The 115,343-nt window shown below is 40.5% G+C and carries 110 protein-coding genes, 3 tRNA genes, 6 pseudogenes, 1 riboswitch and 1 other annotated feature (1 of these 121 running past the window's edge); of the genes and pseudogenes, 26 read left to right on the top strand and 93 right to left on the bottom strand.

What is annotated here, in order from left to right; all coding sequences use genetic code 11:
- Positions 1-197, bottom strand: partial view of a helix-turn-helix domain-containing protein gene (locus DXC04_RS00585; protein ID WP_004614640.1) — the 5' portion only. 19 nt of this gene lie to the left of the window's left edge; only the first 197 of its 216 coding nucleotides appear in the window; its start codon is at positions 195-197; its stop codon lies off the left edge, out of view.
- 114 nt (positions 198-311) lie between these two features.
- On the opposite strand from DXC04_RS00585, the gene DXC04_RS00580 reads away from it, so the two are divergent.
- Positions 312-620: a hypothetical protein gene (locus DXC04_RS00580; RefSeq protein WP_195553740.1), complete on the top strand. Its 309-nt coding sequence runs from the start codon at positions 312-314 to the stop codon at positions 618-620.
- Between the two features lie 183 nt (positions 621-803).
- On the opposite strand, the gene DXC04_RS00575 is transcribed toward DXC04_RS00580, so the two are convergent.
- Positions 804-1,220: a helix-turn-helix domain-containing protein gene (locus DXC04_RS00575; RefSeq protein ID WP_004614642.1), complete on the bottom strand. Its 417-nt coding sequence runs from the start codon at positions 1,218-1,220 to the stop codon at positions 804-806.
- 161 nt (positions 1,221-1,381) lie between these two features.
- On the opposite strand from DXC04_RS00575, the gene DXC04_RS00570 reads away from it, so the two are divergent.
- The 3 genes from DXC04_RS00570 (at position 1,382) to DXC04_RS00560 (ending at position 4,010) form a co-directional block, all read left to right on the top strand.
- Entirely contained in the window at positions 1,382-1,702 is a 321-nt protein-coding gene (locus tag DXC04_RS00570) for a hypothetical protein (RefSeq protein ID WP_004614643.1), read from the top strand.
- Positions 1,703-1,873: 171 nt separating this feature from the next.
- The gene (locus DXC04_RS00565) at positions 1,874-2,698 is read left to right on the top strand and encodes a rolling circle replication-associated protein (protein WP_004614644.1); all 825 of its coding nucleotides are present in this window, start codon (positions 1,874-1,876) and stop codon (positions 2,696-2,698) included.
- Complete coding sequence (locus tag DXC04_RS00560; RefSeq protein ID WP_004614645.1) at positions 2,682-4,010, top strand: tyrosine-type recombinase/integrase; 1,329 nt, start codon at positions 2,682-2,684, stop codon at positions 4,008-4,010. Before DXC04_RS00565 ends, DXC04_RS00560 begins: the two co-directional genes overlap by 17 nt.
- A 69-nt stretch (positions 4,011-4,079) precedes the next feature.
- On the opposite strand, the gene DXC04_RS00555 is transcribed toward DXC04_RS00560, so the two are convergent.
- The 9 genes from DXC04_RS00555 to DXC04_RS00515 form a co-directional block, all read right to left on the bottom strand.
- A tRNA-Pro gene (locus DXC04_RS00555) sits at positions 4,080-4,153 on the bottom strand.
- A 55-nt stretch (positions 4,154-4,208) separates the two neighbouring features.
- Positions 4,209-4,279: transfer RNA gene (locus DXC04_RS00550), tRNA-Gln, on the bottom strand.
- Positions 4,280-4,613: 334 nt separating this feature from the next.
- Positions 4,614-5,552 carry a nucleotidyltransferase family protein gene (locus tag DXC04_RS00545; protein ID WP_117536831.1) on the bottom strand — a complete coding sequence of 313 codons (939 nt, stop codon included), beginning with the start codon at positions 5,550-5,552 and terminating at the stop codon, positions 4,614-4,616.
- Positions 5,553-5,723: 171 nt separating this feature from the next.
- Entirely contained in the window at positions 5,724-7,565 is a 1,842-nt protein-coding gene (glmS, locus tag DXC04_RS00540) for a glutamine--fructose-6-phosphate transaminase (isomerizing) (RefSeq protein ID WP_118659517.1), read from the bottom strand.
- A gap of 79 nt (positions 7,566-7,644) precedes the next feature.
- A complete protein-coding gene (gene glmM, locus DXC04_RS00535) occupies positions 7,645-9,030 on the bottom strand; it encodes a phosphoglucosamine mutase (protein ID WP_117536833.1) in 1,386 nt (461 codons plus the stop codon).
- A 135-nt stretch (positions 9,031-9,165) separates the two neighbouring features.
- On the bottom strand, positions 9,166-10,488 hold the full coding sequence (locus DXC04_RS00530) for a hypothetical protein (RefSeq protein WP_118659515.1): 1,323 nt from the start codon (positions 10,486-10,488) through the stop codon (positions 9,166-9,168).
- Between the two features lie 80 nt (positions 10,489-10,568).
- Entirely contained in the window at positions 10,569-11,294 is a 726-nt protein-coding gene (locus DXC04_RS00525; RefSeq protein WP_021861176.1) for a hypothetical protein, read from the bottom strand.
- A 92-nt stretch (positions 11,295-11,386) separates the two neighbouring features.
- A complete protein-coding gene (locus DXC04_RS00520) occupies positions 11,387-11,740 on the bottom strand; it encodes a helix-turn-helix domain-containing protein (protein ID WP_118659513.1) in 354 nt (117 codons plus the stop codon).
- Positions 11,741-11,825: 85 nt separating this feature from the next.
- The gene (locus DXC04_RS00515) at positions 11,826-12,353 is read right to left on the bottom strand and encodes a VanZ family protein (RefSeq protein ID WP_118659511.1); all 528 of its coding nucleotides are present in this window, start codon (positions 12,351-12,353) and stop codon (positions 11,826-11,828) included.
- A gap of 741 nt (positions 12,354-13,094) precedes the next feature.
- On the opposite strand from DXC04_RS00515, the gene DXC04_RS00510 reads away from it, so the two are divergent.
- Complete coding sequence (locus tag DXC04_RS00510) at positions 13,095-14,771, top strand: alpha-glucosidase (RefSeq protein WP_118659509.1); 1,677 nt, start codon at positions 13,095-13,097, stop codon at positions 14,769-14,771.
- 71 nt (positions 14,772-14,842) lie between these two features.
- Complete coding sequence (locus DXC04_RS00505) at positions 14,843-16,321, top strand: nucleotide sugar dehydrogenase (protein WP_118659507.1); 1,479 nt, start codon at positions 14,843-14,845, stop codon at positions 16,319-16,321.
- Positions 16,322-16,436: 115 nt separating this feature from the next.
- Here the strand turns inward: DXC04_RS00505 and gloA2 are convergent, their stop codons facing one another.
- The 25 genes and pseudogenes from gloA2 to DXC04_RS00380 form a co-directional block, all read right to left on the bottom strand.
- Positions 16,437-16,814 carry an SMU1112c/YaeR family gloxylase I-like metalloprotein gene (gloA2, locus tag DXC04_RS00500; RefSeq protein ID WP_118659505.1) on the bottom strand — a complete coding sequence of 126 codons (378 nt, stop codon included), beginning with the start codon at positions 16,812-16,814 and terminating at the stop codon, positions 16,437-16,439.
- Positions 16,815-16,875: 61 nt separating this feature from the next.
- On the bottom strand, positions 16,876-16,971 hold the full coding sequence (locus DXC04_RS16265) for a hypothetical protein (RefSeq protein WP_442873192.1): 96 nt from the start codon (positions 16,969-16,971) through the stop codon (positions 16,876-16,878).
- Positions 16,972-17,060: 89 nt separating this feature from the next.
- Positions 17,061-18,080 carry a dTDP-glucose 4,6-dehydratase gene (rfbB, locus tag DXC04_RS00495; protein ID WP_117456733.1) on the bottom strand — a complete coding sequence of 340 codons (1,020 nt, stop codon included), beginning with the start codon at positions 18,078-18,080 and terminating at the stop codon, positions 17,061-17,063.
- A 19-nt stretch (positions 18,081-18,099) separates the two neighbouring features.
- Positions 18,100-18,825: a hypothetical protein gene (locus DXC04_RS00490; protein WP_118659503.1), complete on the bottom strand. Its 726-nt coding sequence runs from the start codon at positions 18,823-18,825 to the stop codon at positions 18,100-18,102.
- Positions 18,826-18,935: 110 nt separating this feature from the next.
- Positions 18,936-19,181, bottom strand: coding sequence for a VanZ family protein (locus DXC04_RS00485; protein ID WP_243112072.1), 246 nt, complete (start codon positions 19,179-19,181; stop codon positions 18,936-18,938).
- Positions 19,135-20,277 carry a DUF4238 domain-containing protein gene (locus tag DXC04_RS00480; RefSeq protein WP_118659501.1) on the bottom strand — a complete coding sequence of 381 codons (1,143 nt, stop codon included), beginning with the start codon at positions 20,275-20,277 and terminating at the stop codon, positions 19,135-19,137. The genes DXC04_RS00485 and DXC04_RS00480 overlap by 47 nt, the downstream gene beginning before the upstream one ends.
- A gap of 144 nt (positions 20,278-20,421) precedes the next feature.
- The gene (locus tag DXC04_RS00475) at positions 20,422-21,036 is read right to left on the bottom strand and encodes a VanZ family protein (RefSeq protein WP_330426402.1); all 615 of its coding nucleotides are present in this window, start codon (positions 21,034-21,036) and stop codon (positions 20,422-20,424) included.
- A 3-nt stretch (positions 21,037-21,039) separates the two neighbouring features.
- Positions 21,040-21,942 (bottom strand): sugar phosphate nucleotidyltransferase, encoded by a 903-nt coding sequence (locus DXC04_RS00470; RefSeq protein WP_118659499.1) that lies wholly within the window; start codon positions 21,940-21,942, stop codon positions 21,040-21,042.
- Positions 21,943-21,997: 55 nt separating this feature from the next.
- Positions 21,998-23,158, bottom strand: coding sequence for a Coenzyme F420 hydrogenase/dehydrogenase, beta subunit C-terminal domain (locus tag DXC04_RS00465; protein ID WP_118519519.1), 1,161 nt, complete (start codon positions 23,156-23,158; stop codon positions 21,998-22,000).
- Between the two features lies 1 nt (position 23,159).
- A complete protein-coding gene (locus DXC04_RS00460) occupies positions 23,160-24,671 on the bottom strand; it encodes a lipopolysaccharide biosynthesis protein (protein WP_118659497.1) in 1,512 nt (503 codons plus the stop codon).
- Positions 24,672-24,674: 3 nt separating this feature from the next.
- Positions 24,675-25,649 carry a glycosyltransferase family A protein gene (locus tag DXC04_RS00455; protein WP_207722419.1) on the bottom strand — a complete coding sequence of 325 codons (975 nt, stop codon included), beginning with the start codon at positions 25,647-25,649 and terminating at the stop codon, positions 24,675-24,677.
- The gene (locus DXC04_RS00450; protein ID WP_118519521.1) at positions 25,637-26,905 is read right to left on the bottom strand and encodes an O-antigen ligase family protein; all 1,269 of its coding nucleotides are present in this window, start codon (positions 26,903-26,905) and stop codon (positions 25,637-25,639) included. The genes DXC04_RS00455 and DXC04_RS00450 overlap by 13 nt, the downstream gene beginning before the upstream one ends.
- Positions 26,883-27,989 (bottom strand): polysaccharide pyruvyl transferase family protein, encoded by a 1,107-nt coding sequence (locus DXC04_RS00445; protein ID WP_118659495.1) that lies wholly within the window; start codon positions 27,987-27,989, stop codon positions 26,883-26,885. The genes DXC04_RS00450 and DXC04_RS00445 overlap by 23 nt, the downstream gene beginning before the upstream one ends.
- Positions 27,990-28,006: 17 nt before the next feature.
- Positions 28,007-28,999, bottom strand: a complete 993-nt coding sequence (locus DXC04_RS00440; RefSeq protein ID WP_118519523.1) for a glycosyltransferase family 2 protein — start codon at positions 28,997-28,999, stop codon at positions 28,007-28,009.
- A gap of 87 nt (positions 29,000-29,086) precedes the next feature.
- A complete protein-coding gene (locus DXC04_RS00435) occupies positions 29,087-29,941 on the bottom strand; it encodes a capsular polysaccharide synthesis protein (RefSeq protein ID WP_158580403.1) in 855 nt (284 codons plus the stop codon).
- Between the two features lie 137 nt (positions 29,942-30,078).
- Positions 30,079-30,798: pseudogene (locus DXC04_RS00430) on the bottom strand (capsular polysaccharide synthesis protein).
- Between the two features lie 113 nt (positions 30,799-30,911).
- A complete protein-coding gene (locus DXC04_RS00420) occupies positions 30,912-32,138 on the bottom strand; it encodes a glycosyltransferase (RefSeq protein WP_118659487.1) in 1,227 nt (408 codons plus the stop codon).
- Positions 32,139-32,232: 94 nt separating this feature from the next.
- Positions 32,233-33,378, bottom strand: coding sequence for a glycosyltransferase family 4 protein (locus DXC04_RS00415; RefSeq protein WP_118659485.1), 1,146 nt, complete (start codon positions 33,376-33,378; stop codon positions 32,233-32,235).
- 79 nt (positions 33,379-33,457) lie between these two features.
- Entirely contained in the window at positions 33,458-34,909 is a 1,452-nt protein-coding gene (locus DXC04_RS00410; RefSeq protein WP_118659483.1) for a sugar transferase, read from the bottom strand.
- Positions 34,910-35,333: 424 nt separating this feature from the next.
- A complete protein-coding gene (locus DXC04_RS00405; RefSeq protein ID WP_118659481.1) occupies positions 35,334-36,491 on the bottom strand; it encodes an FprA family A-type flavoprotein in 1,158 nt (385 codons plus the stop codon).
- A 113-nt stretch (positions 36,492-36,604) separates the two neighbouring features.
- Positions 36,605-36,778, bottom strand: a pseudogene (locus DXC04_RS16145) (TRAP transporter substrate-binding protein); the annotation flags it as partial.
- Positions 36,772-36,921, bottom strand: a pseudogene (locus DXC04_RS16140) (TRAP transporter large permease subunit); the annotation flags it as partial. The pseudogenes DXC04_RS16145 and DXC04_RS16140, both read right to left, overlap by 7 nt.
- A pseudogene (locus DXC04_RS16135) lies at positions 36,921-37,049 on the bottom strand (TRAP transporter small permease); the annotation flags it as partial. The pseudogenes DXC04_RS16135 and DXC04_RS16140, both read right to left, overlap by 1 nt.
- A 69-nt stretch (positions 37,050-37,118) precedes the next feature.
- Positions 37,119-37,880 (bottom strand): type I 3-dehydroquinate dehydratase, encoded by a 762-nt coding sequence (gene aroD / locus DXC04_RS00385; RefSeq protein WP_118659479.1) that lies wholly within the window; start codon positions 37,878-37,880, stop codon positions 37,119-37,121.
- A gap of 60 nt (positions 37,881-37,940) precedes the next feature.
- Positions 37,941-38,141, bottom strand: a pseudogene (locus tag DXC04_RS00380) (MFS transporter); the annotation flags it as partial.
- A gap of 148 nt (positions 38,142-38,289) precedes the next feature.
- On the opposite strand from DXC04_RS00380, the gene DXC04_RS00375 reads away from it, so the two are divergent.
- The 4 genes from DXC04_RS00375 (at position 38,290) to DXC04_RS00360 (ending at position 42,613) form a co-directional block, all read left to right on the top strand.
- Positions 38,290-38,742: a MarR family winged helix-turn-helix transcriptional regulator gene (locus DXC04_RS00375; protein WP_118659477.1), complete on the top strand. Its 453-nt coding sequence runs from the start codon at positions 38,290-38,292 to the stop codon at positions 38,740-38,742.
- A 78-nt stretch (positions 38,743-38,820) separates the two neighbouring features.
- Entirely contained in the window at positions 38,821-40,029 is a 1,209-nt protein-coding gene (locus tag DXC04_RS00370) for an iron-containing alcohol dehydrogenase (protein ID WP_021860362.1), read from the top strand.
- A 4-nt stretch (positions 40,030-40,033) separates the two neighbouring features.
- A complete protein-coding gene (locus DXC04_RS00365) occupies positions 40,034-41,413 on the top strand; it encodes an aldehyde dehydrogenase (protein ID WP_118659475.1) in 1,380 nt (459 codons plus the stop codon).
- 102 nt (positions 41,414-41,515) lie between these two features.
- Positions 41,516-42,613 carry a polysaccharide deacetylase family protein gene (locus DXC04_RS00360; RefSeq protein WP_118659473.1) on the top strand — a complete coding sequence of 366 codons (1,098 nt, stop codon included), beginning with the start codon at positions 41,516-41,518 and terminating at the stop codon, positions 42,611-42,613.
- Here the strand turns inward: DXC04_RS00360 and DXC04_RS00355 are convergent.
- The 11 genes from DXC04_RS00355 to DXC04_RS00310 all read right to left on the bottom strand — a co-directional run bounded on the left by DXC04_RS00355 (position 42,577) and on the right by DXC04_RS00310 (position 53,285).
- On the bottom strand, positions 42,577-44,403 hold the full coding sequence (locus tag DXC04_RS00355) for a hypothetical protein (protein ID WP_199692510.1): 1,827 nt from the start codon (positions 44,401-44,403) through the stop codon (positions 42,577-42,579). The genes DXC04_RS00360 and DXC04_RS00355 overlap by 37 nt on opposite strands.
- Positions 44,388-45,950 carry a hypothetical protein gene (locus DXC04_RS00350; RefSeq protein ID WP_118659469.1) on the bottom strand — a complete coding sequence of 521 codons (1,563 nt, stop codon included), beginning with the start codon at positions 45,948-45,950 and terminating at the stop codon, positions 44,388-44,390. Before DXC04_RS00350 ends, DXC04_RS00355 begins: the two co-directional genes overlap by 16 nt.
- A gap of 364 nt (positions 45,951-46,314) precedes the next feature.
- Positions 46,315-47,562 (bottom strand): 6-phosphofructokinase, encoded by a 1,248-nt coding sequence (locus DXC04_RS00345; protein ID WP_021860357.1) that lies wholly within the window; start codon positions 47,560-47,562, stop codon positions 46,315-46,317.
- A gap of 3 nt (positions 47,563-47,565) precedes the next feature.
- Entirely contained in the window at positions 47,566-47,733 is a 168-nt protein-coding gene (locus DXC04_RS15460) for a hypothetical protein (protein ID WP_158580399.1), read from the bottom strand.
- Positions 47,734-47,744: 11 nt separating this feature from the next.
- Complete coding sequence (gene glpK / locus DXC04_RS00340) at positions 47,745-49,253, bottom strand: glycerol kinase GlpK (RefSeq protein WP_117536862.1); 1,509 nt, start codon at positions 49,251-49,253, stop codon at positions 47,745-47,747.
- A 317-nt stretch (positions 49,254-49,570) separates the two neighbouring features.
- Positions 49,571-49,644 (bottom strand) — tRNA-Arg (locus tag DXC04_RS00335).
- Positions 49,645-49,834: 190 nt separating this feature from the next.
- The gene (locus tag DXC04_RS00330) at positions 49,835-50,650 is read right to left on the bottom strand and encodes a protein-ADP-ribose hydrolase (protein WP_118287934.1); all 816 of its coding nucleotides are present in this window, start codon (positions 50,648-50,650) and stop codon (positions 49,835-49,837) included.
- A complete protein-coding gene (locus tag DXC04_RS00325; protein ID WP_243112071.1) occupies positions 50,601-51,185 on the bottom strand; it encodes a DNA-deoxyinosine glycosylase in 585 nt (194 codons plus the stop codon). The genes DXC04_RS00330 and DXC04_RS00325 overlap by 50 nt, the downstream gene beginning before the upstream one ends.
- A 47-nt stretch (positions 51,186-51,232) precedes the next feature.
- Positions 51,233-51,760 (bottom strand): hypothetical protein, encoded by a 528-nt coding sequence (locus tag DXC04_RS00320; RefSeq protein WP_118659467.1) that lies wholly within the window; start codon positions 51,758-51,760, stop codon positions 51,233-51,235.
- Positions 51,751-52,416, bottom strand: coding sequence for a J domain-containing protein (locus tag DXC04_RS00315; protein WP_118287937.1), 666 nt, complete (start codon positions 52,414-52,416; stop codon positions 51,751-51,753). The genes DXC04_RS00320 and DXC04_RS00315 overlap by 10 nt, the downstream gene beginning before the upstream one ends.
- 11 nt (positions 52,417-52,427) lie before the next feature.
- Positions 52,428-53,285 (bottom strand): DUF5685 family protein, encoded by an 858-nt coding sequence (locus tag DXC04_RS00310; protein ID WP_118659465.1) that lies wholly within the window; start codon positions 53,283-53,285, stop codon positions 52,428-52,430.
- A 254-nt stretch (positions 53,286-53,539) separates the two neighbouring features.
- On the opposite strand from DXC04_RS00310, the gene hydE reads away from it, so the two are divergent.
- From hydE to hydF, 3 genes are all read left to right on the top strand, one after another.
- On the top strand, positions 53,540-54,589 hold the full coding sequence (hydE, locus tag DXC04_RS00305; RefSeq protein WP_118659463.1) for a [FeFe] hydrogenase H-cluster radical SAM maturase HydE: 1,050 nt from the start codon (positions 53,540-53,542) through the stop codon (positions 54,587-54,589).
- Between the two features lie 26 nt (positions 54,590-54,615).
- Positions 54,616-56,037 carry a [FeFe] hydrogenase H-cluster radical SAM maturase HydG gene (gene hydG, locus DXC04_RS00300; RefSeq protein ID WP_117536868.1) on the top strand — a complete coding sequence of 474 codons (1,422 nt, stop codon included), beginning with the start codon at positions 54,616-54,618 and terminating at the stop codon, positions 56,035-56,037.
- A 103-nt stretch (positions 56,038-56,140) separates the two neighbouring features.
- On the top strand, positions 56,141-57,421 hold the full coding sequence (gene hydF / locus DXC04_RS00295) for a [FeFe] hydrogenase H-cluster maturation GTPase HydF (protein WP_118659461.1): 1,281 nt from the start codon (positions 56,141-56,143) through the stop codon (positions 57,419-57,421).
- Between the two features lie 294 nt (positions 57,422-57,715).
- On the opposite strand, the gene DXC04_RS00290 is transcribed toward hydF, so the two are convergent.
- The 7 genes and pseudogenes from DXC04_RS00290 to DXC04_RS00260 all read right to left on the bottom strand — a co-directional run bounded on the left by DXC04_RS00290 (position 57,716) and on the right by DXC04_RS00260 (position 67,074).
- The gene (locus DXC04_RS00290; protein WP_118659459.1) at positions 57,716-59,605 is read right to left on the bottom strand and encodes an extracellular solute-binding protein; all 1,890 of its coding nucleotides are present in this window, start codon (positions 59,603-59,605) and stop codon (positions 57,716-57,718) included.
- Positions 59,606-59,608: 3 nt separating this feature from the next.
- Complete coding sequence (locus tag DXC04_RS00285; protein ID WP_118287943.1) at positions 59,609-60,445, bottom strand: ABC transporter permease; 837 nt, start codon at positions 60,443-60,445, stop codon at positions 59,609-59,611.
- 498 nt (positions 60,446-60,943) lie between these two features.
- A pseudogene (locus tag DXC04_RS16060) lies at positions 60,944-62,023 on the bottom strand (ABC transporter ATP-binding protein); the annotation flags it as partial.
- A 63-nt stretch (positions 62,024-62,086) separates the two neighbouring features.
- Positions 62,087-62,620: a helix-turn-helix domain-containing protein gene (locus tag DXC04_RS00275; protein WP_021860344.1), complete on the bottom strand. Its 534-nt coding sequence runs from the start codon at positions 62,618-62,620 to the stop codon at positions 62,087-62,089.
- Positions 62,621-62,911: 291 nt separating this feature from the next.
- Positions 62,912-63,547, bottom strand: a complete 636-nt coding sequence (locus DXC04_RS00270) for an ECF transporter S component (protein WP_021860774.1) — start codon at positions 63,545-63,547, stop codon at positions 62,912-62,914.
- Positions 63,548-63,712: 165 nt separating this feature from the next.
- A riboswitch (FMN riboswitch) is annotated at positions 63,713-63,837 on the bottom strand.
- A gap of 115 nt (positions 63,838-63,952) precedes the next feature.
- A complete protein-coding gene (locus DXC04_RS00265; RefSeq protein ID WP_118659457.1) occupies positions 63,953-64,861 on the bottom strand; it encodes a YitT family protein in 909 nt (302 codons plus the stop codon).
- Positions 64,862-64,917: 56 nt separating this feature from the next.
- Positions 64,918-67,074, bottom strand: a complete 2,157-nt coding sequence (locus DXC04_RS00260; protein WP_118659455.1) for a Tex family protein — start codon at positions 67,072-67,074, stop codon at positions 64,918-64,920.
- Between the two features lie 181 nt (positions 67,075-67,255).
- On the opposite strand from DXC04_RS00260, the gene DXC04_RS00255 reads away from it, so the two are divergent.
- The 4 genes from DXC04_RS00255 to DXC04_RS00240 all read left to right on the top strand — a co-directional run bounded on the left by DXC04_RS00255 (position 67,256) and on the right by DXC04_RS00240 (position 70,421).
- Positions 67,256-67,864, top strand: coding sequence for a TetR/AcrR family transcriptional regulator (locus DXC04_RS00255; protein ID WP_021860771.1), 609 nt, complete (start codon positions 67,256-67,258; stop codon positions 67,862-67,864).
- 3 nt (positions 67,865-67,867) lie between these two features.
- Positions 67,868-68,812, top strand: a complete 945-nt coding sequence (locus DXC04_RS00250; RefSeq protein ID WP_118659453.1) for a diacylglycerol/lipid kinase family protein — start codon at positions 67,868-67,870, stop codon at positions 68,810-68,812.
- A gap of 13 nt (positions 68,813-68,825) precedes the next feature.
- On the top strand, positions 68,826-69,650 hold the full coding sequence (locus DXC04_RS00245; RefSeq protein WP_118659451.1) for a glycerophosphodiester phosphodiesterase: 825 nt from the start codon (positions 68,826-68,828) through the stop codon (positions 69,648-69,650).
- A 102-nt stretch (positions 69,651-69,752) separates the two neighbouring features.
- Complete coding sequence (locus tag DXC04_RS00240) at positions 69,753-70,421, top strand: phosphatase PAP2 family protein (RefSeq protein WP_021860768.1); 669 nt, start codon at positions 69,753-69,755, stop codon at positions 70,419-70,421.
- Positions 70,422-70,589: 168 nt separating this feature from the next.
- On the opposite strand, the gene mutY is transcribed toward DXC04_RS00240, so the two are convergent.
- The 4 genes from mutY to DXC04_RS00220 all read right to left on the bottom strand — a co-directional run bounded on the left by mutY (position 70,590) and on the right by DXC04_RS00220 (position 74,749).
- A complete protein-coding gene (gene mutY / locus DXC04_RS00235) occupies positions 70,590-72,320 on the bottom strand; it encodes an A/G-specific adenine glycosylase (RefSeq protein ID WP_118659449.1) in 1,731 nt (576 codons plus the stop codon).
- A complete protein-coding gene (locus tag DXC04_RS00230; protein ID WP_021860766.1) occupies positions 72,307-72,981 on the bottom strand; it encodes a GTP pyrophosphokinase in 675 nt (224 codons plus the stop codon). The genes mutY and DXC04_RS00230 overlap by 14 nt, the downstream gene beginning before the upstream one ends.
- 101 nt (positions 72,982-73,082) lie before the next feature.
- The gene (locus tag DXC04_RS00225; protein WP_226976675.1) at positions 73,083-73,616 is read right to left on the bottom strand and encodes a cob(I)yrinic acid a,c-diamide adenosyltransferase; all 534 of its coding nucleotides are present in this window, start codon (positions 73,614-73,616) and stop codon (positions 73,083-73,085) included.
- A gap of 68 nt (positions 73,617-73,684) precedes the next feature.
- Positions 73,685-74,749 carry a PTS transporter subunit IIC gene (locus DXC04_RS00220; RefSeq protein WP_118659447.1) on the bottom strand — a complete coding sequence of 355 codons (1,065 nt, stop codon included), beginning with the start codon at positions 74,747-74,749 and terminating at the stop codon, positions 73,685-73,687.
- A gap of 185 nt (positions 74,750-74,934) precedes the next feature.
- Between DXC04_RS00220 and DXC04_RS00215 the strand changes: the two genes are divergently transcribed.
- A complete protein-coding gene (locus DXC04_RS00215; protein ID WP_021860763.1) occupies positions 74,935-75,198 on the top strand; it encodes a hypothetical protein in 264 nt (87 codons plus the stop codon).
- A gap of 14 nt (positions 75,199-75,212) precedes the next feature.
- The gene (locus DXC04_RS00210; protein WP_021860762.1) at positions 75,213-75,464 is read left to right on the top strand and encodes a hypothetical protein; all 252 of its coding nucleotides are present in this window, start codon (positions 75,213-75,215) and stop codon (positions 75,462-75,464) included.
- A gap of 153 nt (positions 75,465-75,617) precedes the next feature.
- On the opposite strand, the gene DXC04_RS00205 is transcribed toward DXC04_RS00210, so the two are convergent.
- The 15 genes from DXC04_RS00205 to DXC04_RS00145 form a co-directional block, all read right to left on the bottom strand.
- On the bottom strand, positions 75,618-77,252 hold the full coding sequence (locus tag DXC04_RS00205; protein WP_117536895.1) for a Na/Pi cotransporter family protein: 1,635 nt from the start codon (positions 77,250-77,252) through the stop codon (positions 75,618-75,620).
- Between the two features lie 167 nt (positions 77,253-77,419).
- A complete protein-coding gene (spoVAE, locus tag DXC04_RS00200) occupies positions 77,420-77,776 on the bottom strand; it encodes a stage V sporulation protein AE (protein WP_117537107.1) in 357 nt (118 codons plus the stop codon).
- A gap of 78 nt (positions 77,777-77,854) precedes the next feature.
- Positions 77,855-78,871 (bottom strand): stage V sporulation protein AD, encoded by a 1,017-nt coding sequence (locus DXC04_RS00195; RefSeq protein WP_199692509.1) that lies wholly within the window; start codon positions 78,869-78,871, stop codon positions 77,855-77,857.
- A 2-nt stretch (positions 78,872-78,873) separates the two neighbouring features.
- On the bottom strand, positions 78,874-79,353 hold the full coding sequence (locus DXC04_RS00190) for a SpoVA/SpoVAEb family sporulation membrane protein (RefSeq protein WP_118659443.1): 480 nt from the start codon (positions 79,351-79,353) through the stop codon (positions 78,874-78,876).
- A 4-nt stretch (positions 79,354-79,357) separates the two neighbouring features.
- The gene (locus DXC04_RS00185; RefSeq protein ID WP_118659441.1) at positions 79,358-79,777 is read right to left on the bottom strand and encodes a stage V sporulation protein AB; all 420 of its coding nucleotides are present in this window, start codon (positions 79,775-79,777) and stop codon (positions 79,358-79,360) included.
- Entirely contained in the window at positions 79,737-80,393 is a 657-nt protein-coding gene (locus DXC04_RS00180) for a stage V sporulation protein AA (RefSeq protein WP_118659439.1), read from the bottom strand. The genes DXC04_RS00185 and DXC04_RS00180 overlap by 41 nt, the downstream gene beginning before the upstream one ends.
- Positions 80,377-80,544: a hypothetical protein gene (locus tag DXC04_RS15665; protein ID WP_199692508.1), complete on the bottom strand. Its 168-nt coding sequence runs from the start codon at positions 80,542-80,544 to the stop codon at positions 80,377-80,379. Before DXC04_RS15665 ends, DXC04_RS00180 begins: the two co-directional genes overlap by 17 nt.
- A gap of 64 nt (positions 80,545-80,608) precedes the next feature.
- On the bottom strand, positions 80,609-81,322 hold the full coding sequence (locus DXC04_RS00175) for a SigF/SigG family RNA polymerase sporulation sigma factor (RefSeq protein ID WP_021860755.1): 714 nt from the start codon (positions 81,320-81,322) through the stop codon (positions 80,609-80,611).
- Positions 81,301-81,756 carry an anti-sigma F factor gene (gene spoIIAB / locus DXC04_RS00170; protein ID WP_118519547.1) on the bottom strand — a complete coding sequence of 152 codons (456 nt, stop codon included), beginning with the start codon at positions 81,754-81,756 and terminating at the stop codon, positions 81,301-81,303. Before spoIIAB ends, DXC04_RS00175 begins: the two co-directional genes overlap by 22 nt.
- Entirely contained in the window at positions 81,757-82,068 is a 312-nt protein-coding gene (gene spoIIAA, locus DXC04_RS00165) for an anti-sigma F factor antagonist (protein ID WP_021860753.1), read from the bottom strand.
- An 84-nt stretch (positions 82,069-82,152) separates the two neighbouring features.
- Positions 82,153-83,478: a tetratricopeptide repeat protein gene (locus tag DXC04_RS00160; protein WP_118659437.1), complete on the bottom strand. Its 1,326-nt coding sequence runs from the start codon at positions 83,476-83,478 to the stop codon at positions 82,153-82,155.
- 10 nt (positions 83,479-83,488) lie between these two features.
- On the bottom strand, positions 83,489-83,623 hold the full coding sequence (locus tag DXC04_RS16015; RefSeq protein WP_021860751.1) for a hypothetical protein: 135 nt from the start codon (positions 83,621-83,623) through the stop codon (positions 83,489-83,491).
- Entirely contained in the window at positions 83,607-84,950 is a 1,344-nt protein-coding gene (locus DXC04_RS00155; RefSeq protein WP_118659435.1) for a bifunctional folylpolyglutamate synthase/dihydrofolate synthase, read from the bottom strand. The genes DXC04_RS16015 and DXC04_RS00155 overlap by 17 nt, the downstream gene beginning before the upstream one ends.
- The gene (locus tag DXC04_RS00150; RefSeq protein ID WP_118659433.1) at positions 84,950-87,160 is read right to left on the bottom strand and encodes an LTA synthase family protein; all 2,211 of its coding nucleotides are present in this window, start codon (positions 87,158-87,160) and stop codon (positions 84,950-84,952) included. Before DXC04_RS00150 ends, DXC04_RS00155 begins: the two co-directional genes overlap by 1 nt.
- 25 nt (positions 87,161-87,185) lie before the next feature.
- Positions 87,186-89,849 carry a valine--tRNA ligase gene (locus DXC04_RS00145; protein ID WP_021860748.1) on the bottom strand — a complete coding sequence of 888 codons (2,664 nt, stop codon included), beginning with the start codon at positions 89,847-89,849 and terminating at the stop codon, positions 87,186-87,188.
- Positions 89,850-89,930: 81 nt separating this feature from the next.
- Positions 89,931-90,201, bottom strand: a binding site (T-box leader).
- A 144-nt stretch (positions 90,202-90,345) separates the two neighbouring features.
- Here DXC04_RS00145 and DXC04_RS00135 point away from each other — a divergent pair.
- Positions 90,346-90,969 carry an Ig-like domain-containing protein gene (locus tag DXC04_RS00135; protein ID WP_021860747.1) on the top strand — a complete coding sequence of 208 codons (624 nt, stop codon included), beginning with the start codon at positions 90,346-90,348 and terminating at the stop codon, positions 90,967-90,969.
- A 25-nt stretch (positions 90,970-90,994) separates the two neighbouring features.
- Here DXC04_RS00135 and DXC04_RS00130 read toward each other — a convergent pair whose 3' ends face one another.
- The 6 genes from DXC04_RS00130 to DXC04_RS00105 all read right to left on the bottom strand — a co-directional run bounded on the left by DXC04_RS00130 (position 90,995) and on the right by DXC04_RS00105 (position 97,419).
- A complete protein-coding gene (locus DXC04_RS00130) occupies positions 90,995-91,939 on the bottom strand; it encodes an AEC family transporter (RefSeq protein ID WP_118659429.1) in 945 nt (314 codons plus the stop codon).
- 186 nt (positions 91,940-92,125) lie between these two features.
- Positions 92,126-93,664, bottom strand: a complete 1,539-nt coding sequence (locus DXC04_RS00125) for an L-serine ammonia-lyase, iron-sulfur-dependent, subunit alpha (RefSeq protein ID WP_158570016.1) — start codon at positions 93,662-93,664, stop codon at positions 92,126-92,128.
- Positions 93,665-93,682: 18 nt separating this feature from the next.
- Positions 93,683-94,993: a TRAP transporter large permease gene (locus tag DXC04_RS00120; RefSeq protein WP_118287955.1), complete on the bottom strand. Its 1,311-nt coding sequence runs from the start codon at positions 94,991-94,993 to the stop codon at positions 93,683-93,685.
- The gene (locus DXC04_RS00115; RefSeq protein ID WP_118287956.1) at positions 94,990-95,514 is read right to left on the bottom strand and encodes a TRAP transporter small permease; all 525 of its coding nucleotides are present in this window, start codon (positions 95,512-95,514) and stop codon (positions 94,990-94,992) included. The genes DXC04_RS00120 and DXC04_RS00115 overlap by 4 nt, the downstream gene beginning before the upstream one ends.
- Positions 95,515-95,526: 12 nt before the next feature.
- Positions 95,527-96,561 carry a TRAP transporter substrate-binding protein DctP gene (dctP, locus tag DXC04_RS00110; RefSeq protein ID WP_117536908.1) on the bottom strand — a complete coding sequence of 345 codons (1,035 nt, stop codon included), beginning with the start codon at positions 96,559-96,561 and terminating at the stop codon, positions 95,527-95,529.
- A gap of 153 nt (positions 96,562-96,714) precedes the next feature.
- A complete protein-coding gene (locus tag DXC04_RS00105; protein ID WP_117536909.1) occupies positions 96,715-97,419 on the bottom strand; it encodes a FadR/GntR family transcriptional regulator in 705 nt (234 codons plus the stop codon).
- Positions 97,420-97,599: 180 nt separating this feature from the next.
- Here DXC04_RS00105 and DXC04_RS00100 point away from each other — a divergent pair, with 180 nt between their 5' ends.
- The 3 genes from DXC04_RS00100 to DXC04_RS00090 all read left to right on the top strand — a co-directional run bounded on the left by DXC04_RS00100 (position 97,600) and on the right by DXC04_RS00090 (position 99,669).
- The gene (locus DXC04_RS00100; protein ID WP_118659427.1) at positions 97,600-98,469 is read left to right on the top strand and encodes a pyridoxamine kinase; all 870 of its coding nucleotides are present in this window, start codon (positions 97,600-97,602) and stop codon (positions 98,467-98,469) included.
- Positions 98,470-98,471: 2 nt separating this feature from the next.
- Positions 98,472-98,999, top strand: a complete 528-nt coding sequence (locus DXC04_RS00095; RefSeq protein WP_021860743.1) for a TIGR04002 family protein — start codon at positions 98,472-98,474, stop codon at positions 98,997-98,999.
- Positions 99,000-99,072: 73 nt separating this feature from the next.
- Entirely contained in the window at positions 99,073-99,669 is a 597-nt protein-coding gene (locus DXC04_RS00090) for a TIGR04100 family radical SAM protein (protein ID WP_021860742.1), read from the top strand.
- Between the two features lie 9 nt (positions 99,670-99,678).
- On the opposite strand, the gene DXC04_RS00085 is transcribed toward DXC04_RS00090, so the two are convergent.
- Positions 99,679-100,551: a helix-turn-helix transcriptional regulator gene (locus DXC04_RS00085; protein ID WP_118287959.1), complete on the bottom strand. Its 873-nt coding sequence runs from the start codon at positions 100,549-100,551 to the stop codon at positions 99,679-99,681.
- Positions 100,552-100,685: 134 nt separating this feature from the next.
- Between DXC04_RS00085 and DXC04_RS00080 the strand changes: the two genes are divergently transcribed.
- Together DXC04_RS00080 and galT are read left to right on the top strand one after the other, a co-directional pair.
- Positions 100,686-101,855 carry a galactokinase gene (locus DXC04_RS00080; RefSeq protein WP_021860740.1) on the top strand — a complete coding sequence of 390 codons (1,170 nt, stop codon included), beginning with the start codon at positions 100,686-100,688 and terminating at the stop codon, positions 101,853-101,855.
- A gap of 11 nt (positions 101,856-101,866) precedes the next feature.
- Positions 101,867-103,360, top strand: a complete 1,494-nt coding sequence (gene galT / locus DXC04_RS00075; RefSeq protein WP_021860739.1) for a UDP-glucose--hexose-1-phosphate uridylyltransferase — start codon at positions 101,867-101,869, stop codon at positions 103,358-103,360.
- Between the two features lie 277 nt (positions 103,361-103,637).
- Here galT and DXC04_RS00070 read toward each other — a convergent pair whose 3' ends face one another.
- The 8 genes from DXC04_RS00070 to DXC04_RS00040 form a co-directional block, all read right to left on the bottom strand.
- The gene (locus DXC04_RS00070) at positions 103,638-104,219 is read right to left on the bottom strand and encodes a xanthine phosphoribosyltransferase (protein WP_021860738.1); all 582 of its coding nucleotides are present in this window, start codon (positions 104,217-104,219) and stop codon (positions 103,638-103,640) included.
- A gap of 58 nt (positions 104,220-104,277) precedes the next feature.
- Positions 104,278-104,400, bottom strand: coding sequence for a hypothetical protein (locus DXC04_RS16010; RefSeq protein ID WP_264291350.1), 123 nt, complete (start codon positions 104,398-104,400; stop codon positions 104,278-104,280).
- Position 104,401: 1 nt separating this feature from the next.
- The gene (locus tag DXC04_RS00065) at positions 104,402-105,526 is read right to left on the bottom strand and encodes a MerR family transcriptional regulator (protein ID WP_021860737.1); all 1,125 of its coding nucleotides are present in this window, start codon (positions 105,524-105,526) and stop codon (positions 104,402-104,404) included.
- Between the two features lie 80 nt (positions 105,527-105,606).
- Positions 105,607-106,965: an MATE family efflux transporter gene (locus DXC04_RS00060; protein ID WP_021860736.1), complete on the bottom strand. Its 1,359-nt coding sequence runs from the start codon at positions 106,963-106,965 to the stop codon at positions 105,607-105,609.
- A gap of 264 nt (positions 106,966-107,229) precedes the next feature.
- Positions 107,230-108,057 (bottom strand): permease prefix domain 1-containing protein, encoded by an 828-nt coding sequence (locus DXC04_RS00055; RefSeq protein ID WP_021860735.1) that lies wholly within the window; start codon positions 108,055-108,057, stop codon positions 107,230-107,232.
- Positions 108,058-108,095: 38 nt separating this feature from the next.
- Complete coding sequence (locus DXC04_RS00050; RefSeq protein ID WP_021860734.1) at positions 108,096-108,425, bottom strand: PadR family transcriptional regulator; 330 nt, start codon at positions 108,423-108,425, stop codon at positions 108,096-108,098.
- A gap of 255 nt (positions 108,426-108,680) precedes the next feature.
- Positions 108,681-109,211, bottom strand: coding sequence for a nitroreductase family protein (locus DXC04_RS00045; RefSeq protein ID WP_021860733.1), 531 nt, complete (start codon positions 109,209-109,211; stop codon positions 108,681-108,683).
- A 250-nt stretch (positions 109,212-109,461) separates the two neighbouring features.
- Positions 109,462-109,779, bottom strand: a complete 318-nt coding sequence (locus DXC04_RS00040) for a hypothetical protein (protein ID WP_081733101.1) — start codon at positions 109,777-109,779, stop codon at positions 109,462-109,464.
- 311 nt (positions 109,780-110,090) lie between these two features.
- On the opposite strand from DXC04_RS00040, the gene DXC04_RS00035 reads away from it, so the two are divergent.
- The gene (locus tag DXC04_RS00035) at positions 110,091-110,327 is read left to right on the top strand and encodes a DUF6061 family protein (protein WP_002578301.1); all 237 of its coding nucleotides are present in this window, start codon (positions 110,091-110,093) and stop codon (positions 110,325-110,327) included.
- A 133-nt stretch (positions 110,328-110,460) separates the two neighbouring features.
- Here the strand turns inward: DXC04_RS00035 and DXC04_RS00030 are convergent, their stop codons facing one another.
- The 5 genes from DXC04_RS00030 to DXC04_RS00005 form a co-directional block, all read right to left on the bottom strand.
- Positions 110,461-111,780: an MATE family efflux transporter gene (locus tag DXC04_RS00030; RefSeq protein WP_109214827.1), complete on the bottom strand. Its 1,320-nt coding sequence runs from the start codon at positions 111,778-111,780 to the stop codon at positions 110,461-110,463.
- Complete coding sequence (locus tag DXC04_RS00025; RefSeq protein WP_108817235.1) at positions 111,770-112,228, bottom strand: MarR family transcriptional regulator; 459 nt, start codon at positions 112,226-112,228, stop codon at positions 111,770-111,772. Before DXC04_RS00025 ends, DXC04_RS00030 begins: the two co-directional genes overlap by 11 nt.
- A 155-nt stretch (positions 112,229-112,383) precedes the next feature.
- Positions 112,384-113,088, bottom strand: coding sequence for a DUF6040 family protein (locus tag DXC04_RS00020; protein WP_021369328.1), 705 nt, complete (start codon positions 113,086-113,088; stop codon positions 112,384-112,386).
- Positions 113,072-114,793: a MobA/MobL family protein gene (locus DXC04_RS00015; protein WP_117505527.1), complete on the bottom strand. Its 1,722-nt coding sequence runs from the start codon at positions 114,791-114,793 to the stop codon at positions 113,072-113,074. Before DXC04_RS00015 ends, DXC04_RS00020 begins: the two co-directional genes overlap by 17 nt.
- Positions 114,794-115,121: 328 nt before the next feature.
- A partial coding sequence (locus tag DXC04_RS00005; protein WP_117559549.1) for a relaxasome subunit MobC occupies positions 115,122-115,343 on the bottom strand: 222 nt, incomplete at its 5' end.

Raw genomic sequence — 115,343 nt, 5'->3', positions numbered from 1 at the left:
ATCAATTCGCCAACTTCACAATCAAAATAATCACATAACTTACAAATCAAATTTGCATCCAGCCTTTGAAATTCATTTCTGCAATATCTGTTAAAATTTGACCTCGGAATATCCAACTCTTTGCAAATGGTATTCTTACTGATATCCCGTTCTTTCAACAGTTCTTCTATCCTTAACTCTAAATGTCCATAATTCATATGCATCACCCCTACACAAAGTATATTTAATAAATCTTTATGTAGTAATTCACTATACAGCGAGGTACTATATAGTTATCCCCTTAGGGATTTAAGAAAGAGAGGTGCATACACATGAAAATAAAAGTCATAACTACATTTTTATTGTTCTGTCTAATTGCCGGAATCTGCTATTACATCAGTCTGCCCGATTACCATGTCCGTAACAGCATGTCATTCAGTAATCAAGGCACACGAGACACGGAGCTAACTGTTATTGTTTACAAATATTGGGGAATTGATGAGACTATTCGTAAAATCGAAACAGAACACAACACGATTAACGGCACTCCTACTACCCTTGAAATCAATCTCTATTATTCTGCATGGCTGATTCGTTATGGAGAGAAACCCTTTAAAACCGTTGTTTTTGAATATGACTAAGAAAAAGAATAACAGACAACACTTTCGCAATCGTGCTGTCTGCTATTCTCTGTATACTTTCCACATCTAGTTCTTTCTTGTTCGTGTTCTTTCAAAAACCAACGTTCCGAAGGATGCCCAGAGCGACGGTTCCTAACAGGGCGGCGGGTCGGCTGGGCAAGTGGACGCCTTAGATTACTTCTGCTATTTCGTCACATATTCGATTGGACTATCTTCAATTCCCTCATATTTCTTTATAGTAAGAAGATTGTTAATAAAGTCTAATACCTTGTTTGTATCTTCATCATCCAGTAGGTCCAACTTAGTCAAGATATCAATGTCTGTTTGATTTTCCACTTGTATTGATATGGGTTCTGACATATCCACAACCGCTTTAAATTTTTTCTTTCTGTGAACCACATCAATATCTGTAGTCAATCCCATAACATGACTTTTGCTTACGCCAAACAGTTGTGATAACCTATCCCATATAGAATCATCCCTTGGAGTTCCATTCCCATTTTCATAGTTAGTCAGCATACTTTGTGAAATTCCCAACTCTTTTGCCAATTCCGCAACTGTGATGTTATTTTCTTTTCTCAATTCTTTTATTTTATTCATCGCAATCCTCCTTGTTTATGCTCATTATATTTCAATGTTTTCACTCTGTCAATCTTTTTATCGGATATTAAGATATTTCTCTTGACATCGCTTGTTCTGTGCTGTATTATAATAAATATCTGAATATCAGATAATCAAATATTTTAAGGAGGTCATATTTATTGATTAGAGGAACTGATTTCATTTTAAACCCGGACAAACTGGAGGAACAATTTCAATTAGTCGAAGTATCTGAATGGATTGACTACAACACCAAAGAGAAACTAGGCTTCTACTACACTGTTCTTTTTCCAAAGCTGAAATTTGAGAAAATCAAAGTTGGCGTTAAAAATGCCAATCAGCTTGTGTCTAATGAAGAATTGGAGCAAAGAGGACAAGTGACCGTTTCATTTGAGGGACTACATACATGGGCGAGTCTTTATAATGGACGCTTATCCGTCAAAGCAGAAGCTGCCAATATCAGAAAAGCCGGAACAAAATAGTTCCCTAAAGGGGGCAGATAGTCAGTGCCGGACAACGTCATAAGGTGCTGACTATCTGCACCATTTAAGGAAACAGATATCGTTCTATCTTTACTTGATATATAAAACAACATCTTCCGAAAAATCGGAGTAGAAACAAGCACATACAAAATAGGATACGAGGTGAATTTCGTGGGCAAAGCAAAACAATGTTTTGTATACAATACGAAAATCATTGAAACTCCTACTACGAAAGAAGTGTATTTCTATGAAACTCCAATTTACAGCCATTCAAATTCAGATTCAAAAACAAGTAATACACAAGCACATAAACGTAAAGTATTTGATGAAATGTCGGCTCATAAGCAATATGACAGTTTAAAGCGCAAGCAAAAACACTATGAGCAAACCCGTTGGGAGATTGCCCGTATTGTTGACTGCAATTTTGATAACAAGACCAAATTTTTAACGCTGACATTCCGAGAGAATATTCAAGACATCACTATAACCAACAAGGAATTTAAGTATTTTATACAACGATTAAATTACTATCTGTATCAAACCAAAGTCCAGACATTGAAATATATTGCAACGTGGGAGAAACAGAAACGTGGAGCAATCCACTACCATGTTATTTTCTTTGATTTTCCGTTTGTGGCAAAGGAAAAACTACAAGATTTATGGACGTATGGATTTATCAAAATAAACCGCATTGATGTAGACAGCATGGAGAACAGAGGACGTTATTTAAGCAAATATTTTGGTAAAGACCTAGAGTTAAAGGAACACAAAAAAAAGGCATTTTTCAAATCTCAAAACCTTAAAATGCCAATTGAACAAAAGTTAATGCTTACAGATGATATTCTACAGGATTTAACACAAGAGAATGTCGTCTTTCAGAAAGAATATACCAGACAGGTGTATGATACAAAATCTATCATTACAAACGGCTCACCCCTTAAAGACAGCAGTGTTACATATCTGAAAATTAAAAAGGGGCGTGATTGTACTGGCTAAACTGAACGCCCTTGAAATCCTGCAATATGAGAAAGCCATTATGTCGAGAGCAGATTCAATAAAGATATTGTATCAAGAATTAAAAACTGGTATACTTTCGCTAACGGATATACAAGAACAGGTTGATATGAATAAAAAACAAGTTCTTGATTTACACAAAAAAATGTATAACTACTGGCAAGGAAAAAATGGTAAGTGGTACAGCTATTTACCAAAAGAGGGGGTTGAACCGCCAAAGGGAAAGCAGATTGAGAGTGTCAACGAGGAAAAATTGAATAGTAAAATCATAGAGTATTATGTCATTGAGGAATCCCGAAAAAAGCAGGAAAAGACTTGCCCTACTTTCCTAGAAGTCTATTACATGTGGCGAAGTATTAAGGATTTAGAATTAGACGATAACTCAATCTATAAGTTTAATACTGACTGCAAACGTTTCTTTGTTGGTACAGACTTTGCTGAGATGCCTATTAATCAGATTAATGAGAACACAATAAAAGTTTTTATGTTGGAAACCATCAAGCGACTTGAATTGTGCAAAGAAACCACACGTAAGTTTTTCAGCTATATAAAAAACGTGATTAGATACGCAAGAATTGAAAAAATTATCACAGATAATCCAGTGGAATTTCTTGAGCCTAAGGACTTTACAAAACATTGTGGAGAAATTGAAGTATCTGACTGCGATAAATACTATACCGATACTGAACTTGCTATTATCTTAAAAGCCTTGCATGGATATTATAGGGAGAACCCTTTATATATGCCGCCTTATGCCATAGAATTAGCAATGTACACGGGTATGAGGGTTAGTGAGCTATCAACCTTGAAATGGTCTGATATCAATGATATCTGCATCAGTATCAATAAATCTGCAAAACACAATCGGTTAAAAAATGAATTTTCTGTTGGTAAGACTAAAACCAAGAAATCAAGAGCCTATCCGGTTGACGGACAGATTAATCACTTATTGGCACGCATCAAGCGAGTACAAGAAGAACATGGAATTTTATGTGAATGGATTTTCACGGATGGCAATGGAAGTTATACCCATGCAAGAAACATAACTGACTGCATGACACGGTTATGCCGGGAAAACAAATTAAACGGTGGTGGTATCACTAAGCTACGGAAAACAACCAGTTCCGACTTACAAGCTAAAGGCACACCAAAATCAGTGGTCGCAAGTATGTTAGGACATACTACCGAGGTCAACGAGAAGTATTATACCTATGACACTTCAAACCTTGCCGAAAAGAAAAAGATTATCCAAGAGCGAAATGCCAAATTTAAGAATCTGGCACACACTGGATAATCCCAACCAAAGCCAACCAACTTTTTCAACACCTAAAAAATGAAAAACCCCCATAAAATGGGGGTAAAATCGGAGTGACGTGATTCGAACACGCGACCTCTACGTCCCGAACGTAGCGCTCTACCAAGCTGAGCCACACTCCGGCATGTCAACCGAATGTTTCAAACATTCAAAACACTCGGCGCCCCTGCCAAGGAACTACGGATAGAGGACTCGAACCTCTACTAACAGAGTCAGAGTCTGCTGTGCTGCCATTACACCAATCCGCATTACGTAGTTCTCTGTTGTGTTCGTTGTTTATCTTTTGTATTTCATCAGCGAACAAATATTATTATATCAGCAAATCCAAAAATTGCAACCCCTTTTTTTAATTTTTTTCAACTTTTTTGTATTTTCTTGTCGAGCGTCTTTGAAAATGCCCATTTTACACGGGTTTGCGATGGTTTGCAACTTTACAATTTTTTCGTTTCTATATTATTATACCGTTGATGTAATTGTATTTTCTCATAAAACGCTCCAACATTACAATAACTTCATAAAATCAAGAAAGACTGTTATAGCATGCACACATGCTATAACAGTCTTTCTTATTTCTGATAATTCTTACTTCAAGTCCTCAAACAGTTTCTCAGCGTATACGCCGTCTTCGATCAGTTTGGCAAAAGACTTTACAACATAGTCTTTGTCTTCTTTGTATGTTACGCCGAACCATTTGTCATGAGAGTCAAGCACTTTTACAGATACTTTGTCAGCCTGTAATAGTTCATCAATATAAATCGGCAAAAGATATTCTGCTTTCAGGATGTCTTTACCTTCCATTGTCTCAAAAAACTCTTTGAATCCACCTTCCAGTATGTCGACAAATTCCGGTGTCAGTCCCCACATATTCATAGATACATAAGATTCCGGATCGATGGCCCTTAGTCCGTCTTCTGTATCGGCTGCTGCACCGTCTGCTGTCTTCACAATGTTATGTGTCTCATGAACTGCTGTCAGATAGCCTTTCTCATTCAGTTCACACACACCTCTGGTAACAGATCCATTCTCACTTAATGTGTTCTTCAGGATAAAACCTGCCATGCAGAATGCATTCGCCTTCTCCGGTGTGTAATCTACGAGGAAATCATGAAGCTTAGTAAATGCTTCCTTTCCATAGTAATCATCTGCGTTGATAACTGCAAATGGCTCTTTTAAAACATCTTTGCACGCAAGAACTGCCTGTCCGGTTCCCCACGGTTTCGTACGTCCGGCCGGAAGTTCGATTCCTTCCGGAAGTGCATCCAGTTCCTGGTATGCATATGCAATCTCTACATCCAGATCCGCACAGATCTTCTCAATACGATCTCCGATTGCTTCCTTAAATGCTTCCTTAATGTCCTTACGTATAATAAAGACAATCTTATTAAATCCTGCTTCGATTGCATCATGAATGGAATAATCCATGATGATCTCCCCATGCAGTCCGACCGGTGCCAGCTGTTTGATTCCGCCGCCAAAACGGGATCCGATTCCGGCAGCCATAATAACTAATGTCGTTTTCATTTGTACCTCTCCTTGTTCCAGCATCTCTCAAGCCCGCCATCGGTAGTTTCCTTCAGATGCTATATTGCTCAATATTGCGATAATATTATAGCATTTTCATCACAATATTGAGCACCCTTTTTTATTAATATTCTTTTAATATTTTCTAAACGACCGCCTTTTGTAGGAAGATTACTCTACTGTAACACTCTTCGCAAGGTTTCTCGGCTTGTCTACATCCAGACCTCTTGCAACGCTGACATAATAACCAAGGAGCTGTAACGGGATGACTGCCAGTGATGTTGCAAATAACGGATCTGTCTTTGGAATATATACCGTAAAGTCTACTGTATCTTCAATATTATACTGTCCAAAGTTTGTAAGTCCCATAAGGTAAGCGCCACGACTCTTGCACTCAACCATGTTAGAAACTGTCTTCTCATAGAGATCCGGCTGTGTCAGAACACCGACAACAAGAATGCCGTCTTCGATCAGAGAAATCGTTCCATGCTTCAATTCACCTGCAGCGTATGCCTCAGAATGAATATAACTGATCTCCTTCATCTTCAGACTTCCTTCCAGGCAGATTGCATAGTCAATACCACGACCTACAAAAAATACGTCTCTTGCATTTGCCTGTTTGGATGCAAACCACTGGATTCTCTCTTTGTCTTCAATAATCTTCTCAATCTTCTCCGGCAAGGTTTGCATTTCCTTGATCAGACCGCTATAACGCGCTTCGTCAATCTCGCCTCTTACTTTGGCAAACTGGATTGCCAGTGCATAACCTGCAATTAACTGTGTGCTGTATGCTTTTGTTGTTGCAACGGAAATCTCCGGTCCAGCCAGTGTGTAGAATACATTATCTGCTTCTCTTGCAATGGAAGAACCTACTACATTTACAATTGCAAGTGTGCGCACGCCTCTTGCTTTGGACTCACGAAGTGCAGCCAGCGTATCTGCTGTCTCACCGGACTGGCTGATCAGTACAACCAGGTCCTTCTCATCCAGTAACGGATTACGATAACGGAATTCGGATGCCAACTCTACACGCACCGGGATTCTTGCCAGATCTTCCATCACATACTGTGTTGCAACTCCAACATGATATGCAGAACCACATGCTACAATGTGAATCTGACGAATATCTTTGATCTCTTCTTCTGACAGACCAACCTCTGACAAATCAATCTTGCTATCTGTCGTAAGAACAGAGTTAATGGTATCTCCTACAACTTTTGGCTGTTCATGAATCTCTTTGATCATGAAATGTTCATAACCGCCTTTTTCAGCGGCTTCTGCGTCCCATTCAATTTCCTTTGGTTCAATCTCAATCTCTTCTCCGTCCAGATTGTAGAAAGTGATCTCCCCTTTCTTTACACGCGCCATCTCCAGGTTGCCAATATAATATACATTTCTTGTATATTTCAAAATAGCCGGTACATCAGATCCGATATATGATGCTCCGTCAGCAACTCCGAGAACCATCGGACTATCTTTTCTAGCCACATAAATCTCTTCCGGATAATCTTTAAACAAAACTGCCAGCGCATAAGAACCTCGGATGCGGACGATTGCGTGATTCATCGCATCAACCGGTGTTCCTTCATATTTCTTATAGTAGTAATCGATCAGTTTTACCGCTACTTCTGTATCTGTATTGGAATAGAATGTATATCCTTTTCTTAACAGTTTTTCCTTTAATTCCTGATAATTTTCAATGATACCGTTGTGAACAGCAACTACATTGCCATCATCACTCTTATGCGGATGTGCATTGTTCTCAGACGGCTCCCCATGTGTTGCCCATCTTGTATGGCCGATTCCACATGTTCCCGGGACAGCGGCACCATTATCTGTCTTCTCAGCCAGAATTTTCAGACGTCCTTTTGCCTTAACAATCTCAGCATCGCCATTTGCACCACGGACAGCAATTCCGGCCGAATCATAACCACGGTATTCCAGCTTGGACAGTCCATCCAACAAAATCGGTGCTGCCTGATTATTTCCTACATATCCTACAATTCCACACATATTTCTTAATACTCCTATCTTTCCTGTCAGATCATACGACCTTATCATCTATCTACATTTTCTGATCCTGAGAGCCAGACTATCTTGTCTTCTCTTTTTCATTAATCACATTCACTACATCATCCACATATTTCTGGCAGATGTCATGTGTCTCAGCCTCTACCATTACACGTATCAGTGGCTCTGTACCAGATTCACGGACAAGGATTCTTCCTGTATCACCCAGCTCATCTGCAACTTTCTGCACTGCTGCCTGCACATCCGGATCTGCCTGTGCAACAGCTTTATCCTGTACACGCACATTCACAAGCACCTGTGGATAAATGTGTAAATCTTCTGTCAGCTGGCTCATTGTCTTCTTTCTTGCCATCATAACTTCCATCATTTTCAGACTGGTTAAAATACCATCACCTGTTGATGCATATTTTGAGAAAATAATGTGACCGGACTGCTCTCCACCAATTCGGCAGCCATTCTTCTGCATATATTCATATACATATTTATCTCCGACAGCAGTCTTCGCATAACCGATACCCTGCTCATCAAATGCTTTGTAAAGTCCAAAGTTAGACATAACTGTTGTAACAACTGTATTTGTCACCAGTTTTCCGCGCTCTTTCATATATCTTCCATATACGTAAAGAATCGCATCTCCGTCTACGACCTGCCCTTTTTCATCCACACAGAGACAGCGGTCAGCATCTCCGTCATAAGCGAATCCAACATCCATGCCTTCTTCTACCACGTACTTCTGCAGTCCTTCAATGTGTGTAGACCCTGCATTGTTATTGATATTTGTTCCATTCGGATCCGCATTGATCACGTAAGTCTTTGCTCCCAGTGCGTCAAATACAGATTTGGCAATATTCCATGAACTTCCATTCGCACAGTCTAATGCAACTTTGACACCCTTGAACGAATACATTCCAAGAGAAATCAGATATCCGACATAACGGTTCCTTCCTGATACATAATCTACAGTACGACCAATCTTCTCTTTGTGTGCATACGGAACTTCTGAATATTTCTCTCCAAATAATTCTACTTCTCCGTCCAGATATGCTTCGATCAGGCTGATTGTTCCTTCATCCATCTTCTCACCATTACCATTAATCAGCTTAATTCCATTGTCATAATATGGATTATGACTTGCGGAAATCATAATACCACAATCAAACTCATCTACTCTTGCTACATAAGCTACAGACGGTGTTGTTGTAACATGAAGCAGGTATGCATCTGCACCGGATGCTACCAGTCCACCGACCAGTGTATATTCAAACATATAGCTGGAACGTCTTGTATCCTTACCAATTACAATTCTAGCCGGAGTGTCATCTCCATTCTGTCTTTTCAGTTCTCCATAATACCAGCCGAGGAAACGCCCAATCTTGTATGCGTGATCTGCTGTCAGGTTCCTATTAGCTTCCCCACGGAAACCATCAGTTCCAAAATACTTACCCATCGTTCTAAAATCCTTTCTACTTTGGTATATTATATTTGGCGTCCGGCAGATCCGGACTTGATTATTATCTCTTTTTATTAATTCCTTAGTTTTGCCTATAATCCTATCTATTATAGCGTAAATTGCCGGAATTTACTAGTCCCTATTGTTTTCTAAGTCATTATCCTCAGTTTTATCACCCTTATCTTCCAGATTTACAATTCCTGAAATGTTCATAAGCCGTGACATCTTCGCCGCAGTTGCGATACTGTCACGCATTGTCTGTGGTATACGAAGACTTTTCGCAACTTCCGATACCACATCTTTTTGCATGCTCGCAGCTATAGCCGCCGGTCTGACTGCTGCCATTACTTTCTGCTGGCTACGCCGCATATCAGATAATACTTCCGCTATCATCTGCGTACTTTTTGTAACCGGTGAAATTGCATTCAATCTGGCAACATTTTCCACAGCTGTCGGTACTGCTGATATTGCAGACACCGCTGCCTTTGTAGCATCTGTCATAAGCTGAATATTTTCCAATACATCAACAAAACTTCCCAGCATATCTGCCCGGCTCACATCTGTGAAGTTCTGCTTCTGGATCTCTCCAATCGCATGCTTCAGATCCCGGTTCAGGTTTTGTAGTTTTCTGGTTGTCTGCTTATATTCCGCGCCGCTGATCCGTTTCTGATGTGCCACTTTGTTGCGCACCGGATGTACGCCAACAATTTTCTCTTTCCACTTTTTCTGACTTCCAAGTGATTCAAAGTGCCGCTCCCACAGGCTTGTCGGTCGAAGTTCTTCCAGCAACCGGCATAATTCTTCTTTTGATAATTGTTCAAAATCTGCTGTTTTACCAGCCGTCCCATTTGCATTTTCACCGCTGCCTGCGACAACCTCCTCATACACAACTTCTCTTTCTGCAAATAAATATTCTTCCACCGTGGATAAATCCATCTGCTCCAGAGTCTCACTGATCGGCAGATTGCCTCTTGCATTCTTCTTAAGATCTGCCATCATCTCTTCCGGCACGGTCTCTTCCCGCCATGCACTTCCATACGCCTTCGTCACGATCAGAGATACCAACGCGCGAAGCAGCCGCTCAAACTCTGCATATTTAGGATAGAGCCGCTTACAATAGCTTTCCGAAATCCCATCATACACACGAATTGCCGTGTAATACTTCTGCTTCGGCGATTGATAAATGGTATCATCTAATGTCTGCAGTGCGATCACAGCTCTGTTCACTCTGGCTTTTGTACTTAATTCCAGGAAATATTGATCCGCACCACTCTTGCCGGAGATCTCATAAAACACTTCCACATCCTGCAAGCAAATGAAACCTGACATTGGCAAGTTGCCTGACTTCATCTTGCTGTCCTCCACACCCAGCAGCTCAGCGATCTGCTCACACATAGATATCGAATCCTGCGTTTCTTTTTCTATAAAAATATAATTCATCTTCATTTCCGACATAGCAACCTCCTGCTACCATATAAGTAACAAAACCGCCTGTGTATCTTCAAAAACTCTGCGAAATACACAAGCGGAAAACTTTATCCCATATATTCTTTTACAAAATCTACCACTTCCAGATTTTTGTTCCTAATGTTATCATCTTTTTCCATTTCTTCTATACTCATCCAATAATAATGCTTTCCATTTACAACAAAATCCTTTTCCATTTCCTGTTCTGAAAATCTATTAACCTGAAGCTCATATAAACGATGATTATAAATTCTATTTTCACGATGACTTACTGAATATTTTTCCTGCAACTTTGAAGTAATGTATCGACATTTTACTTCTTTCTGATTAAGCTTCAACTCTTTCACTACATTTGCAATAATCGCAGCTTCATCTCCACGTTCCTGCGTTTTATAATTCAAAAACAATTTGCAATCCCATTTTTCATCATAATAAAGTAAAAATCTCTTCATATTATCATTAAATGACTCTTTAATAATTACCAATGAATGATTATGTTGAATCATATCTAAATCCTCTATCTCTTTCATTAAAACTTTATGAGTATATTTATTCCTTCTATATTTATAGAAATCCCATATGATTTTTACTGCATATAAAATACCAATTGTACAAAAAAATACTTTTATTATTTCTCCTGATATTCCAAAAATCTTCTGATATTGCGCTGTCATTACTGACAATAAAAATGAAACACCTGCTATTACTGTATCAATAGTAACTTGATTCCCAATGTATTCTTTCTTTTGTTCAAGTAATAATTCTAATTCTTTCTTATCAATTACTAATCTCATTCAATATCCTCATTAAGATACAATAAATATTATCATACCTCTGTATTGTTGTCCAATTTAATTATGTTTCCTGCAACTTTTCAACACTTTCTCTACTTCTCCAAATCCTTCAATGCCTCCAGATATCCCATAGCTCTCTTCTGCATATCCGGTTCCAGCTTCTGGTATATCTCAACAAGTGTACCGATCTCCGTTCCTTTACTGATTACGTAAGTATCTGCACTTCTGCTTCTGCTTCCCATATGTTCAGCTCCGGACAGGAGATCATAAGGCGTTACATTCAAAACTTCACATATAATTAAAATCTTATCCGATACCGGATTCGTTCTCTTCTTCTTCCAGTCGCTGATCGTACTCTCTGCAATCCCTGTCTTCTTTGAAAATTCTTTCTGGCTCATCTTCCGTTCTTTTAATAATTCAAAAATTCTATCGCTTACCGTCTTCATAACGTCTTCCCTTCCGTTTCTATAAAATCAGTTGCATAATTCTTCATAACTAATCAGCCAGCTGTTCTATCTATATTAATTATCTCTAAACGCGTCTGACAGCATAATTTCCAACTACACTGCCAAGCAAACAACTGATCCCATTATGGATCATGTCATCCCATTCAAACCAGCCAAGCTTGAATATAAGCTGGCATCCTTCAATCACTACAGCCACAGCAACACCCGACAGGAAAGCATATCGTAATTTCACTTTCCGTTCTGTGATCCATGGTAATAAAAATCCAATCGGCGCAAGCATCAAGCAGTTCAAAACATTCTGCTCCAGTAGTAACTTATCATCCAGAACAATTCCGGTATACCACGACCAGAATGGGATTAATTTGACGATACGTCCCTGCATCGGTGTTCTCGTAAATGTTGTTGCTCCCAAGATAATGCCAAGAAATAAAGCCAAAATCCATGCTGCTACCGCCTGCGATCCATGTAATCTCTTCTGTCTGACACTATATGTTAAGCCAATTGCAAGCACTACTAACAAGACTACAAATATTGCTATCTGCCTCATGCTCCAACTCTGAAATTGTGCTCCTGCCATTTCAAATAAATCCAACTACTCTGCCTCCGTAAAGCTTTTTATTCATCCGTTTATACGAATTTCCACTTTTTATATTATGCCTGAACCATCCGATCCAGGCACTCATACTCCTCTAATCGCGTTTGAAAATATCGCGGGGATAGATTTTATCCTTCACATTTCTCTTTCTATTGCCTACTCTTTTCAATCGAATAAATAACTGTACATTTTCACTCTATCATAACCCATTTTTAAAAGCAATCTTCACAGCTATTCCATTGCCAAGTTCCACTTATTTAATAAATTTTTACTCTTCATATATCTTGACACATCTCACCTTAAAAACCGATGCTCTATAACAAAAGTAAAACCTTTTGGTGAAATATATTATACTATATCTTCCGCATTATGTAAATATATATTCATCCGCTTATACGAATCATCCTCCTAATTATGCCTGCCCCCCCGGTCCAGGCACTCATACTCCTCTAATCGCGTTTGAAAATATCGCGGGTATATACTTTATCCTTCACATAAAATAAAACAGGACTCTATTGTCATCTGGGGTTTGAAAAATCAGTCAAAAATTCACTATGCCATGCCACTTCGGCACATGATTGAGGATGCATTTTCTTACTTAAGGGAGTATAATGAGATTGTTTCTAAAAATCGAAAAGAAAATAATTTTTATTGAAACCACTATTAATCAATGAAGGACGCCAGGAACGGCTTCTCTTTCCACTGATACACACACTTTACAACGAAAGGATTTTTACTATGCAAAAAAAATGGTGGCACAAAAAAACCGCCTATCAGATCTACCCGAAAAGCTTCTGTGACTCCAACGGAGACGGCATCGGCGATCTTCCAGGCATTATCAGCAAGCTCGATTATCTCAAAGACCTCGGTATAGATATTATCTGGCTCTCTCCAATTTACTGCTCTCCACTTGCAGATCAAGGCTATGACATTTCTGATTATTACAATATCGATCCACGTTTCGGTACAATGGATGACATGGATCTATTGATTGCCGAAGCAAAGAAACGTGATATGCACATTTTGATGGATCTCGTCGTCAATCACTGTTCGGATGAGCATGAATGGTTCAAAAAAGCCTGCGAAGATCCGGACGGAGAATATGGAAAATATTTTTACATTGAAGACTGCCCTAATGGGAAACTGCCCTGTAACTGGCGTTCCTACTTTGGTGGCAGTGTGTGGGAGCCACTCCCTAGCCAGCCTGGGAAATATTACCTGCACATGTTCCATAAAAAGCAGCCAGACCTGAACTGGGAAAATCCAAAGCTGCGCGAGGAAATTTATAAAATGATCAACTGGTGGCTTGATAAAGGACTTGCCGGCTTCCGCATCGATGCGATCATTAATATCAAAAAACCGCTTCCGTGGCAGAATTATCCGGCAGACCGCAAAGATGGAATGTGCAGTCCGGACGAAATGCTGAAACACGCAGTCGGTGTGGGTGAATTTTTAGGAGAAATGCGTGACCGCACCTTCCTTCCGCATGGTGCATTTACTGTCGGCGAAATCTTCAATGAAAAACCGGAAGAGCTTCCGGATTTCATCGGTGACAACGGCTACTTCTCAACGATGTTTGATTTCAATGAGACTATCTTCGGTGCCAGCGCGAAGGGCTGGTATGACCAGACGGTAATCACACCAAATGATTACCGGAGCTGCTGCTTCGCCAGTCAGAAAAAGATTGAAGACTTCGGCATGCTCTCCAATATTATTGAAAATCACGATGAACCGCGTGGCGTTTCTCGCTATATCCCAGAGGGCGAATGCACCAACACTTCCAAAAAACTGCTTGCCACAATGAATATCATGCTCCGTGGTCTTCCATTTATCTATCAGGGGCAGGAAATTGGTATGGAAAATGTAAAATTTCAGTCGATTGATGAGGTCGATGACATTTCTACACTCGACGAATATCAGGTGGCATTAAATGCCGGTCTGACACCAGACAGCGCCTTAAAGGCAGTAAACCGCATCAGCCGCGATAATGCCAGAACTCCTTACCAGTGGGATGCTTCTGCAAATGCAGGCTTTACAACCGGTACCCCATGGCTCAGGGTAAATTACAATTACAAAAAAATCAATCTGGAAAGTCAGAAAAATGATCCGGATTCTGTTTACCAGTACTACCGTCGTCTGCTTGCACTGCGCAAGGATCCAGCTTATGCTGAAACGATCGTATACGGTGATCTCCTCCCTGTATTTGAGAATCAGGACCGTGTCATGGCTTACTACCGAAAATCTGCTGACCAGACATTGCTCGTGATTGGCAACTATAAAACCCAGCAACAGACTTTGACACTTCCATCAAAGCTCAAACACATCGTGCTGAACAATCTGCCGCAGCTTAAGACCGAGGGCAATGAGATTATGCTGGAAGGCTATCAGGCAGTCATTCTGGAAATGCTTTCATAAAAGCAACAAATATTTTTGTTATTAATTATCACATTTAAAATGTGATAATTAATAACATCAAGGGAGTAATTATGAAAAAGATCTCTTATAAGAAAATGGCGGATACAATTATTGCCAAAAGAAAAGAACAAAAACTTACGCAAGCTCAGCTTGCCAAAATGACTGGCATCCACAGAGCTATGATCAGCCGATTAGAAGGACTTGAATATATTCCTTCCATCGATCAGCTTCAGGCCATTGCCGAAGCACTTGGATTCGAAGTAACCGATTTATTTGAAGAGGAAAATTCTATAGTAAATAAACCTGTCCTCAACCAAAAATATAATATCGCTGTTGCCGGTACCGGTTATGTAGGTCTGTCGATTGCAACACTCCTATCCCAGCACAATCACGTAACAGCTGTAGATATTATTCCTGAGAAAGTAGAACTAATCAACAACAGAAAATCACCAATCCAGGATGACTATATTGAAATGTATCTCGCTGAAAAAGAACTGGATCTTACCGCTACACTGAATGGAGAAGAAGCATACAAAAATGCAGACTTTGTAGTAATCGCAGCTCCGACTAACTATGACAGCAAGAAAAATTTCTTCGACTGTTCTGCAGTAGAGGCAGTTATTGAACTTGTATTAAAAGTCAATCCAGATGCAACTATGATCATTAAATCTACTATCCCTGTTGGATATACAGCATCTGTAAGAGCTAAATATAATACAAAAAACATTATTTTCAGCCCTGAGTTCCTACGTGAATCAAAGTCACTCTATGACAACCTGTATCCATCCAGAATCATTGTATCCTGCGATGAGGAATCAAAAGAAAAAGCTGAAATCTTTGCAAAACTTCTTCAGCAAGGAGCAATCAAAGAAAATATTGACACATTATTTATGGGATTCACCGAAGCTGAGGCTGTAAAACTTTTTGCAAATACTTACCTTGCTCTTCGTGTTTCTTATTTCAACGAGCTGGATACTTATGCTGAGACAAAAGGCTTAGATACACAGGAAATCATCAACGGTGTCTGCCTGGATCCACGTATTGGAACACATTACAACAATCCAAGTTTTGGATATGGTGGATACTGCTTGCCCAAAGATACAAAACAGCTTCTGGCAAACTTCAATGATGTTCCACAGGACATGATTTCTGCCATCGTAGAAAGTAATAGAACTAGAAAAGATTTTATTGCTGATCAGGTATTAAATATGGCCGGATATTATGATTATTACAATCGTGGGGATTATGCTCCGGATCAGGAGAAGAATTGCGTTATCGGTGTTTACCGCTTGACTATGAAATCAAACTCTGATAACTTTAGACAGTCTTCTATTCAAGGTGTCATGAAACGAATCAAAGCAAAAGGGGCTACTGTTATCATTTACGAACCAACGTTAAAAAATGGAGAAACATTCTTTGGATCACTCGTGGTAAATGATCTAAAAAAATTCAAAAAGAAAAGTCAAGTAATCATCACAAACCGGTACGATTCCCGTCTGGATGATGTACTTGACAAAGTATATACACGTGATATTTTCAAAAGAGATTAATAGATATTATATAATATAGACATTTTACATATTAACAAAACCTGTATTTTCCCAATCGAAAATGCAGGTTTTTGCTCATCTTATTACTTTTCTAATCGTAAGCGCTTAAATTCAATTATTCATGGATTTCTAATGGCAAGCCATCCGGATCATGGAAAAATGTCATTTTCTTTCCAGTATAATCGTCTAAACGTACCGGTTCTGTTGCTATTCCTTTTGCGTTAAGCTCCTTAACCGTATCGTCAACACTTTTTACCTTAAATGCCAGATGTCTCAAACCAAGTGCCTCTGGATAATTCACACGGGCCGGAGCATCCTTTATAATAAATAGCTCAATCTCCTGCTCTCCACAAGCTAAATCTATTTTATAATCATCCCGTTCCTTTCGATAATTTTCCCGAATTATTTCAAATCCCAGTAAATCAACATAAAAATGTTTTGATTTATCGTAATCGCTTCCTATAATTGCAATATGATGAATTGTATCAAACATTGATTTATCCTCCTTCGTTTTTCCTATAAGTTTATCACAGTAAGATTTTTATGAAAACACATTAATTCTCTGTTTTTTTCAATTTTTCATCACCTGCAGCCTTTGTTCCATAATAGCAAACCTTAGTCAGCTTTTTCCCATCACTCAGCTTTGCAATATCGTATGTAATTCATTCATGACATCATGACCAAGCTGGCCTGCCACGCCTGTTACAAATACTTTCATTTCTTATCGCTCCTAATATTCTTATCTGTTTCCGTACATTTTTTCGTAGTAGTTCTGATATTCACCGGAAATAATTGTCTCCCACCATTCCTTATTATCTAAATACCACTGAATCGTCTTCTTAATTCCATCTTCAAATTTTGTTTCTGGAAGCCAGCCTAATTCGTTGTGAATCTTTGTTGGGTCAATAGCGTAACGCATATCATGACCTTTACGGTCTGTTACATGAGTGATCAGACTTTCCGGCTTTCCAAGTTCTTTACAGATAATCTTTACAATGTCAATATTCTTCATCTCGTTGTGACCACCGACGTTATAAACTTCTCCAACACGTCCGTTATGGATGATTAAGTCAATCGCACGACAATGATCCTCTACATATAACCAGTCACGAACATTTAATCCTTCGCCATAAACAGGTAACGGCTTATCTGCTAAAGCATTGGCGATCATTAACGGGATTAACTTCTCTGGAAAATGATATGGTCCATAGTTGTTAGAGCAACGGCTAATTGTTACAGGCAGCCCATAAGTTCTGTGGTAAGCAAGAACTAATAAGTCTGCTCCTGCCTTTGAACTACTGTATGGAGAACTTGTATGGATTGGTGTCTCTTCTGTAAAGAATAAATCCGGTCTGTCTAATGGAAGATCTCCGTAAACTTCATCAGTGCTTACCTGATGGTATCTCTTGATACCATATTTACGGCAGGCATCCATCATAACAGCAGTTCCTTTAATGTTTGTGTCTAAGAAAATCTCAGGATTTTCAATAGAACGGTCTACATGGGATTCTGCTGCAAAGTTCACAACCATATCTGGATGTTCCTCTTCAAATAATTTATAGATTGCTTCTCTGTCACAAATATCAATCTTGCAGAAACGGAAATTAGGATTATCCATTACTGGAGCTAAAGTAGATAAGTTTCCTGCATATGTAAGCTTGTCCACACATACAATTCTATAATCAGGATATTTATCCAACATATGAAATACAAAGTTACTTCCAATAAATCCGGCTCCTCCGGTTACGATAATTGTCATTCTTCTATCCTCTTCTTTCTTAATACAAATGTTGATGCATTTTCTTCTCTATTGCTTCCGGAACTCTGATCAAGCCAAATCGCCATAGTATCGGATAAATATATGAAACTCCTCTAATATCTCCAAGTGCCTTCGGTTTCTTCACTTCTTCTGAAACCTTCTTACTATTTTCAAATGCCAGCACCACACTACTCCAGGCAAGGCTCTTACTTTTCTCTCTCCGGTCTATCAACAGCTCTCTGTTATACTCTCCGTTTTTACCGACCTTCAATTTATATCGGAATGGTAATTCTGTTGCCGTTTTAAATGGATACTCCTGAAATGCAATAACAGTCTGCCACAGATTTTCTTCTGATGGTATTTCGTGTAGAAGCCGAACCTGCTCTTGCCGAATCTTATACGTCCGGCATCGCTCCGCATTTAAACTTATCTCTGCTGCATTATAAATTCCCTTAGTGTAAGGCAGATAGGAATGAACCGATGCTCTGGAAAGACCTGTGAGTTTCATAATCTCTGAAATCTTTTTTCCTGACTGATGCAGATCATTGATTTCTGTACATCTATCTGATGTGAATACATCTGCAGTAATAAGTAGCTTACGAAGTTTAAGCAGACTAATATTTAACTCATCTGCCAGTGACCTTAAAGAATCTGCTTCTTCATAGGCATCTCTTAACTCTTGAAGAAAATTGTTAAATTGAAGTTCTGGATCATATTCTGGTTTCTTTTTTGGTCTTCCTGCCATTTCTAATTCCTATTTCCATGTGAATCCAATCACCTTGCACCTAAAACAGAGGATTCCCTGCTCCGGACTAATGCTCCGATAGCTGTCCTCTGTTTCTTATTTTATTTTTTTCACTTTCGCTTTCTGAAATATCCTAAATAATAGACGACACCACCTACTGCTCCACCAAGTGTATTATAGGTCAGATCCGATATTTGAAATGTTCCAAGATGGAATAATAACTGAGTAAATTCTATCAGAAAAGAAAATACTGCTACAACTTTTGTGGATTCCCAAACGGTTTTTCCAAATCTAATATTCTCAGATTCATCAAGTAATTCTTTTTGAAATGCCCACAAACAATTGCTTGACATCATAATTTTGATCCTTAATAACCAGTTTATTTCCATATTTAGCAATAGACTTATTATATTCCAGCACTTCATTTTGTGAGAGTTTACTCACTATAAATTTGCCTGTCTCACCTCTGCCATATCCAATAGCCAACGTCGGAGTTGCAACAAATATGATATCCTTTAAACCATCTGCTCTGTCTCTTGTAAAAGATGGAACATCTGATGTAATAAAGGGATTCGTATCGTTCGTCATCAAGAAAACTGGAGCCACTCTTTGCATAAATGCGCTCTCTATAGTTTTCATCTTTCCACTGTCTGACTGCAGATAATCAACAAATGCTTTTATTATTGATGCGTGCTTCATCTGATCATACGCAGTGACATCATCTTCATATGTTCTATCTGCTTCTGGGATTATTACATTTTTCAGTTCGTCTGTGAATGGTATAAAATCATAAATAGAGTTAAATATTTCGTTACCAGCAATGCTTCTCCAGTTATAAATCATGCAGTATTTCATTAGAGTATTCAATTCGTCTTGAGTCACACTGCTACTTGTCGAAGTGTTTCTATTCGCATACGCCTGCTTTATCTTATTTTCTACTGATTGAATAAATTCTCCCCAATTATTTTCATATGTGTGTGCCCATTCAGTTTCGACAAAGGTCCATCTTGAATTATTAAAATATTCCTTCAGATGTCTTTTTTCATCTTCTGTAAACTCTATTCCAGAAGAATCTTTTATCTCCCATTTATCGAAGTCGTAAAAATATTGATTAAGTAATTCTGGACTATTCAAATTCTTACCATCACATACCACATTAAACTGCAGTATGTCATCGTAAATCTCATGAAGTGCCTCGTCTGGCATATATGGGAACCCTGCTTTAATGTCATGAAACCCGTTTTTTGCCATTATCTCCTTGGTGGAAAAGGATCTTAAAGTCCAATCCGAATTTTCCGGGTTGGATTCACAATAACCCACACTCTTATCAAACAACCAGACTTTCGGATCATTACCGCTATTATGTTTCCACGCTTTCATGTAACATCTTGGAATAAGATGCTGATTCATTGCTACATCACTATGTGTTTTTGGGGCTGGTATAATAGCCATAACCTTTTCCTTCTGACATTCTAGTTTTTCTCACACTTAGCCGATCATAAGATCGTTGCCTGCTGCTCACCACGAAGAGGTGTGTGATTATTACGAGCAATGTAGGGAGCTACCGCTCCCTGTATATCACAATTTCATCCAGTTTTATAGACGCTTTCTTGCCTTCATCAACGCACAGTACATCAATCCGCCTAGCACTCCGCCGACTGTGTTGTAGAAGATGTCCGATAGCTGGAATGTACCCAAGCGAAGCAATAATTGTAGCATCTCAATGCTTATCGAAAAAATGAACGCTACCTTTCCGCTATACCACAGTATCTTCTTCCAGCTACTGTCCACTTTCTCTTGAAATGTCCATATAACCATGCTGGTGAACGGCACCATCATGATCACGTTCTCAATGCACTCAGTTGTAAGTTTCTGCTCGCCGTTCACGGTCTCCCAGATGCCCCAGCCACCCATGACATTTGACAAAGGATTTAGCCACAGGTTCCGATTCAGCAGCGTTCGGAACAAGATCATCGATGTCACGAAAACCAGTAAGAACATCTTCCGAAAGAACACGCTCTCTTTAAATTTCTGATACCAAGTCACTATGGCGCTCTTCCATCCTTTGCCTGCTGCGGTAGGTTCATACGCATACAGATAGAAAAACATGGCAAAAAAGGAAAGAAGAAGCGAAAAGCCAAACGGCTCATATAGCGCAGTCAGGATGTTTGTGAGGATCTTCCCGAATAAATCAATCGTTTCTTTCATCATTGTTTAGAGATCACTGAACAAGTCAGCCTTGTACACGCCGTTTTCCAGCATCTTCTTGAAGCTGTCCTTTACAGCTGCGACATCCTCATGATATGTCATACCATACCAAGTGTCATTGGTTCTCAGAACCTTTACAGACATCTTTCCCTGCTCCAGCAGCTCACCGATAAAGATGGGAATCAGATATTCTGCTTTCAGAGGATTACCCGGGACCTCTTTCTTAAAAAACTCCTTAAAGCCATCTTCCAGCACATCCAAAAACTCCGGTGTCAAGCCCCACATATTCATGGAAACAAGAGAATTCACATCAACAGCTACGCCATCTGTTTCTGCCCCAGTTGCGGTCTTTACAATGTTCTTGGTTTCCACAACCTCAGTCAAATTATTCTGCTCATCCATCTTGCAGATGCCACGGGTCACGCCACCGTTATCAGACAGCGTGTTCTTCAGCACAAAGCCAGCCATGCAGGACTTTCCACCATTCACCAGATACTCATGTACGGCTTTGAAACCTTCCTTGCCGTAGTAATCGTCCGCATTGATGACGATAAACGGAGTCTTGATGACCTTCTTCGCTGCAAGCACAGCCTGACCGGTTCCCCACGGCTTTGTGCGACCTGCTGGAAGTTTTCCCGGAATATCGTCAATGTCCTGAAAAGCGTAATCCACAGTTACATTATGAGAAGAGCAAATGGAGGCAATGCGATCACCGATGACCTCTTTGAACTCCTTCTCGATATCCTTGCGGATAATAAATACCACATGATTGAAACCAGCTTCAATCGCATCATGGATTGAATAATCCATAATGATATGTCCAGCATCATCCACTGGCTCCAACTGTTTGATTCCTGTTCCAAAACGGCTACCGATACCGGCAGCCATAATAAGTAATGTTGTGTTCATCACTTTTCCTCCTTTATTATCTAAACTATAGACTTTCTTTTTCTCCCAGCCACTTTTAATGCCTTAACATTGCTTTTAATCTTTGTTTCACAGGTGACAAAACTCTTCTTATTTTTTCAAGCATCTTCATTGATCCGTATTTTTTTAAACAGTACTCAAATCCTTTTTTTTCAATCATCCTTTGGAATTCTTCGTAGTGATATGGTTTAGGTGAAGGACTATTCAAATTCTTCTGATTAATTTCATTTAACGAACACTCTATTATATCAAATTTGTTTTTTAGTGTTTCAAATACTTTTTCCCCCTTTTCGGAATTTATAATAACAGATGATACGCCCAATTTATCCTCAAATGCCTCATTTACATTTTTCAGATTCCAAAAATCTCCAATTGTTATGTCTCCTTGTCGTTCCATACTTGAGAATCTACATGCATAACAAGAATCTCTTAATATATAATTATTGGTAAATAAACGATAAAAATTATCCACCCATATAGGAGCATGGTATATTCGTCCATTTTTAAATTTAATATATATTTCTTGATTTCTCCACCCATACACTTTCTCTCGAAATTTAAGTTCTATTATTTGAGAAGAATACAGCTTTTCTTTTCCCTTTAAAAATGCGTTTAATAATTCACTACTTGGTACACCATGACAAATTAAATCCAACGTATATAAATTATCATATTCTTTTCTCAAATATTTCTTCAAACCAGCTACCTCACATGGCGTACCTGTAAACAACACCTCTTTTCCTTCCTTCAGATCTTTCTGTACCATACAAAAAATCGAATGTTTATCACTTTGTACATATTTAGAGCCTTGAAATTTCCGAGCATCTTCAATCGTTGTCGCTCTTCCATGTTTTACTTGAAAATCATTGTTCATCTCCACGCCATACACAACGCCATCATTGTTCAAAATATATTTTGCAACTTCTGCAAATACTCCACCTGAACTACTTTTTGCTCGTTCATGCTCATCTTTATTTTTTACTCCATAAGCTATTTTTTCAAACTTCTTATTCTTTTCTTTATCTTTTAATGGACAAACCTTTTCGCATAATCCGCAATTAACGCATGAATCTTTTCTAATTTCAGGATACAAATATCCCTTTTCATCATGTTTCATATAAATTGCATGTTTAGGACAAATATTCAAACATGCTGAACATCCACAACAGTCCTCTTTATTTATATATAACTTTTCCATCTTATTTTCCTTTCATATTTCTCAATCTTATAAGTATCGTTCTAAAATTGTCTCTTGCAAATATAATATGAAAAATACAAATAAAAACTAAACTATAAGTTCCAACACAGATTGCGTAAAAAAGCCATGTAATAAGACTTGTTGGCGTAAACTTTATTAGCATTGGTGCCGTAACATATATTACTATAATCATTAAAATTGCAGTACAAATATTTAACAAAGTACTTTTTCTAGTCATATGTGTTACCATTTTGGGTATAAAAAAGTACAAATCAATACAACGATATAAATTAGATAAGCAGGAAGCTAACATGATTCCAGCTAATCCCCATTTTATTCCAAAGCAAATACCTCCTATCAATAAAATAGCTGCTTGAACCGTACTTTGAACTCTTGTTTCCTTATATAACCCCGCCGCTATCACCAACATTCCTTGAGGTGTTTTTAGATTGTATAAGATTCCATTAGCTACAAATAAAATAGCAAGTGTAAGATTTGTATATTGAATATCATTAACTCCACTTGTATAGGCCCCTACAAACGGTAGGATTGTAACTAATGTAATAGAATATATAACGCTAACCATAAAATAATAAAGATATTCGAAATCACTATATGCCTTTTGAAATGCTGTCTTATCTTTCTTAACAATTAATTCCCCAAAACCTGCTGAGACACCCGTAGAAAATACAGACATTACTCCATTAATCCCAGCCATCACCATATTATAAACTGAATAAACACTTACCATTTTAAGAGATGAAAAAATGGTTGTCATAACTGCTGGAGATGCATTTTGTACAGTTTGAACTATCTGTAAATATAACGCACTCCATCTCTTATCCATCGCACCATAATCAGGTTCCACGTCATAACATATAAAGTGGTAATTAGTTTTAACATACACATACAATATTAATGTTCTCACAAATATTGATAACAATGCAATAATTCTCAACAAGACAATATTAATATGCATTATTGATAAGGCCACGACAATGATAGTATTTAAAACTGTATACACAATCGAAGCCAATGAAATTACATATGTCCTTTGATCAGCAGTAAGCAATGCTCTGTATTTTGCCAAAGTAAAAAATTCTAACGAGCCATTAACTCCCAACACAAGAACTAAAGCGAAAATACTAGTTTGATCTAAAACAGTTGAATCTGTAATAAAAGGATAACATATAGCCAAGATTACAACCAGACCTACAAAAATGAATCCTGATTTCACATAAAAGTGCTTCGCAGCAACTATTATCCGGTTGATCCTATTGTAGTCTTTCTCTGCGATAGGTTTGTACAAAGAATAAACCGCTGCACTTGACAAACCAGCCTCTACTAGATTGAAGTAACTAATAAACTGTAGAATAGATGATATCAAGCCATTAATTTCAGATCCATATGCTGTCAACATAAATCTAGGCGTTATAAACCCTGCAATCATTGTTACGACCTGTAATAATGCTGTCGTAACCGAATTCAATATAAATTTTTTTGAGCGTCCCATATTTTACCTTGCCTTTATTCCTAACATTCCCATAATATAGTATATTTTTTGTTTAATTCCGTTTTCCCCAACTACTTTTAATTTGTTATAATAAACCTTTACTTCACTTTTCATTCCGTATTCATTTGCCAATCGGAGATAAAAACGATTAAAGTGTACAAATACTTTTCGAGTGTATATATTCTGATCATTGACATCACATATATTCTTTACAAGATCATATAATGTATTTTCATGTTCTTGAAATCTTCGGATTGTTTTTTCATAATTATTATTATCTTTATTAGAATGACTGTTTTTATGTAGAATATACTTATATAATGTTTTATCAATGTATCCAATTTTTTTTTCGTGATATGCTACTGGCAATAAAATCTGATAATTCTGCCCAATTCGGCTCTCATTTATATGTCTACTTGGCACATACTTAAAAAATATATCTGTTCTCATAATATAGATACCCGGACAAAATACAACATTTTTACTGAATAATAAATCTTCAAAAAAATTATCTTTTTCAGGTTTAATTCTTTGTAAACGCTTTATAACATTTCCACTCTCATCTACATAATCAGCCCAAGACATTGCCAATGGAATATCTGGATGTTGTTCCATGTATTTCACCTTTTCGCTAATATTGTTTCGATACAATTCGTCATCTGAATCTGGCCAAATAAAGTATTTTCCTTGAATATATGGAAAGCCCAAATTCATAGCCTTTGCTTGTCCACCATTCTCCTGCTTTAAATACACAAAACGAATGTTTCTTTCTTCGAATTTCTCCTTATACTTATAGACAATATTTTCAGTTCTATCAGTTGAGCCATCATTAATAAAAATCACTTCATAATTTTCATAATCCTGTTCCAAAATTGAGATAAAAAATGCATCTAAATATTTTTCAGAATTATATGACGGAGTAATAATACTCACTAACGGTTCCACTTTAACACCTCCACTCAAATCTAAAACTTCCATTTAATAGTTCTTTTACTGACCATATAAGAAGAATCCGCTACTTTTATATTTGAAACCAACAGGATAATAATAATCAAAACAATTAGCTGGCATGGATAATATAATGTATTTCCAGTAAAACTATAAACTCCAAACAAAATAATCCAATAAATCAAAAGTATATTCCAAAAAACAGGCTTTTCTTTAACTGCAGATATTATCTTAAACAGCATCAAGATAATAAGTAATGTCATTAATAGAAAACCAACGATTCCAGTTTCTGCCAAAAGCTGAATGTATACATTGTGTGCCTGATAATTCCAACGTTCTCCATAATATCGAAATCCTCGATAAAAGGCATAATCATTAAACGATACAAATCCTTTTCCAAACAATGGGTTTTGCCGAAACATTTCCATTGCATAATTCCAAAACACTTCTCTACCCGAAAGTACGTCTCCTTCACTATTCACAATGCGATTGATGATTAAAGACGCACCAGGAACCAGTACATATGCACCTATAATGAATATTGTAATTCCTAAACCAACACCTGCCAATTTTATAAATTTATTGTTTTTGGAAAAAAGTATAACATAAATTAGCAAAACTGCTATTGGTATAATAAAAAGCGTCCTTTTTCCCGTCATCATTAGCGCTACCATTACAATAAGACTCTGAATAATATATTTATGTGATTTATGACAGATATATTCTGCAAAAATCATCCCTAGTCCTAAATTGCAGATAAATGCCGCATATGCCTTTTCAAAAGCGAGACCTGCGATTGCTCCGCCTGATGTAAGCGCACGCATAGTTTCATCTCCGAATGACGCAAATCTAAACAATCTATGAAAAATATCCGGCGATGCCGCTTCTAAAAACATAGAAAAAATAAATATCCAAAATAAAGCCCTGAAGATTTTCAATAAATAGCGATAAAATATTTCTGAAAACCTAAAAAGGACAATACTTATGCCCGAAATAAAGTATATACTATAATCTATAGATCCATCAGAGCTAGAAAACCAAATGCAACCGAGAAGTAGAATTAAAACAAATGCAACATATAGACCTATAAACTTATTCATTTTTACTGTATAATCTTTTTTTGAAACGAACAACACAAAACACAAAACGATTATGAAGAGCGATAGGTGTTTTGTGTACATCATCAACTTGTTATTGGTAGAAAAAATAACCAGATTAATAAGTAAAGCAATTATTATTTCTAATGTTTTAGTACCAGTTAAATTAGAATGACCTTCCATCTTCATTCAAAACCCTCTCAAAATACTGATTTGTTTTTATATATTGTTTTCTGATCTGATCATCGGCAAAATTAAAATCTCTACTAACATTTAATCTACAATCCTCTAATGTTTTCACCTTACATTCATCTAACCCTGTTAAACATAACAAAGATTCGACTCTATCATTAGGCTTAAAATCTTTTTGTAATGCTTCCACATAAAAATCTTTATGAAAAATAACAGAGAAGGCTGTTCCATGGAATGAATTAGTCACAACATAGTCAGCATATTTTATATATCCCAAAAACTCTTCTACTGATGCCGAATACACTCCTTTTATATCCGGAGTTTTCATTTGATCTACTACATCAAAATTCAACGCCACAATTTTTCTGCCCGTTAATTTAGATAATTTTCTTGCAAAGTCAAAAATCAAATTCGAAGTATTCAATTTGTAAATTAATATATAATTCTTAAGTTTAGGTTTCTTTGCAAGTTTTTCCCATTCTTCTGCGGTCAATAAAAAGACTGGATCCACAGATAATTCCGAATCTTTTCCGGTTAGTTTTTTTACAATCTGTTGTCCTGCATTTTCACGGATAGATAATTCAGAAAAAGTTGATAGCAAACTTTTATAATCATTTACATAGCTGTCTGGAATCTCCTTCATACCAAACGAAGCAGCATAGGAAAGTTTGTTATCACAATTTTTTACAAATTGTAAAAAATATGTTTTATCGAAATCTGTACATGCAAAATTGAAAACCTGATCGCTTCCTGTTATAAACTTATCGTAGCGAAGATTCGCCTTATCTATATTAACCTTATCATAAACTTCTGTACTTATTCGGACATTTTGATCCAAAAATCTGTAAAATTCTCTTTTTTTCTTATATGTGTTTTTTAAATTCAACATTCCTCTAATAATCTGTTTTACAGACTTGTCCTTTATTGTGAATGTTTTATAAAAATTTTCCATATGTTCACATCGATAATCTATAACCTCTGCATCATAGTTAGAAACATTTAAAAAATTCTGTAATGCATATGTTTGCAAAACTGCCCCATAATTAATTGCTCTGTGAAACGTAATAATTCCTATTCTCATAAATATCCCTCTATAAATCAATTTATTTTAGATAGTATCTCAAAAACTCGTATCAATTTCCATTTAAGCGAATAATATACAACAATATTTTTCAAATTTGTCGGCTGATATAAGTCAATAACACTCATTATCTCCTGATCATTCAAAAGTATTCTATAAAAGTCTTTAGCATTTCTCGTTTTAGAAATCTTATTTATATTGAATCTCAAGGTAAAAAAAGTCCGATTAATTATTCTTCGTTTCAAATTATAGTCTTTCAAAACATCTCCAAACAGTATGCAAACTTCATTATATAAATTTACAATTCTTTTTAAGACGGATACATCAATTCGATGCGTAAACGAAGTGTCATTAACACGGTATAAATATACAGCTTCAGTGCAAAAGGCTATTTTTTTAGCATGTGTCATAAACATCAGCTTAAATAACAAATCTTCAGAATAAACATCTCGTTCGGAAAAAAATTGTATACCCTCATTTTCAATTATATCTCTTTTGAAAATGCTATCCCATATCGCAATACATCCAGAGTATCCATCTTTCTCTTCGTAAGAAATCATATCAGCCATTGCAGCCTTAATCTCTTTGCAGCCAATTAAAACTTTATCATTTAGTGGATGTTCCTTTATGATCTTTCCATCATGCATATCAACTATTCTACAAGAAACCATATCTGCATTTGTTTCAATCGCTCTTTGATACAGTTTTTCAAGCATATTCTCCTTATACTGATCATCCGAATCTAAGAATGCAATATATTCACCTGTAGATTTTTTTATACCAAAATTTCTTTCTAAACCTTGCCCCACATTTTTATTAGTATATAATTGAATCCTATTATCTCTTTTTTTATATTTTTCACATATCAGAAAAGAATTATCTGTTGAACCATCATCGATTAATAATAGTTCAATATCTCGCAGCGTTTGATTCAATACGGACTCAATACATTGCTCCAGATAAAGTTCCGCATTATATATTGGTACAATTACACTAATTTTTGGTCTCATTCATCATTCCCCATCCACTATCACAAATTCTAGTTTCTTTTAATATCATCATATTCTTCTTTTTAATTTGATTCTGGTATCAAATAATTATTTTGTATTCTTCTCGTCACTTGATGTAATTAAATAATCATAAAAGTTATGTCCGTGTTTAATATCAGCATCTAATTTATATGTCAACTTATGAATACCTGTAAGTTTTTTGATCCAATTCCATTTCTCTTCTGAATAATCATCGGCTAAAACCTTAACAAGATACTCGCTATAATCACTGTTCATATATGGAATTGCTTTCTCAACTTCCGGATTGCTCTTCACCACCAAAGTGATAATCAAATTCGGCAGTAGATACTCAATTACATGTTCGTTTTTGAGCCAATATGCGAAAGCAACATTTCTTATCTCTCGAATTGTTTTGTTTCCCATTTTTGCATGAAGAAACCATGCAGGATATAGCACAGGGTTATCTATCAGCAACAACGAATTTCGAACTGCAAAAAAGTCGCTATTTAAAATCATATCTGGAATCGGATCTGTAAGATATACCGTTGAATCAATCCATGTTCCACCATAATGCTCCAATAATGCAAATCTCATCAGATCCGCATATCCAGCCATCGGAATCTGGCCCGCATCCTTTTTCTTTTCAATGTAATCTGGCAATCGAATGTAATTTGCAAGATTTTGATCATTCAGCAAAATGATTTTTGAATTGGAATGTTTACATACAGATTCATAGCACTTCTGAACAATGATCGGTGCCTGTTCAATACCTTTGTTCCAATAAATCCAGATCGGATTCTCTACATCATTTTGGGGAAAGCTAAGCCCCTCAACATCTGTGTCTTTATACTTTAAATATGGTTTTATCTTGGTAGAAGCTCGTTCCTGCCACAATACCTTCCGCACCTCATAATCCTTGACAAGATGCAATTTGATAAACATAAATGCCCCTCGTTTGACGGCATTCACAATTCCATATCTTTGAATAAAGCCTTTCATGCCAATATTTTGATAGTAGTCATTCAGCATAATAATTTAATTGTCTCCCTTTATCTTGCAGAAACTACTATTCAAAAGGCTCATAGATTCCGCACCAGATAATGGTAAACTGTTTCCTCCTTATCAATTGATGGTTCTAATTTATAGGTTAGTTTATGTATCCCAGTAAGCCGCTTAATCCAATTAAATTTTTCCTCTGTAAACCTATCTCCTAATACTCTAACCAGATATTCGCTGTAGTCACTATTCAAATAAGGCATCTTTTTCTCAACCTCTGGTGATGACCTCATTATTTGTGTGATTACAATATTTGAAAACAGATATTCTGGTACATGATTATTTCGTTTCCAGTAGGCAAACAGAACATTACGAATCTCACAAATCGTTCTATTATGTTGCTTGGCGTGGATGAACCAGACCGGATACAATACGGGATTATCAATTTCGCCGAGTGAATTGTGAAACACAAAAAAATCACTATTTAATATTTCCTGTGGGATTTCATCTGTTAGCAGTATTGTTGCATCCATCCATGTCCCACCATAATGCTCCAATAATGCTACACGCATTAAATCTGTATAAATCGCTAATGGAAGGACTCCGCTTTTTTATTTCTCATTCAGATAATCCGGCATATTTATATAGTTCTGCACATTGTTTTCTGTAAGCAAAACAACTTGTCTGCCGGCATATTTTTTTACAGATTGATAGCACGTCCTTACTATCTCAGGTGCCTGCTCCAACCCTGTATTCCAGAATAACCAAACAGGTTCATCTACTTGGGTTTCTGGGAACGTCAGCTTTTCAGGAGCAATATCTCTGAACTTCAGATATTTTTTACAAACCGCTGTGCCACCCCCCCGATTGCCAAAGCAGTTTTCTCAGCTCATAATCTTTGACAATATGAAGTGGGTTACGAAGAAATTTGTTCCACATTCTTTTCTCCTCGATAAATTTTCATCAGTTTTATATAGTAGCTCTCTGTCGTTTCATACTTCACCTGACTACAATTCTTTGTATATCTTTCCAATACGTCTTGTGTTTGAAGAACTTTCTTTATCGCCTTCATCAGATCTTCCACATTACCTGCTTCAAACAATTCTCCGGTTTTACCAGGCTCAATTAATTCGGGAATTCCTCCCATTTTAGATCCAACAACAGGCGTACCCAAAAGTACCGACTCCATAACAGAGTACGGGCAGTTTTCATACCATTCAGACGGGCAAACACTAATAGCAGCCTCCGCAATAATACGATAGAGTTCTTCTCCTGTCTTAAATCCCAAATACTTCACATTGGGAATATCCTTCATTTTATCAACCGACGGGCCATAGCCAATAAACACAAATTCGGTATTGGGCATCTTCTTGGCTACTTCAAGCAAAGTATCCGTTCCTTTGTCTCGCGAAAGATGGCCAAACTCTAATACATAACCCTTTTTTTGAATGTTATCCAAGTGTGGCATTTCCTTTTTGAAATTGTGCAGCCCAATGGTTTTATCACGGAATCTTTTCTGCGTGTCTAATTTTGATTTAAGGAAAAAGCTGCAGCAAATATAGGCATCTACATACGAGTATGCCTTACTATATTTCCACATATATCCATCCAACGTTCCGAGCAAACTCTTTGCTCTGGAATTTTTTAGACATTTAGTTTGAAAGCAATGAATATAATGACCATCCAAACATAATTCACAAGGCTTCATGTTTACATCAAACATTCCATGGCTGGGGCAAACAAGCTGATAGTCATGTGTCGTGTAAACAATCTTACATTCTTTCTTTGTTTCTTTGCGCCATTTGTTAATTTCCAGAATAATAGAAGGGGTCAGATGATACTGTATATTATTGAGATGTACTACATCTGGTTGAAAATCATCTAAAACCGCACGAATTTTTTTACGCACTTCTCTTGAGTAGATAATACGAAAAGGTGCATTTAAATTTGCCTTTATTCCTTGAGAGAAATCCATATTCGTTACATATGATCCTACTCGATTTCCTACTATATTTTTTTCATTTTCAAGACCAAAGTACTGGACTTCGTGCCCATGTTCTTCTAACATTTTTCCCACATCGAATGTATACGTTTCCGCTCCACCCTTGGGAAATATAAATTTATTTACAAGTAAAATCCGCATATTTTAACTTCCTTTTCTGTGAGTTTGCTTTATTTCATATTTCCTGTCCAGATAAAACAATAGCAGAGATGTTTATCAATAAAATTATTCTTCATCATTTCCTATATAACTTCATCGTTTCCTTTACGACATCATCCCAGTTATATTTCTCGCAGATAAAGTCAGCTGCCTGATTCTTCATTTTCATAACCATTTCTGGATGGTCACAAGCATCTTGCAGTTTTTCTTGCAAGTCCTCTACATCCGACTTTTTGAAAATCAACGCCTTATCTTCCACGACTTCTGCACACTCTGGAATGTCGGAAACCAAACAGCAATTTCCGTAGCTCATTGCTTCTAATAAACTAAGCGGCATTCCTTCCAGATCACTCGGCAAAGTATATACATAAGCATTACTATAAAGTTCATCTAACTCTTTTCCTTGAACAAACCCAGTAAAAATAATTCTTGAATCATCCCTTGCCAGTTCTTTTAATTCTTTTGTAAATTCATCTGTATCTGAACTTCCACCAGCAATAACCAGTTTTTTCTCAGTATCTACCTGCTTAAAGGCTTTTATCAAATATCTAAGCCCTTTTTCTGGAACCAGTCTGCCCAAAAAGAGGATGTAGCTATCTTTTTCTAAACCAAATTTATTCTTAATAATTTCAGCATTTCGGATGATTGGTCTGTTTACACCATTAGGTATAAAACGTGTTTCTCTCCCATATGTATCAAGGAAATATTCCTGAACCCCTTCACTTAACACAATAATTTCGTCAGCAAATTTAACCGCACATTTTTCTCCCAACATAATATATGTACTGGCTAATTTACCCCATTTTGCTCTCTGATGATCTAATCCATGCACCGTAGCTATACATCGCTTTCCGAATAATTTTGGCAACCATAACATTGCACACGGCCCTTCTGCATGAAAATGTACCACATCATATTTTCCAAATGCTGCTGCCACCGCTGCAAAAAAGGAAGCACTCATTGCTGCTAATCCTTTTTTATCTATTGTCGGTACATATTTCATTCGGATTCCTTTATATTCTTTTAACTTCTTTCCATCAAATTCTTTACCACTTACATGATGTCCGCTACGGTTATATACTGTTATTTTATGTCCCAGTTTTGCCATACGAACTGTTAATTCTTCAACTACAATTTCAATTCCACCTTGGCGACTCGGAATTGTCTTATGTCCAAGAACTGCAATTTTAAGTGGAGAATTATTATTTTTCCTTTTATTCATAACTTCCTCTTTTAAATGCAATCTTTATATTTATCCTTTCGCAGCTTATTCCCTCTATAAAATAAGCTACTTGTAGGATTTACATTGAGCCATCTTTCTTAAAGACTACCAATATCGTTTTAAACAATATTTTTATATCGAGCCCAATGTTCCAGTTTGTGATATACTCTTTGTCAAGACGAACCACTTCTTCAAAATCAGTAATGTCGCTACGTCCACTGACCTGCCACATACCGGTTATTCCCGGCTTAATTGCCAATCTTGCACGATGGTGCAGCTCATACAAATTTGTTTCAGAAATAAGGGGAGGGCGAGTACCTATAATCGACATATCGCCTCTCAGCACATTGTAGAATTGCGGAAATTCATCCAGACTTGTTCGTCTGATAAAATCACCGATTCCTGTCTTATGTGTCCCATCTGGAAGTATCTTATTTCCGATAACACGAGGATCAAAGTCCAGTTTAAACATCTTTCCATCTCCAAGTTTGTTATCTTTCATAAGCTCTGCTTTCCGCTCTTCTGCATCCATATACATACTACGGAATTTGTACATCTTAAACTTCTTACCATTTTCCCCTACTCGTTCCTGTGAGAAGAAAATTGGTCCCGGTGACTGCATATAAATTATCGGGGCTACAAACAAGAAAATAACACCTGTCAGTATACACCCTGCTAATCCCCCCACAATATCCATACAGCGTTTTGCGCAAAGCTGTTTTGCAGATGAATAATTTAAGCTTGTCGTAAGTACTGTATAATCTCCAATTTTCTCGATAAATTGTCTTTTACCAGGTTCATTGGTGATTTTAGCAAGGTTCAGATGAATTGTTACTCCTGTCTCTCCCAGTTCTTCCATCAGCTCTTTAGGGTAACCATAATTTGGCGACAGAACAACGAATACTTCGTCAATCCATTCTTTACATACATATTCTGGTGCTGTACTCCTATTTGCTACCACAGTAACACCACCAAAAGAGCTCCCAACCATATTCTCATCTATAATCGCTAATCCTGCAATGCGAAACCTTGCATAATTATGTTCTTCCATGTTCGAAACAACTTTTTCCGCAGCTTCTTTTGTTGTAATAATCAGCAGTGAACGATTATCGCTGTCTTTCATTTTTTTATACAATGCATATTTACGGATTTCTCTGACTATGTATGTCAGGAAAAAATAAAGGATCATATTAAGAATCAGTGCAAGTCGTGAATACTTCTGTCCTTGTCGCAATAAAAATAGATACAATATCGCTACTGCACCTAACATAATTGTATTCTGGAACGTTGCCAGAAACTCTCTGTAATGTCCTCTTTTCAATACATTTTTTAGAGTTCCGCACGCAAAAAGCACAACTATATCTGCAAACTCAATAAATATCGCCATGTTTCGATAAATCAAAAGATTATATGGATAGAATCCATACCCACTTATTCCATACGCCAACACAAATGCAACTTGCAGGCAAAGCATGTCCAACACTAAAAAGTCAAAATGCTTCAGCCAACCCTCACTATCTTTCCTGTACATAACTCATTCCTCTTACTTATTTCTTTATTTCTTTTTCCTTAATTATAAATAACTCTATTTCCCTAAAGAGTCCATCCGCGTATATGTAGTTTTGGTCTTACCTATATCATTTCTTTGATGTATGGAGTAAACTAGTATTTCTTACGATGTAGCTTAAGATTTGTGTTAATATAACTCATACCGACATTGTCGTTTAGATTGTACTCTATTTTCTTCAAAATAGCAACTAATACATAAAGGTCCCCCCCCGCATTTTTTCTGACAACTTAGCGAGGAGGGCTTATAATTCAGTCTACTTTTTCGATACCTTCGTTATGTATTAGCCTTACCGCTTATGTATGATAGCACTTTACTATACGAAAGTCAACTGTCGTATTCTTTTTCATTCATTGATTTAACCTATATATCATATAGATTTTATATATTATTTGCACAGTTCTTCTGCCATTGCTTCAATCTGTGCTTCGTTCTCTTCGCTCATGGAAGACATGATGCTGACAGTTGTGTCAACCCATGTTAAGTCCTTGCTCTTCTCGAAAAGTCCGCGGATTACTTTACCTGCTGTAATCGCCCAAGAACCATTTTCAATAATACCCATCGTACGGTTCTGGTAACCGCGCTCAATCAGGGCTTCGATAAATGTTCTCATGAACGGGAAGATATCTCCATTGTATGTTGTAGTTGCAAGCACTAATTTACCATGACGGAATGCGTCTTCGACTGCCTCTGCCATGTCTTCTCTTGCCAGATCGCAGAGTACGACTTTCGGGCAGCCTTTGGCTTCCAGTGCAGACGCGAGTGTCTCGGCTGCTTTCTTTGTGTTTCCATATACGGATGTGTATGCGATCATGACACCTTCGGTCTCTACACCGTAAGAAGACCATGTTTTGTACTGTCCGATGTAATGCTCCAGATTCTCTTTAAGGATCGGACCGTGCAGTGCACAGATTGTCTGAATATCCAGACCTTCGGCTGCTTTTAAGAGATTCTCTGCCTGCTTGCCGTATTTACCAACGATTCCGAAATAATAGCGGCGAGCTTCACAGTCCCAATCTTCTTCTACGTCCAGGGCGCCGAATTTACCAAATGCGTCTGCGGAAAAGAGGACTTTATCTGTACTGTCATATGTGACCATAACTTCCGGCCAGTGTACCATCGGTGCAAAGACAAATGTCAGCTCATGTTTACCGAGTGACAGTGTCTCCTGATTCTTGACTTCAACTTTCTTGTCTCCAAGGTTCATTCCGCGGAAGAAGTTGCCCATCATCTGGAATGCTTTGGCATTTGCTACGACTTTGGCTTCTGGATATTTCTCAGTGAATTTTGCGATATTCGCGGAGTGATCCGGCTCCATGTGCTGCACGATCAGATAATCCGGTGCCGCGCCGTCCAGTGCTGTGTCGATGTTGCCAAGCCATTCTTCTGCAAAGTTAGCGTCTACGGTGTCCATGACAGCTGTTTTCTCGTCTTTGATCACGTATGAGTTGTATGCCATGCCGTTTGGCACGATGTATTGACCCTCGAACAGGTCGATGTCGTGGTCGTTCACTCCCACGTAGATAATGTCGTCTGTGATTTTCATTGCTAAGATCTCCCTTCTGGTGATTTGCTTTGTTTGCTCTTTTTTACTCTGTTGGTAGTATAACGCATTCGGAGTGGAGTGGCAATAGGGAAGTGAGATGTATAAAGAGCAGATTTCTCACTGACGATCAACGAGATCAGATGCGGCAGATGGTTTGTTTCTATTACGTAGTCCTGTTGCTCATACAGCCGGTTGGATACGATGACTTCGCATGGATTTTCCTGTGCATCGATTGTTTTCTGCTGTAATCCAATATACACTTCGCTAAAATTCATCGGTGTCGGATTCCTTCTACCAGAATCCCCCAAAGGTCTTTGATCTGAATACTTTTATATAGGAAGAAACTGATAAATAATGCATAAAATACGGAGATGACTGCTGCCTCTGTAGGGGATGCCACACCGGTATAAATACATCCGAGGATAACAAGATAAGTTCCACGGTATGATTGACAACTTTAAACATTGCTTTTCCTCTTCGCGGGAATGCTGCAACGAATTGTTCGATTTTTATCGGAATACATCGTTTTGTACAGTAACTGACGCTCAAGAAACCTGCTAATTACTCTAATCATTTACTTTTTTCAGCTGACACCCTGCGGTAATTACATACCTTCTGTCAGTTCTATTACAGACTCTTGTGCAGTAACTCCAGTACAGTCTTCAGGTCTTCTACTCCCATCTGCCCCGGTGCGGATGCTTTTCCTGCTGCACCGAATGTCAGTGCTGAACCAAACACTTCACCGCAGAGACGGCTGATTACGCCAGTTTCTGCCATAGACATGGTGATGATCGGACGATCTGCATGCTCTTCTGACATTTCTCTTGTTGCTGATAACAGTGTCAGTACATCTTTTTTATTCTGCGGCATCACTGCAATCTTCGGAATATCTGCCCCCAGTTCCTGCATTTTGCAGAGACGGGATACAATCTCTTCCTGCGCCGGTGTCTTGTGGAAGTCATGATTGGATGCAACTACTTTCACACCTGTGGCATGCGCAGTTTCGATGATCTGTTTTACAGCCGTCTCTCCGGTAAATGCTTCTACATCTACAAGATCTATCTGTCCGCTCTTTGCTGCTCTTTCATTTAACGCCACGTAAACATCTGTCTCAATTGCTTTTTCTCCACCTTCTTTTGCGGTACGGAAGGTAAATAACAGTGCAGTCTCTCCGATTACATTTCTCAATTCTTTTGCAGTCTCTTCTACCTGGTTGAAATCGAAGACATTTTCATACCAGTCTACACGCCACTCGATGACGTCTGCTCCGATTGTGCAAATATTTTTTCCTGCTTCCAGGATCTCTTCTTTTGTTACTCTGACGATCGGAACACAGATCTTCGGTGTTCCTTCGCCAATGGTTATATTTCTTACTTTTACTGGATTCATGTATTTTGTTCCTCCTGTTTTCCGATAACTGCTGCTTCTTTCGTGTACACATTACCTGTTTTATTTTTCAGTACGTGCTAATAGTTTACCATATCTCAGATTGACAAACAAAGCCAAAACCACACCGATCACAGTGATTACAACATTCATTAAAATAACGGCTGTCGCGCTCATTTTCGCAGCGGCACTTAAGATCGTGTAGTTACAGAGGCTGGATGCGATCATGACAAGGCTAGTGATCGTTCCTTTAATAGGAAGGAAGCCGTCTGCACAATCTCTCGAGACTGCAGGCGGCTTTCCTGCTTTTGCATTTTGTTCTGATTGATTGGTCTTTTTTTCACACATCTCTTTACCTTCCTTTCTATTCGTGTTATATTCAATGTTGATTAATCAACATTGAGGTGTTTTTATGGATGATCGTTTTGAAAAATTAACAACAAATGTTGCGCAGATTCATAAGAGTATTCAGAAAATCAAGAAGATCTATATGCAGTCACAGGGACTTAAGAGTACCCATGTCATGTGTCTTTACTATCTGTCTGATCATCCGGACGGCTTAACTGCTGCCGGATTATGTGAACTATGCAAAGAGGATAAAGCCGGTATTTCCCGCATCTTAAATGATCTGGAGAACCGGAACTTCATTGCTTATGAAGCGACCGGAGCAACGCACCGATACCGTTCCCGTGCCCATCTGACAGATGCCGGAATGGCATGTGCCAGAGAAATGCGCTCCTTTATTTCCCATGCGTTAGAAGAAGCAAGCAAAGATATTGCCGAACCACAGCGGAAGATTTTTTATAAGACATTATTTACCATAGCTGATAACCTGGAGCATTTAAGTCAGGAACTCTGTAAATAAGAATCATTTTTATTAATCAAAAGCTTTCCAGAAAGCAAACTGCAGCTGGAATACTATTTTTTAAGAAAGGATACACTCATGCATACTTTAAGAAAAATTTACTGCCGTACATTTCAGACGGTATTTAAGATTGCACTTCCCTTTCTCCCGTACCGCACGCCGGAGATTGTCCCAAGTGTGAAGAAACTCCCGGAGATCATCCGGGCAAATGGCTCTTCCCGCGTCCTCATTATTACGGATGCCGGGATCCGCTCTCTCGGATTGACGAAAAGATTGGAAAATGCCTTAACAGCGGCAGATATTCCATACACAATCTACGACAAAACAGTTGCCAATCCAACAACAACCAACGTACAGGAAGCACTGGCTCTCTACAAAAAGAATAACTGTGATGCCCTGATCGGATTTGGCGGTGGCTCCAGTATGGACTGCGCCAAAGCTGTCGGTGCCCGCATTGCAAAGCCGAAGCAGTCACTTGCGAAGATGAAAGGAATCCTGAAAGTACATAAGAAACTTCCACTCTTGATTGCTGTTCCAACAACAGCCGGAACCGGAAGTGAGACAACGCTTGCCGCTGTCATTGTAGATGCGCAGACTCGTTACAAATATGCGATCAACGATTTTCCTCTGATTCCTCGCTATGCGGTTCTTGATCCGAAAGTCACCTTGAGTCTTCCGCCATTTATCACTGCAACAACCGGTATGGATGCGCTGACACACGCGGTTGAAGCATTTATCGGGAACTCAACTACTTACGCAACACGGAAAGATGCGCTTATGGCTGTACAGCTTATTTTTGAAAATCTGGATACAGCTTACCACGATGGTAAGAATGTAAATGCAAGAAGAAATATGCTTCACGCCTCTTACTATGCCGGCTGTGCATTTACCAAATCCTACGTCGGTTACGTTCATGCAGTCGCTCACTCGCTGGGTGGTCAGTATAATGTGCCGCATGGACTTGCCAATGCAATCCTGCTTCCTCATGTTCTGGAAGAATACGGAGAATCCATTCACAAAAAACTGAAAAAACTTGCCATTGCAGCCGGTATTGCAACAAAAGAAACTCCTGCCCCGCAGGCTGCCGCTGCATTTATTGATGCGATCAAAGAAATGAAACGGACTTTTGGAATCGGCAATACAGTTGCCGAAATTCAGGAAACAGATATTCCAAAACTTGCCCACTATGCTGACAAAGAGGCGAATCCGCTCTATCCCGTTCCGGTCCTGATGAATGCAAAAGAACTGGAAAAATTCTATTATATGCTCATGCCAGAGGAGGACTGAAATTATGACTGAAACACAGATTCATGAAATTGTTACTGCACAGCGGGAGTATTTTTACACCGGCGCAACTTTAGATATTGATTTTCGCATCCACGCACTGAAGAAATTAAAAGCTTATGTGCAGTCTCACGAATCTGAGATTGCAAAAGCGATCTCACTTGATCTTGGAAAAAGTTCTTTTGAAAGTTATATGTGCGAAACCGGTATGGTTTTAAGCGAGCTTACACACATGTTGAAACACACACGCTCTTACGCGAAAGAAAAGCGTGTCCTGACTCCACTCGCACAGTTCCATTCCAGAAGCTACAAGAAGCCATCCCCTTACGGTGTGACTCTCATCATGAGCCCATGGAACTACCCATTCATGCTCACGATCGAGCCTCTGATAGACGCTATTGCAGCTGGTAATACTGCCGTTTTAAAACCAAGTGCTTACTCACCGCATACAAGCGAACTCATTAAAAAAATGGTTGCTGACTGCTTTGATCCGCAGTTTGTGACTGTCGTAACCGGTGGCCGTGCGGAAAACACCTGTCTTCTTGGCGAACATTTTAACTATATTTTCTTCACCGGAAGTCAGGCTGTCGGCAAAGAAGTTATGCGCCAGGCATCTGCAAACCTGACTCCGGTCACACTGGAGCTCGGCGGCAAAAGTCCATGTATTGTTGAAAAAAGTGCAAACCTGAAACTTGCTGCAAAGCGAATTGTCTTCGGAAAGTTCTTAAATTGCGGACAGACCTGTGTTGCTCCGGATTATATTTACTGTGACCGCTCCATCAAGATCGACTTGATCCACGAGATCAAAAAACAAATGCAAAAACAATACAAATCAGATCCTCTTTCCAATAAAAATTATGGAAAGATTATTAATGAGAAACATTTTGACCGTATTCTTGGGCTGATTGAACAGAATAAAGTCGTATATGGCGGGCAGAGCGACCGCAGTCGTTTAAAGATTGCACCAACACTTATGGATAATGTTACTTTCGATGATGCAGTCATGTCAGAAGAAATCTTCGGACCGGTACTGCCGATCTTGACTTACGACAACCTTGATATGGTTATCGAAAAAATAAATTCCATGCCTCACCCGCTGGCTCTTTATCTGTTTACATCTGATAAAGCCATCGCAAAAAAAGTGACTTCCCACTGCGGTTTCGGCGGCGGCTGTATCAACGACACGATCATCCACCTTGCCACAAGCAATATGGGATTTGGCGGCTTCGGTGAGAGCGGCATGGGTTCCTATCATGGATTAGATGGATTCTGCACTTTCTCGCATTACAAGAGTATTGTTGATAAGAAAACCTGGTTGAATCTTCCAATGCGCTACCAGCCTTACCGCAAGATTCACGACAAGCTGATCCATATGTTCCTGCGGTAAGTGTTTCCTCCATTTGCAAAATTGATATCTGCATTGTATAATGTGGACACACTCCCAGGCTGAGTTTTTCCGGTTAAACAGGGAGACAGAGGGGACAAATTTATGAAACACAAACACCAGAGAAATAAAATTCAAAGCAATAAAACGCAAAGCACCCATAAACAACACAATCAAAATTATTCACTCAGCAGCTCAGGGCACAGGCGCCATAATAGCAGATCAGCTGTCTCTACACAGGTGCGCCGCCAGAAGCGTCTGCGTTGTGTGCTGACTGTCATTCTTCTGATCCTGCTTGCAGTTCTTGGTGCTGTTATCTTCTATAAACAGAAAGTACAGAAACAGGAACGTGCTCAAATTACAGCCACAAAGCAAGCCAAAGAAAAAAAAGCAGAGGAAGAAAAGGCTAAGGCTGCAGAACAAAAAGCGAAAGCGCAGGAAGCTGCTAAAAAGAAAGCAGAAGAAGCGAAAAACTCACGTCTTAATAAGGATGTGCAGACTGCTGAAAATACAGCGACCGAACAGGATCATAAGACAAACGGTCTGTCGATCTGCATGTATCACTACGTTTATGATAAGAATAATCCACCGAAAGAGCAGTTGAACAACAACTTCATCGAAGTTCATGATCTCGAAGCGGAACTGAAATACCTGACAGAAAATAACTACTACTTTCCTACCTGGGAAGAAGTCCGAAAATATGTCAAAGGCGAACTGCTTCTTCCAAAGAAGAGCGTTGTACTCACTTTTGATGATGGTGCGTACAGTTTCTTAAATCTGGGTGTACCGCTTTTCAACAAATATAAGGTCCCGGTAACTTCTTTCCTGATCGGTAATCTGGAAGGCAAGAAGAAGGTGAAGAAATATGCCAGCGAATATATGACATTCCAGTCCCATTCTTACAACATGCACCGGGGTGGCGGTAATATCGGACACGGCGGAATCTTCCCTGTCATGAACCACAATGATGCCGTTGCTGATCTTCAGAAATCGATCCACATCGGTGGCAATTCCGATGCTTTTGCCTATCCGTACGGTGATTACAATGACAGTTGTATCCAGGCTGTAAAAGATGCCGGTTTCAAATGTGCGGTTACAACCGAATACGGTCGTGCCAAAGTCGGAGATGATCCACTTGTACTTCCTCGTATACGTATGTTAAGAGGTCAGTCTTTAGACAGCTTCAAAAAACTGGTTGAGTAGATTACTCCACCAATAAGCAGAATACCAAGCACTGTTCCTGCGACTTTTCGAAGGAGCAGTGTTTTTGCTTGCTCTCTTTCTTTTTTCTTCTGCTCTTTCTTTATCTGCCTGGAACTGATATCGTCATTATCATCTTTTATAAATGGACGGATCAATGGCTCAACCAGCTTCTCCAGCACAGATTTTTTCTTTTGTACTGTAAAATGAATCGTTTTCACTGCCACATTTCCGGTCTGATCTTTTGCCTCTGCGATCACCTCATAATCACCTGCTTTCTTAATCGAAAATCTGGTCCTTGCTTTCCCTTGAACATGCTGTTGTTCTTTTCCATTAATCTGCACCTTTCGGAGTATATCTTCTGCATCTTTAACTCCAATTTTAAATGTAAGATGTCCTTCATACTTTTCTCCTTCCTTTACGCCTTCAAACACAATCTCCGGTGCTGTATAATCAATTGTAAATACTGCTTTTGCGTGTGAGGTATTCCCGGCACGGTCTGTCGCATGTACTTCCAGTATGTGCTGTCCTTCTCTTGTCACTCGTTCTCCCATCGAATATAATCTTCCATCCAGCCTTACTTCATAATCGTAACCGGTAAAATCCTGTATGAGTTCTTCTTTTCTGTAATTCCATTCAAAGCTTTTTAATTTTGCCTGATCCAGCGTATCCACATACCGGATCACCGGATTCTTCTGATCTACAATCACCTGAGCTGTCTGCTTTACTTCGTATCCTGCAGCGTCTTTTGCGTAAATATGCAGCCGGTAAATTCCATCTTCACGCAGTCTGTGAACACTTCTCTTCATCTCTCCATGATCTTCCCACACCAGTAATTCCTGTGACTGCTTCCTGCCCTTTGTATTTTCATATTTTATTTCTGCATGAAATTCATCCAACACATTCTCTTCCTGCACCCTGTACACAGCAGTCAACGGTCTGCTTGTGATCATATATGGCGTCACGCCTCTGATTTCAGCTTTTGGGGACTGATTATCAATATAAAGATTTCTTTCCTGTCTGTTCTGATTACCGGCATGATCTCGCGTCTCAAAAAGAACCCGCACCGGTTTGCCATTTCTTGAAGACTGCCGGATCACAAAATTTCCACCTGCCTTTCCTATCTCTGCCTGCTTCTCTCCATTTACATAGCATGATATGTTTTTTATGCCGCTGTATTCGTCTTTTGCATTTACATGTACTGTCGTTTCATTCCTGTGCCAGCTTTCAAATCCTCCATCTGCCGATACTTGAAATTCCGGAGCAGACAGATCGATTCTGAATGTTTTCTCCCACTGGAAATCCTCTTGTTTTTCACCGTTTTCATCTTCCATCCACACGTCCAGTTCCTGTTCTCCCTGCCGGAACCAGTCTTTCGGAATGGTATATTTCTTATTTTCTTCCGTGAGTTTTCCTTTTCCCAGTACTTTATCCCCCTGTGTCAGCCGGAAGACTGTCTCCCCCCGTTTACTGACATGATGAAGAGTCACTTTCGGAATAGTCACATAATAACCATTTTCACCATCCGGCTCTGAACATTCTTTTTCAAATTTGATAATCGGCTCCGGTGGTGTCGGCTCTGGTTCCGGCGACGGCTCTGGTTCCGGCGACGGCTCTGGTTCCGGCGTTGGTTCTGGCGACGGCTCCGATTCTGAACCTATTGCCTCTGCTTCTCTTCTGATCGTGATTTTTCCTACAGCCTTGTCTCCTGCATAAGACAGCATTGCCTGTTGTGCATAGATCATCGTGAGTACAAGTATCAGACACCCGATTGTTTTTATTCTTTTTCGCATACTTTTTCTCCTTTCATCTGAAATCCCTGTTCCTGTAAAAGTTTCCGGAAATCTTCATTTTTCTGTATGTCCGTTCGATTTTTCACAGCTCTTTCTAATGCCTTTCTGCATGCTCTGCGGTTTTTTTCTTTCTCTTTGCATGTCACGCGCAATTTTAATACCTGTAATTCCACGGAATCCGGATACTCTGTCACTCCTTCCCGGATTCTGCGCATAGCATCATCATTTTTCTTATCTGCCAGAAAAAGCTCTGTCACTTTGCGGTACAATTCTTCTCTCTCTGCTCTTTTCCCTTCCACTGCAAGCAGTTCTTCATACATTTTTGCAGCGTCACTCTTTTTTCCATTCTGTTCATATGCCATTGCCATCCACTGCGTGACCTCTTCCTGCCCTTCTTTCTCCCCAAGTGCCCGATATTGTATCCCAAGCCTCAATAATTCTTCCCGCTGTTCTTTCGCATCCAGACAGGTATATCCTTTGAGTACACACCGGTAGTAAATGGCATCTTCTTTCTCTTCCAGCAGAAGTGCCGTCTGTTCAAGAGCCTGTTTTAGTTCTTCCTCCGGAAGTGTCTTCTCTGCAAGGCAGGCAGACACAGCTGCCATCCCTGCGGCGATCCCACTCTCTTTATCTGTCTTCTTTGTTCCGGCACACGCCGCCTCGAAATGCTGTCTGCTCTTCTCATAATCTTCCAGTTTCAAAAAATACAGGCTGCCAAGCTCCATTTCTGTAGTCTGCATCTGTTCTGCGGTTTCTTTTTTACCGGCTGTATATGCAGCAGCCTCTTTTTCATCTATCCCTGTTTTGGTTTCTGCTGCTTTTACATCGTTCCCGGAATTTATAGCATGGGATTTTTCTGAATATGAATTTGTAGAATGGGAATTTCCGGCAAAGATACTTCGCCCAAGTATGATTACAACTACTGCTGCAGCTATATAGAGCCATTTACGAAAATATTTTCCTTTTGATCGTTCTTTTTCTTCTTCGTTTTTGTATGATGGAATCATGCGCTTAATTTCCTGCGCAGACTGACAGGCTTTCTTTGACTGCCGGTTCAGACATCTGGAAATAATCTTTTCCAGTTTCAGAATTTCCTTTTTGTTAAGATCTGGCAAAACTTCTGTCTCTGCCAGTAAATATTGATACGTGCGTGCCAGTCCGTACAAGTCTAATGTAACACTCGCACGCTGATAGTAGGCTTCTTCCTCCGGCAGGAAATGCTCTCTTATAGTCCGCTTCTGCATACGGATCAACATCTCCTGGTTGGATGCCGCCTTCAGATCAAGGAAATACAATTCCTCATCTTCTGCTATGATCATGCTGTATGGATTCACATACTGATAACAAGGTGCACCCCTGCACTTGTGCACACACGCAAGTGTTCCTGCCATCTTACGCATCCATGCAAATAACTGTTCTTTCTCTATCTCTTTTTCTTCCCGTATATAACGGATGAGCGTTCTTCCTCTTACATACTTTGAACTGACATAACAACTCTCGCTGTGTTCGATCAGACGGAGTACATCGTATCCTTGTTCATATGCCATGTTGTTCTCCTTTTTATGAAATTTTATGTTGAGTTTTGTATTGGATTTCAATCTGATTGATTCTTTTGATCTGACTAAATTATTATTTAGAATTTCCTTTGACTCTCTAAGACTTATTGAGTGATTCTTATCATACTGGATTTATTTCTAAAATGCAAGCATTTTTTCTTCCGCAACCATAAATCTACCGACAGCTTCCTCCGGATGCTATAGTAACGAAAAGCGCCTTCTCACAAATGCCGGGGAAGACATCTGGAGAAGGTGCTATTGTCAATCACATTCTAGTTGTATTATAGCATTTTCATACAATTTAATAAAATAAGTTATTTTTATATATTCAATTACTTATAGAATACATCTATGCCTAGCGTTGACTCAGTTCTTTTGGTGTATACAAATGACGTGGAATACCATCTACCATGACCGGTGACACATCTCCCTGGATCAACGGTCTTACATAAGAAATAAATTCGCCGGTGACATATGTTCCGTCTTCAGTAACCCACTCTCTCGGAACTAATTTCTCGTCATTGGCAATCTTGTGAACATCTTTGACTTCGGTTCCACACTGATAAGGATCATCGGAAAGTCGCTGTAGAACAACCATTTTACCGGAATCTCCTTCATCTGCTGCTTTCACTGCTGCACCGCCTACCTGATAAGCTTCCAGAATATCTACTCTGGATGAACAGTGGGACGCAGATCTCTGCAAAGTGCTTAACTCAATGGCACGTGTCTTGCATCCGATCTCACCCGCAATATAGCTTGCAAGATAAGAAGCTGTACCGGATAACTGTTTGTGACCGAATGCATCAACAAAATCAACGCTGTTTCCAAGTTCACATACATATTTGCCATCTGCTGTTCGTATTCCTTCCGATACAGCGACAACTACGGATGGCTTCTTCTCGAGCAGTTCACGCACACGTCTGCCAAATTCAGCAATGTCAAATGGCAGCTCCGGCAGATAGATCATATCCGGTCCTTCACAGTCTTCGCCTGCCGCAAGTGCACAAGCACCGGTAAGCCAGCCTGCGTTTCTTCCCATGATCTCTACAATGGATACCAGACCTTTGCTGTATTCCAGGCAGAAACTGTCACGGATGATCTCTTTCATAGACGTTCCGATATATTTTGCCGCACTTCCAAATCCCGGTGTATGATCCGTCAGCGCCAAGTCATTATCGATAGTCTTCGGGCAGCCTACGAAACGTGTCGGATGTCCGGTAATGATCGCATAATCAGATAATTTTTTGATCGTATCCATGGAATCATTTCCACCGATATAAATAAATGCTTCTATGTCAAGCTTATCCAGGATTGCAAAAATCTTCTCATAGACGCTCTGATCTTCGTGGATTGCAGGCAGTTTATAACGGCAGGATCCTAAAAACGCTGCCGGTGTACGTTTTAACAGCTCCGCATCAAGCTCTGTCTTGATATGATCCGACAGATCAATGTATTTTTCCTGCATTAATCCCTGAATTCCGTGCAGCATTCCATACACTTTCTTTGCTCCACGATCTTTTGCCGTGCGGTAAACCCCCGCCAGACTTGAGTTGATTGCAGCTGTCGGTCCTCCCGACTGTCCTACAATTACATTTCCTTTCATAATTTATCTCTCCTTTCCTTCAGGCAGATGAGACTGTGCATAGGCTAATCCGCGCAGACAACCGTTCCCCGTTACATTAAATACCTGTCCGCCCTCGGCCTCTACAGTCAGACTGCAATGATTTTTACAAACCTCACAATTAAAATGCAATACTTCTACTTTTTTCTCCATATCTTTTCGTTCTACTCCTCATCTCTCGCCCAGTCAAAAGCGTAGCGGACTGCTTTATTCCAGCCTTTTAATCTCTTCTTCCGTTCTTCTTCTGTAATCGCCGGTGTAAATGTATGATCCACTGCCCGATTTTTCCGGACATCTTCTTTGTCTTTCCAGTATCCGACCGCAATTCCTGCCAGATATGCTGCTCCCATTGCAGTTGTCTCCACACATTCCGGCCGTTCTACCGGTGCTCCTGTCAGATCTGCCTCTGCCTGCATAAGGAAATTATTAGCACTTGCGCCGCCGTCTACTTTTAATTTGCTTAGATGAATACCAGAATCTGCCTCCATCGCTTTTAATACGTCATTGACCTGATATGCTATAGATTCCAGTGTGGCACGGATCACATGATATTTGTTCACACCTCGTGTCAGTCCTACGATCGTTCCTCTTGCATATTGATCCCAGTGCGGCGCTCCAAGTCCGGTAAATGCCGGTACAACATAACATCCGCCTGTGTCCGGAACTTTCTGTGCCATATATTCGGAATCTTCGGACGCATCGATAAGACGCATCTCATCGCGTAACCACTGGATTGCCGCACCACCGATAAAAATAGAACCCTCTAATGCGTAATTCACTTTGCCATCCAGTCCCCATGCAATTGTTGTAACAAGCCCATTCTGGGAAAATACGGGTTTCTCTCCTGTATTCATCAGAAGGAAACATCCGGTTCCATATGTATTCTTCGCTTCTCCCGGCTGATAGCAAGTCTGTCCAAAAAGTGCTGACTGCTGGTCACCTGCCGCTCCTGCGATCGGGATCTTTCCACCAAGGAACTGTGAATCCGCATAACCGTAAACACAGCTTGAAGGCTTCACTTCCGGAAGCATAGATGCCGGGATATCAAGTATTTGTAATATTTCCTCATCCCACGACAATGTATTGATGTTAAATAACATCGTCCGGGATGCGTTGGAATAATCGGTTACATGGACTTTTCCTTTTGTCAGTTTCCAGATCAGCCATGTCTCGATCGTACCGAACAGCAATTCCCCATTCTCCGCTTTTTCTCTTGCTCCTTCTACATTTTCTAAGATCCAGCGAATCTTCGTTCCGGAAAAATAGGCATCAATGATCAGTCCTGTCTTCTCTCTGATCTTATCTGTCAGCCCCTGTTCTTTCAATCCGTCACAATATTCGGCAGTTCTTCGGCACTGCCATACGATTGCCGGACAGATCGGTTCTCCGGTTGTCCGGTCCCATACGACAACCGTCTCTCTCTGATTTGTAATTCCAATTGCTGCAATATCTTCCGCTTCGGCACCGATCTTGCTCATTGCCTCTACCGCAACTCCAAGCTGTGTGGACCATATCTCGTTCGCATCGTGCTCCACCCAGCCCGGTTTTGGAAAATACTGTGTAAATTCCTTCTGTGCAAGACTCTTGATCTCGCCCTTTTCATTAAATAAAATGCACCGGTTACTTGTTGTCCCTGCATCCAGTGCCATGACATATTTCTTTCCGTTACTCATCTTCTCTGCCTCTCATTATTTTCCGCTCCTGCTGTTAACAGAATTCTCCAATATTAATACAACTACAATACCAGTTCTAATTCCATAAAGACTTTGTACCTTAGATGTATGTACTTTAAATATATGCTATGGTGATATTATACCATAGCACAAAGCCTTTATACAATTATCAATGTGCGTTTCCATTGTATCTGTTCATTTATTACTCTTAGGAAATACCGGCGAAGAATCCACCTGTGATGTTTCTGATGAAATTACTGATAATGCAGAACTTTTGATGGTAAGAAAAAAGCACTTCTCTCTGAAGTGCTTTTAAACGTGGGCGAGAGGATTCGAACCCCCGACCTTTTGGTCCGTAGCCAAACGCTCTATCCAGCTGAGCTACGCCCACATTTGCTGTTTTGTAACTGTGTTACTGTCTCACAGCAAAATTTATTATATTGCATATGCTTTCATATGTCAATACTTTTTTGATATTTTTTTCAAATTTATTTTTCAAATTTTCTTTTTGATTTTTTCAAAGCTTCTCATTCTGGCTTTTTATAAACGATTATAAGCCCTTTAAAGACAGCTTTTATATGCTATAATAATGCCTTCTTGAACAGTTTTTTGTAAATATTGTAATCTTCTTCTTTGAATACATTAAATACAACACGCTCCAGCTTCGAACCGGTCAGGAAACGGTCTGCTGTATCGACTGCGATCTCTGCTGCCAGTTTATTCGGAAAATGGAATTCTCCGGTTGATATACAGCAAAATACAATATTTTTCAGTCCTTCTTTTTCTGCCAGTTTCAGACAGCTTACATAGCAGGATTTTAATTCTTCTTTTTGTTTTTCTGTTACCTTGAGTCCGACGATCGGTCCGACTGTATGGATGACATGCGCCGCCGGGAGATTATAGCCCGGTGTGATCTTTGCTTTGCCGGTCGGCTCTTCGTGTCCCTGTTCTTCCATCAGCTCTGCACAGGCATTACGGAGCTGGATTCCTGCTGCCGAATGGATCGCATTATCTATGCAACCATGACATGGAACAAAACATCCGAGAAGCTGACTGTTTGCTGCATTAACAATTGCATCTGCCTGAAGTCTCGTAATATCACCGCGCCACAGGCTCATCCGATCTGCATTACGCACCTGCCCGATTCCGAATTCTTCTGCCGCCGTCGGCAGTTCTTCGACCTTTACAAGGCCTTTTTCCTGTGCTTCTTCTGTAAGCAGTTCATCCTGTAATTCCATATAACCATTTAAAGCCGGTCCTGGGAAACGGACATTCATCAGACTTCTTAAGAGTCTGCGTTTTCCCACAGAATCCACCGGTTCTGCAAGGGTATCGTAGCTTCTGTTTTCATTTTTTAAATATTGAATTAAACGGCTGACTTTTTCTTCTTTTGTCATGAATATCACTCCGTAAATATAGTCGTATCCCGGCGTATGCTTCATACAGCTGTTCATAGCTCGTCCTGCAGTTTGCCGGGCTGGTGGACGGAAGCTGTATGATTTCCATTCCTGTCTGCGCTTCACAGTAGCGTCTGTATAACTGCGCTGCCTTTGTTCCGGTTGCATAAATCTGTTCGATTGGTGCATAATCCAGTATCCGGTGCATATCGTTTGGTGTCGGATTTTTTATAGAGGCATCATCCGCGCCATGGATCTCGCATCCTGCCAGCACATCCCATATGGCAATTCCGTGCTTCAACGCAAGTGCTTTCTTCTCTTCGATCGTCTCCGGTATCGGCTCTTTACATACATCCGCAATGACTTTCCAGAATCGATTGCGCGGATGTCCGTAATAAAATCCATTTTCCCGCGATTTTGGAGACGGCATCGTCCCAAGCATTAATATTTTTGAATGGCTGTCAAATACCGGTTCAAACGCATGTGTAATGTATTCCGTTTCTTTTTTTGCTGCCATGATTGCTTCCCCTTTCATACATTTACCACGGGGTCTTATCTTTTTTCTGCTAAAGCCCGGCTCTATTACCACCGATTTCTTATCTTATTCCACAAGCTGCCCTGTACATATTCATAAGCTCTGTCATACAGGAAAAACGCAATCTGTCCTGCTGCCACAACACCCGCAAACATCCATACCGGAAGCGTTCTTGCAAATAATAATTTCTGAAAAAACCAGATACCCGGAAGATACATAACATTAAATACCAGATACTTGACAATCCAGAAAGCCACTGACTGTCTGCGTATATTTTCTTTTTTGCGGATTTTGAAATATGCCCACTCGTTAAATAAAATATACAATCCCATTGCCGCGTAAGTAAGGATGTAAAATTTATTCGGTGTCACAAAAAAGCCAAGAATGAGTGCGCCCACATAAAATGCCAAACTCATCTTCGCTCCTGCCTCCCGATATACAATTCCAACAAAATACGATGCCCCGGCAAGAAGGAACAGCGTATTGCTTTCTATGATATTGCCCAGATACAGGCACACAATGGTCACTGCAAGCATCAGGCCTGCAAATGCCAGTTTTCGCGTTCTTACATGCATGTGCAAAGATCGCCTCCCATACATTCACACATAGTATCCGCAAGCCAGAGATCACAGCAAAAATTTCCGGTACTGCAAGTCCCCGCAGAGCCATAACCGCCACCGTACGGATTTGACTGATACTGTCTGCCGGCATAGCTTAACTGGTTCATAAGCTGACGATACTGTAAATTATTTGGTTCCATATTTACTGCTTTTGCTGCATGCTCCTGCGCAAGGACATTGTTTCCCATACCCGCATTCGCTGCCGCACTCAAATAATACCATTCTGCATTTCGATCTTCCATACGGTTCAGCAGGTTCAGTGCCTCCTGATAACGACGATTATTGATAAAATTATAAACTGCCTGACGCTCTACACTAGTCGTACCGCCCGCACCGCCATAGCCACTATTTCCATAGCTACCGCTTCCTGTAGTATAACTTCCGGCATTCCCATATCCGTAATGATAACCGCCACCATTTTCACGTTCTTTTACAATCGTGTCATACGCTTCCTGCACTTCTTTGAATTTCTCTTCTGCAAGATCCTTGAGCGGATTGTCTACATTCGCATCTGGATGGTACTTTCTTGAAAGTTCTCTGTATGCTTTTTTTATTTCGTCATCCGTGGCTTCCGGTGATACACCGAGTACGTCATATGGATTTTTGTTCATTTTCTAACCTCTTATTCTTTCCTGTCTTGTTGGTCTTCTGTTGTCTTCTCTTCTTTTTGCTTCTGAAGCTTTCTGTAACGCTTCCACACTCCATCATATAATATATTCCGTAAAATGTCTATGTCTACGAGCAGCGGGAGCTGTTCAAATGCCGCACTTGCTTCACCGAGCATCATGCAAAGCATATTCCGGCAGCGTTCTTCATAATCCGGCTCCCTGCAGATATTTTTCAGTGGATTATAGCTGCCTTCTTTCAAATCATTATCCAGATCATCATAAGCATCCATAATATAAATATATTTACCAAGGTAAAATCCCATGCATCTTAATTTTTCTGCCCAATGATCTTCTCTATAGATAAAGATTTCTGCCATAAGCCTGCCAAAACATCCGGCCGGCTCATCAATCATTGTCGATCCGTTCTTCTCATAAATGCTTAAGTTCTGCAATTCTTCTCTGATCACCCGGCACTGCCTTGGATATTTTTGAATTGCCTTTTGCACACGGCGTTTTAATGCCTTGCTTCCGATCAACGCAGAAGCTTTATGCTCGTCCTCCCAGTCATCAACCAGGTGATAATATGCCAGGATCAGATTCATATCTGCTGCATATTCAGTAAATTCATTATTTAAAAATAATTGCTTTTTGAATGGATGAACCTTGCATCTGCCTCTGGTTACATCCGGCTCTTTCTCATACAAAGAAGTCAGTATAATAATCAAAAATGTCATATCGTAGGTCAGCGTAAGCTGTCCGAGATGCCCATAATTTCTCTTCAATTGCTGACAGAGTCCGCAGTAATACCCTTTATATTTATGAAATTCTTTTACTTTCAGCTCTGGTTCGTGAGCCGTTACATATCCAAACATTTCTTTTCTCCTACTTATGCTGACTGGTATTATAACAGATTTTGTGGAAAGTGACTATATTTTCATTGTGAAAGTTTTATGTTCATGGTATAATCACAATACATTCGTACTAATTGCAAAGGAGTAACCCTGCGCAAAAAGGCGTTCAGAACGTAAGTGCATTTTCAATGCCGTTTAAAGAAAGGAGTCTTGTAACCCCTTTTTAAGCTAACTCTGCCTGACGCCATGTGCGTCAGGTTTTTTAGTGTAAAATTATGGAACATTTGAAAATGCTGATCGACAAACTGAAAAAAGAACAGGCACTTACGAAAGAGGAATGGGTAGAGCTGATTGAGGGGCGAAATGCCGAACTTGCCGAATATCTCTTCGCACTTGCCCGCGAAGAACGGCACCACTATTACGATCACGACGTATACGTCCGGGGACTGATCGAATTTACCAATTATTGCAAAAACGACTGCCTTTACTGCGGTATACGAAAGAGTAATTCTAACGCAAAACGGTACCGTTTAAGCGAAGAGGACATTCTCTCCTGCTGCGGGACCGGTTATGAGCTTGGTTTCCGCACCTTTGTCCTGCAGGGCGGTGAGGATGGATTTTACACAGATGAGAAGCTGGTACACATCATTTCCTGGATCAAGAAATTATACCCTGACTGCGCACTGACACTTTCCATCGGTGAAAAATCCCGTGAAAGCTATCAGGCTTATTATGACGCAGGTGCTGACCGCTACCTGCTCCGTCACGAGACTGCAAATGCCGCTCATTATGCGAAGCTGCATCCTGCTTCGCTAAGTGCCGCGAACCGTCAGCAATGTCTGTGGGATTTAAAAGACATTGGTTATCAGGTGGGAACCGGTTTTATGGTCGGTTCACCGTATCAGACAGCGGAACATCTGGCTGAGGATCTTCTATTTATTAAGAAGCTGAATCCACATATGATCGGCATCGGACCATTTATTCCGCACCACGATACGCCATTTGCCGATGAAAAAGCCGGAACGCTGGAACTGACACTTTTTATGCTGGGACTTTTGAGACTGATGCTCCCGAAAGTGCTGCTTCCTGCCACAACAGCGCTTGGCACGATCCATCCGAAGGGACGGGAACTGGGGATCCAGGCAGGCGCCAATGTCGTAATGCCAAATCTGTCGCCGGTGAGTGTCCGCAAAGATTATTCACTGTACGATAACAAAATCTGTACCGGAGATGAAGCCGCGGAATGTCGTTTCTGTCTGGAACGTCGCATGAAATCTATCGGTTACAATATTGTCACTTCGAGAGGTGACTCGTTGAACATTTAACAACTTATTTTATGGAGGAACATATCATGTATGATGTAAATTCAAAATGCGCGGATGATTTTATCAACCACGAGGAAATCTTAGAAACACTTGCTTATGCAGATGAAAACAAAAACAACAAAGAACTGATCGAATCATTGATCAAAAAAGCTTCTTTAAGAAAGGGCTTATCTCACAAAGAAGCTTCTGTTCTGTTAGCCTGTCAGGATGACGAGCTGAATGAGAAAATCTTCCGGCTCGCCGAACAGATCAAAAAAGATTTTTACGGAAACCGTATTGTACTTTTTGCACCGTTATATTTATCCAACTACTGTATCAACGGCTGTACTTACTGTCCGTACCATATGAAAAATAAACACATTGCCAGAAAGCAGTTAACACAGGAAGAGATTCGCAGAGAGGTTATCGCACTGCAGGATATGGGGCACAAACGTTTGGCACTGGAAGCGGGTGAAGATCCTGTGCACAATACAATGGATTATTATCTGGAATCCATCAAAACGATTTACGATATCAAGCATAAAAACGGTGCAATCCGCCGTGTCAATATTAATATTGCCGCAACGACAGTCGATAACTACCGTCTGTTAAAAGAAGCCGGAATCGGTACTTACATTCTTTTCCAGGAGACTTATCACAAAGAAAGTTATCTGCAGTTACATCCGACAGGACCGAAACACGATTACAACTATCATACAGAAGCTATGGATCGTGCCATGGAAGGCGGTGTAGATGATGTTGGTATCGGTGTGCTCTTCGGACTGGACAAATACCGCTATGAATTTGCCGGACTTCTGATGCATGCAGAACATCTGGAAGCTGCATTCGGCGTTGGTCCGCACACGATCAGCGTGCCGCGACTGCGTGATGCAGATGATATTGATTCCAGCTCATTTACAAATGGAATCGATGATGATACATTTGCAAAAATTGTTGCATGTATCCGTATCTCGGTTCCGTACACAGGCATGATCATTTCCACACGTGAAGGAATGAACACCCGTGAACGTGTTCTTCACCTTGGTATTTCCCAGATCAGTGGTGGTTCCAAGACCAGCGTTGGTGGATATTGTGAACCGGAACCGGAAGATGCAAAATCCGAACAGTTTGATGTCGTTGACAACCGTACGCTGGACGAAGTCGTACAGTGGCTGATGCAGATGGATTATATCCCAAGTTTCTGCACTGCCTGTTACCGTGCCGGAAGAACCGGCGACCGCTTCATGTCTCTGTGTAAGAGTGGACAGATCCAGAACTGCTGCCACCCGAATGCACTTATGACACTGGAAGAGTACTTAATGGACTACGCTTCACCGGCAACGAAAGCGATTGGTGACAAGCTGATCGATAAGGAAGTGCTGAATGTTCCGAATGAGCAGGTACGCAAGACGGTACTGGAAAATTTAAAACTTATCCGCGAAGATAACCGCCGCGATTTTAGATTCTAAAAAAGGGGACGGGGCTTTTCTAGAAAATCCCCGTCCCCTTTTTTTACCTTTTGTTTATCCACAACTCATCCACACAATTTATCCACAGAAGGAGGATTTCTTTATGAGTATGAACAATACACCTTCCGCAGAGCGTGTACACATCGGGATATTCGGACGCAGGAATGCCGGGAAATCCAGTGTGATCAATGCCATGACCGGGCAGGATCTGGCGATTGTATCAGATGTAAAGGGAACGACCACTGATCCGGTTTTAAAGGCGATGGAGCTTCTTCCGCTTGGTCCGGTTGTCATGATTGACACACCGGGGCTTGATGACGAGGGCGAACTTGGAGCGCTCCGTGTACAGAAGGCTTATCAGATATTGAATAAAACAGATATTGCTGTTCTTGTTATGGATGCCACTCTTGGTATGACACCGGAAGATGAGGCTATCTTAAAACGAATCCAGGCGAAAGAGATTCCATTTCTGCTTGTGTTTAATAAGACGGATCTGCTTACCAGTGATACGCAAATCCAAAATACAGACGATTACAGAGTCACTTCCGCACCAAATACTTCCATAACAACACTTCGAAGACAAACTGCTGAAAAATGCGGTATCCAGGAAAATCTGATTTTTTTTGTCAGTGCCTCTGATATGGATCACATTTATGAGTTGAAAGAAAAGATTGCTTCCCTTGCCCCGTCCGATGACAATGACCACCGGATCGTAGCAGATCTGATCCACCCCGGAGATTTTGTTGTGCTTGTCGTTCCGATCGATAAGGCCGCTCCAAAAGGCAGACTGATTCTCCCACAACAGCAGACAATCCGGGATATTTTAGACTGTGGTGCTACGGCGATTGTTACAAGGGATTCCGAGCTGGAAGAAACCCTAAAAAAGCTCGGGACAAAGCCTTCGCTTGTCATCACTGACAGCCAGGCATTTGCAAAAGTCTCCAAGCTGACACCTGCCGATATACCGCTTACTTCTTTTTCAATCTTATTTGCAAGATATAAAGGAAATCTGGATACGGTTGTACGCGGTGCCCGTGCACTTGATAAACTTTCAGACGGTGACCGTATCCTCATCTGTGAGGGCTGTACACACCACCGTCAGTGTGAAGATATCGGAACGGTAAAGCTTCCGAACTGGATTCGTGAATACACGGGGGAAAATGTGGAATTTGATTTCAAGAGCGGAACAGAATTTCCACCAGATGTGGATAAGTATCAATTAATTATTCACTGTGGTGGATGCACACTGAATGAGCGTGAAATGAAATACCGTCTGAAATGTGCAGAAGATGCCGGTGTACCGATCACAAACTACGGAACTGCAATTGCATATATGAAAGGAATTCTGAAGCGGAGTACGGCGATATTTTCTGAAAATATGTAGTTCACATGATGTAAAAAATAATATTTTCGAAACCGTATGAACTATACTAATACATAATTTTCAAATTCCTCAGCATACTACCAACGGTTATATAGGTTATATTAATAATGCATACTACAAGAGCCTGAACTTTCTTAAGCTATTTCCATTATTTTATGGATTATCACTTTGAAATCAGGCTCTTATTCCTTTTCTCAGTCCATTCCTTAATCCGAGAATCTCTATTCACTTATTACCTGCAGCAATCTTTCCCATTGCCAATACTTACATATATTGGATTTGCAAAAAACCTATCTACTTATTACTTGCTGCAATCTTCACTTTGCTCCACAGATTGCTGATGATCTTCTTCGTCTTCTCATTATATTCAAAGACTTCATCTTTTTTATTATCCGTTCTCGGAATATATGCGTCGATTCCTTCAAATTCTCCGCCTTTGCCGTGTAAATCCTCCATAACCTTTTTGTTGGCAGATGTATAGCCAACATAGCTGGAATTATCATATGCACCATCGTAGTCACTTGCATAATTGATAAATGCATGCGCAAGGTCAACGTTTTTGGCATTTTTCGGAATAACCATCGCATCGGACCACTGGTTTGTTCCGCTGTCTGGAAGATAGTATCCCATTTTCGGATTTTCCGCCATGACATAAGTTGCATCTCCGGAATAGATAAGCCCCAGCGCTTTTCTCGCCTGTGCCATATTATCGATGATCTCATCCGTCACGATCTCCGGCTTCATCGTTCCCACGCATTTCAGAAGCCACTGGTAAGCCTTATCAATCTCTCCCTGATCACTGGTATTCATCGAATATCCAAGTGACTTTAATGCCATCATGAAAGAATCTCTCTCTGAATCATACAGGTAAATATCTCCTTTGTATTTCTGATCCAGGAAAATATTATATCCTTCTTTTTTCAAATCTTCTTCGGATACCTTTGTCTTGTCATAGACAATCCCGACAGTTCCCCAGAAATACGGAACCGAATATTCATTTTTCGGATCATACGGCAGTCCTTTGACCGCTTTATTCAGCTTATCCATACAGGTCAGCTTTGATTTATCCAGTTTTTGTAAATATCCTTCGGAAATCAGACGCTCAATCATATAATCACTCGGAACGAGAATATCATACGCTTCTTTATTTGCGACTTTGATGTACATCTGTTCATTGGAATCAAAGTTCTCCAGCATAACTTTCGCACCGGTTTCTTTTTCAAAGTCCTGAATGATATGTTCACCGACATATTCTCCCCAGTTATAAATCCTGAGTGTCTGTCCTTCAAACGGACGTTTGTTCTGTGCTCCGCCGAACTGCGCAACACATATGACCGCAACCAGCGCCGCACAGACGGCTGTGACCGGTATCCACATTCTCCTTCTTCTGACTACATCTGTCTTCTTTCTTTTGCTTGCCAGCATTGGCATAATATTGATCACCAGAAGTACGATCGTAATAATCACAACAACAAGCGTAGAAATCGCGTTAATGCTCGGATTCACTCGTTTGCTCATTGTATACACCATAATACTTAAGTTCTTTACACCTCGTCCGGTTACGAAATAAGAAATGATAAAATCATCTACGGACATGGTAAATGCAATCAGCGCTCCGGACACGATTCCCGGTGTGATCTGTGGCACAATAACTTTCGTCAGAGCCTGCCACGGTGTTGCCCCAAGGTCCATTGCCGCATCTGCCAGGTTCGGATCCAGTGAGCGAATCTTCGGCATCACGGAAAGCATGACATATGGGATACAGAATGCAATGTGCGCAAGCAGCATCGTCACATAGCCTTTTTCCACACGGAATGTGATAAATAACAGCATAAATCCAATCGCTGTTACAATTTCCGGGTTCATAAGCGGCAGATTATTGACCTGATCCATCAGATCACGCACAACTTTTTTTGACTTACTTATTCCAATTGCAGAAATTGTTCCTACAATTGTGGAAATAATTGTAGCCAGCACCGCCACACTGAATGTTGTAGAGAGCGCCTCCATCATATCGCTGGAATCCAGCATATGCCGGTACCAGCGCAGTGAAAATCCGGTAAAACTTGTCAGTGATTTTCCATCGTTAAATGAAAAAATAATCATATATAATATTGGAAGGTAGAAAAAGATGACTGAAAGTACCATCAAGATCTTCCCGATCCGTCGTTTCTTTTGTTTCATCTTTTATACCCCCTTTCCGCCCTGATTATGCTGCTCCACTTTCCGTACAGCCATCATCAAAAGCATCATAATAATCGCCATGATCATAGACACCGCACTTCCGAAATTCCACTCTCCGACTGTGATAAACTGGTTTTCGATCATATTTCCGATAAGGAAATACTGACCGCCTCCAAGCAGCTTCGGAATAAAGAACGAGCTGACTGCCGGAAGGAATACAAGCGTAATTCCATTAATTACTCCCGGCATGGAAAGTGGCAAAGTAATTCTGCGGAAAGTCTGTGCGGGACTGGCCCCGAGATCCGCACTCGCTTCAATCAGCGAATAATCCATCTTGCTTAAGGACGTCTGGATCTGCAGGATCATAAACGGAAGAAAGTTATATACCATACCGAGCAGTACGGCGCCCTCTGTATAGAGAAGCTCTACATTTCCAAGTCCGAAAAATCCAAGTATTTTCTGAAAAATACCACCGTTGCTCAGAAGTCCGATCCATGCGTATGTTCGCACAAGCATGTTGATCCACATCGGCAGTGTAATGCATAAAATCAATATATTCTGTACTTTTTCTGTGCTTCTTGCTATATAATATGCGATCGGATAGCCGAGAAGCAGACATAAAACGGTTGTCTTCACCGCAATCAGTATGGAACGCCAGAGGATTAATAAGAAATCCGGATCGGTAAAAAATTTGGCATAATGTTCCAGTGTGAACGAGAAAGAAATGATGCTGTTGCCTTGATTCATTACAGAATACAGTGCGATCAGTGCCATCGGAAGAACAAGCATCATCACTGCCCACACGATATACGGCCATGCAAGCTGCTGAAAACGTTTCATCTAGTACACCACCTTTGACATGACATGAATATCTTCCGGGAAGAATGTCAGGCCGACCTCCTGTCCTTCCTCCGAATAATCAGTTGTATGGATCTTAAATTCGCGACCGGTTGTTGAAAATGTGATCTGATATACACCTTCTGTCACTTCTTCCGGTTCAAAGTCATAATCTACACTGATGTCCACACTCTGATCTTCATCACTTAACTTCCAGCCCTGTGCATTTGCCCATGTTTTCAGATCTGTATCCAATGCCTGTGAATCATTGATCTCATCTACTGTTTTGAAGAAGTTGAACGCCATAACCGCTTCATTTGCCTTTTCATTCTTAACGAACGGCTGGTTGACTACAAAGATTGTTCTCTCGATGCTTGTTCCATCTGCGGTTGTAAATGTAACCGGATACTGTCCTTCTTCTTTCTCCAGTTCGTATTCTACTTTTGCAATGGATATATAATCATCTGTCTCTACTTCCCATGCCTGCGCATTGGAGAACGCGATAATCTCTTTATCATCCATTTCTTCCACATCGTCAACATCAACATAGAAGTTGTTTGCACTGATTTTTTCTTTTCCGTCTTCACTTGTCACTTCGTGATTGCGGATGACACGCATATTTACCGTAACGCTGGTTCCCGGAACTGTCTCCACCATGATTTCATAATGAACACCTTTGAACAGCACACTCAAAACTTCTCCGGTCATCTTGCCATCTTTTACATCTACAATATCAATATCTTCCGGACGGATGACAACGTCTACTTTTTCATTCTTCTTAAATCCATAATCCACGCAGTCAAATACAATATCATCAAACATGACTTTATAATCATCAATCATCGTTCCTGATAAAATGTTGCTTTCACCGATAAAGTTTGCTACGAAACGGTTTGCCGGTTCATTGTAAATATCCTGCGGCGAACCGATCTGCTGGATCTCACCATTTTTCATAACAACGATCTTATCCGACATCGTAAGTGCCTCTTCCTGATCATGTGTTACGAAAATAAAGGTGATACCGACCTCCTGCTGGATCCGTTTCAACTCATACTGCATCTCTTTTCTGAGTTTCAGGTCAAGCGCAGCAAGCGGCTCATCAAGAAGCAGCACTTTCGGTTCATTGACAAGCGCTCTTGCAATTGCAACACGCTGCTGCTGACCTCCTGAGAGCAGTGTTGTATTCTTGTTTTCAAATCCTTCCAGTCCGATAAGCTTTAACATCTTCATGACTTTCTGGTCAATGATGTCTTTTCCGACTTTTTTTATCTTAAGCCCAAATGCAATATTTTCATAAACACTCAGATGTGGAAAGAGTGCGTATTTCTGAAACACCGTGTTCAGTTCCCGCTCATACGGCGGCTTATTACTGATCTCCTCGCCATCAAAAATCACACTTCCTTCGTCTGCTTCCAGGAATCCTCCCAGAATCCGAAGAAGTGTTGTCTTACCGCAGCCACTTGGCCCGAGCAGTGTTACAAATTCATTTTCATAAATGTCAAGATTGATTCCTTTTAACACAACCTGGCTGTCAAAACTTTTGACAATGTTGCGGAATTCAATGATCTTATTCTCTTCCATCTCACGTCTCCCTTCTATAATCTGTCAGCTATAATATCTTAGCCTTTTATCGTTCTCGTCTGTTTAAAACATCGGCGGGTTGGTGATCCACAATACTTTTGCTTCCCCGCTCCCATGATTATATAAATAATGGCTTCTGGAACCATCCATATAAAACGTTTCCTTCGCCTTTACTTTATATTTCTTCTTGCCACGCACAATTGTTATGCTGCCTTTTAATACATAGCCAAATTCTTCTCCCTGAAACGCCGACACTTCCCGGCTTTTCTGATGTGGCGCCAGTGTTAAAATAATAGGCTCCATCTGGTTCTTTTGTGCATTAGGCACAATCCACTCAATCTGAAAACCTTCCTGTTCATCCACGAAAAAATCCTGCTGTCCGAATACAATCTGATGCTCTTCTTCCTCATGGAAAAAGTCTGACAGATTACTTCCAAGCGCTTCCAGAATATCTTCCAGCGTTGCGATACTCGGCGTTGTCAGATTCCTCTCCACCTGGGACAGAAAGCCTTTTGACAGCTCGCTTCTGGATGCCAGATCATTCAGCGTCAGGTCATTTTGCAAACGCAGTTCTTTCAATTTCTTTCCGATATCCACCCTATCACCTCCGAGATATATTTTCGTTCTGGAGTTTTCTATTACTATACTTTATGTTCAAAATTACCGAACAAAGTTTATTATACACGGTTACGGGAATATTTCAAGAGATTCACAGATTTTTTGAAGCCTGGTTCTAGTTTTTTTGGATATTTTTTCAAAAAAAATTAAAACCTGTATTTCCCACCAGATGGCAACTTGCTGAAAACTGCATTATAATACAAGCAAGGACAGAACCCTAAAAATCAAGGCTCTGTCCTTCTTTTTTTCATCATTATCTAATATTTTCTTCTATCTTCCCATATGGAATATCGGGCTGATCTTCTTATAGATCAAAAATACGATCAACGATACCAGCACACCTTTTAACAGGTTAAATGGCACGATTGCAAAGATGACAAGCGTTGTAACACTTGTAATGTGGCTGTTCACTGCTGTTCCCATGCCAACCAGTGCATCCATCGGCATCTGGAACGCTTTTGCATAAGCCGGTAATAATACGTATGCATTAAGGAAACATCCAAGGATTGTCATAAATAATGTTCCGCTGATCATACCAACGATAGCGCCTGTACGGTTATGCTTTTTCTTGTAGATCAGACCTGCCGGTACCACAAATGCGCATCCGATCAGGAAGTTAGCAATCTCACCTACCCCTGCTGTCATGGTTCCATTTACCGCAAAGTTCAGAATGATCTTGATGAATTCAATCGTTGCTCCTGCCAGTGGTCCCATTGCAAAACATCCGACTAATACCGGAACTTCACTGAAATCGATCTCGTAAAAAGATGGTGCAAACGGAAGCGGAATCTCGAAAAGCATTAATACTAATGCGATTGCAGATAACATTCCAACCTGTGCCATTACACGGATCTTTGTCCTGTTCTTTGTCTGTGCTGCTGCCATTGTTTTTGTACTTGTACTCATATGTTGGTCTCCTTTAAAATACTTATATTTAGAAAGAAAACTTCTGGAACTATGCATTACATCTTGCTGAAGTTTTTATATAGTAAGAAAATCAATTTCCTATTGCAACAATAAAACCCCGGTATCAAACAAAATACCGGGGTAATAATATTGCTTTTTCTATGCATAACTCTTCTCTCATCCAGACTTTACTGTCGGTATCGGAATTACACCGATTCAGCCGGTACATATCATACCGGGTCGCGGACTATACCGCCGGTTGGGACTTTCACCCGACCCCGAAGAATCTTTCTCTTTGTTTTTTATTATAGTGCTGTACTTCTTAAATTGCAAGTGAAACTTTGCCGAAGTCTTATCTCACACAAACATCCATTATGTCTGACTTTCAAAATAACTTTCAAAAATCTAAGACTGTCTGTCACCTGCCGACTTCCGGTCTTCCGGAAGTTCCTGATAACGGATACGTTCGAATGTAAATCCCTGACCTCGCACTTCATTGATCTGTGTGATCGTAATAAATGCGTACGGATCGATGCTGTGGATCATTTCTTTTGTGGAATACAGTTTCCGGTTCGGAATGATGCACATAACACCTTTCTGTTTTTCATGACGATAACCGTTTTCAATATAGATCATCGTTGTTCCAAGATCGAGCTTGGATAATAAATCTTCCCGGATCTCTTCGTATTTCTCAGATATGATGAACAACTGTATCTGTGAAGTTCCAAGCAGCATCACCTTATTTAGTAGTACCGTTGTCAGCACCAGATTCAAAATACCGTACATCACCTGTTCTGAATTAGAAAAGAGAATCTGTGAAGAAAGCACAATAAAATCAACCACATACATAAGCGGTGCCAGTGGAATATGTGCCACTTTGTTCAGGATCAGTGCTATGATGTCGGTTCCGCCTGTAGAAGCACCAACTCTTACAATGATACCAATTCCAATTCCCATAAGCACTCCCGCATAAATTGCGGACAGCAGCTGATTATCTGTCAGCGTTGTAATTCCCGGTATCTTCTGGACAACTGACAGGCAAAGCGGATATAAAAATGTACTTACAATCGTTGTAACTGCAAATTTTTTTCCGAGTATAAAAGCTCCTGACAGGAACAATATGACGTTTACACCTAATAATACAACCGACAGGGACATCGGCACATAATGTGTGATCGTAAGTGCAATACCGGTTGCGCCTCCCATGACAATACCTGTTGGTACGATAAATGCTGCAACTGCAAATGCCAGAATGATATTCCCCAATAATACTCCGGCAAGTGTGATCAATGTTTTTCCCCAATTTTTCTGCATACTAAACACCTCTCGCTTTTTTGTATTTTTTATTAAATTACTTTTGTTAAATTATTTTATTGAATACCTTTCATTGTCAGCTGGATTCTCTTTTTCTTAAGATCCACACTTAAAACTTTGACATCCACGATATCACCAACGCTTACTACTTCCAGTGGATGTTTTACAAATTTCTTATCGCTTAATTCTGAAATGTGTACCAGTCCGTCCTGATGGACACCGATGTCAACAAAGGCTCCAAAATCGATGACATTTCTCACTGTTCCTTTTAATACCATGCCTTCTGTCAGGTCTTTCATTTCCAGAACATCCGTGCGGAGGATCGGTTTTGGCATCTCATCTCGCGGATCTCTTCCCGGTTTCTCCAATTCTTTTACAATATCTTCCAGTGTGATCTCACCAATTCCAAGCTCTTCTGCCAGACGTTTTTTATCACGGATCGTAAGTGATAATCCTGTCAGTTTTCCTCCTTTGATATCATCTACGGAAAATCCCTGCTTCTTCAACAGTTCTTCTGCTGCCGCGTAGGACTCCGGATGTACGCTGGTCGCATCTAACGGATTATCTCCGTCCTGAATACGCATAAAACCTGCACACTGTTCAAATGCTTTCGGTCCCAGTTTTGCTACTTTTAATAATTGTTTCCGGTTTGTAAATTTGCCATTTTCCTCACGATATACAACGATATTTTTGGCAATCGCAGAAGAAATACCGGAGATATAGGAAAGCAACGGTGCGGATGCTGTATTCAGATCGACACCGACTTTATTTACGCAATCTTCTACAACACCGGAAAGTGCTTCGCTTAATTTCTTCTGGTTCATATCATGCTGATACTGTCCGACTCCGATCGATTTCGGATCGATCTTCACAAGCTCAGCAAGCGGATCCTGCAGTCGTCTTGCAATGGACGCTGCACTTCTCTGCCCGACATCAAAATTCGGGAACTCTTCTGAAGCAAGTTTACTTGCCGAATATACAGAAGCTCCTGCTTCATTTACAATGATATACTCTACTTTTTCCGGAATCTCTTTTAATAACTCTACGATAAACTGCTCAGATTCTCTGGATGCAGTTCCATTTCCTACTGAGATCAGTGATACATGATACTTCGGAATAATCTTCTTTAATAAATCTTTGGACGCCTGGATCTTCTTCGGTGTTGTCGGTGCAGTAGGATAGATGACTGTTGTACCGATAACTTTTCCGGTCGGATCTACAACTGCAAGTTTACATCCGGTTCGGAATGCCGGATCCCAGCCAAGCACGGTTCTTCCTGTGATTGGAGGCTGCATGAGAAGCTGTTCTAAGTTCTTCCCGAACACTTCGATTGCTCCATCCTCTGCTTTTTCCGTCAGTTCACTCCGGATCTCCCGCTCGATTGCCGGTGCGATCAGACGTTTATAACTGTCCTCTGCTACTTCTTGAAGTACCGGAGTCGTATACGGATTATCTGTGCGGATGATCTGTTTTTCCAGATATCGTAAGATATCATCCTGCGGTGCTTCTACTTTTACGGTCAGGAACTTCTCTTTCTCTCCACGGTTCAGTGCAAGGATGCGGTGTCCTGCCAGCTTGCTGAGTGCTTCTTCAAATTCGTAATACATCTCATAAACCGACTCCTGTTTTTCATCCTTTGCATTGGAAATAAGTGTTCCTTTCTGCATGGTTCTCTTACGGATCCAGCTTCTGTATGCTGCTTCATCGGACACTGCTTCTGCAAGAATATCCTTCGCGCCGTCCAGCGCATCTTTGACTGTCTCTACACCTTTTTCTTTATTAACATAGTCTTCTGCCAGCTTCTCCAGCGGCTCTTTTGCTTTCTGTAAAGTAATCAGTGCTGCCAGTGGCTCCAGTCCCTTTTCCTTCGCAATCGTCGCACGTGTTCTTCGTTTCGGGCGATACGGACGATAGAGATCTTCTACCACGACCAGTGTCTGTGCCGCAACGATCTTTGCTTTCAGCTCTTCTGTCAATTTTCCCTGTTCTTCTATACTTGCCAGTACCTGTTCTTTCTTCTCCTCTAGATTCCGTAAATAGGTCAGTCTTTCATATAATTTACGAAGCTGTTCGTCGTCCAGTGTACCAGTTGCTTCTTTTCTGTATCTGGCGATAAATGGAATTGTATTACCTTCATCGATCAATTTTACAGCCGCTTCTACCTGCCACTTTTTTACGCCTAATTCTTCTGTAATCTTCTGATTGATATCCATAATTATATCCTTTCTGAATGTTACTTTCTGTGGCTTTCCACAATCTTTCTTATTATAGCGAAAATGTCTCTTTCTTGCAATGGAACAGTAAATACAGAGTTCACTCTGTTTTATTGAAAACAGCTATTTATTATGTTATACTTAAGGTTATCATAAAAGAAAAAGGAGATTCTTGATCATCATGAATCAAACAGTACAAACAAAACCATTGTCCAAGCAGCAGCAGAAGTCTATGGAAACGAAAGCTCGGATTTTCGCCGCTGCCAAAAATATTTTACAAAAAGACGGATATGAAGCATTGTCGATTAAAAATATCTGTGACGAAGCTGGGGTTTCCAACGGAAGTTTTTATCATCATTTCAAAACAAAAGACGATCTTCTTTCTTATTATATAGAAGAGCAGCCGAGCATCAATCCGGATTTTCTTGATCTTCCGGCTTCTCCGGCTGAAGCTAAAGAAGCGATCATCTACGTCTATCTGAATTATGTACATTACTGCCAGGATCTGGGCGTAGAATTTATGTCGAATTACTATACACCAAAGAACCAGTCTCTGAACCCGCTCATCCGTACGGAGCGTCCTTATCCGATCGTTACGGTCCACAATTATCTGCAGAAATGCATGGATGCCGGAATTTTACAGATATCCGGAGATCTGGAAGCTCTTACAACCGATATCCGTATGATCGTGATCGGTAACGTTTTTGAATGGTGTCTGAAAGAAGGACATGCGGATTTTGAAGGAAATATGAAGCGAAGTCTGGAGACTTATCTGAACGGAGCATTTTAAATCATGTACACTTTTCTTGTAAATCCCGGTTCCAGAAGCGGCCTCGGTCAGACTGTCTGGAACACACTGGAACAATATCTGAAAGAGAACGAGATCTCTTATCAGGTCTTTTTCACTAAATATCAGCGGCATGCCTCGAAGCTTGCCGCTCATTTGTGTGCCGATCCATCTATGGAAACACTGATTGTTCTTGGCGGTGACGGCACTTTAAATGAAGTCATTGATGGCATCAGCGATCTGTCCGGCATCACACTTGGATATATTCCGATTGGATCCAGCAATGATTTTGCAAGGAGCATGGGACTTTCCCGGGATCCACTCACAGCACTTAAACATATCCTTAAGCCTTCCCGTTTTGCATACTTAAATATCGGAGTGACAGAATATGAAACAGACAGCAAGCCTTATTGCCGGCGCCGTTTTGCTGTCAGTTCCGGTCTTGGATTTGATGCCGCTGTCTGCCATCAGGTAATCGTCTCTCCGCTGAAACGATTTCTTAATAAGCTGCATCTTGGAAAACTATCCTACGTTGGCGTTGCACTTTCCCAGATTTTCACCATGACACCCTGTGATATGCACATTCGGCTTACGGATCTGTCCGGTGATACAGAAGAAATACTTTTTCACAAAGTTTATTTCGCTGCGGCTATGAATCAGCGCACAGAGGGCGGTGGATTCCGTTTCTGTCCAAAAGCAGATCCTTCTGATGATATTCTGGATGTTATTGTAGTAGAAGGATTCCCGAAAGCTGTCATTCTTATGCTTTTGCCAACCGCTTTTAAAGGATGGCATGTATTTTTCAAAGGAATCCATACATATCAATGTAAAAAAGCAACTTTTACCAGCCCGAAACCACTTGCGGTCCATACAGACGGAGAACCGGTATATTTAAAACGAGAAATTACCTGTTCTCTGGAACCTGAGAAAATTCGTCTGATTTTAAGTTAAGGAGATGTATTTTATGTATCACGGAATACTCATTTTTATTGTTTGTCTGTGTTTATTTGTTCTCTTTTTACTTTTCCCCCGGACAGGCAAACGGCAGGAACTTTTAAAATTGTATCGTGGAACCTGTTTTGCTCATCGTGGATATCACAGTATTGAAAATGGAATTCCAGAAAATTCTATGCCCGCGTTCCGGCAGGCGCTTTCCCACGGTTATGGCATTGAGCTGGATGTTCATCTCACCAAAGATGGCAGACTGGTTGTTTTCCACGATGATACTCTGAACCGTGTCTGTAAAAAATCCGGCACGATCGAAGATTTGACAGTTCCGGAGCTGAAAACATGCCGTCTCCAGGATACGGAAGAACAGATTCCTCTGTTTGAAGATGTTCTGTCACTGGTAAACGGACAGGTACCTCTTCTGATCGAATTGAAAATTCCCGGTCGTTCCACCGCTATCTGTCAGCATGTTCATAAGGCCCTTTCCTGTTATCATGGAAATTATATGATTCAGTCTTTTAATACGATGGGACTTTTCTGGTATCGCAGGCATGCTCCGGAAGTTCTGCGTGGACAGCTTTCTTCCAGACTTACGAAGGATCCTCTGAAAGAACTCTGGTTTTTACGTTTTCTTGCCGAAAACCTGCTTCTTAATTTTCTTGGCAGACCGGATTTTATTTCTTATAAACTGAAAAACCTTCCTAAATTTACTGTTTCTTTCTTACGGAAATTCTTTGGAACACCTACAGCTGTCTGGACACTTCGTACACCTGCGGCATTGCTGGAAGGCAAACGCTGTTATGATATGCAGATTTTCGAAAAACATGGTGAAAATTATTAAGAATAGATGAACATTGTTGTTGATTCTATCTTTTCATGTTATAATCCGTTGAGAAACTTAGCTAATCTTTAGATAAGACTTGTTATATAAAGGGGCGTAATTATGCAATCCATTACGAAAATCAAACAATTTATCCTGCGGTATCGTCATGCATGGGTTTTATTATATAGCTTTATCTACATGCCTTGGTTCTGTTATCTGGAGAAACACAGATTCAGCCATTACTATCTGATCCACTCACCACTTGACGATTATATCCCGTTTGTAGAATATTTTATTGTTCCGTATCTGTTATGGTTTTTATTTATTGCTGTAACGATCGCATATTTCTTCTTTACGGATAAGAAAGGATATTACCAGCTTACAGCATTTTTATTCACTGGAATGACGATCTTCCTGATCATCTGCACAGTATTTCCAAATGAATTAAACCTGCGTCCGCACACATTTGCGAACGATACTGTTTTTACAAGACTGGTACAACAGCTTTACAGCACCGATACACCGACGAATGTACTGCCAAGTATTCATGTATATAATTCACTTGGCGCTGCTATCGCCATCGGACACAGCCAGGCACTGAAAAAACACCGCGGTATCCAGTTTGTTTCTTACGGACTTGCCGGACTGATTGTTCTGTCTACCATGTTCTTAAAGCAGCACTCTGTAACGGATGTGATCGCAGCAGTGGCACTTACCTTTATGATTTATCCGCTGATCTATGTAACACAGACAAAGCGGGCACCGAAGCTGTCACAGCAGCCGATCTAAGATAAAATATAATATTAAAATAAAAAGGATCGCAGTTGACTGATCTCTATAAATCAATCTGTCAATTGCGATTCTTTTTTATTTTCGTGGAGTGTAATCTTCTAATCACACTCCTCTTCTTTTTCTGATACCCGCGTATTGTTCCGTGCCGAACTTGGTATTCTGGTATCATATAATGTCCTTCGTATATGCTGCAAATGCAGATGGGATGGAATACTTCTCCCGGATCTCTCCCGGATGTATGAACAAAAATCCTTTCTCGTTTGTCTTCTCCAATTCATCCACCTGAATCTGATAACCTTTCATCTGCCACTCCACATGGCTGAAAATGTGCTTTGCATCCGGTAATTTTTTAATTCTTACCGGCATAAGTCCAATAGAACGACAATAGTTTTCTGCCTCTTTTCTTGTCAGATGCCCTTCTACATTCGGCAGTTCATAAAGTCCGGCAAGCAATCCTTTTGCCGGTCTTTTACGGATAGCAATCTCCTGCAGATCTTCAAACAGAAAAACAGTCTTTTTCTCAATCCGCCTTGCTTTTGCCTTTTTCTTCACCGGTAACTTATCTGTCAACCCCTCTTTTTCTGCACGGCATATATTCTTAAGTGGACATTCCCCGCATTTTGGTTCGCCATTTGGCACACAGACAATCGCTCCCAGCTCGATCAGTCCCTGATTAAAATCACTGGCCGCATCTGCCGGAATGACTTCTTCGATCGCTTTCTCCAGCCTCTTCTTCGTGCTCTGCTTCATAATATCTGCATCATCTGCCAGAACTCTCGTTACTACACGCAACACATTGCCGTCTACTGCCGGTTTCGGAATTCCAAACGCAAATGAACTGATTGCTCCTGCCGTATAGCTTCCGATCCCTTTCAGTTCAAGGATTTTCTCATAGTCTGCCGGAAATTCACCGCCATACTCTTCCATGATCTGGATTGCTGCTTTCTGCATGTTGCGTACCCGGTTATAATACCCTAAACCTTCCCACAATTTGAGCAGCTTGTCTTCCGGCGCCTCTGCCAGATCTTTCACTGTCGGCAACGCTTGTAAAAAGCGATCATAATATCCCTTCACCGCTTCTACCCTTGTCTGCTGCAGCATAATCTCTGATATCCATATTCTGTACGAATCCGGGTGATGTCTCCACGGAAGGTCACGGTGGTATTTCCTATACCATCCGGTTAATGGTTCTGCCATCTCATGAAGCTCAGGCTGTCCAAGCACAACCGGGACTTCATCCGCAAGCGTCATGCTGTCTGTCGTCACTACACAGTCTCTTGCCAGGATCTTTACTCCTGCATCCGCGGCTTCCTGTAAGGCTTCCGCAAATTCCGGATGTGTCTGCCTGTTTGGCGTAAAATAGCGTACACCTTTCATCTGTATCACAAACAAGACGTACGCTTCGTACCCCGCTTTTCTTGCTTTCTTTAATTCCTGTACATGCTTTACGGCACGTTCACTCGGCGCATCCGGGAACCGGACTACACCGTCTTCTTCCAATGTAACTCCTTTAACTTCCACCAGAATCTTCTGATTCTTCGTCTCCACATAGAAATCAAATCTGGAATTCTCGTATGTGTACTCCGGCTTTACAAGTACCGGATCCGGCACCAGTCCACCGGCGCAGATCCATTCCTGCGCTACCTTATTCGGTGCCTGTGAATCCATATTGATAAGTCTGTCGCCTTTCTCTACCGCGATAAGATCCCATCCTGTCTTACGCTCAGGGTTATCGCTTTTCTGTATATACACCGGTACCTCCGGCTGCAAAAGTTCCGCACAGCGTCCTGTATTTTTCACATGAACAGTCTCTGTACGACCGGCACATTCCACATAAGCAATAAACCGATTCGGTCTGTCTATAAAACTGCCCGGATAAATATTAGGATACTTCACTTTTCTTCCGTCCTTTTAATTCTTCCTGTTCTTCTACATACGCCTGGATCGCCTCATTTAACGACAGCATCTTCTCATCCAGTGTTGACACCATATCTGCACACTCTCTGAGATCCCGGCTGATATATTCCGGCGCATTTCCCTCAAATTTGTAATAAATCTTATGCTCCAGACTTGCCCAGAAATCCATCGCGATCGTCCGGATCTGGATCTCTACCTTTGTATCTACAACACTGTCTGACAGGAAAATCGGAACCGATACAAGCATGTGATAGCTCTTGTAGCCGCTTGCTTTCGGATTCTTAATATAATCTTTGATAGATAATACCTTTAAATCACTCTGGTTTCCAATCATCTCTGCCAATCTGTATATATCAGAAGTAAATGAACAGATCAATCTTACTCCTGCAATATCGTTGATGTATTTTACCATATTCTCTATGGATGTCTCATAACCGTATCTTTTTAACTTCTTCACAATACTCTCCGGTGTCTTCACACGTGTCTTAATGTGCTCGATCGGATTGTACTGATGTACATGCTGGAATTCGTCATTTAGAATCTCCAGTTTCGTTCCTACTTCCTTTAACGCGGAATTATAAAGAAACATAATGGTCTTCCAGCTGTCCACATCTTCGTAATTCTTAATTGCATTCTCCACGATTGCCTCTCTCCTTCCGTCCTTCGAAGTCTTCTTGCGGCACCCGAAGAGTATAACATAAGCGGCCAGAAATTGTTCCTGTTTTAATAATTTTTTAAGGATTAATATTCGATTCCTTCTCTTGCTGACTGTCCCTTGTCATATGGATGTTTTACTTTTTTCATCTCCGTCACATAATCGGAAGCACGGATGATCCGGTCTGACACTTCATGTCCGGTCATAATGATCTCCAGTCCTCTCGGCTTATGCTCCAGAAAACTCATCAGTTTATCTTCATTCAGAAGATTCAGAGAAACTGCGCACAGTATCTCATCTAAAAATAATACGTCAAACGGACTACAGAATTTGATTATCTCATCTAATGCTTTCGTGTTATAATGCTTTAATTCTGCCCGTTCATCAGAATTCATCTGATTGTAAAATTTGATCTTATCCCTGCCCGGAAGGCACGTTACATTCGGAATCTGCTCCAGGATTGCACGCTCACTGGAAGAATTGTTCTTCATGAATTGAAACATCAGAACCTTAAGTCCGCTCCCCGCTGCCCGGATCACCTGTCCTACTGCCGCTGTTGTCTTGCCTTTTCCTGTTCCGTAATATACATGAATTCTTCCGGTTCCTATCATTGCTAACATCCCCGCTTTCTGTTTTCTCTTCTTTCGTTACCTCTTAACAGTATACCATGAATTCATGTCCTGTGCATTTAGAAATCCAATTTCATGTCTCCGAATTGAATCCATCCTTTTTTTCGCATCCATTCACTGATTCCCAGTGTTACGACTGCCGGAAGCACAATCTGTATCAGCAGAATCTTTAACAATACAACCGCTCCTGTCTCACTTGCGATCATCGTCTGCCAGGTCATGATCTGCCCTACCAATCCTGCCGTTCCCATTCCTGATCCGGTTGCATTACCTGTCATATGCAGAAGAACTGTGCCTGTCGGTCCTAAAACCGCGCTGGACAGGATCACCGGAAGCCAGATTATCGGTTTTCTTACAATATTCGGGACTTGCAGCATAGAAGTTCCAATTCCCTGTGCAAGCAGTCCTCCAATCTTATTCTCTCTGTAGCTTGCCACGGCAAATCCAACCATATTACAACAGCAGCCTATCGTCGCCGCTCCTGCTGCCAGACCGGATAAATTCAAAATAATTCCCAGTGCCGCCGAACTGATCGGCAATGTCAGTATCATTCCCATCAGTACAGAAACAATGATTCCCATCAAAAATGGCTGCTGTTCTGTTCCCCAGTTAATAACCGAACCAAGCCACACCATAAATCCGGAAATCGGCGGTCCAAGGATCAGCCCTACAGCAGAACCTGTTCCGATGCTTATAATTGGTGTTACAAGAATATCCACTTTCGTTTTTCCGGAAACAAGATGTCCGAAATAAATCCCTACATACGCTGCAAGGAATGCACCTAATGGTTCTCCCGGACCTGAATAAACCATTGCTCCGTCAATCAGAACTGTTCCTGCCAGCAATTTACTTGCAAATGCGCCTGTCATACCTGCTGTTGCCGCAGATACAACAACCAGCGGGCTTTCATTAAATTTGTAAGCAACTGCAACACCAATTCCTGCTCCTGTCAGAGACGCAGCTACTTTGCCAATTACAAACAGTATCGTTCCTGCCTGCCCGGGAATAAAACTTCCGATCTGCTGAATGATCGTGCCGATGATCAGCGTTGCAAACAAGCCCTGCGCCATCGCACTTAACCCTTCAATAAAAATCCGATCCAACACTTTCTTTACTTTTTCCATTTTCCCACCTCATAATTACATCCAATACATCATCTGTATTGTTATGTGTCTTGTCATTTAGAAAAATCCTATCATAGCTTCTGCCAAAAAGCAACTTCCATAAAAAGTTTACTCTCTAAAAGTGTTTACTTTTTCTCAGAAAACGACTATACTCATTTCATTATCAGGAAAGCGAGGGAACACTTATGTTTCGTTTATGGGGCAAAGAATTTAAAGACAATCATATGCTTCGGGACACTGTGATCTGTGATGATTCAGATGATACAAGAACCCATAAGATCTTTCACGCACTGGAAGAGATCTGCTATGAATTTGATCTCAGCAAACCAATCTGGCTGGAATCTACGATAGATGAATTTAAACGCCACGATAAGACAAGATTTTATCAGGATAATTTTGTAGATTCTATTGATTTTGATTATCTGGAAATCCATATTATAGAAGAATAAAAAGGAGTTTTATCATGCTGGAACCAATCGGATTATCTTTACAATTTTTAAAGAAAGAAGTCTATACCGGTTCTCATCACGGTATGCGCTATTTATTGCAAAAAGATGAGGATACATTAAAAGCATGTACCTATCCGGAACCATATTGTTTTGAGAAGACTGCTGATGAGAAGAAAGAATGGAAGGAATTTGAATTTTCCGCAGATGGACTTACGCAGGCCTTGGAATGGCTGTCGGAAGTTCACGAAAAGTCTTATAATGATTAAAATTCGATATTCATGTAAAATGTAAACAAAGACACAAAAAATGTCATGTACCGGTTCTTGCTGATACATGACATTTTTTTCCCAATTTTTTATTCGAGTCCGGATGTCTTACTCACAACGGATAAAATACACTTTGCGAGTTTTATCCGCTGATTACTCTTCAAGTACTTCTTCTGCGATATTTCTTGCATGGTCAGAAATACGTTCCATACAAACCAGCGTATCTAAGAATACAATACCCGCTTCTGTATTACATTCATTATTAGACAGTCTCTTAATATGACGGCTCCGCAGTTTCACCTCAAGGTCATCCACTTTTGTCTCTTTTTCAATAACGCGCAGTGCCTTCTCATGGCTCTGCTCTTTAAATGCATCCAGTGCATAGAAATAGCTTTTCGCAGTCTCCTCAATCATTTCTTTTAACTGCTTCTTTGCTGTCTCAGAGAAGGATGCTTTCTTATCTCGGAGCGTCTCTGCAAACTCAGAGATATTTTCACAGTAATCACTGACACGTTCCATATCGGAAAGCACCTGTAACAGATGTGCTGCTTCCTGATGCTCTTTCTCACTGATCTGTAAGGAAGATAATTTGATTGTATAATTGGTAATTCCCGCACAGAGTCTGTCAACATCACTCTCATCATTTTTCAAAATATCAATTGCTTCCTGATCCTGTGTATACAATACATCTTTTGCAACTTCAATGGATCTCCTTACGATCTCGCCCATACGAACGGTTTCTTTTATCACAGACTGCAGAGCAATACTCGGTGTCTGTAACATACGTTCATCGAGAAGTACTGTTCCCGGATCATTGGCATCTTCATCCACACGGCCGATCTTCTTGGCAATTTTCACGATCAGGTTAGATGCCGGGAATAACATAACTGTCGTTGCAATGTTGAAGAATGTATGCACCATACTGATCTCTGTCTGTGTAATATTTCCTGTTCCTGCCTGTGGATTCAGCACGGTAAAGTAAACGATTGCAATGATACTGAAAATAATCGTTCCGATGATATTAAAGATCAGGTGCATAAGTGCTGCTGCCTTCGCATTCTTTTTCGCACCTACACTGGATAAAATTGCTGTAATACAAGTACCGATATTCTGTCCCATGATAATATAAATAGCTGCACTGAATGGTACCAATCCCGCTGCCGCAAGACTCTGCAGAATACCAACCGATGCGGAAGAACTCTGAATCACTGCCGTTACAAGCGCTCCAGCCAGAATACCGAGGATCGGATTCTTTCCTAATGTAACAAACATCTGTACAAATCCGTCAAATTCTTTCAGCGGCTCTACTGCTGATGACATCGTAGAAATACCGATAAAAAGTAAACCAAAGCCAACAATAATATTGGCGATCTCTTTGGATGTACGTCTCTTGCCTGTCAACATGATAACCACACCGATAATCACTGCGATCGGTGCTAGCTTCTCCGGGCTTAAAAATTCTGCCCACTCTACGGAAGATACAAGCCATCCGGTAACGGTTGTACCAACGTTGGCACCCATGATCACTCCCATTGCCTGGGTCAGGTTCATGATTCCGGCATTAACAAAACCAACGACCATGACGGTTGTCGCTGAAGAGCTCTGAATGACTGCTGTGATAGCAGCTCCTAGTAACACTCCCATCAATTTGTTCTTCGTCAGCACTTCCAGCAGTGATTTCATCTTACTTCCCGCTGCGTTCTCCAGTCCCTGTGCCATGATCTGCATACCATAAATAAACATTCCAAGACCACCGACAAAAGGTATCAGTATATCTACATAATTCATTGTCTTCCTCCTACAAATATGTCCCTTATGCTGTTTTTTAAGCTTATTTTTTTACAATTTCTTAATTTATTCTTAACAAGCTCACTATTTTTACAATACCATTTGTTATAGAAGAACACAATCTTTTTTTCGATTTTTTTAATATCTTTTTGGTATCTCCTTTTCAATTACTCCTTCATTTTCGGCTCAAATATAAGCGAAGCCAGATATCCAAATATTAAAGCACCGGCAATTCCCGCCGCACTCGCCTGGAAACCTCCCAGAAAAATTCCGATCACGCCTTCTTCGTCAACCGCCTTTCTGACACCTTGCCATAGGAGATTTCCGAATCCTGTAAGGGGAACGCTCGCACCGGCGCCCGCATATTCCTGAATTGGTTCATAGATTCCAAGTGTGCCAAGTACTGCCCCGGTACACACCAGAAGAACCATGATCCGCCCGGGCATCAGTTTCGTCCGGTCTAACAAAATCTGCACCAACGCACAGATTAAACCGCCCACCCAGAATGCATTAATATATTCCATCTTATTTCCTGCCTTTCTTTTTTGTAAAATTGCAGGAGAAATACTCTCTCCTGCCAAAGCGTTCATTTATATCACATGCTATACATGTTCCAGTACGATCGCATGTGCGATCCCCGGCACACTCGCTCCCTCGTTGTAACTAACCGTAGACATAAGAGCCCCGGTCGGCACAAACAATACACGCTTCCATTCACCGCTTTCTATTTTCGGCAGAATATAAGCACTGAGCGTTGTCGCAGCACAGCCACATCCACTGCCCCCGGCATGTGTATCCTGCGTACTCTGATCAAAAATCTGCATTCCGCAGTCCATATGCCTCTTTTTAATATCTATATCTTTTTTTCTCATCAGGTCAAATAGAATACTCTGTCCGACATAGCCAAGATCTCCGGTTATGATCCGGTCATAATCTTCGGGCTGTCTTCCAAAATCTTTAAGATGCTGCCAGATCGTATCACATGCCGCCGGCGCCATACAAGCCCCCATATTCTGGGAATCTTTTAAGCCGTAATCAATGATCTTTCCTGTTGTAATTCCAGTGATCTTCACACGACTTTTCTTCTGTGCTCCATCCGCACCGATGATGAATGCACCACTTCCGGTCACAGTCCACTGCGCGCTCAAGGGGCGCTGGCTGGCATAACCGAGCGGAAAACGGAATTCTTTTTCCGCACAGGCAAAATGACTGGATGTTACAGCAAGCATATACTCGCCATAGCCTGCCCCCACGCACATAGCTCCCAATGCAAGCGCTTCACCAGAAGTAGAACAGGCGCCATACAGACCGAACAGTGGGATTTCAAATTGTCTTGCTCCCATAGATGTGACGATTCCCTGCCGTAGCAGATCACCTCCAAATGTCAGCCGGATGTCCTCCGGTTTAAGACCTGCTTTTCCGAGCGCAATCTGGCATGCTTCCTTCTGCATTGTACTCTCTGCCTCTTCCCAGCTGTCTTCTCCGAAAAGATCAGTTTCTTCTATAATATCAAATAACTCCCCAAACGGACCTTCTCCTTCTTTTTTCCCAACAACAGATGCACTGCTTATAAGATATGGTCCTTCTTTAAAAATAATACTCTGTTTTCCTCTTTGCATCTTCAGACTCCTTTCCCGAAAATACAGTAAACAATACCCAGTACCCAGCTGGTGAAGATTCCATATAAAATCACCGGTCCTGCAATTGTAAAGATCTTGCAGCCAATACCCATGACCTGTCCTTCTTTTTTATATTCAATTGCCGGTGCTGCTACCGAATTGGCAAATCCGGTAATCGGAACAAGTGCCCCTGCGCCTCCCCATTTTGCAATCTTCGGGTATATATTGAATCCTGTCAGCAGAACACTTAAAAATACCAGTATCAATGAACACCAGCTTCCACCGATTTCTTTGGTCATTCCCATATTTTCACACCAGTTCAGTAAAAATTCCCCGATCGTACAGACGATTCCGCCGGTCAGGAATGCGCGGAACATATTTGTTCCAAGTGCATGCACCGGTGTTTTCTGTTTTACATATTTTTTGTAGTTTTCTTTTTTCATTTCCTGCGCTTTTTTGTCATTTATCTCATTACTTAACATTCTGTCATTTCGCCTCCTGTAAAAGCATCCATATACATCCGAGTGTTTTCCCGGCTGCGATTCCTAAAATAATACCTGCAAGGCAGTTCACCAGATTAAAACGTCGCATAAATACCGGGAACAGATTCAGGATCTCTGCCAGCGCCATTGCCCAGCAGCCGACAAACATCCCTGAAAATATCCCCACCGCCGCCAGCAGTATCACACCGCCATGAAGCGGTATCTGACAGAGCCAGAACAGATTGCCCAAAATACCGCCAAGCATTACGCATGTTTCGTACCACTGGATCTTATCTCCTGTGTGTGTCCGGTCTGCGAAATCCGAGATTACGCCAAGTTCTGCGATAAATGCAAACAGACCACCTGCTGCCACCGCACCTGCACTACTTCCTATGACCGCAAGAAGAATCTGTCTGATCCACATGAAGCTCCCTCTCCTTTCTCGAATATGTTTCAATCAGGGTTGTCTGAATATCATTTTCATACAGCCGCATCTCTACTTCCATCGGTGTCGGATCAACGGTAAATTTCTTCTTTCCAAAATGATTGAAGAAGATCAATATTCCAACTGCAAGCCCAAGACTGTATGTCAGTTCCAGTATGGTAAAGCCATCCGGTTTATTCCCCATGATCTGTGTGTATATCTGGTCGAAAAGTTTGGGTGCATCCACATCGTTATTAAATGCCATGATGGAAAATGCCGCACCAAAAAAACTCAACACGGACACAAACACGACTTTTACGCTCTGCATGAATCTGCTGCCTTTCCCCGGCTCTTCATAGGTTACAATAAAATCAGGCTCTCCGATACTCTGCACTTCTGCGTTCGGATACACTTCCTGTATCATAGAAACAACTTTCAGCACCGATACCGCTACACGACCGTTGATTCCTTTTAACAGGCGAAGAGACCGGACTTTTGCTTCCATTGATGGATTCACGCATGTAATCTCCAGCACTTCTCCCAATGTTATGTCCGGTTTCTTTACTTCTGTATTACGACCTGCCTTAATATAGATTGTTTCACTGTTCGATGCCACTTTCTGCCTCCCACCTTCTATCTACCAGCGTTCCTTCCGTCTCTCTTTCCGCCGCATTACACTCTGCAAAATAATAGATCATACCGATCAGAACCGCTGCCGCCACAACGCAGATCAGGCATATCCGGAACTTCTTTCTGGTTTCATCCATACTTTCACCTTCTTTCTGTGATTAGTATGGATGGTTCCAGAAAAAATATTCATGGATATGCCTGTCAGATCTGTTCCCGCATACTTTTTAATATTTTTTTCTCCATCCGAGATACCTGTACCTGCGAAATACCAAGTTCTTCTCCCACCTGAGACTGTGTACGTTCTGCAAAATATCTCAGATAGATCAGTCTTCGTTCTTCTTTATTAAGACTTGCCAGCAATTCTTTCAAAAACATGTGATTCAGCACTTCTTCCGTCTCTTCTGCCGGACTTGCCAGTTTGTCTGCCAGTGTCAGCTCCTGTCCGTCTTTTCTGTAGATTGGTTTATGCAGAGATTCCAATTCTCCGGTCGCTTCAAACGCCTGTACCAGTTCTTCCGGTTCTACCTGCATCTCTGCAGCAACTTCTGTAATACATGGCTCGCGTCCCAGTTTTTTACCAAGTGCTTCCTGACAGAGATACCCACGGTATGCCAGTTCTTTCAGCGATCTGCTCACTTTGATCATTCCATCGTCCCGCAGAAAGCGTTTGATTTCACCGACGATCATCGGGACTGCATAAGTTGAAAATTTCACTTCATATTTCAGATCGAATTTGTCAATCGCTTTCAAAAGCCCGATCGTTCCGATCTGGAACAAATCTTCTGCTTCCACACCCCGGTTAAAATACCGTTTCACAATACACCAGACAAGTCCTGTATTTTCTTCCACAAGCTGCGCTCTTGCCGTACGGTTGCCCGCATGTGATTTTCTGATCAAAGCGATTGTGTGATCCATAATTTACGTCCTTTACCAATAGTTTTTGCCATCTTTACCGTCGTTCCTTTCCCGACTTCCGACTCCACTTCCAAAAGATCCATAAATGCTTCCATAAAGGAAAATCCCATTCCCGACCGATCCAGTTCCGGTCTTGTTGTAAAGAGCGGTTCCATTGCCTGCTTTACATCTTCAATTCCTTTTCCCTGATCAGAGATTTCTACATATAAAGTCTGTCCTTTTGTTTTACAGTGGATGCGGATGTTATGTACTTCATTTTCATATCCATGTATAATGGCATTTGTTACAGCTTCTGAAACTGCCGTTTTCACATCCGACACTTCTTCCAGTGTCGGATTCAGTGACGTCATAAATGATGCAACAGTTACTCTGGCAAAAGATTCATTTGCCGAGCGGCTGTCAAAAATAAGTTCCATTTCATTCGTATTTTCCATCTACCTGTCCTCCTCATAAATCTGCATGATCCTGGTTACTCCTGACATTGTCAGTATTTTTTTCATTCTTTCACTTGTATGCACGGCACACACCTCTCCTCCCAGCATATAAATTCGTTTATATCTCCCCATAATGACACCGATTCCGGAGCTGTCCATAAATGTCGTATCCGTAAAATCAAAGATCACATACCGGATATGATTCTGGTCGATCAGATAATCGGAACGTTTCCGGATTTCTTCTGCATTGTGATGATCCAGTTCTCCGGGGAGAAAAATAGTAAGACAGTTCTCCTGCACTTCATATTTCATTGTGTGTCCTCCTTTTTTGAGTAAAGAAAAAGGACATGCTTCTTCGCATATCCTTTTCTTTCGTAATTACATTCATATATTTATTTAGTTTTGTTTATTCTGTTTATTCAATGCCTCTTGCGCTGTTGTAGCCGCTTCTTTTCCGCTGTACTTATCGACAATCTTCTGATAGTATGTATTAGCCTTGCCTGTCTTATTCTGTTTTTCATAGCATTGTGCAAGAAGGAGCATTGCTTTTCCATCATTGTAACCCTGGTCCATCTGCATGATCTGATCCAGATTACTGATCGCAGTATCATAATTTGCCGCATCATAATTTGCTGTCGCAGTAGCAAATAATCTCTGGCACATTGTCGGATAAAGTGATGATGTAATCTGCTCAAATTGTTTCTTTCCCTGTGTGCCAAGTGTGCTCTTATTCACTTTCAGAAGCTCTGCCAGCATATCCGCATTACTCATATCACCGGCTTTGTAATGATCAGCAATGTTCATCACCGCCTCATAGCTTTCCTGTGTTGTAGCTGCGGTTGCTTTTGATTTCTTATTCTTCTTGTCGGAAGAGCGGTAAGTTTCCAGTTCTTTCTTAAGTGCACTAATCTGCGCATCCTGCGTTGCAATCTGGTCACTGAACGAAGCCGTCTGTTTGTTGACAGTCTTCTGTCTTGAATTAGATACCGCCGGAAGGATCAGAAACCACATAACCGCGACACCGACTGCAAGTCCGATCAAAATATTCAGAACTGTATGCAGCCCCAGATTTTCTTTAAAATTACCGGATGCCGGCTGAATGATCGTCTCATTTCCCAGATTGTAAGAAACAAAATCTTCTTTTTTCTTATCTTTTATTCTGACAGTTCTGCTCTTTCGGATCTGATTCAGTTCATGCATATATCGAAGTGTCACCGGATCTGTCGTATCTAGCCTGTGCGCTGCACGGATCTCCTGTCTCGCCATAGAATACTGTTCATTCTTCAGATACAGAAGTGCCAGAAGCTGGCGTGCTTTTACATAACCCGGATGCGCGGCAACTGCTTTCTTAAGCTGCATGATCGCAATATCATCGCCACCCTGTCTGGCATATTTAATACTCTGGTTATATTTTTTGACTGCTTGGTTCACTTGCTCCAGCTCTCCCGGAACTTCCTGTACCTTTTTAATAAAATAATTGGCAATATTATCTTTGGATTGGAAATTCTTACTGAGAATCCATTCTACAAGTGCTTCTACCACTTCTCCTCTGCCATAATAAACAAGACCGAGAAGGTTTCTGGCTGCTACATTCGCATTATTATATTGTAAACTACGTCTGAGCGATAGAATTGCTCCGGACAGATCCCGTATATTCGCACGCTTCAGACCATCATTATACCAGTAGTTGGACTGGTACACGAGTTTCGTTGAATAATCCATATAATCCCCTTTATTTCGTCTGTTCCATCATCTCTCGTATAATGTCTGTCATATCACTTAAGTCTTCCTGATACACCGCGCCCTCGATATCTTCTACTTCCAGACTCGGCTGAAACTTCTTCACTTCTTCATCGTAATTCAGCATGATTGTTACCTCCTGCTATTCGTTCTTTTATAGCTCCCACAAGATACAAAGATCCGAGACAGTAAATCTCACTCTCTCCCCGTCTGTCATAAGCTTCCTTAAGGGCATCCCCTATATCGCTTTTAGCCACAACTTCACAGTCCGTATATCTTTCAAATACTTTCTTAAGTTCTTCGGCTGACACTCTCCGTTTGTCAGGGATCTCTGTTACAATATATAACTTTGCCGGCAGATACCTGCACAGATATGCAATCATCCACTCGTAGTCTTTGTCCGCCACAGCAGAAAATACTACTATCGGCAATGGTTCCGGTTCCGGATACAAAAGGTGTATACTCTCCACAAACGCTTCGATCGCACCCGGATTATGCGCTCCGTCTACAAGCACATGCTCCGCTACTTCTTCCATACGCCCTTCCCAGTGAATAGATGCGACGGCATCAACCCACTTCTTCCTCCTGTCCGGTTCGCTCTCACAGTTTCCTAACAGACATTCCAGTGCTTCCAACGCAATCTGCGCATTCATTACCTGATAACATCCGCAGATTGGAACCTGCCAGATAACATCTTTATCATAAGCATTTCGCCTTGAAAATGCAATATGGTTTCTCGTAATTTCACGGATTTCGAACGCATTTTTCGAGATTTTTCTGCAAGGTGCGTGCATTTTCTCCGCCTGGCGTCGTATCACTTCCGTCGCCTCTGCCCGGCTTCCGTCAAAAATAACCGGAACTCCTTCCTTGATAATCCCTGCTTTTTCAAAAGCAATTTTCTCAATTGTATCACCCAGAATCGCTGTGTGATCCAGACTGATGGATGTGATGACTGTAAGAACCGGACTTTCCACAGCATTGGTCGCATCCAGTCTGCCACCGAGTCCTGTTTCCAAAATGATATATTCTACGCCTGCCTTTTCAAAGGCTTTCATCCCCATGCCAAACAGGAATTCAAAATAAGAAGGATGTCCTTCACCTTCCTGCTCCATTTCCTGTGCTACATGATACGCTTCACAGAATACATCATAAAATGTATCATCGGAAATCTCTTCTCTGTCAATCTGTATTCGTTCATTGATCTTGATCAGATGTGGCGATGTGAAAAAACCTGTTTTTTTTCCTTCTGCCTGCAAAACAGCCTGCAGATAAGCACATACGGAACCTTTTCCATTCGTACCCGCCACATGGATGACTTTGCAGTTCTCTGCCGGATTCTGTAATTTTTCCAAATATTTTTTTGTATGCTTTAACGGATGTTTTTCCGTAAACTTGGGAAGCTCTTCGATATAATCGACAGCTTCCCTGTAATTAGACGGTATTTGATGTTTCATTATTTATCTCCGTCGGCCTGTGGTACCCAGGACTTGGTTGTATCGGTTCCTGTTCCTTTTTGTACTGTCAGTTTTCCATCCTTATAAATATATTCATCTGACTTTCTGAATACCGTATCGCTAGATCCCATTTGTACAATCGAGATCTTATCTCCATTCTTAAGTTCTGTCTCATCCAGGTCAATTCTCGTATTATTCAGAAACGTAGAATCCTGCTTCTCGTCATTTACAAATACTTTGCTCGATTTGGTAAAGTTTTCGCCATACAGACTGTAACCTTCATCGAGATGCGGTACAACATTTTTCAATGTTACATTGCGGATTCCCATCTTCATATGTCCTTCTGTGATCGGTTTCTTGCCATTGTAAACATACTGTTTGCCATAAAGGATATCGTACTGTAAAAGCTCCAGGTCGGACAGATAATTCTTCGTCTTTCTTCTTGTCTGATGATAGTTGAACAATGTTCCGGAATGGATTCCCAGACGTTCAAATACTTCTGACATGATCTGGTAAGACGGAATATTTCTGTCCTGTTTCTTAAGCCCGATATTATCCCAGATGACATAGTTCGTGTTGTAGAGATACCGGCTCTTTAAGTCTTCTGCTTTTAAGCCCATTGTCGGAAGATGATCGCCGTAGAAAACTACAACGGTCGGTTCTTTTCTCTTCTCTACTGCCTTAATCAGATTACCGGCAAACTGATCCATCTCATAAACCTGATTTACATAGTATTCCCATTTATTCTTCAATGCCTCATCATCGATCCCCGATACTGTAATTCTCGGATTCTGGATTACTTTCTCTGTCGGGTAATCACCATGTCCTTGCAGGCTGACTGTAAATACGAAATCATTTTCTTTTGTTGAATTCATCGCATCCATAATATGCTGTACAAGCACGGCATCTTTCGCCCAGCCATTCTCTGTAAGCTGCAAAATGTTCATAAATTCTTTACTCGTAAAACTGTCAAATCCAATATTATTAAATACTCTCGCACGGCTGTAGAAATTACCGCCATTATTATGCAGCGCATGTGTTCCGTATCCTAATTTTCCTAATGCAGTAGCCGCACTCTCGCATGTATGATCCTTCAGCATTGTCTTATATGGATATTCTCCCGGTCCGAAATAACGTAAATTCATTCCGGTCAGCACCTCAAACTCTGTGTTCGCTGTTCCGGCTCCTACTGATGGTACCTTGAAATATCCGGTCGAATATTTCTTAAACATCTTATGAAGATTCGGGCACACATCCTGAGATGTCTTGAAAAATTCTGCATTATCTACATCGAAATAAGATTCCAGCTGAACAAATAAAATATTCGGTTTTGTCTTCTTCGTCTTTGCATTTGTGATCTTAGATTCCGTAAGTTTCCCATTCTGTCCGATCTCTTCCATCGTTTTCTTACTGTAACCGCTCGGCTCATCAATTCCGGTGTTGAACACACTTGCCATGAAGCAGTACGGAAGTCCGTAGTCTTCATATGCAAATGCGATATTTCCGAAATATGTGGATACGACTCTTTTGTCTACTGCCTGATTGGAAACAAATACATATAACACTGCACATACAACAATTCCAATCAATGCACGAACGTGGTGAATCTTTCCATCATACTGTCCGCCACGTCTCCACATAGAAATCATCCATACAACAACCGCCGCGATTCCTACGATAAATAATATAATCTCAAATCCGTCCAGATATTTATTGATCAGCGATAATCCGTCTGATGCAATCTTCAAATCCTGCGCATTAAATGGAGTAACACGCTTTAGCAGCATATAGCCGTTTGCTATACCAAGAATCATCCAGAATACACTGATAATAATCCGGACAAACACTCTCCGCTTGAACAAATATACAATGGAAAATGTGACAAATATCATAAATGCATTATACAAAAATACCAAAGGGGATCCCGTCATATAAATCCACGCTTCTACGAGTGAATGACGGGAAATCGCCTCAATTGCGAAGTTGATGATACATGCAAGCAGCGCATGGAACACCAGCGAAAAACGATTCATAAATTTATAAACAGGCTGCATTTTCCTTGCAAATGCACTGTTGCGGCGCGCTTCAATAATTCTCGCACGCCGCTCCTTTCGTGCCTTAAAGTGGCGAATAACGTCTTCTTTTTTCAGATTCTTTAATTTGTCAATTGCACCTTTAATATCCGGTTTTTTAATATGAATTTTTTTCATAATATCCCCTTACATATCTTCTAGTTTATTTGGACTGTTTTGCTTTCAGTCCTTCCAATCTTTCAGATACCTGTGCTTTCATCTGTTTGTAAGTTTCCAGTTTCTCACGTTCTTCCTGAACTTTTGCTTCCGGTGCTTTGCTTACAAATTTTTCATTATTTAACATTCCCTGTGCACGGGCAATCTCTTTATTTAAACGAGTTTCTTCTTTGGTCAGACGTTCGATTTCCTGATCGAAGTCAATCAGTTCTTCTAACGGAACGTATACAGTTGCATCCGGAACAACTACGGATACTGCGTCATCTGCAATTCCTGCTTTATCTTTCTGAATAACAAGATCCAGCACAGAAGCCATCTGTTTTGCAGAATTTGTCATAAATGCAAGTCCATCGCATAATGTCTGATCTTCGCAAACTACATATGCAGTTGCTTTTCTTGAATTCGGAACGTTCATCTCTGCACGTACGTTACGGATACCACGTACAATCTCTTTGTAGTGATCTACAATGCGCTCAGCTTCCGGAAAGTTCAGAGCTTCGTCATATTCCGGCCATGCAGACATCATCAGTGACTCCTCTTCCGGAATCAGCTTGCCGTAAATCTCTTCTGTTACAAATGGCATATACGGATGCAGTAATTTCAGAGAGTCTTTCAGAACTTCTCTTAATGTCCAGAGTGCGTCATTTGCTCCCTTTGGATCTTCTTCTGCATGGTAAATACGATATTTTGCAAGCTCGATATACCAGTCACAGAACTCATCCCAGATGAAGTCATACAGCTTAGACAATGCAATTCCGAGTTCGAATTTATCCATGTTTTCTGTCACATCTTTAATCAATGTGTTGCATTTTGATAAGATCCACTGATCTGACGGATGCAAGCTGTCTTTTGCAGGTTCTTCTAATTTCTTCTCATCCAGGTTCATCATAATGAAACGTGACGCATTCCATACTTTATTTGCAAAGTTTCGGCTTGCCTCAACTCTTTCATTATAGAAACGCATATCGTTACCAGGTGCATTACCGGTAATCAGTGTCATACGCAGCGCATCTGCTCCGTACTGGTCGATGATTTCCAGTGGATCGATACCATTTCCAAGAGACTTACTCATCTTACGTCCCTGTGAATCTCTTACCAGTCCATGAATAAATACGGTATGGAACGGCGCTTTTCCAGTATGTGCATATCCTGAGAATACCATTCGGATTACCCAGAAGAAGATAATATCATATCCTGTTACAAGCACATCTGTCGGATAGAAGTAATCCAGATCTTCGCTCTGATCCGGCCATCCAAGTGTTGAGAACGGCCACAGCGCTGAACTGAACCATGTATCCAGTGTATCTTCGTCCTGTGTCAGATGTGTACATCCGCATTTCGGGCATTTTTCCGGCATACCGTGAGATACAACAACTTCTCCGCAATCATCACAGTAGTAAGCCGGGATTCTGTGGCCCCACCAGATCTGGCGAGAAATACACCAGTCACGGATATTTTCCAGCCAGTGCAGATAAATCTTGTTAAAACGCTCCGGAACGAATTTTAATTCGCCAGTCTTGATCGCATTGATCGCCGGTTTTGCGAGTTCGTCCATCTTCACAAACCACTGCTGCTTTACCATCGGTTCAACCGTTGTGTGGCAACGGTCATGTGTTCCAACATTATGAGAGTGCGGAACAACCTTTACAAGATATCCCTGCTCTTCCAGATCAGCAACCATTGCTTTTCTTGCTTCGTAACGATCCATACCTGCATATTTACCACCATACTGTTCGTTGATCGTCGCATCATCGTTCATGACATTGATCTCCGGCAGATTATGGCGTTTTCCGACTTCAAAGTCGTTCGGGTCGTGAGCCGGTGTAATCTTAACAGCACCTGTTCCGAATTCTTTGTCTACATAATAATCTGCAACGATCGGAATCTCTCTGTCTGTCAGCGGCAGAAGACATTTTTTTCCTACGATATCTTTGTATCTCTCATCATCCGGATGTACTGCGATTGCCGTATCTCCAAGCATTGTCTCCGGACGTGTTGTCGCAATCTCAAGGAAATCATCTGTTCCAACGATCGGATATTTGATATGCCAGAAGAATCCATCCTGCTCTTCATGCTCTACTTCCGCATCAGAAAGGGATGTCTTACATACCGGACACCAGTTAATGATACGGGATCCTTTATAAATAAATCCTTTCTCATGCAGGCTGATAAATACCTGCTCTACAGCCTTGGAGCAGCCTTCATCCATTGTAAATCGCTCTCTGTCCCAGTCACAGGAAACACCAAGTTTCTTTAACTGTCCTTCGATTGTTCCGGCATACTCTTCTTTCCACTGCCATGTTCTCTCTAAGAATTTCTCTCTTCCAAGTTCTTTTTTATCAATTCCTTCTTCTTTTAACTGATTGGTAACTTTTACTTCTGTAGAGATTGCTGCATGATCTGTTCCCGGAATCCACAGAGCATTATACCCCTGCATTCTCTTATAACGGATCAGAATGTCCTGCAGTGTATTGTCTAAAGCATGTCCCATATGCAGCTTACCGGTAATATTCGGTGGCGGCATTACTGTTGTAAATGGTTTCTTACTTCTGTCTACTTCTGCATGAAAATACTGGTTTTCACACCATTTTTCATATAATTTTGATTCAATCTCTTTTGGATTGTATGTGGTCTCTAAGTTCTGACTCATTGTTTCCTCCTCATAATTCCTCATAAGTTCTTATTTCACACTTTGGTCACATTTGGACAATTAAAAACGCCCTTTACACACGTAAAGGGCGACTGTAACCGCGGTACCACCTTTATTATATAGAAGAAACTCTTCCATATCTCTCATCTTATTCTTTAACGGGAATGACTCCGGGATATCCTACTTGTTCCTCTGATCTCTAACTCTACTGACCAGTTCGTAACCTGTCGTTTCAGATATCCGGCATCCAAAGCTACCTTCTGTATCTTCTGATTCTGAAACTGTCTTCCAGCCTGCGGACAGTTCTCTCTGGCAGGGAATGATACATACTCCTCTTCTTCAACGCCTTTACGTATAAACTCACTGAATATCATATCTATCGATTCTGTTTTTGTCAAGGATTTTACACAGATTTCAGAAATCCTTAAGGTTTGACTTTCACTTTTTTACTTCTTATAATAAAGTTATCATAATCGATAGAAAGAGGGAAGAAATCATGAAAAAGAAATTTACCACACTGTTAGTCGCTTTATTGCTGACAGTTCTGCTTCCTATGCCATTACCGGCACAGGCCGCTGATTCAGATGCTGATGTCTGCACACACGACTGGTCTGAATGGGAGGTAGTAAAAGAAGCAACTGTATTTAGAACCGGTACAAAAGAACGCTTTTGTTGGTATTGCGACAGCATTCAAACCAAAACAACTCCAAAAATAAAAGCATATGCTAAAATAGCACCAAAATCGCTAACGCTTTATAAGGGAAAATCAAAAAAGCTTAAAGTTTCCTATGGAAGAGGAGATTCTGTAAAAAAATGGAAATCTAGCAATAAAAAACTGGCATCTGTCACACAAACCGGGAAAATCAAAGCAAAGAAAAACGGAAAAGTTAAAATAACTGTCACCTTAAAATCCGGAAAAAAAGCTACGTGCAAAGTACGGATCATTACTAAAAAGAGAAAACCAAAACCGAAAAAGACTTCTGGAACCGTATATTGGACTCCTTCCGGACAAGTCTACCACAGCACCAGAAGCTGCCCTACGCTTAGCCGCTCTCGTGTTGTAAAATCAGGATCACTCGCCTCATGTCCAAAGAAAAGGCCTTGCAAAGTTTGTCATTAGTATCAAAAGTTTTGAAAAGCATGAACTATATAAAGTTCATGCTTTTTAATATGTACAGCCAGCCTGTCAGTGTGAATGCACTGAACAATGTAGTAAGCATTACAACACTGGAACTAAGGACTCCTTCATGTCCCATATTTTTGGCCATCACAAAACAGCTTACTGTTGTCGCTGATCCCAGCATTACCAGTATCGCCACCAGTTCTTCTCTCCGGAATCCAAGCATAATCGCAATCGGAAGAAAGATTGCCGCAAGACCAATTAATTTCATAAATGTTGCAACTGCTGCCGGTTTCACTTTTGCAAATGCCTTCTTTATATCGAAAGTAGCTCCCATTGCCATAAGCCCCATCGGCGTTGCAACACCGCCAATATTTGTTACCGTCTTCTGCATAATATGTGGCATCTTAAGTCCAAGTGCAGACCAAAGAAGTCCTGCTACAATTCCTAAAATAATCGGATTCGTCACAATACCTTTTGCTGTTCTTTTTAAAACAGCCTTATCAAGTCCACTCTGTCCCGGCTTAAAGAGGGATAACACCAATACTGCCATAATATTATAAAGCGGCACACTTCCAATGATCATAACCGGTGCCATTCCTGCATTTCCGTATATATTCTGTATAAATGCAATTCCCAGAAGAGCTGCACTGCTCCTGTAGGACGCCTGAATAAATTCTCCTCTCAAAGCTCTTTCTTTTAACCCCAGTGACATAAATGATACCAGTGTAATACTGAAAAATGTTGCCAGAAAACAAAACAATACAAATTTCATATTCCATACTTCGTGAAAATCGACTGTGGCCAGATCACTAAACACTAAAACCGGAAGCGGAACCACAAATACGAATTTGTTCATTTTCTGTGCAAATACATCATCAATCCATCCGATTTTGTGAAATAATAGTCCCAGAATCATAAGTAAAAAAATCGGGACGGTTGCATTTAAACTAAATATCAGATTTTCCATTTTCTCTTCTATTCCTTCTTATACAATATTATCAGGTTAAAATTCTCACATATTCTATCATATTTTTTGTCTATAAACAACGAAAAAGAGACTTCACTCTGTTTGTACACTCCATAGAAGGGGAGCATATCATTCATGCGTAAGTCTCTTTTTCATTTTCATATTATAGGGTTCTATGTTAAAAATCTACTGCGTTAATTTTTTTCGTGTACACACAGCTGTTTTGGTACATGCCAGTCCACCTATTGTTGCACACTTTAATTCTGATGGCAGGCGCTTCTCTACATCAATCAGTGCATCGATCACCTCGTCCGGCGGAATAAAGCTTCTTACTCCTGCCAAAGCCATATCGGAAGAAATATAAGCATTTGCCACACCAACTGCATTTCGCTTTATACATGGAACTTCAATCGGTGCTGCTATCGGATCACACACAAGTCCCAGCAAATTCTTCATACAAATAGCCATTGCATGCATAATTGCTTCCTTATCTTCAGTGAAAATACTGGCCATACCTGCTGATGTAATTGCACTGGATACTCCTACTTCTCCCTGGCAGCCTCCGACAGATCCTGAAAAAGACACATCACAAGCAGCCATTATAACGCCAATCAATGCACTTACAAACAGCCCGTCTTCAATCTGTTTATCTGAAAGTTGATGTACCTGTTGCAATGCAGTCATGCATCCAGGTGCAATTCCTGAGGAACCTGCAGTTGGAGCTGCGACAATACATCCCATGGAGCCATTATATTCCATAACTCCAAGAGCCATTGCTGTCGCAAGTGGAATCGTACCTCCTGAAATCGTCTCTTCTTTCTCCACTGCCTGCATCAGCATTTTTCCATCTTTTCCACTGGTAAGTCCATAGAGCAGCTGATGCTCTTCCTGTCCTTTTTCCACAGATTCTTTCATCAAAAGCCACTGTTCATGCATTCGGTCACGAATTACTTTTTCCGAAAATCCGGATCGTAAGGATTCATATCTGACAGCAGTCTCTGCCAGTGTTAAATTCTCCTTTTCAGCATATTCACAAACGCTGTCACAAGAACTGATCCATTCTACATGTCTTTTAGAGGATCCATAGGCAAGAACCGGTGACGCAAGACTTATTTTTTTCACCATGTTCTGCCCGCGAAGCAACTCAAGCATACTCTCATCCGGTTTTTCAAGAAACGTACCACACGTTACATATTCTTGTTTTTCTGAAATGCCCTGCTGTACTTCTTTTGCTCCTGCAAATGTCTCTTTTGCCAGCTCTGTTTCACTCCATACTATCACATGCCAGGTATCCGCTGTCAGGCGCATAGGAACCCGGTCAATTTCACTGATAAGAATGCTTCCGCCACCTATTGAAGTTCCAAATACGGAATATTCTTCACCATCTTTTGTATATACTGTAACTCTGGCTGAATTTTCCGGATATTTTCCTTCTTCCAGAAAATCCACCTTTGTCTCCACTCCGTTCGCATGTGCGATTGCAATTGCATCACGAATCTCCGGATCATTTTCCGACATTCCAAGCGTTCCACCAAAAAGTGCTGCATCAGAACGATGTCCATAATAAGTAGTTCTCATTTTCGGACTCAACGTCAATCTGACAGAAGCTGCTTCCACCTGTAAAATACGATTTGCCATCATTCCTATTCTGGCCATACCAGCTGTGTGAGAGCTGGACGGACCGATCATAACCGGTCCTATTATTTCAAAAATACTTGTTTCCATTTTCCTCTCCTCTTCCATTTACACAAGGCCAAACAGTCTTGGCAATGCCATAGAAATTGGTTCAATATAAGTAGTAAGTAACACAATCGGCAGATATCCGATCAGTAAAAATACGGCTGTATTTTTCATCATTTCTCCAAATTCCGCATGGCCGATTTTCATTCCGAAATACAACACACTTGCATATGGAGGTGTCAGGCATCCTGCCGATAAATTTACAACCATAATTGCTGCAAAATGCACCGGTGAGATTCCATATGCATTAATTAATGGAAGTAACAGCGGAGCACAAAGCATAATTGCTGTTGTATCATTAACAATCATTCCTACAAAAAGGAGAAATACATTTACCATCAGCAGAACAACATATTTATTATCTGTAAACCCAAGGAATACATTTACGAGCATCTGTGGAATCTGAAGCTGTGTCATTGCCTGACTCAGTAACAGGCAGAAAAAGATCATCATAAAAATAGATCCTATAGAAGATGCTGTAGATCGTAACATATTCAGTGTATTTTTTGCTTTCAATCTGCGATACACAAAGATTCCTAATAAAATTGCAAGCACCGCACATACCGACGCAGCTTCCGTTGCAGTAAAGATACCTCCGTAAATTCCTCCAAGAATAATTACAGGCATCATAAGTGCAGGAATGGATTCAATGATTACTTTTTTCTTTGATTTTGGCTTTTCTTCTGCTACTGTTTCTTCTACTACCGGAGCATTCGCATATTTTCTTGCATATACAATATTTAAAACAGAAAAGGTTATAATTGTTAAAATTCCAGGTACTACAGTTGAAAGAAAGCCTGCCAGAATACTGGTTCCTGTTGCCCAACCATAAATAATAAGAGGAACACTTGGTGGAATTAAGCTTCCCAAAATAGAGGAACAAGTCACCAAAGAAGTCGCAAATCCTCTGGAATATCCTTCTCTTCGAAGTTCTGGAATCATAATTCCTCCAAGAGCTGCTATTCCGGTGAATGCACTTCCTGAAATAGCTCCCATAATACCACAAATGACAACAACGATAACTCCGAGTGCGCCTTTAATTTTTCCTACAAATACTCTGGCAAGTCCTACCAGTTTCTCTGCCATGCCGCTTTCTGCGATTAAATTTCCTGCTATTACAAACATCGGTACTGCAAGAAGTGAGGTACTGATCATCTGTGAATATCCCCACACAAACAAAGATCTCACAGGCACATTACAAGTTGCTACCAGGAAAATCAAAGCTCCGGCAAAACAATACGGTAATGGAATACCTATCAATAACAGGATCAATAACAAGCACATACAAATTGCAAATGCAACCATTACATTCATGATCTATTTCCTCCTTCTTCCCATTTTTCTTTGAATTTAACGATATTTTTTACAGTTCCGACTAATGTATATACACACATCAGTGTCAATCCTGTAAGAATTGCCAGTTCTCCGATTGGCATAGGGATTCCAAGCACTGCACTTTTCTTTCCGATTTCCAGACTATGTATCGAATATTGTATCGCCCAGTCAAACACATATATTGCTAATGCACTGGCAACGATATTACAAACGATTTCTGTAATCTGAACTGCATGTTTATTTTTTGAAACCGCCTTCACAATTCCACATTCAATATGGGAATTCGTATATGCTGCACACGCTCCGCCAAGGAAATATACCCAAATAGTAGGAAATGTCAGTAATTCTTCAATTCCAAATAAAGGCATATTAAAAAATCGTAAAATAACCTGTAACGTCACGAGGAATACCATAAATAAAGCCAATATAGAACAAACGACTTCACAGACATTTCCAACTATGTCAAGAAAGCGTTCTATTTTTTCTCCAAGTACTTTCATCTCTTTTTCCTCCTATTGATTTTGAATCTTCTTACTCAACTTGCCCCATACGGAACCATATTCAGAACCAATTTTTGGCCATACTTTTTTCCGCACATAATCTCGATAATCATCGATTACTTTATTTCCCGGTTCGTATACTTCTACACCTTTTTCTTTGAATAACTTAATGTACTTTTTCTCATTACTCTTAGCAAGTTTAAATGCTTCATCCTCAATTTCTTTTGCACTCTTCTGCACAATCTGCTTTTCCTCTGCCGACAATGTTTTCCAGGTATCCATACTCATATAAATCCAGTGACATTCCATATGCGTCTTTGTACAATACAAATATTTACACAATTCACCGTAATCGTTCCAGTACTGTTCTGCACCACCACCAGACACACCATCTACAACTCCTGTCTGTAACGCAGTAAATGTATCAGATGTCGGCAACGGTGTTGTGGAAAAGCCAATTGCAGTTCCGAACTCTTCAAACGCTTTTTGCTGAGGAACACGAATTTTCAGTCCTTTTTTTGCACCTGGGGTTTCAATATTTTTCGCTGGCTTTGTTGTCATAATTGCACCGAAATATTTAGGAATTACGGCTAAAAGTTTGATATTTTCTTTTTTCAACTGGCCGCTTACATACTGATATACCATTCCGTCATTCGAATTATACAATGCCATTGCTTCATCCCAGCTTGTTGCCAGATATGGAGCAATTTGTACAGATAACGTAGAGTTAACAGATGGCGACATCGATCCTAACATTAACTGGATTTCTCCCATACCTGCGCATTCTTGAACAACCGTATAATCACCCAGTTGGTTGTTTGGATAAATATTAATCTGTAAATTATCCATCTGACTCGTCAATTTATCCGCAAATTCATTGGCAAGTTTATCGTTATCCGTGCCTTCCGCTCTTGTGTGTGCAAATTTCCAAATTCTTTTTCCACTTTTCGTCTCGCCGGATGCATTTTGACCACTATTCGCACATCCTGCAAGAAGTCCAACCGCAAAGACGCATGCAAAAATCGCACTCAAGACTCTTTTTCTCATTCCTTGTATCCTCCTTGTTATTTTGTATTGTCTGGTTGTCTGACAGCCTTACATTTAATATACATTAAATCCATCAAAAGTCAAGTAGTTATTTGAAATTGTTTCAAAAAAACATGAGTTGTCGCAACAATTTAGACAACTCATGTTTTTATTCTATTTATTTCTCATTTTTCTAGTTAAATGATATTCCACAATCTTTCGAGCTCGCTCGGCATCATGATCTTTTAATGCCTGAATCACCTCACCATGTTCACGATGGTATGATAACACCTCTTCAAGCTCCGAGTCCTTTTCAAACTCTTCTCTTTCCTCCAAAACCATCTGCACCAATGAATTATATAGCGCCATCAGCACATCATTATGAAGCATCTTCACAATGTAAGCATGAAATTCATGTCCTTTTTTTTCAGACTCTTCATCCCGGCCCTGTAACGTATCTTCTACCATCTCTTCATAATTTTTCTGTAAATATGCAATATCTTCTTCCGTACACTGCTTTGCTGCAAGGTAAGCCGCCTGAGATTCCAATATTAATCTGCACTGTAAGATCTCATCATAATAATGTTCATTGCTCATCATTTCCATCAGACGATTATCATTGATCCTCTGTAACGCATTCGGTGCAATATAAGTTCCCTGTCCGGTCCGCGCCTCCAGGATTCCTAACACCTGCAAAGATTTTATTGCCTCTCTTATGGAACTTCTGCCAACCTGGAATTCTTTTGCCAGTTCTATTTCCCCTTGAATACGTTCTCCCTCTTTCCAGGTCCCGTCTTCAATCTGTTTTTTTATCTGTGTTGATATATCTTCGTATACTTTATTCTTCTGAATTGGCGTAATCATAAATTCATTCCCCATCTTTCTCTAATATTAAGATATACTTTTTCAATTTGTATTTATCTTATCACATTTTATACTTGAAACCCACCTATTTTTATCTCCTTTAACTGGCTTGCTTAGTTTTGTTATATCTGGCTTTTTCAAACACACCACTTTAGTGCTAAGATAAGTGTAGTTTTGATGAAGGGAAGTTACACTATGACAAAAAAAATTGCCGTAATCAATGATTTATCCGGATTCGGCAGGTGTTCTCTTACTGCAGCAATCTCTGTCATTGCCGCTATGGGAGTGCAGCCCTGTCCGCTGCCGACAGCAGTGTTATCCGCTCAGACCGGATATCCGAGTTATTATTGTGATGATTATACAGAGAAGATGGAGTATTTTCGAAGCGAATGGAAAGAGATGGGGCAGACTTTTGACGGTATTTACACCGGATTCGTAGCAAGCGAGCAGCAAATTGACCAGATTTTTCATTTCGTAGAAACATTTGACACACCGGACACATTCTTATTAGTCGATCCGGTTATGGGGGACGATGGGCACACCTACGCAATGTTCACTCCCGAACTGTTGCGCAAAATGAAAAAACTTGCCATGACCGCTGACATTATCACACCAAATCTGACAGAGCTGACATTACTCACGGATGCTTCTTATCATGAACTGGTTGCCATTTCCGATGCAGAATCTATGATGAAAGAAATCGTGAAGCTGGCACAGAGTCTTTGTGAAGCCGGACCTTCTAAAGTTATTGTAACCGGAATCCGTTTTTCTGATAATGACGGAACTCGCAAAATGGGAAACCTCTATGTTACAAAAGAAGTGCAGACACTTGTCGCTTTTCCATATATCGGTGGCAGTTATTCCGGAACCGGAGATCTTTTTGCCTCCTGCTTAAGCGCAGGGATTGCAAGGGGATATGATGTACCAGCCACCATTAAACTCGCCGGTACATTTCTGGAAGCCGCACTTGCTGACTCTGTCAGGGAACATATTCCGGCTAATGATGGTGTAAATTATGAGCAATATCTGGCAATGCTTACTGCCGGATTAGAAAAGGGGATTTAATAATGAATGAGAAACAGCAAAAACCAGTTACTTTATTGACTGTCACCGGATTATTCGCAGCAATCATCACCTTGATGACTGCATATATCTGTCATATACCTTACGGTGCAAACGGTGGATATATCCACTTCGGTGATGCCCTGATCTATGTTGCAGCTGTGATCCTGCCAAGACCATATGCGATGGCTGCCGCTGCAATCGGCGGAGGACTTGCAGACCTTCTGACTGCACCAATGTGGGCGCCGGCAACGATTATAATCAAGATGCTGATCACATTACCATTTACAAGTAAAAACGGTCGCATGCTGAACGGGCGTAATATCATTGCACCTTTCCTCGCCGCTCTTATTTCCGCAACCGGTTATTATCTTGCCCAGGGAATCCTCTTTGGCTCCTGGATATCTGTCATCGTTTCTTTTGCAGGAAGCGCTGTACAGTCCGGTGGAAGTGCTGTGATTTTTCTTGTACTTGCAGGTGCAATGGATAAGGCACATATCAAAAATAAAGCAGAATTGATTTTATATCAGTAAATCTAAAATATTATCTGCTTGAGCTGCCGCAGACAGCTTTCTAATGAAATACTTTAAGATAGGAGAACAAAAAATGGCTGACATTTTATACACATACAAAAATCAGGTATACGCAAACATTACAAATCAATGCAACTGCAGATGCACCTTCTGCATCCGAAGTCACGAAGACGGTGTCGGTGATGCCGAGACACTCTGGCACAAAAAAGATCCGACACTGGAAGAGATTAAAGCTGCCATGGATGCTTTTGATTTTACCGGTTATGATGAGCTTGTTTACTGCGGTTATGGAGAACCGACCTGTGCGCTCGACATCCTTCTGGCATCCGCAAAGTATGCCAAAGAAAAATACGGTGTAAAAATCCGCATTAATACAAACGGACTTGGCAATCTTCAGCACGGACGAGATATTGTTCCGGAACTTGCCCCGGTTGTCGATGCACTTTCCATCAGTCTGAATGCACCGGATGCCGAAAAATACAATGCTGTCACAAGACCTCGTTTCGAAGGAGCTTTTGAAGCTATGCTTTCCTTTGCACAGGAAGCCCATAAAGTGATCCCGTCGGTAAGATTATCCATTGTAGATGTTCTCCCGGAAGATCAGATTGAAGCCTGTAAGAAGCTGACCGCTGACCTTGGTGTGCCGCTGAAAATCCGTAAATTTGCTTAAATCTTGTTATTACTTCTGTATAGACTTCGGCGTACAGTGCATGTACCGCTTGAAAATCTGGCCAAAATACGCCGGGCTGGCAAATCCAACCAGTCCGGCTGTCTCTGCAACGCTCTTTCCTTTTTTCAGAAGTGGAATACTTTTCTGTATCCGAAGAGACATCAGATATTCCAGAATGGTCATATCCATATGTTTCTTAAAAAATCTACAACATTCACTTTTACAAATATTCACATGTGCTGCTATATCATCCAGATTGATGTCACGGCTGTAATTCTGTTCCATGTAAGAAAGCATTTCCCTGAGACGTTCCAGATGCACTGCGCTCTCCGCTTTTGCATGCGGTCTTTTTCTATATTCCCGGTACAGATAATCCCAGATTCTAAGGACTTCCTGCTGGATCTGCATCTCATAATCTTCCGGCTGTTCATCCATAAGTTTCTGGATCTTAACCATCCGCCGCAAAATGTCCTGATGCCACTCTATATCTTTTTCCAGCTTAAGCGCTGCAAAACTGCTGTCATCAACCAACGGCTCCACATATTTACTGTGAAAAACACTCCCTTCATATCCGTAAACCAGACGCGGATGAAAAGTAATGGATAAATATGTACAGTCCTTCCGGTCACGCCGGTATCCGGCATGCAGCGTCCGGCTGTTTCCAAACATGCCTTCGCCCTCTTCCAGATTATATGTCTTTTCATTAATGTGGTATTCCATCTCTCCGGATACGATCTTCGTAATCTCGATCTCCGGGTGCCAGTGCCACAAAAATGCACCCTGCTCATAGGACTCAATATGCTCCACAGCTACATTTAACGGGAAACTGTAACTGCCATGTTCCTTGATTTCTTTCTGATTCTCTTCAATATTAATCTGCATTTTCCACTTCCTCAATATTCTTATAGTATTGTCTATTATTCTTATTGCGAGTGTTTATTTATCTCATTATTATTATCATAGTTCAACAAAGCATTTATCGCAACTATAAAATAAAAAAGAATGGAGAATAAAAAATGACAGAGAAATTAATGGAAACTTTTCAGAATCTTTTCGGTGCCGACGGAGATATCCGCACGTATTTCGCGCCTGGACGCGTAAACTTGATCGGAGAGCATACAGATTATAATGGCGGACACGTATTTCCATGTGCATTAACACTTGGAACTTATGCGGTAGCAAGAAAAAGAGACGACCGTGTTCTCCGCTTCTATTCTGAAAACTTCGCTTCCCTTGGTGTGATTGAGACAAGTCTTGATGACCTTGTACCAGATGAAAAAGCAGACTGGACAAACTATCCAAAGGGAGTGATGTGGACATTCGAGAAACGCGGCTACAAACTTCCGCAGGGAATGGACATTGCTATTTACGGTGATATTCCAAACGGTTCCGGACTGTCCTCTTCTGCTTCCCTGGAAGTACTGACAGGTATTGTGTTAAAAGATATGTTTGGATTTGATGAGATTACGATGCCGGAGATTGCACAGATCGGACAGTATTCTGAAAATAACTTCAATGGTTGCAACTGTGGAATCATGGATCAGTTTGCAAGTGCCATGGGTAAAAAAGACAATGCGATTTTCCTTGACACAAATACTCTGGAATACGAATATGCACCGGTTGTACTCCCAGATGCAAAAATCGTTATCACAAACAGTAAAGTAAAACACAGTCTTGTAGATTCTGCATACAATGACCGCAGAAGTGAATGTGAAACTGCTCTGGAAGAACTGAAATCCGAAATGCCGATTGTTACTCTCGGCGATCTTACGGAAGCAGAGTTCGAAGCACACAAAGATACAATCAAAGATCCTGTAAGACAGCTCCGTGCAAAACATGCTGTATACGAAAACCAGCGAACCATCCGTGCAGTCGCTGCATTGAAAGCAAACAATATTGAAGAATTTGGTAAATTGATGAACGAATCCCACATTTCTCTAAAAAATGATTACGAAGTATCCTGCGAAGAAATCGATATTCTCGTAGACCTTGCATGGGAAATCCCGGGCGTTATCGGTTCCCGTATCACAGGAGGCGGATTCGGCGGATGTACTGTCAGCATTGTAAAAAATGATGCGGTTGATACATTTATCGAAAAAGTTGGTAACGGATATAAAGAGCAGACCGGAAACACTGCTGAGTTCTATGTTGTAGAAGTTGGCGATGGCGCACACCGTCTGAGCTAGGAGGGATTCAGATGTTATATGAAAATATCAGACATTTAGTAGACTATGGAATCAGAACCGGACTGACACCGGAATGTGAACGGATCTATACAACAAATCTTCTGTTAGATCTTTTTCACGAAGATAACTACGAAGAGCCGGAAGCTGTGGCTTATGGCTCTCCGGATCTTGAAACAGTCCTTGCAAACCTTTTAAATATTGCTGTAGAACGTGGAATCATTGAAGACAACGTTGTTTACCGCGATCTTTTCGACACAAAGCTTATGAACTGTCTGCTTCCAAGACCCGCACAGGTACAGGCAACTTTCTGGGAAAAATATGCTATTTCCCCAGAAAAAGCAACGGACTATTATTATAAATTCAGTCAGGACAGTGATTACATCCGCCGCTACCGCGTAGCAAAAGACCTGAAGTGGAAAGTCGATTCTCCATACGGTGAAATTGACATTACAATCAATTTATCCAAACCGGAGAAAGATCCAAAAGCAATCGCTGCCGCAAGAAATGCTGCCGCAAGCAGCTACCCGAAATGCCAGCTTTGCATGGAAAATGAAGGTTATGCCGGAAGAGTCAATCATCCGGCGAGAGAAAACCACCGTATTATTCCGATCACGATCAACCAGAGTAACTGGGGATTCCAGTATTCCCCGTATGTATACTATAATGAGCACTGCATCGTCTTTAATGGTGAACATGTGCCAATGAAGATCGACCGTGCTGCATTTATCAAATTATTTGATTTTATCAAATTATTTCCACATTATTTCCTTGGTTCCAATGCCGATCTTCCGATTGTCGGTGGCTCTATCTTAAGCCACGATCATTTTCAGGGCGGACACTATACATTCGCCATGGCGAAAGCAAAAATCGAACTTCCGGTAACGATTCCGGGATATGAAGATGTGGAAGCCGGTATTGTAAAATGGCCATTATCCGTACTTCGCATCCGCAGCAAAGACACATCACGCCTGATCGATCTTGCGGAACATGTATTAAACTGCTGGAGATCTTATACGGATGAAGATGCATTTATTTATGCTGAAACAAACGGTGAACCGCACAACACGATTACACCGATTGCCAGAAAAAACGGTGATACTTATGAGCTGGATCTGACACTTCGCAACAACATTACGACCGACGAACATCCGTTAGGTGTTTATCACCCGCATGCACAGTATCATCATATTAAGAAGGAAAATATCGGACTGATCGAAGTTATGGGACTTGCCGTACTTCCATCCCGTCTGAAAGAAGAACTGGAACTTCTTGCCGATTACATTGTAAATGGCAAAGATATCCGTTCAAACAAAAAAATCGAAAAGCATGCAGACTGGGTAGAAGAATTTCTTCCGACTTACGACAATATTACAGAAGAAAATATTATGGAAATCCTTCAGAAAGAGGTTGGCAACGTCTTCACACACGTACTGGAAGATGCCGGTGTATATAAATGCACCGAACAGGGACGTGCTGATTTCCTGAAATTTATTCACACGCTGTAAGAAAAAATGCCTTCCCTGACCATTATAAAATCCTTTAGGTTAGGATAAGATTTTCTTAAGAAATTTTATAAACATTTCCAGTTTTTGTCATATTGCCGTCACAATTTGCTTATATACTAACAGTATCAACTAAAGAGGACGTCGGATGTATAGCCTGGGGAGTAGCTCTTATGTCTGCCGGACCTCGCCTAGACAATTACTGAATAACAGTTTATATAGATTTTTCATTTTACCCTCTCAAAAAGACCGGTGCACCACCTGATGCACCGGTCTTTCTTTACTGCTCTCTGAAATAAACTTCTCCTGTCTCAGTGTTCATATTGTCAACGATCGCCAGCGACTCTAACTGGAATCCCAGATTACGGATGACTCTTCCACCTGCCTGGAATCCCTTCTCAATTACAATTCCGATGCCTTCTACGGTTGCACCGGCAGACTGCACAATCTGGATCAATCCCTGAAGTGCACATCCGTTTGCAAGGAAATCATCAATTAATAACACATGGTCATCTTCGCTTAAAAATTTCTTCGCAACAATAACCTGGTTCTTGCATTTGTGTGTAAAAGATTCTACTTCTGCTACATACATCTCACCTTCCAGATTGATGCTCTTCGTCTTCTTCGCAAATACAACCGGTGCGTTAAAATACTGTGCTACAATACAGGCAATTCCGATACCGGAAGCTTCTATTGTAAGAATCTTATTAATATTCTTGCCTTCAAAACGTCTCTTAAATTCCTTACCGATCTCATTAAACAGTTCAATATCCATCTGATGATTTAGGAAACTGTCTACTTTCAGTACATTTCCATCTTTTACAATCCCATCTTTTACAATCCGTTCTTCCAAAAAGTTCATCGTAAAATCTCCTTTGTTTTTGATACTATTTATTTATAGTATCACACACAGATTCTGATTACAATTCCCTGGAATAACCAAAACTCTGTTTTTTTCGAAAATCAATGTTGTTCTCTCCGTAATCTTTCCACAAATCTGCGGAGTCTTCCAAATCATAATCCACCTGTCTATCTGTTCTCACTCTATCTTCTCCAGTTACGCCAGCTGTTGTATCCAACTGCACTCATAATCGTAGCAAATACATTAACCATCTGCCCCGCTGTATACACGCCATGATAACGGTTGTATGCTTTCCAGTCACTGTTGGCATGCTGCCATACACCAAGAACTGTTACTACATATACCAGCGCTCCGGCTGCAAATATAAGCGAACCCTGCATTCCCAGAAGTCCTCTGTAAGAAACATAAAATCCACCTGTCAGCACACCCACACCGATGATTCCAATAAGCAGTGTAACGGCAAGTGACTGTAATGCCATTTTCCAGACTTTAGAGCCAAGCCAGAGTAAGATACCTAAAAGCAATGTCAGAACATAAAGCCCGATAATATAATGGTATTCCATCTTCATATACGCAGTATGTGATTTCTGCGAATCATGTATCAGTTCCATTACAAATCCCATCACCGCAGTAAGTGCGACTGGCTGTGCAATCGCCCCGGCAAACAGTATACCCATATGTACTTTTATATCGGAGGACATCGCAGATATGATCAGAAACGCAACTTCCACTCCAATTGCTGCAACTCCAATATACATATAATTCTTTATCCAGGTAACATTTATAAAATACACGGTCAGCATACTGATCAGCATACCTGCACTGAACAACAAACCAATTGTATTATTGAGCTCATTTCTCGTAAGTTTTGTCTGCACAAGGTCTTCTGTCATTAATTTTCTGAGCCGCTCCTGCCACTCTTCTTTTGACTCCTTGATTTCTAACCGGTCAATCTCATTCAGATTCCAGTTCGCGCGAATCGCTTCCTGACAGATTGCCCTTGTCTCCTGAAGTAATCGCTCCTCTTCCCTAATCTCTTTCAAACGTCTTTCCATTGCTTTTTGCAATGATAATTCTTCCGCATAGATCTTCTGGATCTCCGGAATGGAAATTCCAAGCAGTCTTAATTTTTTTACTTCCTGTAAACGTTTTATCTCTACCTCTGTATAGATACGATAATTATTCTGTTCATTTCGTTTTGGGCACACCAGCCCTTCTTCTTCATAAAACCGGATATTTGCTTTCGTAAGTCCGGTAACTTTCTCAACTTCTTTGATATTCATATTATAACCTCTTTTCTCTCGCATCCTACTTCCTTCTTTCCTGATAATATATGATGATCATCTCTTTTGATGGCTCAACAATACACTATCAAGTCACTTGAAGGTCAAGCAATCTGCAACATTTTCTTCTTTTTTCTCCAAAAATAGTATGGAATCAGGCAAATAATCGTTGTCCCCCACGCAAGCGGGTAACTAATCAGTAAAGTCTCCACATTATGATGGAGCTGCGTCATGATCATCGTCCAAGGCAATCTCACAAAGAATAATCCTGCAAACGTAAAGATCGTCGGCCACAACACATCACCTAAGCCCCTCAGTCCGCCGGTCAGATTCTCAAGCAGTACGCTTAGCAGGTAGCTTGGCACAAGGAATCTGAGCATATAAACTCCGATATCTATGACTGCCTGATCGGTCGTAAACAGATGATACAGCGGTTCGCAGAAAACATACAGTACAATCAGCACAACTCCGTTAAATAAATAGGAAATTCCAAGATTGACACGAATGCTCTTGTATACACGATCCATCTTACCGGCTCCGTAATTCTGACCAACGAAAGTTGTAACCGCAACACCAAGCGCACTGTTGACCGTCCAGAAGATCATATCCAGCTTTCCATAAGCCGCCCAGCCCGCTGCTGTGTCTGTCCCAAATCCATTTACCACTGCCTGGATGATGACATTTGTCACACCGTAAGCACATGCCTGCAGTGCTCCCGGAATCCCGATTTTTAATTCTTTTGCAAGTACAGACATGTTCATACGAATTTCACGGAGCTTCAGTTTCATCACATCATACGCATGCATCAGCGAATAGGTAACCAACGCCGCACTGATGCACTGCGAAATCACCGTCGCCAGCGCAGCTCCTGCAATGCCCATATGTAAGAATACAACCATCACAATATCCAGAATGATATTCATCACACTGCATACGACCAGATACAGAAGAGGTCTTCTGGAATCCCCCGCTGCACGCATGATCGCTGCTCCCATATTATACACAAGGGTAAAAATAATTCCCAAAAAATATACCCGCAGATAAATGGTCGAATCTGCCATCATATCTTCCGGTGTGTTCATCCATTTCAAAAAATGCGGCGTTCCGATCACTCCAACTACTGTAACCGCAATACTGGTCATAATGGAAAATGCATATGCAGTATGTAATCCCACGTGCAGTCTTTTCTCATCCCTTGATCCATAATACTGGGCAATAATGACCGCTGCACCATTGGCAAGGCCGTTAAAAAAAGTAATAACGATATTCGCAATAACTGCTGCCGGTCCACCCACACTGGCAAGCGCTGCCTTGCCGACAAATCTTCCGACTATGATCGTATCCACAGTTGTGTAAAACTGCTGTACCAGTGTGCCGAGCATGATCGGGAAGAAAAAGATCAATAACTGTTTCCAGATCACACCCTCTGTAATTTCATTTTTCTTAAAAGTTCTCTCTGACATTCCAAACAATCCCCTTTTTGTTCGTCACTTACCATTCTTTTGTTTATTATAATTATTTCATTGATGAATCTGCCACTGGCAGCTTCATCCAAATTCTATAGCGGCAAAAAGACCAATATGCAAATGCATACTGATCTTTTCGCTTTTCACTTGATTCTATTTTATCATGTAACACTAAGAAAACAAACTCATTTTACAAATTGCATCTTGGTTTTTATTCTTTTCGCCATTCATCACAATCTGTATCATTCGCACTTGTACGCTTTATATTGCTATCACTACCGGCTTGAATCCTTCCATACTTACGACCATGATCGGTGCACCTGACGGGATTACAGCCCCTTCTTCGGATGCTCTCGCGCGGACTTTCATATTGCCACCGCAGATCGTACCTTTGCCGTTCCAGGTAATTTCTGTATCAGCAAATCCAATCTCCCACAGATATTTTTGCTCTCTGCGGTTACGAATCAGATTCATCACTGTCCGGATAATGATATTCAACACTGTTGCTGCAAACACGCCGATCATTCCTTTTACAAATCCTCTGACCGGAATTGCTGCTGAACAGATCAGACCTGCCAATGCCATTACGGTTCCGCTGTTCGTCAGATAACTTCCTTTCCAGTTCCTTCCATACGCATAGAACAGTTCCTTTCCGGAATATTTCTCCCAGATACTTAAAATAATTCCGTAACACAGGATTGCTGTTCCGACTACCAGGTGTACCTGCAACGGGATCTTATCCATCTGCTGATACTCATTCAAAAATCCCACGATTCCATACTTCCCTGCTGTTACAAGTCTGCTGATAACTTCAAATACCGGTACTAAAAATGCAAAGAACATCATCCACCAGAACATACTGAAATCAAGCACTCTCGCATGGATCTGATTGAGTTCATTGCCGGCTTCTTCCGGATTGCCCATCTGTCTTACTGCTTCCTCCTCGGCTTCTGCTTTACTCATGCCATTTTTCATAAGCGCCTCCTGACAGTCTTCCAGATGTGCCTTATATTCATCCAAAATCTCTCCTCTTACAGAACCGTTAGAAATACATTTTCCAAGACGTTTTAAATATTCATATTCTTTCATAATCTCGCACCCCCTGTTCGTATCTTCATACACATCTTCTACACTTCTGCCTGCAGCAGATTCTGTACTGCGGATGCGTAGCGGTTCCACTCTTCTGTCATCTTTGCAAGATATTTCTTCCCGCTCGGTGTGATCTGATAATACTTTCGAAGCTTTCCATTCGCTTCCTGAGAGTAGCACTTGAGATACCCTGACTGCACCATTCCGTGAAGCAGCGGGTAAAGTGTACCAACCTTCAGTTCAAATACATTGTCTGAACGCTTCGCCAGTGTGTCGATCATCTCATAGCCGTACATATCTTTCTCTGAAATCAATTTCAAGATCAGCATTGCTGTATTACCGGATACCTGATTCTTACTAAGTGTCATACAAATCTCTCCTCTCTTAACTTTTTCTTCACCCTTTATATCGTTCAATATATTATATCGATTGTCGATAGTGAAGAGTAAAAAAATATTCAGGAACTTTCCTTTTATTTGCTTTAATTATATATCGACTATCAATATATGTCAAGTTCCCAAATATATTTTTCTCAAATAATTTTTTCGCTCTCAATAATCGTTTCCAATATCTCCACGTCACCTGTTATTTTGAATATCACATTATTACCTTTTGTCTGTATATTAATTTTCATATTTTTCATAATGCACTTTATTTTCCGGAATCTCATCCAGCGAATGTCCTTCCGGATGAACAGCCGGGATTCCCAATGATAAAACAGCTTCCAGATGCATTTTCTCCGGATATCCTAATATATCCCGCAGATACTCTTCCGTAGACTGTCCGTCCGATGTTTCCCGTAAACGTCCCTGGATCCAGCAGCTTCCAAGCCCGAGGCTGTCTGCCATCAGGTGCATATTAGACATCACAATTGAACAGTCCTCCGTCCATACATCCGATTTTTCCGCATTGGCTATCACTACAACTGCGGCAGACGCATTTGCCAGCATTTTTGCCGAACCAACACGACATTCGGACATTTTCTGCAATGTGTCTTTATTTTGCACTACGATCAGTTCCCATGGCCTGATCGAACGGCTGGATGGCGATAATAATCCTGCATTTATTACCAGTTGCAGTTGCTCTCCTGTAACCGCTTCTTTTGTATACTGTCTGATGCTCCGTCTTTTTTTCAACATATCTATAAATTCCATTCGCATTTCCTCCTGAATTTCAAATCTCTATGCCTATTATACTCTCCTGGCACTATATATTAAATAATAAAAAAAAATTCAGAGAACCACTCTAAAAAAGTGATTCTCTGAACTTGTTCCACTAATGCCGCAGACCGGAATCGAACCGTTTTACTTAATCTCAAATACTGATAGAAAGGGGCTTTGAAGACTTCATCACGGTTGCGGTGTTCAAAAAGTGTTCAAACGTTTGTCGCATACAAACTTGAAGTTATCTTTTTCCTAATGGCAATGCTATTAAATTTCCCAATAATGCAATAACAGCATATCCAACTACATAAACCCATGCACTTGAGTTATAAAATATAAATATAGATGGCGCAAACATTATTGCTACAATCAAAATATACCAGAAGTTAAAACCATTCCTAATCCCATAAAAAACAGAGGTTATTAAACATATTAGAGGAATAATTACTAACATAACAATCATTGCACTTCCTGTGTTTTTTATAAACCAAGGAACGATATAAAAATCTATCAGCAACAGTAGGTAGAAAACCATGTTCTTTTTTAATTTATCCATCATATCATCATCCTTTCAAATTCCGATTGAGATTTCACCTGTTTTAAGAAATTTAATAACTGTTATATTTTATTATTAAATTCTTCGCAACCCCTTGAAAACACTGGATTTGTCGCAGGTGAGCTTTCCCTTATTATTTCCCTTGTGTTATATCGTCCCATCAGTGTTTATGCACTCTGATAAGGGCAAATACAAGGGCAAGAAAAATCTATAAGACAGTATAACACAAAATAAAAGTGACATGGTGAACTGATTGAAATGCTTCTTAATTTTTGCTACTACTGATTGATTAAATGATAAGGAGATGGGATACGATGAGAACAATATTTGCAGAATACAATCCACAGTGCAACAGCATTGATGTATATACTAATACGGGCTATATACTCCGTATTGATTGTTGGGAAGCAGAAAAAAATTTAAGAACCACACCTGGATCTGATTGTGCTTTGACATCGCTTGCAATCGATGAGCCATTAGAATATGCAAGGTTATATCTTGATGGGAATTTACAGATGTGGGTAGATGCTGAAGATTCATTAGAGTTATGATTATTCCAATCAAAATCTACTAGAATTTATTAAAAATTAGCTTCATAATTTTAAAAGGACAGCCCTATTGCTATGAGGCTGTCCTTAAAAATACAATAGATAAACCTAGATTATTCTTGCTACTATCTGATTGTTAAATTTTCTGTATTCCATATTGCAAATCTCCCTTTTCGCAATATTTTATTAGTATGAATGCCAGAATCGCTGAAAAAACACGTGCCAATACCGTACTCCACCATATCATAATCTGTCCACCAAATAAAGGTGGTAAAACAAGCATAAATATCAGCATCAATACTGGTTCAATGAATGTAAGAATGTATGACAATCCACTTTTTTCAGTAGCATAAAATCCAGCTGTCGCTATTCTGGTAATCGCAACAAATGGTAATGACACTAAAAATATAGGTACAATTTTAGAAATCTCAATACTTACTTCATAAGAAGCTCCGAAAACCCCTCCAATATTTGCTCTGTTTACATACATGATAATTCCACCACAAACAGCAAGAATTATTGCAAAAATGTATGCCATTCTCTGAACTCCTCTCAGGCTTTCTTGATCCTTCTCACCATAAAAACGGCTCATTAAAGGTTGACTTCCATCACCTACGCCCTGCAATATGAGATATATGATACAGATAATATAGGATACACATGCATAAGTTGCAATAGCTTTTTCTCCCCCATAAGAAGCGGAGAATCGGTTTATAAACACCAATGAAATATTAGGAGTCAATGCTAGCCCAAATGGTGCAAGACCTACTCTGAATATAGCGCCACACATTTCTTTTACATTTTTTAAGGATACATACACATAAAACTTTTTATTATATAATGCGTATATGATTGCAATTGCTGCAGTCACACCCTGTCCGGCTATTGTAGCTGTGGCTGCACCTTTCATGCCCATTTCATATATCCATACAAAGATAAAATCCAGAACAATATTGGTTATGAATCCACCAACCATCGCAAACATTGACCAGAAAGAGTTTCCATAATTTCTAATGAATGGCATCATTCCAGTTCCAAGAATCTGCAATATTGCTCCAAGTGCTATAATTTTGATATAATCTGTCGCATTTGTTAATATAATTCCATCTGCTCCAAGCAATCCTAAAATTTTAGACGAAAAGGAGTAAATAATTATGGTACTGATAACACTTACTATTACAAGAAGCCACCAGCTTGTAGCAATAAATTCTTCTGCCCGTTTTCCTTTCTTTTCTGCTGCATTAATTGAGTAATAAACAGCTCCTCCCATACCAATTCCTGTTCCAAGAGCCTGAATCAAAGCCACAATCGGATATGCAATATTAATAGCCGAAAGTCCAGCATCTCCTATGGTATTGCCTACAAAATATCCATCCACTATCGCATATATTCCTGATAATGCAAATGCTATAATAGATGGAATAACATATTTAAAAAATAATGATTTATGATTCATTTTTCTTACAATCTCCTTCCTTGAAAAGTCTGATAAACAGCTCTGTATTATCATTAAGACTTTCTATATTCTCTAATCCCATTTTTTCGATTACATATATTTCTTTTGAGTGCAGTTTTTCTATGATATCTTTCGTATATTCCATTCCTGATTCTGTGAGGCATATCAGCTTATTTCTCTTGTCTGAATCATCAGATACCATATTGATGTATCCTTTTTTCTGAAAATCTTTTAGTATCGTATTTACCGTTTGCTTAGGTATATTCCATTTTTCACTTATCATTTTCTGCGTGCATCTTCCATTACTTTCATAAAATGAATACAAAGCAAAAACTCCATTTGAAGACAGTCCCTGATCCTTTGACCATTCCTCATACATTGCTGTACATTCTTTCCATAAAGCATAATATCGTTGCAACTGTATTATCATATTATTATCTTTTCTCATCTTTTTCCCCCTTAAATTAGTACGAATCCGGACTTTTGTATTATAGTCCGAGTTCGTACTAATTGTCAAGATTTATTTATATACTTTTTCTTTATATAAACAATCAATAGTCCCTTACTAAGGACAGGAAGATTATGAAATTTCCCTGTCCTCTTTTAATAATATCCTCGTTCTTCCATCCAGTCTTTCACATAACATCTGATTCCAATATAAATAATATGCGACAGTAATAGCAATACAATAAGATTTATCGGATTAGCGTTTTTAATCCATTCTCCAAAGTAAATTACAACAGCTGTACTCGTTATCGCTACCACGATACTGATGATATCCCAACAATATTTCCGGTAGATTTTTCCTACCTGATAACCAATCCCGATTATCAGCCACCCGGTTATTACGAATAAAATTGCCATGACAGTACCGGCAATCAGCCAGTACACAATCCCGGAAAGAATACTGTTAGGTATTCCACTGCTTAACTGTCCGAAAGAGTCTGCACCTGTCACAAACTCCCGAAATAAACTTCCCATTCCTTTTCCTAACGCACCGAAAAAGACGATACAGTCGTTAAGGAAAACCGGCGAAAGAATCGCAGTAAACAGTGTTGTTGTTATGCTGTACCATGCCAGTAGAAACAAGATACTTTCATAACCAATCGTCATATTTTTATATTTCTTTTCTAACTGGCTTTTACGGCTATCGCATTTTTCTTTTGCTTTCCGGTAAGCAGTACGGTCACATTTTTCACATTTCTCATAAGGCACTTTTTTCTCAACAGCTACCTCTACCGTCTTTTGGTGTGTCTGTGCATAAAGTTTTTCCTGCTCTGCTTTTTCATACTTAAATTTCCATGCCACGGCTTCTGCGTCGGCTCTTTTCCTGCTGTCTGTCTCGCTGGTCAATCGTTCCTCTGTTTGCCTTAATCTTGTCCGCAATGCTTCGATATTCTCGGCTCTGTTTTCGCTGTTCAATTTCTCGTTCAAGGTCAGCGATTCGCTTAGCTGCCTGTTTAGTTCCTGGATTGTCTGGTCTTTCTGATCCAGTTCGTCCTGCATCTGTTCGGTCATCAGCAGAAGTTCTTCCACCTGCCCGACGTTCTCTAAGTTTCTGCATTCGCTCATCGATCTCCCTCGCTTTCTCTATCTGCTGTTTAAGGTCAGCAATTCGCTGTTCTGTTTCTGCAATAAGCTGTTCTCGTTGTTCAGCTTCTGCGTTAATTCCTGCCATTGCTGATTCTCGTTTTCCAACTGTTCGATTCTGGTTTTCTGTTGCTCGATCTGTGAGAGCAGTTCTTCTGTATCTGGCAAAAGATTTAGCAGCCTGGATAATTCGCTGTTTAAGCTTTTTAAACTCTGGTTCTGCTCCTGAAAAGACAGGAGCTGCCTGTCCCGTTCCTGCAATTCCTGTACCATCTCTGCCATAAGATTCTGCTGTTCCTCGATCTGGTTTATCATTGTCTCCATCATGGGAATGACTTCCCGGCTTTCTTCTAATGTCACGCAATCGCTCCTTCCATTGTGTTAATGCACTGGATACTTTTCCAAAAGAAATCTGTATTTTATCCAGCAGTGCATTTTGTCTTTTTATGATCTGGTTTTCCTCTACTTTCCATGAAGTAGAGGATGTCTGTCCGTTTTGAAATTTCTCGTCAATTTTTCTGGCATCTGCGCCCTCATGGATCGTCGGTATCTCTAATTTTCCCTGCCTTGCATAAGAACGATGGTCAATGTGATTTTCCGTTTTCAAATGTGCATTACAGACGTTTGCCCATTCGCTCCGCCATAGCTCACAATTTTTCGGATTGTTCCACCCGGTAGCATCGGTTAATACACGTTTCCACTGTTTGCGGTTCCTTGTCCCGACTTTCTGGACTCCATTTTCATCAAGTACGGGGATTCGGATTCCATGACGGTCAGGGTTCTTTTTATCCTGCCACCAGTCCGGATGGGATTCATCCACCACAATATTTCCATTTTCATCTCTGACAAACTCCCAATCCTTGATTTCTTTGTTACCCCATGAGTGGTCTGAATTGAATGGTCGCAACGTCACCAATAAATGCACATGGGGATTACCATCTCCTTTATCGTGGATACTCCAATCCGCACACATTCCCTTATCTACAAAGGTCTTTTGAATATATTCAGTTGTATAATCAATCTGTTCCTGTCGGCTCCATTCTTTCGGAAGTGAGAACTCAAATGACCTGCCGAGTTGTGCATCTGAACTTTTTTCTATCCTCAAGACTTCATTCCATAAACGCTGCTTCTGAAAAGTAAGTTTGAATTTTTCCAGTGCAGCATTTTGGTTATCTGCCCTTTTATATCGGACAGATTTCTGGAACCGTCTGATATTTTCAGCAGGTACATTCTGCCATTCCTGTGGTGCATTTTCACACATCATCAGGCTGGTATAAACGACTTCTTTTTTTGAAGTGTAGTAGCTGATCCTGCCTGTTTCTTCATTTTTCATCACATCGCCATTGAGATAAGCAGACGCCGATATGATGGATTTTCCTTTGCTGCGTCCAACAATCTTTACTGTATAATGAAAAATCGCCATGCTCCGTTTCCCCCATTCTGCCGTATCCGGCTTTGATTTCCGGCAGGTAACGTTTTTCCTAAAAGAAAATGGTATCTGCCGGAGCACCCTCTGCGTAAGAGTGCCCTGTGCATAACAGCCTGCATGGAATGTGCCCCTCTGGCGAAGAGTGCCTCCTGCGGCATGAGCAGGTCTGGCTGAAAGCCCCGCCGACGGAACGAGCCCGGCAAGCGTAAGCGCAGACCGGTTGCCACCTGTGGCAAACTTATACGGACGACCTCTGGTTGTCCATAAGTGCGCCCTTCATAAAAAAGCAATGAAGGGAATGGAAACTCCACTCCCTCCGGCATTACACTTCCTCCGTATTTGCAACTGGCTCTTTCTGCATTGCCTTTGAGAAGAATTTCCCATTTGCTTCCTGCCTTTTTAAGAAGCCGATCAGCTTTGGGATATCATCTTCCTCAATCGCAGAACCCAGTACCGATTCCACTGCACCGCCAATCTGGCAGAGCCTGTGTGTCCGTTTTTTGGTTTCCACATCTTTCTGACGTTTCTTCAGTTCCCGTTTCTG

It is taken from the genome of Dorea sp. OM07-5 (genome assembly GCF_003481355.1).
Taxonomy (GTDB): domain Bacteria; phylum Bacillota; class Clostridia; order Lachnospirales; family Lachnospiraceae; genus Dorea_D; species Dorea_D hominis.
Note: the sequence above shows the minus strand (reverse complement) of the source record. Positions and strands in the feature narration are given on the sequence as shown.

Coding starts and splice junctions, on each gene's coding strand:
- dctP (WP_117536908.1), bottom strand. CDS start 96,561: ATGAGAAAAAGAGTCTTGAGTGCGATTTTTGCATGCGTCTTTGCGGTT.
- DXC04_RS00325 (WP_243112071.1), bottom strand. CDS start 51,185: ATGAAAGGGGAAGCAATCATGGCAGCAAAAAAAGAAACGGAATACATT.
- DXC04_RS00265 (WP_118659457.1), bottom strand. CDS start 64,861: ATGCAGAAAAATTGGGGAAAAACATTGATCACACTTGCCGGAGTATTA.
- DXC04_RS00350 (WP_118659469.1), bottom strand. CDS start 45,950: ATGGCATATGAACAAGGATACGATGTACTCCGTCTGATCGAACACAGC.
- hydF (WP_118659461.1), top strand. CDS start 56,141: ATGAGTATGAACAATACACCTTCCGCAGAGCGTGTACACATCGGGATA.
- DXC04_RS00315 (WP_118287937.1), bottom strand. CDS start 52,416: ATGAACAAAAATCCATATGACGTACTCGGTGTATCACCGGAAGCCACG.
- DXC04_RS00065 (WP_021860737.1), bottom strand. CDS start 105,526: ATGCGAGAGAAAAGAGGTTATAATATGAATATCAAAGAAGTTGAGAAA.
- DXC04_RS00445 (WP_118659495.1), bottom strand. CDS start 27,989: ATGAGAATAGGAATTATTACGTTTCACAGAGCAATTAATTATGGGGCA.
- DXC04_RS00465 (WP_118519519.1), bottom strand. CDS start 23,158: ATGGAAAAGTTATATATAAATAAAGAGGACTGTTGTGGATGTTCAGCA.
- DXC04_RS00160 (WP_118659437.1), bottom strand. CDS start 83,478: ATGGATTATTCAACGAAACTCGTGTACCAGTCCAACTACTGGTATAAT.
- spoIIAB (WP_118519547.1), bottom strand. CDS start 81,756: ATGGAAAATACGAATGAAATGGAACTTATTTTTGACAGCCGCTCGGCA.
- DXC04_RS00025 (WP_108817235.1), bottom strand. CDS start 112,228: ATGAGAAAAGATAATAATATGATAATACAGTTGCAACGATATTATGCT.
- DXC04_RS00530 (WP_118659515.1), bottom strand. CDS start 10,488: ATGTCGGAAATGAAGATGAATTATATTTTTATAGAAAAAGAAACGCAG.
- DXC04_RS00090 (WP_021860742.1), top strand. CDS start 99,073: ATGGCTGACATTTTATACACATACAAAAATCAGGTATACGCAAACATT.
- DXC04_RS00255 (WP_021860771.1), top strand. CDS start 67,256: ATGAATCAAACAGTACAAACAAAACCATTGTCCAAGCAGCAGCAGAAG.
- DXC04_RS00085 (WP_118287959.1), bottom strand. CDS start 100,551: ATGCAGATTAATATTGAAGAGAATCAGAAAGAAATCAAGGAACATGGC.
- DXC04_RS00575 (WP_004614642.1), bottom strand. CDS start 1,220: ATGAATAAAATAAAAGAATTGAGAAAAGAAAATAACATCACAGTTGCG.
- DXC04_RS00365 (WP_118659475.1), top strand. CDS start 40,034: ATGACTGAAACACAGATTCATGAAATTGTTACTGCACAGCGGGAGTAT.
- DXC04_RS16015 (WP_021860751.1), bottom strand. CDS start 83,623: ATGCTGAATTACGATGAAGAAGTGAAGAAGTTTCAGCCGAGTCTGGAA.
- DXC04_RS00370 (WP_021860362.1), top strand. CDS start 38,821: ATGCATACTTTAAGAAAAATTTACTGCCGTACATTTCAGACGGTATTT.
- DXC04_RS00435 (WP_158580403.1), bottom strand. CDS start 29,941: ATGTTTATCAAATTGCATCTTGTCAAGGATTATGAGGTGCGGAAGGTA.
- DXC04_RS00320 (WP_118659467.1), bottom strand. CDS start 51,760: ATGCATGTAAGAACGCGAAAACTGGCATTTGCAGGCCTGATGCTTGCA.
- DXC04_RS00210 (WP_021860762.1), top strand. CDS start 75,213: ATGCTGGAACCAATCGGATTATCTTTACAATTTTTAAAGAAAGAAGTC.
- DXC04_RS00580 (WP_195553740.1), top strand. CDS start 312: ATGAAAATAAAAGTCATAACTACATTTTTATTGTTCTGTCTAATTGCC.
- DXC04_RS00205 (WP_117536895.1), bottom strand. CDS start 77,252: ATGAATTATGTAGATATACTGATACCTTTTGTCGGTGGTCTTGGAATG.
- DXC04_RS00100 (WP_118659427.1), top strand. CDS start 97,600: ATGACAAAAAAAATTGCCGTAATCAATGATTTATCCGGATTCGGCAGG.
- DXC04_RS00460 (WP_118659497.1), bottom strand. CDS start 24,671: ATGGGACGCTCAAAAAAATTTATATTGAATTCGGTTACGACAGCATTA.
- DXC04_RS00030 (WP_109214827.1), bottom strand. CDS start 111,780: ATGAATCATAAATCATTATTTTTTAAATATGTTATTCCATCTATTATA.
- DXC04_RS15460 (WP_158580399.1), bottom strand. CDS start 47,733: ATGGAGAAAAAAGTAGAAGTATTGCATTTTAATTGTGAGGTTTGTAAA.
- DXC04_RS00190 (WP_118659443.1), bottom strand. CDS start 79,353: ATGTTAAGTAATGAGATAAATGACAAAAAAGCGCAGGAAATGAAAAAA.
- DXC04_RS00125 (WP_158570016.1), bottom strand. CDS start 93,664: ATGGAAACAAGTATTTTTGAAATAATAGGACCGGTTATGATCGGTCCG.
- DXC04_RS00145 (WP_021860748.1), bottom strand. CDS start 89,849: ATGAGTCAGAACTTAGAGACCACATACAATCCAAAAGAGATTGAATCA.
- DXC04_RS00440 (WP_118519523.1), bottom strand. CDS start 28,999: ATGAGACCAAAAATTAGTGTAATTGTACCAATATATAATGCGGAACTT.
- DXC04_RS00215 (WP_021860763.1), top strand. CDS start 74,935: ATGTTTCGTTTATGGGGCAAAGAATTTAAAGACAATCATATGCTTCGG.
- DXC04_RS00505 (WP_118659507.1), top strand. CDS start 14,843: ATGAAAAAGATCTCTTATAAGAAAATGGCGGATACAATTATTGCCAAA.
- DXC04_RS00470 (WP_118659499.1), bottom strand. CDS start 21,942: ATGAACACAACATTACTTATTATGGCTGCCGGTATCGGTAGCCGTTTT.
- DXC04_RS00490 (WP_118659503.1), bottom strand. CDS start 18,825: ATGGCAGGAAGACCAAAAAAGAAACCAGAATATGATCCAGAACTTCAA.
- DXC04_RS00050 (WP_021860734.1), bottom strand. CDS start 108,425: ATGACACTTAGTAAGAATCAGGTATCCGGTAATACAGCAATGCTGATC.
- DXC04_RS00060 (WP_021860736.1), bottom strand. CDS start 106,965: ATGTCAGAGAGAACTTTTAAGAAAAATGAAATTACAGAGGGTGTGATC.
- glpK (WP_117536862.1), bottom strand. CDS start 49,253: ATGAGTAACGGAAAGAAATATGTCATGGCACTGGATGCAGGGACAACA.
- DXC04_RS00250 (WP_118659453.1), top strand. CDS start 67,868: ATGTACACTTTTCTTGTAAATCCCGGTTCCAGAAGCGGCCTCGGTCAG.
- DXC04_RS00035 (WP_002578301.1), top strand. CDS start 110,091: ATGAGAACAATATTTGCAGAATACAATCCACAGTGCAACAGCATTGAT.
- DXC04_RS00290 (WP_118659459.1), bottom strand. CDS start 59,605: ATGAAACAAAAGAAACGACGGATCGGGAAGATCTTGATGGTACTTTCA.
- DXC04_RS00355 (WP_199692510.1), bottom strand. CDS start 44,403: ATGCGAAAAAGAATAAAAACAATCGGGTGTCTGATACTTGTACTCACG.
- spoVAE (WP_117537107.1), bottom strand. CDS start 77,776: ATGGAATATATTAATGCATTCTGGGTGGGCGGTTTAATCTGTGCGTTG.
- DXC04_RS00375 (WP_118659477.1), top strand. CDS start 38,290: ATGGATGATCGTTTTGAAAAATTAACAACAAATGTTGCGCAGATTCAT.
- DXC04_RS00135 (WP_021860747.1), top strand. CDS start 90,346: ATGAAAAAGAAATTTACCACACTGTTAGTCGCTTTATTGCTGACAGTT.
- galT (WP_021860739.1), top strand. CDS start 101,867: ATGTTATATGAAAATATCAGACATTTAGTAGACTATGGAATCAGAACC.
- DXC04_RS00405 (WP_118659481.1), bottom strand. CDS start 36,491: ATGAAAATCACAGACGACATTATCTACGTGGGAGTGAACGACCACGAC.
- DXC04_RS00410 (WP_118659483.1), bottom strand. CDS start 34,909: ATGTACAGGAAAGATAGTGAGGGTTGGCTGAAGCATTTTGACTTTTTA.
- DXC04_RS00485 (WP_243112072.1), bottom strand. CDS start 19,181: ATGATGTCAAGCAATTGTTTGTGGGCATTTCAAAAAGAATTACTTGAT.
- hydE (WP_118659463.1), top strand. CDS start 53,540: ATGGAACATTTGAAAATGCTGATCGACAAACTGAAAAAAGAACAGGCA.
- DXC04_RS00120 (WP_118287955.1), bottom strand. CDS start 94,993: ATGAATGTAATGGTTGCATTTGCAATTTGTATGTGCTTGTTATTGATC.
- DXC04_RS00155 (WP_118659435.1), bottom strand. CDS start 84,950: ATGAAACATCAAATACCGTCTAATTACAGGGAAGCTGTCGATTATATC.
- DXC04_RS00455 (WP_207722419.1), bottom strand. CDS start 25,649: ATGGAAGTTTTAGATTTGAGTGGAGGTGTTAAAGTGGAACCGTTAGTG.
- DXC04_RS00510 (WP_118659509.1), top strand. CDS start 13,095: ATGCAAAAAAAATGGTGGCACAAAAAAACCGCCTATCAGATCTACCCG.
- DXC04_RS00105 (WP_117536909.1), bottom strand. CDS start 97,419: ATGGGGAATGAATTTATGATTACGCCAATTCAGAAGAATAAAGTATAC.
- aroD (WP_118659479.1), bottom strand. CDS start 37,880: ATGAATCCAGTAAAAGTAAGAAATATAACCATTGGCGAAGGAACACCG.
- DXC04_RS00415 (WP_118659485.1), bottom strand. CDS start 33,378: ATGAATAAAAGGAAAAATAATAATTCTCCACTTAAAATTGCAGTTCTT.
- DXC04_RS00420 (WP_118659487.1), bottom strand. CDS start 32,138: ATGCGGATTTTACTTGTAAATAAATTTATATTTCCCAAGGGTGGAGCG.
- DXC04_RS15665 (WP_199692508.1), bottom strand. CDS start 80,544: ATGGATGAAACCAGAAAGAAGTTCCGGATATGCCTGATCTGCGTTGTG.
- DXC04_RS00185 (WP_118659441.1), bottom strand. CDS start 79,777: ATGTGGATCAGACAGATTCTTCTTGCGGTCATAGGAAGTAGTGCAGGT.
- DXC04_RS00070 (WP_021860738.1), bottom strand. CDS start 104,219: ATGAACTTTTTGGAAGAACGGATTGTAAAAGATGGGATTGTAAAAGAT.
- spoIIAA (WP_021860753.1), bottom strand. CDS start 82,068: ATGAAATATGAAGTGCAGGAGAACTGTCTTACTATTTTTCTCCCCGGA.
- DXC04_RS00285 (WP_118287943.1), bottom strand. CDS start 60,445: ATGAAACGTTTTCAGCAGCTTGCATGGCCGTATATCGTGTGGGCAGTG.
- DXC04_RS00545 (WP_117536831.1), bottom strand. CDS start 5,552: ATGAAAACGACATTAGTTATTATGGCTGCCGGAATCGGATCCCGTTTT.
- DXC04_RS00475 (WP_330426402.1), bottom strand. CDS start 21,036: ATGATGAAAGAAACGATTGATTTATTCGGGAAGATCCTCACAAACATC.
- DXC04_RS00220 (WP_118659447.1), bottom strand. CDS start 74,749: ATGGAAAAAGTAAAGAAAGTGTTGGATCGGATTTTTATTGAAGGGTTA.
- DXC04_RS00240 (WP_021860768.1), top strand. CDS start 69,753: ATGCAATCCATTACGAAAATCAAACAATTTATCCTGCGGTATCGTCAT.
- hydG (WP_117536868.1), top strand. CDS start 54,616: ATGTATGATGTAAATTCAAAATGCGCGGATGATTTTATCAACCACGAG.
- DXC04_RS00360 (WP_118659473.1), top strand. CDS start 41,516: ATGAAACACAAACACCAGAGAAATAAAATTCAAAGCAATAAAACGCAA.
- DXC04_RS00345 (WP_021860357.1), bottom strand. CDS start 47,562: ATGAAAGGAAATGTAATTGTAGGACAGTCGGGAGGACCGACAGCTGCA.
- DXC04_RS00095 (WP_021860743.1), top strand. CDS start 98,472: ATGAATGAGAAACAGCAAAAACCAGTTACTTTATTGACTGTCACCGGA.
- DXC04_RS00150 (WP_118659433.1), bottom strand. CDS start 87,160: ATGAAAAAAATTCATATTAAAAAACCGGATATTAAAGGTGCAATTGAC.
- rfbB (WP_117456733.1), bottom strand. CDS start 18,080: ATGACAATTATCGTAACCGGAGGAGCCGGATTTATTGGAAGTAACTTT.
- DXC04_RS00175 (WP_021860755.1), bottom strand. CDS start 81,322: ATGGATCACACAATCGCTTTGATCAGAAAATCACATGCGGGCAACCGT.
- DXC04_RS00270 (WP_021860774.1), bottom strand. CDS start 63,547: ATGAGTACAAGTACAAAAACAATGGCAGCAGCACAGACAAAGAACAGG.
- glmM (WP_117536833.1), bottom strand. CDS start 9,030: ATGGGTAAGTATTTTGGAACTGATGGTTTCCGTGGGGAAGCTAATAGG.
- DXC04_RS00055 (WP_021860735.1), bottom strand. CDS start 108,057: ATGAAAGAATATGAATATTTAAAACGTCTTGGAAAATGTATTTCTAAC.
- DXC04_RS00450 (WP_118519521.1), bottom strand. CDS start 26,905: ATGAAGATGGAAGGTCATTCTAATTTAACTGGTACTAAAACATTAGAA.
- DXC04_RS00245 (WP_118659451.1), top strand. CDS start 68,826: ATGTATCACGGAATACTCATTTTTATTGTTTGTCTGTGTTTATTTGTT.
- DXC04_RS00080 (WP_021860740.1), top strand. CDS start 100,686: ATGACAGAGAAATTAATGGAAACTTTTCAGAATCTTTTCGGTGCCGAC.
- DXC04_RS00195 (WP_199692509.1), bottom strand. CDS start 78,871: ATGCAAAGAGGAAAACAGAGTATTATTTTTAAAGAAGGACCATATCTT.
- DXC04_RS00520 (WP_118659513.1), bottom strand. CDS start 11,740: ATGAAGACGGTAAGCGATAGAATTTTTGAATTATTAAAAGAACGGAAG.
- DXC04_RS00040 (WP_081733101.1), bottom strand. CDS start 109,779: ATGATGGATAAATTAAAAAAGAACATGGTTTTCTACCTACTGTTGCTG.
- gloA2 (WP_118659505.1), bottom strand. CDS start 16,814: ATGTTTGATACAATTCATCATATTGCAATTATAGGAAGCGATTACGAT.
- DXC04_RS00480 (WP_118659501.1), bottom strand. CDS start 20,277: ATGGCTATTATACCAGCCCCAAAAACACATAGTGATGTAGCAATGAAT.
- DXC04_RS00310 (WP_118659465.1), bottom strand. CDS start 53,285: ATGTTTGGATATGTAACGGCTCACGAACCAGAGCTGAAAGTAAAAGAA.
- DXC04_RS00115 (WP_118287956.1), bottom strand. CDS start 95,514: ATGAAAGTACTTGGAGAAAAAATAGAACGCTTTCTTGACATAGTTGGA.
- DXC04_RS00330 (WP_118287934.1), bottom strand. CDS start 50,650: ATGACAAAAGAAGAAAAAGTCAGCCGTTTAATTCAATATTTAAAAAAT.
- glmS (WP_118659517.1), bottom strand. CDS start 7,565: ATGTGTGGAATTGTAGGATATGTAGGAAATAATCAGGCAGCACCGATT.
- DXC04_RS00045 (WP_021860733.1), bottom strand. CDS start 109,211: ATGGAATTTATAGATATGTTGAAAAAAAGACGGAGCATCAGACAGTAT.
- DXC04_RS00225 (WP_226976675.1), bottom strand. CDS start 73,616: ATGTTAGCAATGATAGGAACCGGAAGAATTCATGTATATTACGGAACA.
- DXC04_RS00525 (WP_021861176.1), bottom strand. CDS start 11,294: ATGAGATTAGTAATTGATAAGAAAGAATTAGAATTATTACTTGAACAA.
- DXC04_RS00130 (WP_118659429.1), bottom strand. CDS start 91,939: ATGGAAAATCTGATATTTAGTTTAAATGCAACCGTCCCGATTTTTTTA.
- DXC04_RS00015 (WP_117505527.1), bottom strand. CDS start 114,793: ATGGCGATTTTTCATTATACAGTAAAGATTGTTGGACGCAGCAAAGGA.
- DXC04_RS00260 (WP_118659455.1), bottom strand. CDS start 67,074: ATGGATATCAATCAGAAGATTACAGAAGAATTAGGCGTAAAAAAGTGG.